The sequence below is a fragment of the Thauera propionica genome (assembly GCF_002245655.1).
In the GTDB taxonomy this organism is placed as follows: Bacteria; Pseudomonadota; Gammaproteobacteria; order Burkholderiales; family Rhodocyclaceae; genus Thauera; species Thauera propionica.
In genome coordinates this window covers 505,176-620,518 of the sequence record NZ_NOIH01000003.1, presented here as the reverse complement: position 1 = coordinate 620,518, position 115,343 = coordinate 505,176, and the positions used below count along the sequence as shown (strand labels likewise).

94 protein-coding genes and 1 tRNA gene (2 of these 95 cut by a window edge) are annotated in these 115,343 nt (G+C 68.8%); 59 read left to right on the top strand and 36 right to left on the bottom strand.

What is annotated here, in order from left to right; translation table 11 throughout:
- Positions 1-1,020 carry the 5' portion of a tyrosine-type recombinase/integrase gene (locus tag CGK74_RS04255; protein WP_157354080.1) on the bottom strand. Its footprint begins 138 nt before the window's first position, so 1,020 of the gene's 1,158 nt are visible here — the first part of the coding sequence; the start codon lies at positions 1,018-1,020; its stop codon lies beyond the left edge, outside the window.
- Positions 1,021-1,519: 499 nt separating this feature from the next.
- On the opposite strand from CGK74_RS04255, the gene CGK74_RS04250 reads away from it, so the two are divergent.
- Complete coding sequence (locus CGK74_RS04250; protein WP_004257827.1) at positions 1,520-1,687, top strand: transposase; 168 nt, start codon at positions 1,520-1,522, stop codon at positions 1,685-1,687.
- Positions 1,688-2,201: 514 nt separating this feature from the next.
- Here CGK74_RS04250 and CGK74_RS04245 read toward each other — a convergent pair.
- The 4 genes from CGK74_RS04245 to CGK74_RS04230 form a co-directional block, all read right to left on the bottom strand.
- Positions 2,202-2,273, bottom strand: a tRNA-Gly gene (locus CGK74_RS04245).
- 1,031 nt (positions 2,274-3,304) lie between these two features.
- A complete protein-coding gene (gene ptsP / locus CGK74_RS04240; protein ID WP_094267240.1) occupies positions 3,305-5,035 on the bottom strand; it encodes a phosphoenolpyruvate--protein phosphotransferase in 1,731 nt (576 codons plus the stop codon).
- A 2-nt stretch (positions 5,036-5,037) separates the two neighbouring features.
- Positions 5,038-5,307, bottom strand: a complete 270-nt coding sequence (locus CGK74_RS04235; RefSeq protein WP_004257833.1) for an HPr family phosphocarrier protein — start codon at positions 5,305-5,307, stop codon at positions 5,038-5,040.
- Positions 5,308-5,348: 41 nt separating this feature from the next.
- Positions 5,349-5,738 (bottom strand): PTS sugar transporter subunit IIA, encoded by a 390-nt coding sequence (locus CGK74_RS04230; RefSeq protein WP_094267239.1) that lies wholly within the window; start codon positions 5,736-5,738, stop codon positions 5,349-5,351.
- Positions 5,739-5,984: 246 nt separating this feature from the next.
- On the opposite strand from CGK74_RS04230, the gene CGK74_RS04225 reads away from it, so the two are divergent.
- The 3 genes from CGK74_RS04225 to CGK74_RS04215 all read left to right on the top strand — a co-directional run bounded on the left by CGK74_RS04225 (position 5,985) and on the right by CGK74_RS04215 (position 10,397).
- Positions 5,985-7,616 carry a BCCT family transporter gene (locus CGK74_RS04225; protein WP_094267238.1) on the top strand — a complete coding sequence of 544 codons (1,632 nt, stop codon included), beginning with the start codon at positions 5,985-5,987 and terminating at the stop codon, positions 7,614-7,616.
- A gap of 125 nt (positions 7,617-7,741) precedes the next feature.
- Positions 7,742-9,619 (top strand): DUF294 nucleotidyltransferase-like domain-containing protein, encoded by a 1,878-nt coding sequence (locus CGK74_RS04220; RefSeq protein ID WP_094267237.1) that lies wholly within the window; start codon positions 7,742-7,744, stop codon positions 9,617-9,619.
- A 10-nt stretch (positions 9,620-9,629) separates the two neighbouring features.
- Positions 9,630-10,397, top strand: a complete 768-nt coding sequence (locus CGK74_RS04215) for a 3'-5' exonuclease (protein WP_094267236.1) — start codon at positions 9,630-9,632, stop codon at positions 10,395-10,397.
- Here CGK74_RS04215 and CGK74_RS04210 read toward each other — a convergent pair whose 3' ends face one another.
- From CGK74_RS04210 to CGK74_RS04200, 3 genes are all read right to left on the bottom strand, one after another.
- A complete protein-coding gene (locus tag CGK74_RS04210) occupies positions 10,398-12,023 on the bottom strand; it encodes an ABC-F family ATPase (RefSeq protein WP_094267235.1) in 1,626 nt (541 codons plus the stop codon).
- Between the two features lie 76 nt (positions 12,024-12,099).
- Positions 12,100-13,506, bottom strand: a complete 1,407-nt coding sequence (locus CGK74_RS04205) for a diguanylate cyclase (protein WP_094267234.1) — start codon at positions 13,504-13,506, stop codon at positions 12,100-12,102.
- 152 nt (positions 13,507-13,658) lie between these two features.
- Positions 13,659-14,051: a hypothetical protein gene (locus CGK74_RS04200; protein ID WP_094267446.1), complete on the bottom strand. Its 393-nt coding sequence runs from the start codon at positions 14,049-14,051 to the stop codon at positions 13,659-13,661.
- A 303-nt stretch (positions 14,052-14,354) separates the two neighbouring features.
- Between CGK74_RS04200 and CGK74_RS04195 the strand changes: the two genes are divergently transcribed.
- From CGK74_RS04195 to CGK74_RS04165, 7 genes are all read left to right on the top strand, one after another.
- Entirely contained in the window at positions 14,355-14,747 is a 393-nt protein-coding gene (locus tag CGK74_RS04195) for a response regulator (protein ID WP_165770037.1), read from the top strand.
- Positions 14,744-15,436 carry a hypothetical protein gene (locus CGK74_RS04190; RefSeq protein WP_094267232.1) on the top strand — a complete coding sequence of 231 codons (693 nt, stop codon included), beginning with the start codon at positions 14,744-14,746 and terminating at the stop codon, positions 15,434-15,436. The genes CGK74_RS04195 and CGK74_RS04190 overlap by 4 nt, the downstream gene beginning before the upstream one ends.
- Positions 15,437-15,446: 10 nt before the next feature.
- Positions 15,447-16,553, top strand: coding sequence for a sensor histidine kinase (locus CGK74_RS04185; protein ID WP_094267231.1), 1,107 nt, complete (start codon positions 15,447-15,449; stop codon positions 16,551-16,553).
- Between the two features lie 105 nt (positions 16,554-16,658).
- The gene (locus CGK74_RS04180) at positions 16,659-16,856 is read left to right on the top strand and encodes a CsbD family protein (RefSeq protein ID WP_094267230.1); all 198 of its coding nucleotides are present in this window, start codon (positions 16,659-16,661) and stop codon (positions 16,854-16,856) included.
- A 72-nt stretch (positions 16,857-16,928) separates the two neighbouring features.
- Complete coding sequence (locus CGK74_RS04175) at positions 16,929-17,093, top strand: DUF1328 domain-containing protein (protein ID WP_094267229.1); 165 nt, start codon at positions 16,929-16,931, stop codon at positions 17,091-17,093.
- 126 nt (positions 17,094-17,219) lie between these two features.
- Positions 17,220-17,855, top strand: a complete 636-nt coding sequence (locus CGK74_RS04170) for a response regulator (RefSeq protein WP_094267228.1) — start codon at positions 17,220-17,222, stop codon at positions 17,853-17,855.
- Between the two features lie 14 nt (positions 17,856-17,869).
- Positions 17,870-18,268 carry a response regulator gene (locus CGK74_RS04165; RefSeq protein ID WP_094267227.1) on the top strand — a complete coding sequence of 133 codons (399 nt, stop codon included), beginning with the start codon at positions 17,870-17,872 and terminating at the stop codon, positions 18,266-18,268.
- Between the two features lie 23 nt (positions 18,269-18,291).
- Here CGK74_RS04165 and CGK74_RS04160 read toward each other — a convergent pair whose 3' ends face one another.
- Positions 18,292-19,662, bottom strand: a complete 1,371-nt coding sequence (locus CGK74_RS04160; protein ID WP_094267226.1) for a CHASE3 domain-containing protein — start codon at positions 19,660-19,662, stop codon at positions 18,292-18,294.
- Positions 19,663-20,180: 518 nt separating this feature from the next.
- On the opposite strand from CGK74_RS04160, the gene CGK74_RS04150 reads away from it, so the two are divergent.
- Positions 20,181-21,473 (top strand): phospholipase D-like domain-containing protein, encoded by a 1,293-nt coding sequence (locus CGK74_RS04150; protein WP_206186173.1) that lies wholly within the window; start codon positions 20,181-20,183, stop codon positions 21,471-21,473.
- A 90-nt stretch (positions 21,474-21,563) separates the two neighbouring features.
- Here the strand turns inward: CGK74_RS04150 and CGK74_RS04145 are convergent, their stop codons facing one another.
- Together CGK74_RS04145 and CGK74_RS04140 are read right to left on the bottom strand one after the other, a co-directional pair.
- Positions 21,564-21,875, bottom strand: coding sequence for a BON domain-containing protein (locus CGK74_RS04145; RefSeq protein ID WP_094267223.1), 312 nt, complete (start codon positions 21,873-21,875; stop codon positions 21,564-21,566).
- A 276-nt stretch (positions 21,876-22,151) separates the two neighbouring features.
- Positions 22,152-22,571, bottom strand: a complete 420-nt coding sequence (locus CGK74_RS04140; protein ID WP_094267222.1) for a hypothetical protein — start codon at positions 22,569-22,571, stop codon at positions 22,152-22,154.
- Positions 22,572-22,925: 354 nt separating this feature from the next.
- On the opposite strand from CGK74_RS04140, the gene CGK74_RS04135 reads away from it, so the two are divergent.
- Together CGK74_RS04135 and CGK74_RS04130 are read left to right on the top strand one after the other, a co-directional pair.
- On the top strand, positions 22,926-24,089 hold the full coding sequence (locus tag CGK74_RS04135) for an exonuclease SbcCD subunit D (protein WP_094267221.1): 1,164 nt from the start codon (positions 22,926-22,928) through the stop codon (positions 24,087-24,089).
- Entirely contained in the window at positions 24,086-27,274 is a 3,189-nt protein-coding gene (locus CGK74_RS04130; RefSeq protein ID WP_094267220.1) for an AAA family ATPase, read from the top strand. The genes CGK74_RS04135 and CGK74_RS04130 overlap by 4 nt, the downstream gene beginning before the upstream one ends.
- Here CGK74_RS04130 and CGK74_RS04125 read toward each other — a convergent pair.
- Positions 27,218-27,769, bottom strand: coding sequence for a flavin reductase family protein (locus CGK74_RS04125; protein WP_094267219.1), 552 nt, complete (start codon positions 27,767-27,769; stop codon positions 27,218-27,220). The genes CGK74_RS04130 and CGK74_RS04125 overlap by 57 nt on opposite strands.
- Positions 27,770-27,932: 163 nt before the next feature.
- Here CGK74_RS04125 and CGK74_RS04120 point away from each other — a divergent pair, with 163 nt between their 5' ends.
- The 7 genes from CGK74_RS04120 (at position 27,933) to CGK74_RS04090 (ending at position 35,266) form a co-directional block, all read left to right on the top strand.
- On the top strand, positions 27,933-29,531 hold the full coding sequence (locus CGK74_RS04120) for a bifunctional aminoglycoside phosphotransferase/ATP-binding protein (RefSeq protein ID WP_094267218.1): 1,599 nt from the start codon (positions 27,933-27,935) through the stop codon (positions 29,529-29,531).
- A gap of 28 nt (positions 29,532-29,559) precedes the next feature.
- On the top strand, positions 29,560-30,633 hold the full coding sequence (locus tag CGK74_RS04115; protein WP_094267217.1) for a metal-dependent hydrolase: 1,074 nt from the start codon (positions 29,560-29,562) through the stop codon (positions 30,631-30,633).
- Between the two features lie 38 nt (positions 30,634-30,671).
- A complete protein-coding gene (locus CGK74_RS04110; RefSeq protein WP_094267216.1) occupies positions 30,672-31,232 on the top strand; it encodes a redoxin domain-containing protein in 561 nt (186 codons plus the stop codon).
- A 17-nt stretch (positions 31,233-31,249) separates the two neighbouring features.
- Positions 31,250-32,140 (top strand): alpha/beta hydrolase, encoded by an 891-nt coding sequence (locus tag CGK74_RS04105; RefSeq protein WP_094267215.1) that lies wholly within the window; start codon positions 31,250-31,252, stop codon positions 32,138-32,140.
- A gap of 130 nt (positions 32,141-32,270) precedes the next feature.
- A complete protein-coding gene (locus CGK74_RS04100) occupies positions 32,271-33,302 on the top strand; it encodes a DctP family TRAP transporter solute-binding subunit (RefSeq protein ID WP_094267214.1) in 1,032 nt (343 codons plus the stop codon).
- A gap of 201 nt (positions 33,303-33,503) precedes the next feature.
- Positions 33,504-33,986 carry a TRAP transporter small permease gene (locus CGK74_RS04095; protein ID WP_094267213.1) on the top strand — a complete coding sequence of 161 codons (483 nt, stop codon included), beginning with the start codon at positions 33,504-33,506 and terminating at the stop codon, positions 33,984-33,986.
- Complete coding sequence (locus CGK74_RS04090) at positions 33,983-35,266, top strand: TRAP transporter large permease (RefSeq protein WP_094267212.1); 1,284 nt, start codon at positions 33,983-33,985, stop codon at positions 35,264-35,266. Before CGK74_RS04095 ends, CGK74_RS04090 begins: the two co-directional genes overlap by 4 nt.
- A 27-nt stretch (positions 35,267-35,293) precedes the next feature.
- Here the strand turns inward: CGK74_RS04090 and CGK74_RS04085 are convergent, their stop codons facing one another.
- Positions 35,294-35,917, bottom strand: a complete 624-nt coding sequence (locus CGK74_RS04085; protein ID WP_094267211.1) for a TetR/AcrR family transcriptional regulator — start codon at positions 35,915-35,917, stop codon at positions 35,294-35,296.
- Positions 35,918-36,115: 198 nt separating this feature from the next.
- On the opposite strand from CGK74_RS04085, the gene CGK74_RS04080 reads away from it, so the two are divergent.
- From CGK74_RS04080 to CGK74_RS04065, 4 genes are read left to right on the top strand one after another with little or no spacing between them, the layout of a single operon-like run.
- Positions 36,116-37,321: an efflux RND transporter periplasmic adaptor subunit gene (locus CGK74_RS04080; RefSeq protein ID WP_094267210.1), complete on the top strand. Its 1,206-nt coding sequence runs from the start codon at positions 36,116-36,118 to the stop codon at positions 37,319-37,321.
- An 11-nt stretch (positions 37,322-37,332) separates the two neighbouring features.
- Positions 37,333-40,497, top strand: coding sequence for an efflux RND transporter permease subunit (locus CGK74_RS04075; protein ID WP_094267209.1), 3,165 nt, complete (start codon positions 37,333-37,335; stop codon positions 40,495-40,497).
- A 1-nt stretch (position 40,498) separates the two neighbouring features.
- On the top strand, positions 40,499-41,929 hold the full coding sequence (adeC, locus tag CGK74_RS04070) for an AdeC/AdeK/OprM family multidrug efflux complex outer membrane factor (protein ID WP_276206035.1): 1,431 nt from the start codon (positions 40,499-40,501) through the stop codon (positions 41,927-41,929).
- Positions 41,926-43,047 (top strand): CobW family GTP-binding protein, encoded by a 1,122-nt coding sequence (locus tag CGK74_RS04065; protein WP_094267208.1) that lies wholly within the window; start codon positions 41,926-41,928, stop codon positions 43,045-43,047. The genes adeC and CGK74_RS04065 overlap by 4 nt, the downstream gene beginning before the upstream one ends.
- Before the next feature lie 27 nt (positions 43,048-43,074).
- Here the strand turns inward: CGK74_RS04065 and CGK74_RS04060 are convergent, their stop codons facing one another.
- Positions 43,075-43,551, bottom strand: a complete 477-nt coding sequence (locus tag CGK74_RS04060) for a hypothetical protein (protein ID WP_094267207.1) — start codon at positions 43,549-43,551, stop codon at positions 43,075-43,077.
- Between the two features lie 49 nt (positions 43,552-43,600).
- On the bottom strand, positions 43,601-44,077 hold the full coding sequence (locus CGK74_RS04055) for a bacteriohemerythrin (protein WP_094267206.1): 477 nt from the start codon (positions 44,075-44,077) through the stop codon (positions 43,601-43,603).
- A gap of 248 nt (positions 44,078-44,325) precedes the next feature.
- On the opposite strand from CGK74_RS04055, the gene CGK74_RS04050 reads away from it, so the two are divergent.
- The 4 genes from CGK74_RS04050 to CGK74_RS04035 all read left to right on the top strand — a co-directional run bounded on the left by CGK74_RS04050 (position 44,326) and on the right by CGK74_RS04035 (position 49,045).
- A complete protein-coding gene (locus CGK74_RS04050; RefSeq protein ID WP_240498610.1) occupies positions 44,326-45,750 on the top strand; it encodes a DUF2868 domain-containing protein in 1,425 nt (474 codons plus the stop codon).
- Positions 45,750-47,162 (top strand): GTPase/DUF3482 domain-containing protein, encoded by a 1,413-nt coding sequence (locus CGK74_RS04045; RefSeq protein WP_094267205.1) that lies wholly within the window; start codon positions 45,750-45,752, stop codon positions 47,160-47,162. Before CGK74_RS04050 ends, CGK74_RS04045 begins: the two co-directional genes overlap by 1 nt.
- A gap of 103 nt (positions 47,163-47,265) precedes the next feature.
- Positions 47,266-48,312 (top strand): hypothetical protein, encoded by a 1,047-nt coding sequence (locus CGK74_RS04040; RefSeq protein WP_094267204.1) that lies wholly within the window; start codon positions 47,266-47,268, stop codon positions 48,310-48,312.
- 121 nt (positions 48,313-48,433) lie between these two features.
- The gene (locus CGK74_RS04035) at positions 48,434-49,045 is read left to right on the top strand and encodes a hypothetical protein (protein WP_094267443.1); all 612 of its coding nucleotides are present in this window, start codon (positions 48,434-48,436) and stop codon (positions 49,043-49,045) included.
- A 6-nt stretch (positions 49,046-49,051) separates the two neighbouring features.
- On the opposite strand, the gene CGK74_RS04030 is transcribed toward CGK74_RS04035, so the two are convergent.
- Together CGK74_RS04030 and CGK74_RS04025 are read right to left on the bottom strand one after the other, a co-directional pair.
- A complete protein-coding gene (locus tag CGK74_RS04030; RefSeq protein WP_094267203.1) occupies positions 49,052-49,336 on the bottom strand; it encodes a type II toxin-antitoxin system HicA family toxin in 285 nt (94 codons plus the stop codon).
- A 57-nt stretch (positions 49,337-49,393) separates the two neighbouring features.
- Complete coding sequence (locus tag CGK74_RS04025; RefSeq protein WP_094267202.1) at positions 49,394-51,055, bottom strand: ATP-binding domain-containing protein; 1,662 nt, start codon at positions 51,053-51,055, stop codon at positions 49,394-49,396.
- A 128-nt stretch (positions 51,056-51,183) separates the two neighbouring features.
- Between CGK74_RS04025 and CGK74_RS04020 the strand changes: the two genes are divergently transcribed.
- From CGK74_RS04020 to CGK74_RS03995, 6 genes are all read left to right on the top strand, one after another.
- A complete protein-coding gene (locus CGK74_RS04020) occupies positions 51,184-51,804 on the top strand; it encodes a MarC family protein (protein ID WP_094267201.1) in 621 nt (206 codons plus the stop codon).
- Positions 51,805-51,920: 116 nt separating this feature from the next.
- Complete coding sequence (locus CGK74_RS04015) at positions 51,921-53,957, top strand: TonB-dependent receptor plug domain-containing protein (protein ID WP_240498609.1); 2,037 nt, start codon at positions 51,921-51,923, stop codon at positions 53,955-53,957.
- Positions 53,958-53,965: 8 nt separating this feature from the next.
- Complete coding sequence (locus CGK74_RS04010; RefSeq protein WP_094267200.1) at positions 53,966-54,892, top strand: ABC transporter substrate-binding protein; 927 nt, start codon at positions 53,966-53,968, stop codon at positions 54,890-54,892.
- Positions 54,889-56,205 carry a GGDEF domain-containing protein gene (locus CGK74_RS04005; RefSeq protein ID WP_094267199.1) on the top strand — a complete coding sequence of 439 codons (1,317 nt, stop codon included), beginning with the start codon at positions 54,889-54,891 and terminating at the stop codon, positions 56,203-56,205. Before CGK74_RS04010 ends, CGK74_RS04005 begins: the two co-directional genes overlap by 4 nt.
- Positions 56,206-56,310: 105 nt before the next feature.
- Positions 56,311-59,709 (top strand): exodeoxyribonuclease V subunit gamma, encoded by a 3,399-nt coding sequence (recC, locus tag CGK74_RS04000; RefSeq protein WP_094267198.1) that lies wholly within the window; start codon positions 56,311-56,313, stop codon positions 59,707-59,709.
- Between the two features lie 10 nt (positions 59,710-59,719).
- Entirely contained in the window at positions 59,720-60,328 is a 609-nt protein-coding gene (locus CGK74_RS03995) for an IMPACT family protein (protein WP_094267197.1), read from the top strand.
- 9 nt (positions 60,329-60,337) lie between these two features.
- On the opposite strand, the gene CGK74_RS03990 is transcribed toward CGK74_RS03995, so the two are convergent.
- Positions 60,338-60,832 (bottom strand): Dps family protein, encoded by a 495-nt coding sequence (locus CGK74_RS03990; protein WP_094267196.1) that lies wholly within the window; start codon positions 60,830-60,832, stop codon positions 60,338-60,340.
- A gap of 184 nt (positions 60,833-61,016) precedes the next feature.
- Entirely contained in the window at positions 61,017-62,552 is a 1,536-nt protein-coding gene (locus CGK74_RS03985) for a cryptochrome/photolyase family protein (RefSeq protein ID WP_094267195.1), read from the bottom strand.
- Positions 62,553-62,780: 228 nt separating this feature from the next.
- Between CGK74_RS03985 and CGK74_RS03980 the strand changes: the two genes are divergently transcribed.
- Entirely contained in the window at positions 62,781-65,225 is a 2,445-nt protein-coding gene (locus CGK74_RS03980; protein ID WP_094267194.1) for a sensor domain-containing protein, read from the top strand.
- Between the two features lie 18 nt (positions 65,226-65,243).
- Here the strand turns inward: CGK74_RS03980 and CGK74_RS03975 are convergent, their stop codons facing one another.
- A complete protein-coding gene (locus CGK74_RS03975) occupies positions 65,244-65,966 on the bottom strand; it encodes an SIMPL domain-containing protein (RefSeq protein ID WP_048707373.1) in 723 nt (240 codons plus the stop codon).
- A 168-nt stretch (positions 65,967-66,134) separates the two neighbouring features.
- Here CGK74_RS03975 and recB point away from each other — a divergent pair, with 168 nt between their 5' ends.
- The 7 genes from recB (at position 66,135) to CGK74_RS03940 (ending at position 76,659) form a co-directional block, all read left to right on the top strand.
- On the top strand, positions 66,135-69,968 hold the full coding sequence (gene recB / locus CGK74_RS03970) for an exodeoxyribonuclease V subunit beta (RefSeq protein ID WP_094267193.1): 3,834 nt from the start codon (positions 66,135-66,137) through the stop codon (positions 69,966-69,968).
- Positions 69,965-71,950 carry an exodeoxyribonuclease V subunit alpha gene (recD, locus tag CGK74_RS03965; RefSeq protein WP_094267192.1) on the top strand — a complete coding sequence of 662 codons (1,986 nt, stop codon included), beginning with the start codon at positions 69,965-69,967 and terminating at the stop codon, positions 71,948-71,950. Before recB ends, recD begins: the two co-directional genes overlap by 4 nt.
- Positions 71,947-72,966, top strand: coding sequence for an extracellular catalytic domain type 1 short-chain-length polyhydroxyalkanoate depolymerase (locus tag CGK74_RS03960; RefSeq protein WP_094267191.1), 1,020 nt, complete (start codon positions 71,947-71,949; stop codon positions 72,964-72,966). Before recD ends, CGK74_RS03960 begins: the two co-directional genes overlap by 4 nt.
- 17 nt (positions 72,967-72,983) lie before the next feature.
- Entirely contained in the window at positions 72,984-73,784 is an 801-nt protein-coding gene (gene modA, locus CGK74_RS03955; RefSeq protein ID WP_094267190.1) for a molybdate ABC transporter substrate-binding protein, read from the top strand.
- Positions 73,785-73,847: 63 nt separating this feature from the next.
- Positions 73,848-74,534 carry a molybdate ABC transporter permease subunit gene (gene modB / locus CGK74_RS03950; RefSeq protein ID WP_094267189.1) on the top strand — a complete coding sequence of 229 codons (687 nt, stop codon included), beginning with the start codon at positions 73,848-73,850 and terminating at the stop codon, positions 74,532-74,534.
- 26 nt (positions 74,535-74,560) lie between these two features.
- Positions 74,561-75,682: a molybdenum ABC transporter ATP-binding protein gene (modC, locus tag CGK74_RS03945; RefSeq protein ID WP_094267441.1), complete on the top strand. Its 1,122-nt coding sequence runs from the start codon at positions 74,561-74,563 to the stop codon at positions 75,680-75,682.
- Positions 75,683-75,759: 77 nt separating this feature from the next.
- A complete protein-coding gene (locus CGK74_RS03940) occupies positions 75,760-76,659 on the top strand; it encodes an LOG family protein (protein WP_094267188.1) in 900 nt (299 codons plus the stop codon).
- A gap of 15 nt (positions 76,660-76,674) precedes the next feature.
- On the opposite strand, the gene CGK74_RS03935 is transcribed toward CGK74_RS03940, so the two are convergent.
- Complete coding sequence (locus tag CGK74_RS03935; protein ID WP_094267440.1) at positions 76,675-77,469, bottom strand: caspase family protein; 795 nt, start codon at positions 77,467-77,469, stop codon at positions 76,675-76,677.
- Positions 77,470-77,699: 230 nt separating this feature from the next.
- Here CGK74_RS03935 and CGK74_RS03930 point away from each other — a divergent pair, with 230 nt between their 5' ends.
- Entirely contained in the window at positions 77,700-79,451 is a 1,752-nt protein-coding gene (locus CGK74_RS03930; protein WP_240498608.1) for a sensor domain-containing diguanylate cyclase, read from the top strand.
- Positions 79,452-79,477: 26 nt separating this feature from the next.
- On the opposite strand, the gene CGK74_RS03925 is transcribed toward CGK74_RS03930, so the two are convergent.
- A complete protein-coding gene (locus tag CGK74_RS03925; RefSeq protein ID WP_094267186.1) occupies positions 79,478-80,434 on the bottom strand; it encodes an AraC family transcriptional regulator in 957 nt (318 codons plus the stop codon).
- A gap of 168 nt (positions 80,435-80,602) precedes the next feature.
- Here CGK74_RS03925 and CGK74_RS03920 point away from each other — a divergent pair, with 168 nt between their 5' ends.
- Entirely contained in the window at positions 80,603-81,931 is a 1,329-nt protein-coding gene (locus CGK74_RS03920; RefSeq protein ID WP_094267185.1) for a tetratricopeptide repeat protein, read from the top strand.
- A gap of 90 nt (positions 81,932-82,021) precedes the next feature.
- Positions 82,022-84,133: an ATP-dependent helicase gene (locus CGK74_RS03915; protein ID WP_094267184.1), complete on the top strand. Its 2,112-nt coding sequence runs from the start codon at positions 82,022-82,024 to the stop codon at positions 84,131-84,133.
- A gap of 6 nt (positions 84,134-84,139) precedes the next feature.
- Here the strand turns inward: CGK74_RS03915 and cysK are convergent, their stop codons facing one another.
- Entirely contained in the window at positions 84,140-85,117 is a 978-nt protein-coding gene (cysK, locus tag CGK74_RS03910) for a cysteine synthase A (RefSeq protein WP_094267183.1), read from the bottom strand.
- Between the two features lie 181 nt (positions 85,118-85,298).
- On the opposite strand from cysK, the gene CGK74_RS03905 reads away from it, so the two are divergent.
- Positions 85,299-86,564 carry an Eco57I restriction-modification methylase domain-containing protein gene (locus tag CGK74_RS03905; RefSeq protein WP_094267182.1) on the top strand — a complete coding sequence of 422 codons (1,266 nt, stop codon included), beginning with the start codon at positions 85,299-85,301 and terminating at the stop codon, positions 86,562-86,564.
- Between the two features lie 219 nt (positions 86,565-86,783).
- A complete protein-coding gene (locus CGK74_RS03900) occupies positions 86,784-88,925 on the top strand; it encodes a putative bifunctional diguanylate cyclase/phosphodiesterase (RefSeq protein WP_094267181.1) in 2,142 nt (713 codons plus the stop codon).
- Between the two features lie 11 nt (positions 88,926-88,936).
- Here CGK74_RS03900 and CGK74_RS03895 read toward each other — a convergent pair whose 3' ends face one another.
- The 4 genes from CGK74_RS03895 to CGK74_RS03885 form a co-directional block, all read right to left on the bottom strand.
- Positions 88,937-89,986 carry a patatin-like phospholipase family protein gene (locus CGK74_RS03895; RefSeq protein ID WP_094267180.1) on the bottom strand — a complete coding sequence of 350 codons (1,050 nt, stop codon included), beginning with the start codon at positions 89,984-89,986 and terminating at the stop codon, positions 88,937-88,939.
- A 174-nt stretch (positions 89,987-90,160) separates the two neighbouring features.
- Positions 90,161-90,328 carry a hypothetical protein gene (locus CGK74_RS18910; protein ID WP_165770036.1) on the bottom strand — a complete coding sequence of 56 codons (168 nt, stop codon included), beginning with the start codon at positions 90,326-90,328 and terminating at the stop codon, positions 90,161-90,163.
- 9 nt (positions 90,329-90,337) lie between these two features.
- Positions 90,338-91,510: a YeeE/YedE family protein gene (locus tag CGK74_RS03890; protein WP_094267179.1), complete on the bottom strand. Its 1,173-nt coding sequence runs from the start codon at positions 91,508-91,510 to the stop codon at positions 90,338-90,340.
- Positions 91,511-91,532: 22 nt separating this feature from the next.
- Entirely contained in the window at positions 91,533-92,522 is a 990-nt protein-coding gene (locus CGK74_RS03885) for a sulfurtransferase (RefSeq protein ID WP_094267178.1), read from the bottom strand.
- A gap of 236 nt (positions 92,523-92,758) precedes the next feature.
- On the opposite strand from CGK74_RS03885, the gene CGK74_RS03880 reads away from it, so the two are divergent.
- Both CGK74_RS03880 and CGK74_RS03875 read left to right on the top strand, forming a co-directional pair.
- The gene (locus tag CGK74_RS03880; RefSeq protein WP_094267177.1) at positions 92,759-93,532 is read left to right on the top strand and encodes a DUF3750 domain-containing protein; all 774 of its coding nucleotides are present in this window, start codon (positions 92,759-92,761) and stop codon (positions 93,530-93,532) included.
- 45 nt (positions 93,533-93,577) lie between these two features.
- Positions 93,578-94,210 carry an arylesterase gene (locus CGK74_RS03875; protein WP_094267176.1) on the top strand — a complete coding sequence of 211 codons (633 nt, stop codon included), beginning with the start codon at positions 93,578-93,580 and terminating at the stop codon, positions 94,208-94,210.
- Between the two features lie 28 nt (positions 94,211-94,238).
- Here the strand turns inward: CGK74_RS03875 and CGK74_RS03870 are convergent, their stop codons facing one another.
- From CGK74_RS03870 to putA, 7 genes are all read right to left on the bottom strand, one after another.
- Complete coding sequence (locus tag CGK74_RS03870) at positions 94,239-95,141, bottom strand: DMT family transporter (RefSeq protein WP_094267439.1); 903 nt, start codon at positions 95,139-95,141, stop codon at positions 94,239-94,241.
- Positions 95,142-95,179: 38 nt separating this feature from the next.
- The gene (locus CGK74_RS03865; RefSeq protein WP_094267438.1) at positions 95,180-95,893 is read right to left on the bottom strand and encodes an ABC transporter ATP-binding protein; all 714 of its coding nucleotides are present in this window, start codon (positions 95,891-95,893) and stop codon (positions 95,180-95,182) included.
- A complete protein-coding gene (locus CGK74_RS03860) occupies positions 95,893-96,723 on the bottom strand; it encodes an ABC transporter ATP-binding protein (RefSeq protein WP_094267175.1) in 831 nt (276 codons plus the stop codon). Before CGK74_RS03860 ends, CGK74_RS03865 begins: the two co-directional genes overlap by 1 nt.
- Entirely contained in the window at positions 96,723-98,051 is a 1,329-nt protein-coding gene (gene livM / locus CGK74_RS03855) for a high-affinity branched-chain amino acid ABC transporter permease LivM (protein WP_094267174.1), read from the bottom strand. The genes CGK74_RS03860 and livM overlap by 1 nt, the downstream gene beginning before the upstream one ends.
- Complete coding sequence (locus tag CGK74_RS03850) at positions 98,051-98,965, bottom strand: ABC transporter permease subunit (protein ID WP_004291282.1); 915 nt, start codon at positions 98,963-98,965, stop codon at positions 98,051-98,053. The genes livM and CGK74_RS03850 overlap by 1 nt, the downstream gene beginning before the upstream one ends.
- Before the next feature lie 160 nt (positions 98,966-99,125).
- Positions 99,126-100,220: a branched-chain amino acid ABC transporter substrate-binding protein gene (locus tag CGK74_RS03845; RefSeq protein ID WP_094267173.1), complete on the bottom strand. Its 1,095-nt coding sequence runs from the start codon at positions 100,218-100,220 to the stop codon at positions 99,126-99,128.
- A gap of 177 nt (positions 100,221-100,397) precedes the next feature.
- Positions 100,398-104,108: a trifunctional transcriptional regulator/proline dehydrogenase/L-glutamate gamma-semialdehyde dehydrogenase gene (putA, locus tag CGK74_RS03840; protein ID WP_206186172.1), complete on the bottom strand. Its 3,711-nt coding sequence runs from the start codon at positions 104,106-104,108 to the stop codon at positions 100,398-100,400.
- 168 nt (positions 104,109-104,276) lie between these two features.
- Here putA and CGK74_RS03835 point away from each other — a divergent pair, with 168 nt between their 5' ends.
- The 7 genes from CGK74_RS03835 to CGK74_RS03805 all read left to right on the top strand — a co-directional run bounded on the left by CGK74_RS03835 (position 104,277) and on the right by CGK74_RS03805 (position 111,081).
- The gene (locus tag CGK74_RS03835; RefSeq protein WP_094267171.1) at positions 104,277-104,744 is read left to right on the top strand and encodes an Lrp/AsnC ligand binding domain-containing protein; all 468 of its coding nucleotides are present in this window, start codon (positions 104,277-104,279) and stop codon (positions 104,742-104,744) included.
- 145 nt (positions 104,745-104,889) lie between these two features.
- Positions 104,890-106,188, top strand: coding sequence for a glutamate--cysteine ligase (gshA, locus tag CGK74_RS03830; RefSeq protein ID WP_094267170.1), 1,299 nt, complete (start codon positions 104,890-104,892; stop codon positions 106,186-106,188).
- Entirely contained in the window at positions 106,185-107,141 is a 957-nt protein-coding gene (gene gshB / locus CGK74_RS03825) for a glutathione synthase (RefSeq protein ID WP_094267169.1), read from the top strand. Before gshA ends, gshB begins: the two co-directional genes overlap by 4 nt.
- Positions 107,141-108,208 carry an FAD:protein FMN transferase gene (locus CGK74_RS03820; RefSeq protein ID WP_206186171.1) on the top strand — a complete coding sequence of 356 codons (1,068 nt, stop codon included), beginning with the start codon at positions 107,141-107,143 and terminating at the stop codon, positions 108,206-108,208. Before gshB ends, CGK74_RS03820 begins: the two co-directional genes overlap by 1 nt.
- Positions 108,209-108,284: 76 nt before the next feature.
- Positions 108,285-109,157 (top strand): DUF6279 family lipoprotein, encoded by an 873-nt coding sequence (locus CGK74_RS03815; protein ID WP_094267168.1) that lies wholly within the window; start codon positions 108,285-108,287, stop codon positions 109,155-109,157.
- A 72-nt stretch (positions 109,158-109,229) separates the two neighbouring features.
- Positions 109,230-110,384, top strand: a complete 1,155-nt coding sequence (locus CGK74_RS03810) for a benzoate/H(+) symporter BenE family transporter (RefSeq protein WP_094267167.1) — start codon at positions 109,230-109,232, stop codon at positions 110,382-110,384.
- 88 nt (positions 110,385-110,472) lie between these two features.
- The gene (locus CGK74_RS03805) at positions 110,473-111,081 is read left to right on the top strand and encodes a 2-hydroxychromene-2-carboxylate isomerase (protein WP_094267166.1); all 609 of its coding nucleotides are present in this window, start codon (positions 110,473-110,475) and stop codon (positions 111,079-111,081) included.
- A 70-nt stretch (positions 111,082-111,151) separates the two neighbouring features.
- Here CGK74_RS03805 and CGK74_RS03800 read toward each other — a convergent pair whose 3' ends face one another.
- Positions 111,152-111,877 (bottom strand): hypothetical protein, encoded by a 726-nt coding sequence (locus CGK74_RS03800; protein ID WP_094267165.1) that lies wholly within the window; start codon positions 111,875-111,877, stop codon positions 111,152-111,154.
- 86 nt (positions 111,878-111,963) lie between these two features.
- Here CGK74_RS03800 and CGK74_RS03795 point away from each other — a divergent pair, with 86 nt between their 5' ends.
- A complete protein-coding gene (locus CGK74_RS03795; RefSeq protein ID WP_094267436.1) occupies positions 111,964-113,895 on the top strand; it encodes an ATP-binding cassette domain-containing protein in 1,932 nt (643 codons plus the stop codon).
- A 32-nt stretch (positions 113,896-113,927) separates the two neighbouring features.
- On the opposite strand, the gene CGK74_RS03790 is transcribed toward CGK74_RS03795, so the two are convergent.
- Positions 113,928-115,130 carry an HD-GYP domain-containing protein gene (locus tag CGK74_RS03790; protein WP_094267164.1) on the bottom strand — a complete coding sequence of 401 codons (1,203 nt, stop codon included), beginning with the start codon at positions 115,128-115,130 and terminating at the stop codon, positions 113,928-113,930.
- A 179-nt stretch (positions 115,131-115,309) separates the two neighbouring features.
- Between CGK74_RS03790 and thrH the strand changes: the two genes are divergently transcribed.
- Positions 115,310-115,343, top strand: the beginning of a protein-coding gene (gene thrH, locus CGK74_RS03785; RefSeq protein WP_094267163.1) for a bifunctional phosphoserine phosphatase/homoserine phosphotransferase ThrH. It continues 578 nt past the right edge of the window; only the first 34 of its 612 coding nucleotides appear in the window; its start codon is at positions 115,310-115,312; its stop codon lies beyond the right edge, outside the window.

Sequence of the window (115,343 nt, the reverse complement as noted above, 5' to 3'; positions counted from 1 at the left end):
GGCCTCCAGCAGGTCTCTGTCGTAACGAGCGTACTTAGCCGTGTCCTTCGCCTGACGATGTCCCATGAGCTTCTGTACGATACCAATCGGAAGTCCGTACGTGCCGTCTAGCCGCGGGAAGTAGTTCAAGAGATACGTCCCGTACATGTGCCGCAGTGAATGTGGCCCCTCTACGTGCTCAACGCCGGCAAGCTTGATGGCCCTATTCAACACCCCGTTTCTAGAGGAAGCAGCGGCAAGGAAATAAGGTCGCCCCTGTTCGCCGCCTCGCGTGTATTGGAAGACGAAGCCGTGCCGGGCGTGGGGGAGGTACTCGTAGCGCATGTATGCAGCCAGCGCCTCAAAAAACATTGTCGCAAACGGCTCGATGAGCAGGGTCACCGGCGTCGCCCTGCCTTTCCATACGAGAAGGTCCCGCTCCTCGGGGTCGAGTGCTAGATAGGACCGACAGCTTGGCCGGCTCTTGGGGGCCACCAGCCGCACTGCTTGGGCCTTCGTGTCGAGGTCGTCCCATAGAAGCTGCAATGCTTCGCTTATACGGCAGCCGCTTGCAGCGCAAAGGGCGTATAGGGCCTTATCCCGGTAGGTTTTGAGGTGACTTAAGACGTCGCCTACCTTGTCAAATGGGAATGCTCGTTCGTGCTCGTAAGTTATGTCAGGAACGGTGGTAGGCAGAACGCTTTCTTCAATCAGCTTGGGCCCCCTGGCAATAACGCCGGCCAACATTGAGTTAGTGATTAGCGCACGGCGTTGAAACGGGGGAATTTCGTGCTTGTCACCGATGCCAACGAGCAGGTTTTGCTCGTCTATGATGGCAGACCCAGCGCCGGCCTTGGTCAGCTCCAACATCTGCGCGCGAACTCGCTCAGAGAGCTTCAGGAACTTCCTAACCGCGGCATGCTTGGTAGCGGAGGACCTTCTAGAGATGTGTGGAGAGGGTAGGGTCTCGTCAATGCTGCGTGCGATGGCGTTACCTGAATTGGCCCCAAGCACCAAGTACTCGTCGTAGGCTTCAAGCACCTCCAGCAAAGTTTCATGGCTCGCACTGCCATTTTGCCCAGTCGGTGTCCAAATCGAGGCTTCGAACAAATAGTCGAAGAATTCGGCTAGCCACCTGCAGTAGTTGGCCCTGGTGTTTACAGAGCGTCGCTCGAGTGTCCGAGCAAAAACGTCAAAGGCGCGTATCGGGTGGCCGTCTGGGCCGAGCAGCCGCCACGATTGTTTTCCATGCAGCGTTGTTTGAACTAACGAGACATTTTTTAACACAGCTAACCATTGCAAGGATTCAATTGGCGATAGGCTAAATGACGTGACCATTATTCGCAAAATGCGAATAATGGTGGCTTGTGCACTGGGGACGGGGAAACTCTACGGAAGCGAGCGGATGAAGGGGCTCGAACCCTCGCATGGATTCAGCAAGCCACCTGCAGTAGTGGATCGTAAGCACCCGGCGAACCCACCTTCCCCTAGCCGCTTAGCCCAATGAAGATCGTGCCCATCAATCTTGATGGTGGACACTATGGACCTCGTTATCCCTCGCCGAGCCCGGCGCACGCACGGCGAAGCATTCAAGCGGTCGGTGGTCGCGGCCTGTCGTGAGCCCGGCGTCTCGGTGGCCGGCGTGGCCCTGGCCAATGGCCTGAACGCCAACCAGGTCCATCGCTGGCAGCCGAGCGACTGCACCTGAGCGAAACGGCAAGACGGGTTCGCCGGGCGCTTACGTTGGATCTGGTGTTTGCAGAACGTTGTTCAGGGGTCTGAGCGGAAACTTCGAGGGCGCGTGCCGGGTGACCGTTAGGGCCGAGCAGGTAACCATCGCAGGGATTCAACTGGCGAATGGCTAACCGACGTGACAGTTAGTCGAAAAATCAACTAATGGTGGGTTGTGTGCTGGGGAGAGGAAACTCTCGAACCCTCGCATGGATTCAGCAAGCCACCTGCATTAGTTGGCTCTGGTGCTTACAGCGCGCCATTCGAGGGTCTTGGGAAAACTCTGAGGGCGCGTACCGGTTGGTCGTCTGGGCCGAGCCGCAGCCACACCTGATTTCCATCCAGCGTTGTTAGAACTAACGCGACATTCTTAAGCACAACTAACCTTCGGCAAGGATGCAACTGGCGAAAGTCTAACCAACGTGACCTTTAGTTGCTAAGTGCAACAAAGGGTGAGTTTTGTGCTAAGGAGGGGAAACTATAGGGAAATGAGCGGGTGAAGGGAATCGAACCCTCGTCATCAGCTTGGGAAGCTGAGGTAATAGCCATTATACGACACCCGCGTTGAGACACTACTTCAGACCATCCTAACGTGCATCTGGCCCAGGCTGCAATAAGAACCCTCGTATGCAGCTTGGGAAGCTGCCGTTCTGCCATTGAACTACACCCGCTCAGACCGTCAGGAGAAGACGCAGTAATCCCGCGAGGGGACATGAGCGTCGTCCCCGTCGGGATTGCGATTATACAGACCCTTCTTACGAAGAGTCACCAGATGGAAGTCAGCACGCTTTCGCGTTGGGGCGATCGTTACATCCCCTATCCCCCCCGTTACAGTGGAGCATTCGCTTTTTCCATCCTCGTCTACCCACTACGGCGTCTGTTGATCTTGCGAACAACATAGTCTGGTTTTACGAGCCAGACACCGCATTGGGCTTACCTCGTTCCGTACAAGTAACAGAATTGGGAAGGTCCCGCCTTTTCGCCGGTGATGCTAGCGTCAGCGTGTCTGCACCAAGCAAGCAGACATCCGATCACGTGCCATTTTGGCCAGAGCCCGATGTAACAAGTTGCCTTTGGCTCTTTCATGCTTTACGACGTTTAGTGGCGGTTCACTTACGTTGACCATCCAATTCAGTCTAGCGCCTCATCCGGGTGCAACTCCCGAAATCACGCCAGACCCCTCACGGGATATGACGTACCCCGCAAGGTGGCTACATTGTCAGAGCGCTCAGCACCCCACCGTTACCAGTGGCGCACTGCTCCTAGACTACCGAGGGCTGAACCTCGGGTCCTGTCACCCTCGTGAGAAGGGCAGAACAATTACTTATACGGCCTTCGCCGTTTCGTGCCTTACGGCACTCTTTGAAAGGCTGAGTTTCTGTGCGCCCACCGCAATGGTGGTGATCCCGCAATGGGATCGCGTGGCACAGAGGCTACAGCTAGCCTTCGACTCGGCTCGAGTCGCACGCTTGGGAAGCTGAGGTAATAGCCATTATACGACACCCGCCAGGGCGGCCTGCCGTGCTGGCGACCGCGATGGAGGCCGCCATTCTACTGGGGCGGGGGGCGGCAATGCAACGACGGTCTGGTGGCTTCAGGTGGACAGCCGTTCGACGGCCTCGCGCAGCCGGGCGGGCTCGTCCATCTTCAGGATGCGTTGCACCTTGGGTGCCAGGTCGCTTAGATCGGCGCGCAGGACCTGCTGCTTGATCTCGAGGATGTTGCCTGGGTGCATCGAGAAGTTGCGCAGCCCCATGCCCAGCAGCAGCAGGGTGTAGTTCGGGTCGCCCGCCATCTCGCCGCACACCGAGACCGGCACGCCGTAGCGGGCGCCGGTCGCGATCGTGGCGCCGATCAGCTTGAGCACCGCCGGATGCAGCGGGTCGTAGAGGTGCACGACGGCTTCGTCCGAACGGTCAATGGCGAGCGTGTACTGGATCAGGTCGTTGGTGCCGATCGACAGGAAGGACAGGCGGCGGATGAACATGCCCAGAGACAGCGCCGCGGCGGGGATTTCGATCATGCCGCCGATCTGCACGGCTTCGTCGAACTTGAGTTTCTCGGCACGCAGCTCGGCCTTGGCCTTGGCGATCAGGGCCAGGCACTGGTCGATCTCCTGCGCGTGCGCCAGCATCGGGATCATGATCTGCAGCTTGCCGTGCGCCGAGGCGCGCAGCAGGGCGCGCAACTGGGTCAGGAACATCTTCGGCTCGGCCAGCGAGTAGCGCACCGCACGCAGCCCCAGGGCCGGGTTGGGTTCGACGCGCGCCGGGGCACCGGCCAGCGCCTTGTCCGCGCCGACATCAAATGTTCGGATGGTGACCGGCTTGTTCGGCAAGGCCTTCAGCACGGCGCGATAGGCCTCGTACTGCTCTTCCTCGTCGGGCAGCGTGTCGCGGCCGATGAAGAGGAACTCGGTGCGGTAGAGGCCGATGCCGTCGGCGTTGGCAGTTTTCACAGCCGGCAGGTCCTTCGGCCCCTCGATGTTGGCGAGCAGGTTGATCGTCTCGCCGTCGAGCGTGGTGGCGTGGGTGTCGCGCAGCCGGTTGAGCTTGGAGCGTTCGATCTCCAGCTCGCTGCGGCGCAGGCGATATTCCTCGACGATCCGTTCATCGGGGCCGACGATGATCACGCCACGCGTGCCATCGACGATGACGAGCTCGTCGTCCTCGAGCAGGTCGCGCACGTGGTGCAGGCCGACGACCGCGGGAATCTTCAGGCTGCGGGCGACGATGGCGGTGTGGCTGGTTGGCCCGCCGACGTCGGTGACGAAGCCCGAGATGTTGTGATCGCGAAAACCGATGGTGTCGGCCGGCGACAGATCGTGGGCGACAACGATGGTGCCCAGCCCGTCGCGGCGCTTCGGCGGCAGGTGGCCCGGGTGGCCCAGAAGCACCTTGACCAGGCGCTCGACCACCTGCACTACGTCGGCCTGGCGCTCGCGCAGGTAGGGGTCTTCGATCTGGCGGAACTGCTCGACCAGGAGCTCCATCTGCTGCACCAGCGCCCATTCGGCATTGCAGCGCCGCGTCTCGATGAGGTTGCGCGCCGTGTCGATCAGCAGCGGGTCGGCGAGCATCATCAGCTGCAGGTCGACGAAGGCGCCGACCTCGCTGTGCGTCTGACCCGAGGTGGCGGCCGCCTTCAGGCCGATCAGCTCGCCCTGCACGGTGGCGACCGCGTCGTCAAGGCGGGCCAACTCGTCGGGCAGGTGCCTGGGCTGGACGTGGTAGTGATTGACCTCTAGCAGGGCGTGCGAGATCAGATGCACGTGGCCGATCGCGATGCCCTGCGAAACCGGCAGGCCGTGGAGGGCGAAGGTCATGCCTATTCTCCCTCGCCGAACCTGTCCGCGATCAGGTCCTGGATGGCCTGAAGGGCCTTGTCGGCATCTTCGCCGGCCGTGTCGATGGTGATCGTGCTGCCACGGGCGGCCGCCAGCATCATCACGCCCATGATGCTCTTGGCGTTGACCCGCCGCCCATTGCGCTCGAGCCAGACCTCGCAGGGGAAGCTGCTGGCGAGCTGCGTCAGCTTGGCGGACGCGCGGGCGTGCAGGCCCAGTTTGTTGATGATCTCGGCGTCCGCCTTCGGCATGGTGTGCTCCCCGCAGTGTTCTTGTGCGCGCTCTGAGGCGCCTAGGTTGATTCGATGTGCAGCACGCCGTCACAGCCACCGGATACCGCGCGCTTGAGCAGCGTGTCCATGTCGCGCTCGCGGTAGGTCAGCACCCGCAGCAGCATCGGCAGGTTGACGCCGGCGACTGCCTCGACGCGGCCGGGTTCGATCAGCTTGGCGGCGACGTTGCACGGCGTGGCGCCGTAGATGTCGGTCATCACCAGCACACCGTATCCGCTGTCGGCCCAGCCGAGCATCTGCCGCGCCTGCGGCAGGATGTCGAGCGGGTCGTCCTGCGCCGACAGGCCGAGCTGCACGATCTGTGGCGGACGTTTGTTGAGCACGTGGCAGGCACACTGGATCAGCGATTCGCCGAGCGTGCCGTGGGTTATCAGGAAGATTCCGATCATGTCGTCTCGCTTTTCTCCGCTGGCGATTCTAGCCGATGGGGACGCCGCATGGCCTGGCTGTGCGCGGGGCTTCGAGGGAGCTTGGAGAGGTGGGCGAATAATGACAAGCGCCAAGTCGAGATGCCAAGTCCATGATCTTGAACAAAGATCTTGCTTTGAGGTACGAACTGCATTTGTTAGAATATATTTGCTGAAATATTCCACAAACGAGAAATGCCCCTGATCGGGCAGCCTGCAGGAGTGCCAATGACTGACAAGAAGGATCCAATGATCCCTGACGGGGCCGTCAACCCCATCGACACCGACTATCAGGTCGGTCAGGACAACATCATCGTCAATGTCGGCCCCTTCGGGCTCGACATCCACAACCGCGTCTTCGCCATCTCGGGCTTGCTCGTGGTCGCCTTCGTCGTGTTGACGCTGGCCTTCCAGAATCAGGTGGAGCCGATGTTCAGCGGCATGCGGAGCTGGCTGACGTCCAATCTCGACTGGTTCTTCCTCGGCGCGGGCAACATCTTCGTGCTGGTGTGCCTGGTCGTGGCGTTCTCGCCGCTGGGCAAGGTGCGCCTCGGCGGCACGGAGGCGACGCCGGACTACTCCTACCTTGGCTGGTTCTCGATGCTGTTTGCCGCGGGCATGGGTATCGGTCTGATGTTCTTCGGCGTCTCCGAGCCGCTGTCGCACTTCGGCAGCGCAATGGGTGGCACGGCAGTCGAGAACGGCGTGCGCACCGACTGGGCGCCGCTCGGCGCTGCGGCGGGCGATGCCGAAGCCGCGACCCGCCTCGGAATGGCCGCCACGATCTTCCACTGGGCGCTGCACCCGTGGGCGATCTACGCCATCCTGGCCCTCGGTCTGGCGCTGTTCTCGTTCAACAAGGGTCTGCCACTGACGATCCGTTCGGTGTTCTACCCGCTGCTGGGCGAGCGCGTGTGGGGCTGGCCCGGCCACCTCATCGACATCCTTGCTGTGCTGGCGACACTGTTCGGCCTCGCGACCTCGCTCGGCTACGGTGCGGCGCAGGCCAGTTCCGGGCTGAATTTCCTGTTCGGCGTGCCATTGGGTGACACCACCCAGGTGCTGCTGGTGATCGGCATCACCGCGATCGCGCTGGTGTCGGTGGTCGCAGGGCTGGATGCGGGCGTGAAGCGCCTGTCCGAGATCAACATGGCGTTGGCGCTGCTGCTGATGCTGTTCGTGATTCTGGTCGGCCCGACGCTCGATATCGTCACCGGCTTCTTCGCCAACCTGGGCGCCTACCTGCAGCACCTGCCGGCGCTGTCGAGCCCGGTCGGGCGTGAGGATGCCAACTTCTCGCAAGGCTGGACGGCTTTCTACTGGGCGTGGTGGATCTCGTGGTCGCCCTTCGTCGGCATGTTCATCGCCCGCGTGTCGCGTGGGCGCACGGTGCGCGAGTTCATCGTGTCGGTGCTGATCGTGCCCTCGCTGGCCTGCGTGTTGTGGATGACGGTGTTTGGCGAGACCGCGATCACCCAGCTCGTCCGCGACGGCTACGAGGCGGCGAGCAAGGCGGAGTTGCCGCTGCAGTTGTTCACCATGCTCGATGCGTTGCCGCTGGCGCAGATCACCTCCTTCATTGCCATCGTGCTGGTGGTGGTGTTCTTCGTCACCTCGTCCGACTCGGGCTCGCTGGTCATCGACGTCATCTCGGCTGGCGGCAAGGTCGATGCGCCGGTGCCGCAGCGCGTGTTCTGGGCCGTGTTCGAAGGTCTGGTGGCGATTGCACTGATCCTGGGCGGCGGCCTGGTGGCGCTGCAGGCGATGGCAGTGTCGACCGGCCTGCCCTTTACCGTGGTGCTGCTGGTGGCGAGCATGGCGATCATCAAGGGGTTGGCGTCCGAGCCGCGCGCGGCCTGACTCCCGCCAGATGGGCCGGACCCGCCATCACGGTGTATGGTCGCACCGTGAGGCGGGTCCGCCGTTTTCCGGCTTCCCTTCATCGGCGCCCCCTCATCGAAGCTCCCTCTCCACGGATCGAACCCATGCAGGTCGAACAACTCGAGATCCTCGACTTCCTCCGCGCCCATCCTCCCTTCGACGAATTGCCGGAAGAGGTGCTGCAGCGTGTGGCGACTGCGGTCGACGTGCGCTACTACAAGGCCGGCGAGCAGATCGTCGAGTTCGGCCAGCCGGCCGAGTACTGGCATGTCGTGCGCAGTGGCGCGGTGGAGGTCTTCCGCCGCAACGGCACGCTGTACAACCGCCTGACTGCAGGCGGTTACTTCGGCGAGTTCGGCCTGCTGCGTCACGGACGCGTGCGTTTCCCGGTGCAGGCGCTGGAAGATACGCTGCTGTACCTGATTCCGCAGCCGGTGTTCCTCGAGCTGTTCGAGAACAACGAGGCCTTTGCCGACCAGGTCGAGATCGAGGACCGCACGCGGCTGCGCCAGGTCATGTCGCGGCGCGAGGACGCCAATGACCTGATGTCGGCCACGGTCGACACCCTGGTCGGCCGGCCAGCCGTCACGCTGGGGAGCGGTGCCAGCGCGCGCGAGGCGGCGCAGCGAATGACCGAGGAAGGGGTGTCCTCGCTGCTGATCGTCGACGACAACCCGCAGGTGCCCGAGTTGCCCCTGCTGTCGGGCATCCTCACCGACCGCGACCTGCGCACCCGTCTGCTTGCGCCAGGCCTTGGATACGACATTCCAGTGGCCGACATCATGACCGCAGACGTGGTCACCGTGGCTCACAACCAGCTGGTGTTCGAAGCCATGCTGGCGATGCTGCGGCACAACGTGCATCACCTGCCGGTGATGAAGAACCAGCGTCCGCTCGGCATCATCGCCCTGTCGGACATCATTCGCTATGAGTCGCGCAACAGCCTGTTCGTGGTCGGGAGCATCTTCCGTGCGCAGTCGGTGGACGAACTCGCCGCGCTGGTGCCGGACGTGCGCGCCTGCTTCGTGCGAATGCTGGGTGAGGATGCCAGCTCGCACATGGTGGGCAGCGCAATGGCCGCGATCGGGCGCAGCTTCAAGCAGCGCCTGCTGGAGCTGGCTGAGGCCGAGCTCGGTGCGCCACCGGTGCCTTACTGCTTCCTTGCGCTCGGGTCGATGGCGCGGCAGGAGCAGCTCATCGTCACCGACCAGGACAATGCGCTGGTGCTCGACAACCGTTTCGACCCCGTCCGTCACGACGTCTATTTCAAGGCGCTCGCCGCCTTCGTCAGCGACGGGCTGGCGCGCTGCGGCTACAGCTATTGCAGTGGCGGCGTGATGGCGACCAACGAGAAATGGCGCCAGCCCTTGCGCGTGTGGGAGCGCACGTTTACCGACTGGATCGAGCGGCCGACGCCAGAGTCGCTCCTCAACGCCGGCATCTTCTTCGACCTCGATGGCGTGTGGGGGCGGGTGGAGTGGGCGGCGCAGCTGCGCGAACTCGTTGCGCGCAAGGCGAAGGGCAACTCGCGCTTCCTCGCCTGCATGGCGCGCAACGCGCTGCTGCGAACGCCGCCGCTGGGTTTTTTCAAGGATTTCGTGGTCGAGTCCGACGGCCGCCACACGCGCGTCATCAACATCAAGCGCCGCGGCACCGCGCCGCTGGCCGACCTGATCCGTGTGCATGCGCTGGCGATCGGTTCGGCGTCGATCAACTCCTTCGAGCGCCTGAAGGACATCATCGACGCCGCCATCCTGCCGCTGGGCCGCGGGCAGGATCTGTACGACGCGCTCGAGTTCATCTCCATGGTGCGCGCCCGCCACCAGGCGGAGTCGCTCGCCGCAGGCGAGGAGCCGGACAACAGCATCGACCCGGAGAAATTGTCGGAATTCGAGCGCAAGAGCCTGCGCGACGCCTTCCTCATCCTGGGCAATGCGCAGAAATTCCTCAAGTACCGCTACCAGCCCGGGCGGGCCAACTGAGGGCGGCCCGATGCTGCATCTGGGGGATCTGAAAGGTGCGCAAGGGCGCGCTCCGCGCAGGCCGGGCGACCCGTCGGGCGCGCTCGACTGGCCGCGGCGTTTCATCGATCTGGCGGCTGGCGCGGGCGACCCGCGGCTGCGGGCCTTCTACGCGTGTGGGGTGCCTTCAGGCGATACGGTGCTGAAGGACGTGCCGATGGTGGCGCTCGACGTCGAGACCACCGGTCTCGACCCGGCGCATGACGAGATCGTCAGCATCGGCGTGGTGCCGATGACGCTCGGCTGCATCGCCTCCAGTGCCTCGCGCTACTGGGTGGTCCGGCCGCGCGCTGAGTTGCAGCCGGAGTCGGTGACGATCCATGCCATCACGCACGCGCAGATCGATACGGCACCCGATCTTGGCGAGATCGTCGATGATCTGCTCGCGACCCTTGCCGGCCGCGCGGTCGTCGTACACTGCCGCGAGATCGAGCGGACGTTCCTCGATCTCGCACTGAAGGCGCGGATTGGCGAAGGGCTGGAATTCCCGGTCATCGACACCATGGCGCTGGAGGCACGGCTGCACCGCCAGCCGGCGCCCGGCCTGCTCGCCCGCCTGTTCGGGCGCAAGCCGGAGCCGGTGTCGATCCGGCTCGCCGATAGCCGCGCGCGCTACCGCCTGCCGCGCTACCGCGCACATCACGCGCTGACCGATGCGCTCGCCACCGCCGAACTGCTGCAGGCGCAGGTGGCGCATCGGTTCTCGCCGGACACGCCGCTGCGCGAATTGTGGCTGTGATTACTCCAGGCCTTGCGAGGACAGGTACTCTTCGTAGGTGCCGCGGTAATCGACGATCTGGTGATCGAGCTTGATCTCGATAATGCGCGTGGCCAGCGAGGACACGAACTCGCGGTCGTGCGAGATGAAGATCAGCGTGCCGTTGAACTTGTCCAGGCCGGTGTTCAGCGACTCGATCGATTCCATGTCGAGGTGGTTGGTCGGTTCGTCCATCAGCAGCACGTTGGGACGCGACAACATCAGCTTGCCGAACAGCATGCGGCCCTGTTCGCCACCGGAGATGACCTTCACCGACTTCTTCACCTCGTCGCCCGAGAACAGCAGGCGGCCGAGCGTGCCGCGCAGCAGGGTCTCGTTGTCCTCGCCGGTGGCCGCGGCGGTGATGCGGGAGTAGGGGGCGATCCAGTCGGTCAGGCTGATGTCCTCGGCGAAGTCGGCCGAGTGGTCCTGCGCGTAGTAGCCCGGCTTCGCCTTCTCCGCCCACTTGATGGCGCCCTTCTGCGGCTGCAGCTCGCCCATCAGCAGCTTCATCAGCGTGGTCTTGCCGACGCCGTTCTCGCCGATGATCGCGACCTTCTCGCCGGCCTCGAGGGCGATCGAGAACTTGTTGATCAGCGGCTTCTCCATGCCCTCGTAGGCGAAACTGATGTTGTCCACCTCGCAGGCCAGGCGGTGCAGCTTGTCCTTCTCGTCGTAGTCGAAGCGGATCCATGGGTACTGGCGGCTGGACGGCTTCACGTCCTCGGGCTTCAGCTTGTCGATCAGCTTCAGGCGGCTGGTGGCCTGCTTGGCCTTGGACTTGTTGGCCGAGAAGCGGCGCACGAAGGCCTGCAGTTCCTGGATCTTGTCCTTGGCGCGGGCGTTGGCCGACGACTGGCGTTCGCGCGCCATCGTCGACGCTTCCATGTAGTCGTCGTAGTTGCCCGGGTAGATGGTGATCGTGCCGTAGTCCAGGTCGGCCATGTGGGTGCAGACCTGGTTCAGGAAGTGGCGGTCGTGCGAGATGATGACCATCGTGCAGTCGCGGTTGTTGAGCACGTCCTCGAGCCAGCGGATGGTGTTGATGTCGAGGTTGTTGGTCGGCTCGTCGAGCAGCAGGATGTCGGGGTTGGCGAACAGCGCCTGGGTCAGCAGCACCCGCAGCTTCCAGCCGGGGGCCACTTCGCTCATCGGGCCGTTGTGCAGTTCGGTGGGGATGCCGACACCGAGCAGCAGCTCGCCCGCGCGCGCTTCCGCCGTGTAGCCGTCGTATTCGCCCACCTTGCCCTCGAGCTCGGCGGCGTGCATGTAGTCGTCCTCAGTGGCATCCGGGTTGGCGTAGATCGCGTCGCGCTCCTTGATCGCCGCCCACAGCTCCTCGTGGCCCATCATCACCACGTCGAGCACGCGCATGTCCTCGTACGCGAACTGGTCCTGGCGCAGGTAGGCCATGCGCTCATGGACGTCCTTGGAGACGTTGCCGGCGGAGGGTTCGAGGATGCCGCACAGGATCTTCATGAAGGTCGACTTGCCGGCCCCGTTGGCCCCGATCAGGCCGTAGCGGTTGCCGTCGCCGAACTTGACGGAGACATTCTCGAACAGGGGCTTGGCCCCGAACTGCATGGTGATGTTGGCTGCGACGAGCACGGAAAATCCTGTTTTTCAGATAAAACAAAGCCTTGCATTATAGCGCAGGCAAGGGCGCTGGTGCCGCGTCGCTGCCTCAGGACTTCGTTTCGAGGCTGTCGTGCTCGCAGCGGTTGCGCCCGCCCTGCTTGGCGCGATACAGGGCACTGTCAGCGCGATTGACCAGGCGCTGGTAGTCGGGATGGCCGTCATGCATGGCCACGCCAAGGCTGACGGTGACGTTGAGTTGCCCGCCGTTCGAGATCAGCAGCGTCTCGGCCGCGATGCGCGTGCGGATCTTCTCCGCCACCCGCATCGCCCGGGTGTGGTCCATCTCGACCAGCACGATCAGGAACTCCTCGCCGCCATAGCGGAACACGAAGTCGCCCGAGCGCACGCTGTTCTGCAGGATCGCGGCGACCTGCTGCAGTACCCGGTCGCCCGCCTGGTGGCCGTGCGCGTCGTTGATGTGCTTGAAGTGGTCGACATCGATCAGCAGCAGCGCGAAGGGCTTGCCTTCGGTGCGGGCGATCTCGCACTCGCGCGCCAGGATCGCAGGCAGGAAGCGGCGGTTCAGCAACTGCGTGAGGGCGTCCTTGCCCGACTCGAGGTCGACGAGGTGCTCGAACATGCTCTCGATCAGGAACTTGAGTTCGCCGACCTCCGCCTGAACCTGCTTGAGGAGGTGCCGTACCTCGTTCATGTTGCCCGCACCGAGCTGCTGCGCACACAGCGGCAGCAGGGTTTCGTCGACCGAGCGCATCAGCGTGCGCACCGCCGTCAGTTCAGATGCGCCACGGAATACGGCCGAAGCCTTGTGCTGCATCCACAGGCCGAAGGACGAACTGCTGACACGCGGCAGTTCGTCGCCGGGCAGGCCGGTCATGACCGCCTGCAGGAAGCGGTTCTCCCAATCCAGCAGGGCCGAGCGCTGGCGCTCGCGTTCGAGCGACATGTTCTGTCCGGATGAAAACGAGCGGTAGGCTTCGTCGATGCGTGCGGTGCGCTCGTGCGAGGCGACGAATGCCGAACTCATGACCTCGAAAGCGAGATCGATGAGACTGTCCACGTAGATCACCGCCTCGACCAGTTCGTCGCGCCCAAGGGGGCTGCGCGCAAGGTGGTTGCCGATCCGGTTCTTCAGCACGCGGGCGCCGCGGGCGACGATATTGACCGGCACGTCCACGCGCGAATGCACTTCACCGACATGGCGCTGCATTGCCATTGCGGTCAGGAACTGCTCGCGCGTTTCGCACGAGAACAGCGTCGTCAGCCAGCGCTGCATGGACGCATGCAGGCGCTCATGCACCACCTCGCTGCTGAGAAAAGTGCGCGCCTCCGGGTCCTGCATCATGCGTTCGTAGAAGGCGTCGGCCATCGCCTCGCGATGGGCCGCGATGATGTCGCGCACGGCAGTGCGTGCGCCGAGCGGCGCCTGGTCGAACAGCGTGAGCCAGTCGTTCTCGATCGTCTCGGTGGTCTCTGGGGGCAGCAGTTTGTACATTTTTATGGTCGACTCGAATCAACCCCGTATTTTGCCATGCAACATCAGCGCATTCTGTTGGATGCAGGGCGTGATCGCCGCCCACAACGTGTCGGGGCCGACCCTGACTGTGGTCGGCCCCGACACCGGAGCAGCGGAATGCGTGGGCACGCCTACTGGCGATAGAGCACCTTGGCATCGGCCAGGCAGCTATCCTTCGCGCTTCCGCTCAGGCTGTCGCAGCGCTCCTTGGCGGCCTTGTAGTTGGCTTCGGCGCGGTCTTCGAGCGTATCCGCCTGCGCCTCCGCCGCCTTGCGCTTGACCTCGGCGTCCGCCATGGCGTGGGTGTGTGCGGCCTCGGCTTCCTTGACGCACACGTCCCTGGCGTTGCCATCCAGGGCGCGGCAGCGTTCCTTGGAAGAGTCGTACTCGAGTTCAGCGCGTTTCTTCGCTGCGTCGTACTGGGCTTCGGCGCGCTTTTCGACCGCCTTGTCGAGGTCCGCGCTGGCCGCCATCGGCAGGGCCAGCATCATCGAGGTCAGAATGGCAGCGTGACGGATCTTCATGTTGATCTCCTTGGTCTGAGGGGGACCGACTTCTGTCGCCGGACCGCGCTGCATGGCGCGATCGATGCGGGCATCGGTGTGAGGCCAGTGTGCCAAGGCGAGCGGCGCCATCCTGTCGGCGTCGCCCGATGCCGATGCAGGACGCCGACGAGATGGCTGTAGTCCGCGTCCGACGGCCCGGTGGCTCCGCTCCTCGCACCGGATGCCAGCCGGATACACTTTTACGCATGCCGATTCCGCGTCAATGGTGTAAAACAATGCGATCGCCGCGCCGCGGCATCTCCTGCATCAGGTTGAATCCATTTGACTTATTCCAGCCCCATCGTCGTTGCCGATGACAACCGCGAGATTGCCGACCTGCTGTCGGAGCTCATCGCGTCGTTCGGTCATGCGGTCCGCACCTGCTATGACGGGCGGCAGGCACGCGCGGCCATCGCGGGGGACTGGCCGCAGCTGGCCGTCCTCGACATCTCGATGCCCGACCTGAACGGCTGCGAGCTGGCACGCTGGGTCAGGGAGCAGGCGGCAGGGCGCGAGATCCGGCTTGTTGCGCTGACCGGTCATTCCGCACCGGATGACTGCGCGCGCATCCTGGCGGCCGGCTTCGACGAAGTCCTGCCCAAGCCTTTTGACATCGATCGCCTGCAGGCGGTGCTCGCCGGGGGCGTCGGCCGATCGGGGAGACTGTCGGCGTGAGCGGCGCCGGGTTCGACGATGCCGCGCAGGCCGCGGCGGACACGACGCTGCTGGCGATCCTTCGCCGCATGGCATCGCCCTTGCGGCATGACCTGGCGGGCGCGCTGCTGATTCCGCGCATGCGCCTGCAGATGATGAGGCGGCAGCTGCAGGGCGATGCGCCGGATCCGGGCAGGATGCTGGGGGCGGTTGACGAAGTGCTGTCCGCGCTCAATGCGCTGCGCGCGGTGCAGATATCGACCATCGGCTGGATCGAGCAGCAGGAGGAGATGTCGCTGAGGCTGGGTGACGCGCTGTCGGCAGCGGTTTCGAGCTTTGGCCTGTCCTTTTCCGAGCGCGGCATTTCCATCGAGCAACTTGGCAGCGATGCGACCGGCTCGGCCTGCTACCCCGCCCAGCCGCTCAGGTTGCTGCTGCAGGCGGGCTTCCTGCTCGCCCTCGATCAGGCCCCGCCGTCCGGACGTCTCGTGGTCGAGTGCGCTGCGGACGGGGACGGCGTGCGTGTGCAGTGGCGCTTCGAGGTCGGTGATGCGAGCGAGACGACGGGTCTGTCGGAAGCCGGCTTGGTACCCGATCGCGACCGCCTGAGCCCGGACGGCGTCACGGCGCTGTGCCGCCGCTTCGACGCGCGCTTCGAACCGCAGTTCGCAGCCGGGACGCTGCATCTCGCTGCGCCGCCTGCGATCTGAGCCTGCTGCGATGGGTGTCGTCTGCATCCTCGTCGTCGACCCTGCTGGCGCGCAAGACGCCCGGCTCCGGGCTTGCCTCGCACAGCCGGGGCGCCACCTGGAGGTTGTCGCGAGCGCGGTCGAAGCGCTTCGCCGCCTGTGCGACGAGTATTTCGCCTTCGTCCTCGCCGATGCGGAGTCGCTGGACATGGATTGCCTGGCGTTCGCACGCCTGCTGCGGCAACAGCCGGAGACCGCCGACCTGCCGCTGGTGCTGCTCGCGCCCGCGGGGTGGGACGGTCCGCGCACCGTGCAGGCCTATCGCAGCGGCGCGACCGAGGTTCTCCATCAGCCGGTCGATCCCGACATCCTCGCGTGCAAGGCGGATGTGCTCGTTGCCCTGTACCACGAGCGGCGGCGGCTCGATGAACTGGCGCAGGCGCTGCGCATGAACGAGATCTTTGCCGCGGTGCTGAGCCATGACCTGCGCAATCCACTGACCGCGGTGGCCACCGGCGCAGAGTTGCTGCTGCGCAACCAGGACCCGCAATTGGTCATGCAGACCGCCGAGCGCATCCGTGTCAGCGGGCAGCGCATGGCGTCGATGGTCGAGCGCCTGCTCGATGCGGCGCGCCTGCGCGCGGGTACCCTCAAGACGCGCTTCGAGCGCGTGGACCTCGGCGCGATCGCGCGCCACATCGTCGACGAATTCAGCGGGCCGGAGCATGCGGGGCGGATCGTGCTGTACACCCATGGCGCGGTCGATCTGGTCGGCGATGCGGGGGCACTCGGGCAAGTGTTGTCCAACCTCATGGGCAATGCGCTCAAGCATGGCGAGAAGGGCCAGGATGTTGTCGTTGAGGTGGATGGGACGGCACCAGACGCGGTCCGCGTTGCGGTGAAGAACGCCGGCTGCATGCAGGCCGGGCTGGGTGCGCGTGCGTTCCGCCCCTTCGTGCGCGGCAGTACGGGGCAGGGCGTGGGGCTCGGGCTGTATATCGTCAGCCAGCTGGTCACCCTGCATGGCGGCCGCGTCGAGCTGCGCAGCGCGCAGGAGATCGGCACCGTGGTCAGCGTCACCCTGCCGCGCGCCGGCGGGGTGTCGGAATCGTCCGACGCGGGTTTCGGAGCGGGCTGATGGGGTGGGCAGGGGGGCTTGCCTAAAGTGGAGCCGTGAGCCGAACAGCGGCACGCACTTCGCAGCAGGCAGCACGCTGCACTCTCAACCCCAAGGAGAACAGCCATGAACAAGGACATCATCGAAGGCAACTGGAAACAGCTCAAGGGCAAGGTCCAGCAGCAGTGGGGCAAGCTCACCGACGACGATTTCGACGTCATCGCGGGCCGTCGCACCGAGCTGGCCGGTCGCGTGCAGGAGCGCTACGGCGTTACCCGTGACGAGGCCGAGAAGCAGGTGAAGGAGTGGGAGAGCCGTCTCTGAGGCTCCCATCCACCGCCGGGCGGTCGCTGCCGCGGCCCGCGCCCGGCGGGTCTTCCGACAAAGGAGAACATCATGCTGCACTACGCTGTCATTTTCTTCGTCATTGCCCTGATCGCCGCCGTGTTCGGGTTCGGCGGCATCGCCGCCGGTGCCGCGGGCATCGCCAAGATCCTGTTCGTCGTGTTCCTGGTGATGGCCGTTGCCAGCTTCCTCATCAATCTCGCCAAGGGACGATGACGCCCGATGCCGTCCCTGCGCCCGCTCGACGCCGGCGCGGGGTGATCGCCGAAGGCCGGTGCCTGGATGGGCAACCGGCCTCTCGGCTATTCTTCAACCGCTGGATCACGAATCGGACTACCGGACATGTTGCGTATCGCCATCGTCGATGATCACCAGATCGTGCGTGCAGGCTTCCGCGAGATGCTTGCCGACGAGCTGGGCTTCGAGTTCCCGTTCGAGGCCGCTTCCGGCGAGGAAGCGTTGCAGGGCCTGCGCCAGCATGCAACCGACGTGCTGCTGCTCGACCTCTCGTTGCCCGGGCAGAGCGGTGTCGACGTGCTGCGCGCCGCGCGCCAGCGCTACGACAAGCTCCGCATCCTGGTGCTGTCCGGCTTTCCCGAGGACCGCTACGCGCTGGCGATGATCCGAAACGGCGCCGATGGCTACCTGTGCAAGGACTGCACGCGTGAGGAGCTGGTGAATGCGATCCGCACGGTGGCCCAGGGGCGCCGCTACCTGTCGCCGCGCACTGCCGAACTGCTGGCGCAGGAACTGACCGGCGGTGGCGCCAGCGCGCCGCACGAGAAACTGTCCGATCGCGAACTGCAGGTCTTCCTGCGGCTTGCACGCGGCGAATCGGTGTCGGACATTGCTGCGCTCCTTCACCTGAGCGTCAAGACGGTCAGCACCTATCGCTCCCGCCTGCTGGAAAAGCTCGACGTGTCGAGCAACGCCGAACTGGCCACCTATGCCCTGCGCCACGGGCTCATCCTGGAATGACCCTTTCTCCCACCATGGCCGAGCCCGCCCCCCGCCCCCTTCGCGTCGTCCTCATCGAAGACTCGCCCATCCTCTGCGCGATGCTGCGGGACATGCTGGCCGAGCTCGACGGCGTCGAGGTCGTTGCCGACGCCGACGACGAACAGGGCGCCCTGGCCGAGCTCGAACAGCATCAGGCCGATGTTGCCATTGTCGATCTGGAGTTGCGCCAGGGGAGCGGGCTGGGCGTGCTCAGCCGCCTGAAGGCCGAGCCTGAGCGCTTCGGCCGGCCGCGGGCGGTGGTGTTCTCCAACTACGGTCACAGTACCGTGCGTGCGCGCTGTAGCGCGCTCGGCGTCGAGCACTTCTTCGACAAATCCTTCCAGATGGACGAGTTGCTCGACTTCATCCAGGCGGCCGTGCCGCGCCACTGACTCCCGCCAGGCGGTGTGAACGCTCATGCCGTGGCCGCGCTCAGCGGCATGCGCGCCTCGATGCGCGTTCCGTGTCCCGGGCGGCTGGCGATGTCGAGACGGCCGGCCAGCATCTGAACACGGTGGGCGATGCCCGCCAGGCCGTGGCGGTTCAGCCGCTCCACCGATGGGTCGAAGCCGATGCCGTCGTCCTCCACCTGCAACACGATCTCGCGCGGCCCGGTTGCGAGTTGCAGGCGCACCTTCGTAGCGCGCGCGTGGCGGCGCACGTTGGTGAGCGCCTCCTGCGCGATGCGGTAGAGCGCCAGTGATACGTCGGCCGGCAGTTCGGGCAGGGTCTCCGGCAGGTCCAGCTCGATCCGGCCCTCGTTCTCGCCCACCATCCCCGACTGCGCCAGCGAGCGCAGCGCCTCGATCAGGCCGAGATCGGCCAGCAGCGGCGGACGCAGGTCGGCGACGACGCGACGCTTGATCGAGATGACCTGGCTCAGCGTATCGAGCAGGCGATCGAAGCGGTCGCGCAGCGGGGCCATGGCGTCAGCCGGCAGCTTGCGCGCGATCCAGCCTGCGTCCAGCTTGGCGGCTGTCAGCAGGGCGCCGAGTTCGTCGTGCAGCTCGCGTGCGATGCGTTCCTGCTCGGCCTCACGCGTGTTGGTCAGGTAGGTGGCCAGGTTGCTCAGGTCCGCCGTGCGCGCCTCCACCTCGGCCTGCAGGCGCGTGTTCTCCGACTGCAGCAGCGCGGCCAGTCGATCGCGCAGGCGGTCCTGGCGGTACAGCAGCACGATGATCGCCAGCAGCAGCACGAGCACGCCCATCCCGAGCACCATGTTTGTGCCGCGGGCTTCGGCAAAACGATCGAACGAGGCCACGATCGTCGCGTTCATCTGTTCCACCGTCTGCGCCCGCAAGCCGAGGATGATGCTGCGGATGTCATCGGTGAGCTCCTTGCCGATCCCGCCGGTCGGACCGTCCGCCTTGGGCAGGGCGCCTTGTTCGAGCGCCTGGGTCATCACCTTCCAGCGTGCCTCGATCAGCAGGGCCAGTTGATCGAGGCTGCTGCGCTGGGCGGCATTTTCCCACTCGCTGGTCTTCAGTGCGGCCAGGGACTTGTCGACAACGGCGCGGCCGTCCTGGTACGAGGTCAGGAACACCGGATTGTTGCTGTTGATGAAGCCCCGCACGCCCGATTCGGCATCGAGTACGTGCACCAGCAGGGTGTCGAGTTGGGCGATACGGCTGGACCGTGCCTGAAGTTGCTGCAAGGCCTCGCGGCTGGTTTCGGACTGTCGCTGTGCGGTCAGGAGCCACACCACGCCCAAGGCCAAGCCGAGCACCAGCACCACCAGGAGCAGCAGGGTGGAGGTGCGGGGCAGGATGGACGACGGACGGGACAAGGCGCTTCTCCGTGACGCGATCGGCAGGCCGGAAGGGACTTTATAGCGGATGTTGCCGATCGATGGGTGGCCAAGGGCGGGGAATGGCTCCTGCAGCGGCGAAATAGGAATTGTCCGACACGGCCTTCCGGAAACGCCGACACACCCGGGCCCCCTGGAGCGGGAGGATGAGGCGAGTGTGCCGCGGGGCGGTTTCCCCGTCGAAGCGACCTGCGACCTTCCCCTAGCCCTGACAGGAGACACCCCCGTGAACAGCGCCATGCTCAAAGGCATCCTCGCCACCGAGGAAGAGCACGTCGATGAACTCGCCGATCTCCTCGAATGAATGCCCCGCGCGCCGGCGGCAGCGCTCGACCAGCGCGCGGTCGCAGCGCGGCCATGCGACCCGATGCGCGTCCCTGGATGGGGCGGCAGGGACGCTCCTGGCCGGGCTGTGCACCGTGCTCCTCGCTGCGTGCAGCAGCGCGCTGCCGGCCGTTCCAGTTGTAGCCACCGCGTCCCCAGGCGCTTCGCCCGTCATGACCACGCCGCTCGAGGGCCGCGACGGCGTGCAGCCGCTGCGCGAAAGTGCACGGCGCCTGCGCGAGGTCCGCGACGAAGGGCGCGCAGCGCAGTTCGAGCGTCACCTCGGATTGCTGCGCGAAGCCGGTGAGACCCTGTCGGCCGGCAACCTGGTCGACCTGCTGGTCGACGGACCCGCCACCTTCGACGCGATGTTCCGCGACCTGGAGGCCGCCCGCCGTCGCATCCTCCTCGAGACCTACATCTTCGAAGGCGAGCACGTCGGCCGTCGCATTGCCGACGTGCTGCTGAGGAAGCGTGCCGAAGGGCTCGACGTGCGCCTGATCTACGACAGCGTGGGTTCGTTCGCGACGCCGGCGGCGTTTTTCGACGAGCTGCGCCAGGCCGGCGTTGCCGTGTGCGAATTCAACCCGGTCAGCCCGCTACGGCGCGCCACCGGCTTCCTGAGCCTGAACCACCGCGACCACCGCAAGGTACTGGTGATCGACGACCGTGTCGCCTTTACCGGCGGCCTCAACGTCAGCAGCGTGTATTCCTCTGCTTCCTTTGGTTCGCGTGGCGGTCGTTCGCGACCGCCCGAGGAAGACGGCTGGCGCGACACGCATGTCCGCATCGAAGGCCCTGCCGTGCGCGAATTCGTCCGTCTTCATGGTGAAACCTGGCGCAAGCAAGGGTGCGAGGGCGAGGCCGGGCCGCTGGCCGACATCGATGCCGCCGCCGTCACGCCCCCCGCGCCCGGTGAGCGCCTCGTCGCTGTCATCGACAGTGCGGCCGACGAAAAGACCAGCCGCTTCTACCGCGTGCTGCTGGCCGCCATCGCCGGGGCGACCGACACCATCCACATCACCATGGCCTACTTCGTGCCCGATCCGCAGCTGCTGCAGGCGCTCAAGGACGCGGCCGCGCGCGGCGTGGAAGTCGTGCTGGTGCTGCCGGGCAGGAGCGATTCTCGCCTGGTGCTGCGCGCCGGCCAGTCGCACTACACCGCGCTGCTGGCGGCGGGCGTGCGCATCTTCGAGCGCCAAGACGCCTTCCTGCACGCCAAGACCGCAGTGATCGACGGCGTGTGGGCGACGGTCGGCTCGTCCAACCTCGACTGGCGCAGTTTCCTGCACAACGACGAACTCAACGCGGTGATCCTCGGCCGCGACTTCGGCCGGTCCATGGAAGACCTGTTCGCGGTCGATCTCGATCATGCCGACGAGCTTGATTCGGCGACGTGGGACCAGCGCGGGATCGGTCGGCGCCTGATCGAGTCCTTCGGGCGTCTGTGGGAATACTGGCTCTGAAACGGCGCGCCGCAGCCCCTGTGACCGGCGCTGCGCGTGAACGCGAAAAAGGGGGATCGCTCCCCCTGTCTCGCGTTTCCTTCGCCGTGCTTACGGGCGGATGGCGATGTCGTTCTTGACCGCCTTCACGCCCGGGGTGCTGCGGGCGATCTCGCCGGCGCGGGTGCGCTCGGCGGCGCTCTTGGCGAAGCCGGAGAGCTGGACGGTGCCCTTCAGCGTTTCGACGCTGATCGACATCGCGCTGACGGTCGGATCCTCGGCGAACTTCGCCTTGACTCGGGTGGTGACGGTGGCGTCATCGACGTACTCGCCCACGGTGGATTGGTCGCGCGTCACGGCGCAGCCGACGGCAGTGAAGGCCAGCAGGCCGGACAGGGCGAGAGTGGCGGCAGTGTGCTTCATGATGGACTCCTGGTGGGTTGCTTGTTGTAGCGGGTCTCCCCGCGAGCGGGATGCAACTCAAATATAGACAGCCGCCCTGCACCGCACTGTCCGACGAAACGGATCCTGCTGTAGGACGATTCTGTCAGCGCGGCGGCCTCCGGACCCCGGTGGCGTGGGCCAAGTCGGGTCTAGCCGGTTCACGCAAAAACGGCCGGGTCGTTTCCGACCCGGCCGCAACCGATGCAGTGAGGGGAGCGAGGGGAGTCGCTTCCCCCAGCACCGGAGGGAGGAGACTTACTTCTCGCCCTTGGCCTTTTCAGTGGCCTCGGTTTCCCAGAGATTGGCAGCCACGTCGACCTTGGTCGACTTGCGGCTTGTCTTGTCGAAATCGACCTTCACCTCGTAGCTGTAGTCGCCCTTGACCACTTCCATTTCCAGATGATCGGCGTCGCTGTCATTGACCGAGGTGACCGTGTAGCCCATCTTCTCGAGCGCCGGACGATAGTAGTTGCGGTCCTGGCCGGTGCCGAGTGCCTGTTCCAGGCGCGCCTTCTCGTCGGCTGACAGCTTGCCGCGCTCGCCGGCCTTCTCGGCGGTGACCGCGCGTTTCTGCGGGGCATCCGCAGCCGTACCGGCGGCGAACGCGGCGGGGGTGAGTGCAAGGCTGCCGACCAGGGCGGCGAGGGCGAGCTTGTTGGTGTTGAGGATCTTCATTGTCGTGATCTCCTTGAGGTGGTTTCGGCTCCGGGGCGCAACGCGCTGGAGTCCTTGTTCATCAGCCGTTTCGTCTGGCTGCGGAGACCATGGTATGCAGGGGCCTTGGGCGGGTCTGTTGGACAAGGTCTGATCCGCGCGTCGGACGACGCTGACGCGCGCTGCAGGGCGATGCCGGCGCCATCCTGCCGAACGTCGTCCGGCAAGCCGTCGAAGGCTTGCGGCCGATGGAGCACGCCGCAAAGTGTCTTATCCTTGCCCTCTCGCCGTTCCCGAAGCGCCAGGCGCACTGGCTGAGTCGCCGGCAGCGGGGGGCGCACAGGCCCCGTCGCACTTTCCCGCCAACGAGACATCATGCGTTTCCTCCACTCCGCCGACTGGCATCTCGGCCGTGTCTATCACGGCGTTTCCCTGCTCGAGGACCAGGCCCACATACTCGGCGAATTCGTCCGCGTGGCCGCCGACACGCGACCCGATGCCATCCTGCTCGCCGGCGACATCTACGACCGTTCGGTGCCGCCGGCCGAGGCCGTGCGCCTGCTCGACATGGTCCTGACCGAGCTGGTGCGGGGGCTGCGCATTCCGGTGGTGATGATCGCTGGCAATCACGACGGTCCCGACCGCCTCGCCTTCGGCGCCGACCTGCTCGGCGGCGCGGGGCTGACGGTGCGGGGCCCGGTGGAGGCCGACCCGAAGCCGCTGGTGCTGCACGACGCCCACGGCGCGGTGGCGATCCACGCGCTGCCCTATGCGGAGCCGGCGGTGGTGCGTGCGGCGATGCCTGCATCTGACGATGAGAACGCCGCGGCGATCGACTCGCACCATGCGGCCCTGGCCGCACAACTGCGGGCCGCGCGCGCCGCGCAGCCGGCCGGCGCGCGCAGCGTGGTGGTGGCGCACGCCTTCGTGCTCGGCGGCAGCGAGAGCGAGTCGGAGCGGCCGCTGTCGGTGGGGGCCAGTGGCGCGGTGGGGGCGGCGCTGTTCGACGGCTTCGACTACGTCGCGCTCGGCCACCTGCACCAGCCGCAACAGGTCGGTGAGGCGCGCATACAGTATTCCGGCTCGCTGCTGAAGTACTCGTTCTCGGAAGCGGACCACGCCAAGTCGGTGAACCTGGTCGAACTCGATGCTGCCGGCGCCTGCCGCATCGAGCGCCTGGCGCTGACGCCGCGCCGCGACCTGCGCATCGTCGACGGCGAACTCGACGCCATCCTCGCTGCCGCAGCGACCGATCCGCGCCGCGACGACTACATCCTCGCCCGCCTGGCCGATACCGGCGCCCTGCTCGACGCCATGGGCAAGCTGCGCACCGCCTATCCCAATGCGCTCGCCATCGAACGACCCGCGCTGGTCGGGGATGGGCCAGGCAGGGCAGCGGCCGACCATCGCCGCATCCGCGTGCAGGACCTGTTCGCCAGCTTTCACCTTGAAACCACCGGCATGGTGCTGGACGAGGCCGGCCGCGGCGTGCTCGATCGCCTCGTGGCGCGCATGGAACGCGAGGAGCGCCACGCATGAAGCCACTCAAGCTCAGCCTGCAGGCCTTCGGCCCCTTCGCCACCCGCGAGGAAGTGGATTTCACCCGTCTGCCGCCCGGCGCGCTGTTCCTCATCGCCGGCCCGACCGGCGCAGGCAAGACCTCCATCCTCGACGGCATCACCTACGCGCTCTACGGCGACACCTCGGGCGGCGAGCGCAGCGCGCGCGAGATGCGCAGCCACCATGCAGACGCGGCTCTGCAGACCGAGGTCGAGCTCGAATTCGCGCTCGGCGCGCAGCGCTACCGCGTGCGCCGCGTGCCCGAGCAGACCCGCGCCGCGCAGCGTGGCGGCGGCGTGGTCAATGCACCGGCGAAGGCGGAACTGTTCCGCCTCGATGCCAATGGCGTGGACTGGGTTCCGCTCGCCCAGCGCACCACCGAGGTCACCGCCCTGGTCGAGGACCTGCTCGGCTTCAAGGCCGATCAGTTCCGCCAGGTCGTGCTGCTGCCGCAGGGCCAGTTCCGCAAGCTGCTGGCAGCCAGTTCGGCCGAGCGCGAGAAGATCCTCGAGACCCTGTTCGGCACGGCCACCTACAAGCGCCTGCAGGACGCCCTCAAGGCCGAGGCAGCCGCGCTGCGCGAACGCGGCGAGAAGGCCGCGCTGCAGCGCCAGACCCTGCTCGGCCAGGCGGGCGTCGACACGATGGACGCGCTCGTCGCCCGGCGTGACGCGCTGCAGGGCCAGCTGGTGACGCTCGGCGACGCCGAGCAGCAGGCGCGGGCCGAAGACACCGCCGCGCGGGCCGCGCTGCAGCACGGTCAGGCGGTCGAGGCCCAGTTCGCCGAAGCGGCCGCCGCCGCCGCGGCGCTGCAGGCACTCGAGGCCGGCAAGGCCGAACTCGACGCCCAGCGCCTGCGGCTGGAACAGGCACGCCGGGCCTTGCAGGTGCTGCCGGCGGACGCCGCGCTGGCGTCCGCACGCCGCAGTGCCGACGAGGCCCGGCAGCGCGAAACCCAAGCCGCGCGCGACGCCGCCGAGGCCGTCCACCGCCTGGGTCAGGCTGAAACTGCGCTGCAGGCCGAGACCGCCCGCGCCCCCGAACGCGAGGCAGCCCAGCGCGAGCTGCTGCGCCTCGAAGGCCTGGCCGAAGCCGTCGCCCGGCTGGCTCAGGCCGAGGCCGAAGCCGCCCGCAGCGAGGCGGCGCGCATTGCTGCCGACAAGGCGCTCGCCGCCGCCACGGCCACGCAGCAGACGCTTGCCACCCGTCGCACCACGCTCGCTGCGCGCATCGAGGCTCTGCAACCGCTTGCCGGCAATTGCGCTGCGCTCGAACTACGCCTGCAGCAGGCCGAGCAGCGCGCCCGGGCGCTCGCTGCACTGGCCGCGGCGCGCAAGCAGCTTGCCGGCCGCGAGGCGGAGGAGACCAAGGCGAGAACCCGCCATGACGCCGCGCAGCGTGCTGCAGGCGAAGCCCGCGCCAAGGCTGCGGCGCTGGATGCCGGCTGGCGCCAGGCACAGGCCGCGATCCTGGCCGCTCACCTGCATGATGGCGAGGCGTGCCCGGTGTGCGGCAGCGCGGCGCACCCGTCACCTGCCCGCCACGAAGGCGAGCTGCCCACCGAGCAGACGCTGCAGGCCGCGGCCGAGCTTGCGCGCGAGGCCGAGACGGCGCTCGATGCGGCCCGTCAGGCGCTCAACGCGGCTGAACTGGCGCGCGCCACGGCGGCGGCCGAGGTCGCCACGCGCGCGGCCGAGTTGCAGCCCGTTGAGTCGCAGCCCGCCGACGGCGCTGCGCCCGAACACCCCCAATCGGTCGTGGCGGAAGGCACTCCCGCGACCGACGCCGCCGAACTCAGGCGGCAGCTCGACGCCGCCCGCGCGGCCGCGCTCGAACTCGAACCCCTGCGTGCGCAACTGCAGACGACGGACGCCGAACTCGCCAACGCCGCAATCGTTGGCGAACACACCCGCACCCAGGCTGCGGAGGCTGCCAGCGCCGCGCGTGCCGCACAGCACGTGGCCGACGAGCGTCGCGCTGGTGTGCCTGACGCCCTGCGTACCCCCGCCGCGCTGCAGGCGGGCATCGCCCAGGCGCAGGACACGCGCCAGCGTCTGGAGCGCGCGCTGCAGCAGGCGCAGTCCGCCCAGGGCGAAGCCGCCAGCCGGGCCGCCGCGCTGCGCGCGCAGCACGCCACGCTGGCCGAGGGCGCGCAGGCCGCACAGGTGCGCGTCGGCGAGGCCGCTCAGCAGTTCGTCGGGGCCTTGCAGGCGGCGGGCTTCTGGCCGGGCGGGGCGGATGAGGGCACGGTGGATCAGGGTGAAGCCGCCTGGCGCGCGGCCTTGCTGTCGCCCGAGCGCATCACGGCGCTCGAGGCCGCCGTCCGTGATGCCGACGACCGTCGCGCCGCGGCCCATGAACGCGCCGGACGCGCTGCGCAGGCGGTCGCCGGCCTGCTCCGTCCCGACCTCGCCGCCCTCGCCGCCCGCGCCACGGCGGCGCGCGTCCAGGTCGAAGCGGTGGTCGATCGCATCGGTCAGACCCGCAGCGAGCTGCGCACCGTCACCGACACGCTCGCCCGCCTCGACGAGATCGCGCGCGAATCCGGCGCCATCGAGGCCGAGTACCGCGTCGTCGGCCATCTCGCCGACATCGCCAACGGCAACAACGGGCGCAACCTCACCTTTCAGCGCTACGTGCTCGCCGCGCTGCTCGACGACGTGCTGCGCGCGGCCTCGCTGCGCCTGTCGGCCATGAGCCGCGGCCGCTACCAGCTGCAGCGGCGCGAGGACGTGGCCGACGCCCGCCGCGCTGCGGGCCTTGATCTCGAGGTCTTCGACGAATACACCGGCCGTACCCGGCCCGCCAGCACCCTGTCCGGCGGCGAGGGCTTCATGGCCTCGCTGTCGCTCGCGCTCGGCCTGTCCGACGTGGTCCAGGCCTACGCCGGCGGCGTGCAGCTCGACACCCTGTTCATCGACGAAGGCTTCGGCAGCCTCGACCCGGAGGCGCTCGACATGGCGATGAAGGCCCTGATCGACCTGCAACAGCGCGGCCGCACGGTGGGCGTGATCTCCCACGTCGAGGAAATGAAGCAGCAGATCGACGTGGCGATCGAGGTGGTGCAGGGAGTGAGGGGGAGCCGGGTGCGGGGCCCCGCCTATGAGTCAGTGAGCCCGGATGCCCGGCGGGAGCTTGGCGGCCATCATCTCCCTGCGGTCTAGCGTTTGCCCGTCAACGATGAAGGTGCCGTCACCGACCGCGTGAATCGTGCGTTTCTCCTCGCGTGCGGTATCGAAGTGGGCGGCAAGCCCCTCCAGCACCAGGATGTTGTGCCTTTCGATGATGTCGATGACCTTGCACTCGATGTTCGCGAGGCACTCGTTGATCAGGGGCGCGCGGACATATTGGGCAGGCACGGGGGTGAGCGCGAACCGGGAAAACTTGTCGATGTCCGCCCCGGAGCAGGTCCCGATGCCGACGACCTTGTCCAGCAGGTCAACGGTGGGGATGGCAATGACGCACTCGCGATGCTTCCGCAGCGCCGTGAAGGAGTAGTTCCATTCTCCGGTCGTGATCGCAAAGCGCGGCGTAAAGTCCATCACCATGGTCCATGAGAGGGTCATGATGTTGGCTTTCTGTCCGTCGTGAGTCGTCACCAGGATGACCGGTCCCGGTTCGATCAGCGTGAAGGCCTTGCCCAGATCGAGTGGCTGCATCGGGGGTTCTCCCGTCGTTGCGCCGCGCCTGCGGGGGGGGGGGCGCATGTCGTGAATCATTCCCGTCCGTTCCGCATTTGTCCACGGCGAGGTGGGTGCGCAGGCGCATGGCGGCAACATCGGTCAGTTAACATGGCAAGTGCCAAGAAGGAGGGTCGCGGCCATGAGGGACGAAGACGGACTGGTGCAGGCGCTGATGCGACCCGGTGTGCTGCCGGGCTCTGAAGCAGGGGTCGAACTGATCGAGACCCATATCTCGTGGGTGCTGCTGGCCGGCGACTACGCCTGGAAGCTGAAGAAGCCGCTCGACCTCGGATTCCTGGATTTCAGCACCGTCGAGCGCCGGCGAGAGGCCTGCGAGGCCGAACTGCGCCTGAACCGGCGCACGGTGCCGGAACTGTATGAGGCGGTGGTGCCGGTGTGGCGTGTCGGGGAGGGCGTGCGCGTGGATGGCGACCCGCCAGCCGCGGGCGCCGGGCCGGACGACTATCTGGTGCGCATGCGCCGTTTCGAGCAATCGGCCTTGCTGGCCTATCGGCTGGCGGCGGGGGCGTTGACACCCGAGCTGTTCGACCGTCTCGCGCGCCATGTGGCGGACTTTCATGCGGCTGCGGCGGTGGCGAAGCCGGGCGAGGGTTTTGGCGATGCGGCGGCGGTGCTCGCGCCGGTACGGCAGAACTTCGCGCAGGTGCGGGAGCGGATCGAGGATCCGGCGCTGCTGGCCGAACTGGCGCGGGTGGAGGCCTGGGCCGAAGCGCAGGCGGTGATGCTGGCGCCGGTGTTCGATGCCCGTCTGGCGGAAGGCCGGGTGCGTGAATGCCACGGCGACTTGCACCTGGGCAACCTGATCGTGCTCGAAGGCGAGCCGCGTCTGTTCGATGCGATCGAGTTCAGCGCCGAACTGCGGTGGACGGACGTCGTGGCCGACATCGCCTTCCTCGTCATGGACTTGCAGCTGCGCGGGCGGAATCTGCTGGCGAACCGCTTCCTCAACGCCTGGCTGGAGCGCAGCGGCGACTACGCCGGCCTGCGGCTGCTGCCCTGGTATGTGAGCTACCGCGCGATGGTGCGGGCCAAGATCGCGGCGATCCGCGCCAGCCAGGTCGACGGCGAGGCGCGCACGCAGAGCGTGGCCGAGTGTGCGCGCTACCTCGCGCTGGCGGCGGCCCAGGCGCGGCCGACGGCGCCGGCCCTGCTGATCGCCAGCGGCGTGTCAGGTTCGGGCAAGAGCAGCCAGTCGCAGCCGCTGGTGGAACAGTGTGGCGTGATCCGGGTGCGTGCCGACGTCGAGCGCAAGCGCCTGTTCGGACTCGATGCCGAGGTGGCGAGCGGGTCGGCGCTCGGCGGTGGGCTGTATTCCGCCGAGGCGACCGCGCGTACCTATGCGCGGCTCGCCGAGCTGGCGCGTGCGGTCGTGGCGGCAGGCTATCCGGTGCTGCTCGACGCGACCTTCCTCAAGCGTGCGCAGCGCCGCAGTCTTTCCGAATTGGCCGATGCGCTCGGCGTACCCTTCGTCATCCTCGCCTTCGATGCTCCCTCCGAGGTGCTGCGCGAGCGGGTGCGCCGCCGTGCGGAAGCGGGCAAGGACGCCTCCGAAGCCGATGTTGCGGTGCTCGATGCGCAACTTCGCGCGCGCGAACCGTTCGAAGAGGAGGAACTCGCACGCGTCCTGTCGATCGATACCCGCTCGGCGCCGGACTGGCGCGTGCTGATGCACTCGCTCCGTCGGCTGTGGCCGGCGGCCGGAACGGCAGATCGATAGAACGCCAAGCAAAGACTTTCAGGACTCGATGGACACCTTGACCCATGCCCTTTCGGGCGCCCTCGTCGGCCGCGTGCTTGCCGGACGCCGTGCGCAGACCGCCACGGCGCAGCCGCCGGTGTGGCAGATGGTGGTCGCCGGCACCGTGGCCGCGACCTTCCCCGATCTCGACTTCGTGCTCGGCTGGGTGTCCGAGCTCACCTACCTGCGCGGCCACCGCGGCGTGACCCATTCGCTGGTGCTGCTGCCCCTGTGGGGGCTGATGATCGCCTGGCTGCTGGCGCGCTTCTGGCAGCGCGGTGGGCGGGCCGGGGCTGGGTGGCGGTCCTTCTACCTCGTCGTCTGCAGCGCGATCTTCGTGCACATCGTGGGCGACCTCATCACCCAGTTCGGCACCATGATCCTGTCGCCGTTCTCGGATCGGCGTTTCGGCTGGGGCACGACCTTTATCATCGACCTGCCCTTCACCGGCATCATTCTCGCCGGTTTGGTCGTGAGCGCGCTGTGGCGCAGCAGTCGCGTGCCGGCGGCGACCGCGCTGGTCCTGCTGGCTGGCTGGGTGGGGGTGCAGGCGGTCGGGCGCGGCGAGGCGATCGAGGCCGCGCGCGATTACGCCGCCCGCGAGGGTATCCAGGCGGTGCTGGTCGATGCCGCGCCGCGCCCGGCTTCACCCTTCAACTGGACCGCGATCGTGTTCGACGGCGAGCGCTACCACTACGCCCACATCAATACCCGGCGCAGCGAACCCCTGGTGGCGGGCGCCGACGACAACTTCATCCGCCGTTTCTCGGCGCCCTACCAGCCGGTGGCGATGGCGAAGTGGGAGGTGCGCGAGCGCTTCGGCGACAACGGCACGCGCGAACTCGCGCAGAAGGTGTGGCAGGCGGAGGATTTTGCCTTCTATCGCTGGTTCGCGATGTTCCCGGTGCTCGACCACGTCGAGAACGGTCCCTCGGGCCTGCTGTGCGCGAATTTCGTGGACCTGCGCTTCATGACGCCGGGGCGTGACAACACACCGTTCCGCTACGGTCTGTGCGGCGGTGAGGGCGGCTGGCGCCTGTTCGAGCGCGAACTGGGCGGCCTGCGCTGGGTGATGGATTGAACACGCCGTGCCTCGAGTCGTGCGACAAGCGATGAACGATGTCCGAACCTGATCCTGCCGCGGCCGCGGCCGCGGCCCCGGTCTCCGCCAAACCCCCGCGCTGGCGCCGTTACGCGCGCGATCTTGCCTTCGTCGTCGCCATCGTGCTTGGCATGCACTGGGTGCAGACGCGTCACGTGCCCGACGGCGAGGCGCCGCCCTTTGTCGCGCCTTCGGCGGCAGGCGGGGAGCTCAGCCTGGCGGAATGGCGCTCGGCTCACGCGGCGGGGCCGGTCGGGCTGTATTTCTGGGCTGACTGGTGTGGCATCTGCACCGCGCAGCAGGGCAGCATGGACGATGTGCAGGCCGACTGGCCGGTGCTGACCGTGGCGATGCAGTCCGGCGACGCCGCGGCGGTGTCGCAGGTACTGACCGCGCGTGGGTTGGACTGGAACACAGCAGTGGATGCAGACGGACGCATCGCAGCCCGCTACGGTCTGCGGGGCGTGCCGGCCTTCGTCGTGCTCGACCGCGAGGGCCGTATCCGTTCGGTGAGCGTGGGCTACACCACCGAGTGGGGTATCCGCGCCCGGCTGTGGTGGGCGGGGCTGATGGGCTGAGGACGGACTGAGCGTACATGGCAACGACGACCGGTTATTTCGCGGCTTTTGCCGCCGGGGCGGCGGTCCTGGCCGGTGGCCGTGCGGCCGTGCATTGGGGCATTCGCAAGGGGCTGGCGGCGCCGCGCGTGCCGCATGACACCGACCCTGCGGCGCTTGGCCTGGGCTTCGACACGGTGCGCATCGCCACGGCCAACGGCAAGACCCTGCACGCCTGGTTCATTCCCGTGCCGGGTAATTCTGCGGCGCCTGCGGTGGTGGTGCTGCATGGCTGGGGTGGTAACGCCGCGCTGATGCTGCCGCTGGCGCGGCCGTTGCACGAGGCTGGCTTCGCCATGCTGTTCGTCGATGCGCGCTGCCATGGCGCGAGCGACGAGGACAGCTTCGCTTCGCTGCCGCGCTTCGCCGAGGACGTCGAGCACGCCTTCGCCTGGCTCGCCACACGTTCGGGCGTCGACCCGCGGCGAATCGCGCTGCTGGGCCATTCGGTAGGGGCGGGTGCCGTGCTGCTGGCGGCGTCGCGCATGCCGCAGGTGGCGGCGGTGGTCAGCGTGGCTGCCTTCTCCCATCCCGCGGCGATGATGCGGCGCTGGCTGGCGGCCAAACGCCTGCCCGAGCGCCCGGTCGGCCGCTACATCCTCGATTATGTGCAGCGCACCATCGGCCACCGCTTCGACGACATCGCGCCTGTCGCCACCGTCTCGCGCATCCGCCGGCCCGTGCTGCTGGTGCATGGCGAGGACGACGAGGTGGTGCCGATCGACGAGGCGCACCAGATCTTCGCGGCGCGTGGCGACACGCCGGTCGAGCTGATGACGGTGTCGGGCGACCACGAGTCCTTCGCCGATCTCGAGCACCATCTCGGCAGTCTCACCGACTTCCTGCGCCGGGCACTGGCACCGCGTTGAGCAGCCCGCTGGCGGCAACGGGCGATTTTGGGCTGGCCCGCAGGCTCCCCGGTTTGTAGAATCGACGCTCCCCTTGCGCTGCGTCCGCCGCCGCGCGTCTCGAATCAAAACCAAGAAACGGAGACGTCTCATGCAAAAACGCCGCTTCAACGCCCTCATCGCCGGTCTGTTCGCTTCCGCTGCGCTCGGCCTGTCGATGCCGGTCTCGGCCCAGCAGTACAAGGATGAATACAAGCTGTCGACCGTGCTCGGCGAAGCCTTCCCGTGGGGCTGGGGCGCCAAGCGCTGGGCCGACCTGGTGGCCGAGAAGACCGAAGGCCGCATCAAGATCAAGGTCTATCCGGGTACTTCGCTGGTGTCGGGCGACCAGACCAAGGAATTCACCGCGCTGCGCCAGGGCATCATCGACATGGCGGTGGGCTCGACCATCAACTGGTCGCCGCAGGTCAAGGAGCTGAACCTGTTTGCGCTGCCTTTCCTGATGCCGGACCACAAGGCGATCGACGCGCTCACGCAAGGCCGCGTCGGCACCAAGATGTTCGAGATCCTCGCCGAGCGTGACGTGGTGCCGCTGGCCTGGGGCGAAAACGGTTTCCGCGAGGTTTCCAACTCGAAGAAGCCGATCCGCACGCCGGAGGACGTCAAGGGCATGAAGATGCGCGTGGTCGGCTCGCCGCTGTTCCTCGCCACCTTCAACGCGCTCGGCGCCAACCCGACGCAGATGAGCTGGGCCGACGCCCAGCCGGCGATGGCGACCGGTGCGGTGGATGGCCAGGAGAACCCACTGGCCGTGTTCAACGCCGCCAAGCTGCACACGGTTGGCCAGAAGAACCTGACGCTGTGGGGCTACGTCGCCGACCCGCTGATCTTCGTGGTCAACAAGAACGTGTGGAACTCGTGGTCGGAGGCTGACCGCAAGGCGGTGTCCGAGGCGGCGCAGCAGGCCGCCAAGGAAGAGATCGCCCGCGCCCGCGCCGGCATTTCGGCGGGTGACGATGCGCTGCTGAAGGAGATCGAGGCCAACGGCGTGGCCGTCGTGCGCCTCTCCGACGCCGAGCGTGATGCCTTCCGCAAGGCCACCGCCGGCGTGTACAAGGAATGGGCCGAGAAGATCGGTTCGGACCTGGTCAAGCAGGCTGAGGAAGACATCGCCAAGCGTTGATCGCCCTCGTTCTGCCCGCCGGGGACGCGGCGGGCATTCCTTCTGCAGGCTGTGGAACTCGCTTCGCTCAGACAGTCCTCGCCTGCGCCAGGAATGCCCACCGCGTCCCCGACTACATGGGTGCGGGTGATTGCGCCTTGCGCCCCGCTTGCCCCCGACCGGATCCGGTCGGGGCTATCTCCTGAATCACTGGCACTCTCGATGAGCATCGAATCGCAGCACGAAGACGCGAGCCCTGCGCCCTACACCGTCGAACAAATCCTCTCCGGCATCGTCATGGGCCTGATCGTGCTGATCACCTTCGGCAACGTGCTGGCGCGCTACTTCACCTCGCAGTCCTTCGCCGCGACCGAGGAGTTCTCGATCGCGCTGCTGATCGTGCTGTCCTTTCTCGGCTCGTCGGCGGCCTTTGCCTTCGACCGCCACATCCGCGTCGATTTCTTCGTCCGCAAACTTCCACCCGGGGCGCGCGCCTTTGCTGACTGGGTGTCGTTTGCCGTTACCGCGAGCCTGTTTGCCTTCATCGCCTTCTATGCCGGCAAGCTGACCTGGGACCAGTACCGCTTCGAGGAAACCTCGCCCGCGCTCGGCGTGCCGCAGTGGTGGTACACGGTGTGGATGCCGGTGCTGGCGGTGGCGCTGGTGCTGCGCCTGGTGATGAGCCGTGCGCGGAGACAGGCATGACCGGCACAGTCCTCATCGGCCTTTTTCTGCTCGCGCTGGTCGCGGGCATGCCGCTCGCCACCGGGCTGGGCGTGGCCAGCATCGCGGTGCTTGCGCTGGCCGGCTTCGACCAGCTCGCAGTGCCGACCAATATCTATGCCGGCATCGCCAAGTATCCGCTGCTGGCGATCCCGATGTTCATTCTCGCCGGCATGATCTTCGAGCGTTCCGGCGTGGCGATCCGGCTGGTGCGCTTCGTGACGGCGATCGTCGGCGAATGGACCGGCTCGCTGGCAGTGGTCGCGGTGCTGGTGTCGATGCTGCTCGGCGGCATCTCGGGTTCCGGTCCGGCGGATGCGGCGGCGGTGGCGGCGGTGATGCTGCCGTCGATGATCGCGCGTGGCTACCCGAAGGGTTTCTCGGCGGGTCTGATCGCCGCCTCGGGTTCGACCGCCATCGTCATCCCGCCCTCAGTGGCCTTCATCGTCTACAGCGTGATGGTGCCGGCGGCGACCGTGCCGGCGCTGTTCGCCGCCGGCCTGTTCCCGGGCATGATCGCCGCGCTGTGCCTGCTGGTGCCGGCCATCATCATCAGCCGCAAGTACGGTTTCGGCCGCGACTACAAGGCCGAGCGTCCGCCGCTGGGCAAGAGCTTCATCGATGCGATCTGGGGCCTGCTGGCGCCGGTGATCATCCTCGGTGGTCTGCGCACCGGCATCTTCACGCCGACCGAGGCCGCGGTGGTGGCCGTGGCCTACGGCATCTTCGTCGGCATGGTCATCTACCGCAGCATCAGCTTCAAGGGCCTGTTCCGCATTCTGGTCGATGCGGCGGAGCTGTCGGCGGTGGTGCTGATGATCATCGGCATCGCGTCGGTGTTCGCCTGGGCAGGCAACACGCTGGGCATCTTCGATGCGGCAGCCAGGGCCCTGGTCGGGCTGCATTCCAGCGAGTGGCTGATGCTGCTGTCGATCAACCTGCTGTTGCTGGCGGCCGGGATGTTCCTCGACGCGATCTCGATCTTCCTGATCCTGCTGCCGCTGCTGGTGCCGATCGCGGTGGCGATGGGCTGGGATCTCGTGTGGTTCGGCGTGATGATGACGATCAACCTCGCCATTGGCCAGTTCACGCCGCCAATGGCGATCTCGCTGATGATCACCTCGCGCATCGCCGGCATCGGCATGGAGGAGACCTTCAGGTGGGTGATCTGGCTGGTGCTGGCGATGGGCGCCGGACTGGCGCTGGTGATCGTGTTCCCGCAGCTCGCGCTGTGGCTGCCCGGGAAGCTGGGCTATCTGTGACCGAACCGCGGCGGTCCCGTGTGACCGCTAGTCACCCGGCTGGTCGATCAGGTCATTGATCGCCAACTGGATGCGCTTGGCGACGCGTTGGCGGTCGAGGTCGGGGTGGCGGATCGTGCGCAGCAGCAGGCCCTCGAACAGGCAGGCGAGCACTTCCACCATGGCGTCGATTGCTTCGGGCGAATCCTCATGACCCGCGACGCGGCGGATGGCGCGGATCGTGATGGCGAGTTCGCGCCGGCAGGCGGCGTCGGCCTCGCGCACGATCTGCGCCACGCGCGGGTTGCGTGCAGCCTCGGCAACGATCTCGAGCTTGAGCGCGGCGCTGACCGGGTCGAGCTGATCGGCCACGCCTTCTGCGGCACGTTCGATCAGGGCCGCGCGCATGTTGCAGGCGGCGCGTAGCTGGGCCGTCAGGGTCAGCAGGCTCTCGAGGTCCTGCGCCACGATGGCCGCGATGATCGCTTCCTTGTTCTCGAAGTAGTGATAGATGTGGCCCGGGCTCATGCCGGCGGCGATCGATATCTTCGTGATGCTCGCGGCATGGAAACCGTGGTCGCGGAAGCACTGGGCCGCGGCGATGAGGATCTGCTGGCGGCGGGCGGCTGCGCGCGAGGCGTCGGTGTTGGGCGTCGTATCCGTGGTCTGCATGCGGGGTTCTGGTCTCGTGCATTACGCATATGCATGGCAACGCAAATGCGCGAAGATGCTCCGTCAAATTTCTTGCGATGCTGCACAGGCTAACATAGAATGAGCGTTCATTCTAGAATAACCATTCTAAAGAGCGGGGTTTAAGCGCGGGCCAAGAGTCCGGGCGAGAGTCCCGTTCCTCGCGTTCACGAGGCTCCAATGAAGACCACGAACAATGCCTTCCTCAAGCCCGCCGTTGCGGTGGCCCTCAGCACCCTGTTCCTTGCCGCCTGCAGCGGCGGCAAGGAACAGGGAGGTGCGCCGGCCCAGGGTGCTCCGCAGGCCCCGGCCGTCACCGTGCAGACCGTCAAGGCGGAGGAGGTGCCGATGGTGGTCGAGTTGCCCGGCCGCACCAGCCCCCACCTGATCGCCGAACTGCGTCCGCAAGTCACCGGCATCCTCACCCAGCGTGCCTTCAACGAGGGCAGCGAGGTCAAGGCCGGCCAGGTGCTGTACCGCATCGACGCCGCGCCTTACCAGGCGACTTTCGACAGCGCGAAGGCGAGCCTCGCGCGCGCCGAAGCCAACGTGCAGGTGGCGCGGCTGAAGGCCGAGCGTCATGCCGATCTGGTGAAGATCGAGGCGGTCAGCAAGCAGGCCAATGACGATGCGCAGGCCGCGCTCAAGCAGGCTGAGGCCGATATGGCCGCAGCGAAGGCCGCGCTCGACAAGGCGAGGATCGACCTCGACTACACCCAGCTCAAGTCGCCGATTGCCGGTCGCATCGGTCGCTCGGCCGTGACCGCTGGCGCGCTCGTGACCGCAAACCAGGCGCAGGCGCTGGCCACGGTGCAGCAGCTCGATCCGATCTATGTCGACCTCACCCAGTCCAGCGCCGAACTGCTGCGCATGCGCCGCGAGCTCGAGGCTGGTCGGCTCAAGGCGAGCGCCAAGGGCGATGTGCCGGTGAAGCTGGTGCTCGAGGACGGCAGCGAGTACGCCGCCGAGGGCAGGCTGGCGCTGTCGGAGGTGACGGTGGACGAGGGCACGGGCAGCGTCACGCTGCGCGCCCAGTTCCCCAACGCCAAGGGTGTGCTGCTGCCGGGCATGTACGTGCGTGCTCGTCTGCCGCAAGGCACGCGTAGCGAGGCAATCCTGGTGCCGCACAAGGCATTGTCGCGCGACGCGCGCGGCAATGCGCTGGTGATGGTGGTGAGCGCCGAGGACAAGGTCGAGGCGCGCCCGGTGCAGGTGGCACAGTCGCTGGGCTCGAACTGGGTGGTCACCGGCGGCCTGGCCGCGGGCGAGCGCATCATCGTCGAAGGCCTGCAGAAGGTACGCCCCGGTGCGCCGGTGCAGGCGCAGGAGGCGGGTCCGTCCGCCCCGGCAGCGAGCGATGCCCCCGCGGCCGTCGCGGCGAAGTGAGGTAAGGCACCATGGCCCGCTTCTTCATTGATCGACCCATCTTCGCGTGGGTCATCGCCATCGTCATCATGCTGGCCGGCGCGCTGTCGATCACCCAGCTGCCGGTGTCCCAGTATCCGTCGATCGCGCCGCCGGCGATCGTCGTCAATGCCCGCTACCCGGGTGCGTCGGCGAAGGCCGTCGAGGACTCGGTGACGCAGATCATCGAGCAGAAGATGACCGGCCTCGACGGGCTGCTGTACATGAATTCGACCTCGGATTCGTACGGCCAGGCTTCGGTGACGCTCACCTTCTCTGCCGACACCGACCCGGACATCGCCCAGGTCCAGGTGCAGAACAAGATGCAGACGGCGCTGCCCCTGCTGCCGCTGCCAGTGCAGCAGCAGGGCGTCACCGTCGCCAAGTCGGCACGCAACTTCCTGATGGTCGTCGGCTTCGTGTCCGAAGACGGCAGTCAGACGGCCGCCGACCTGTCCGATTTTCTCGTCGCCTCGATCCAGGACCCGCTGTCGCGGGTCGATGGTGTGGGCGAGGTGACGGTGTTCGGCTCGCAGTACGCGATGCGCGTGTGGCTCGATCCGGCCCGGCTCACCAACTACAAGCTGACGCCGTCCGACGTGCGTGCTGCGCTCGTCGCACAGAATGCCGAGGTCTCGGCCGGCCAGCTCGGCGGCACGCCCGCCGTGCCGGGGCAGGGCTTCACCGCGACGATCACCGCACAGAGCCGCCTGCAGACCGTCGAGCAGTTCGAGCGCATCCTGCTGCGCAGCAGCGCGCAGGGCGGCGAGGTCCGCCTGAAGGACGTCGCCCGGGTCGAGATCGGTGCCGAGGACTACGGCACCGTGGCGCGCTTCAACGGCCAGCCGGCCGCGGGCGTCGGCATCCGCCTGGCGTCGGGGGCCAATGCGCTCGACACTGCCACCGCGGTGCGCACCAAGCTTGACGAGATGGAGCGCTACTTCCCGGCCGGCGTGAAGTACGTGGTGCCGTACGACACCACGCCCTTTGTGAAGATCTCGATCCAGTCGGTCGTGCAGACCCTGATCGAGGCGGTGGTGCTGGTCTTCCTCGTGATGTACCTGTTCCTGCAGAACCTGCGCGCCACCCTGATCCCGACCATGACGATCCCGGTGGTCCTGCTGGGCACCTTCGGCCTGATGGCCGCCTTCGGCTTCTCGATCAACACCCTGACCATGTTCGGCATGGTGCTGGCGATCGGCCTGCTGGTGGATGACGCCATCGTCGTGGTCGAGAACGTCGAACGGGTAATGAGCGAGGAGGGCCTGCCGCCCAAGGAGGCGACCAAGCGCTCGATGGACCAGATCACCAGCGCGCTGGTCGGCATTGGCCTGGTGCTGTCGGCGGTGTTCGTGCCGATGGCTTTCTTCGGCGGCTCCACCGGTGTCATCTACCGCCAGTTCTCGATCACCATCGTGTCGGCGATGGCGCTGTCGGTGCTGGTGGCGATCGTGTTCACCCCGGCGCTGTGCGCGAGCATGCTGAAGCCGGTGGGGAAGGGCCACGAGCCGGGTGAAGGCGGCCTGTTCGGTCGATTCTTCCACTGGTTCAACACCAGGTTCGAGCGCAGCACCCAGGGCTACGAGCGGGCCGTCGGCGGCATCGTCAAGCGCAGCGTGCGTTTCCTCGCCATCTATGTCGCCATCGTCGCGGTGCTCGGCCTGCTGTTCGCGCGCATGCCCACCTCCTTCCTGCCCGAGGAGGACCAGGGCGTGATGTTCAACCAGATCATGCTGCCGGCCGGTGCCACGCAGGAGCGTACGCTGGCGGTGCTGGAGAAGGTCGAGCGGCATTTCCTGGAGAACGAGAAGGACACGGTGCGCGCGGTGTTTACCGTGGCCGGCTTCAGCTTCGGCGGCAGTGGCCAGAACATGGGCATCGGCTTCGTCAACCTGAAGCCCTGGGACGAGCGCAAGGCACCCGGCATGGACGTGAAGTCGATCGCCGGGCGCGCGATGGGCGCGTTCTCGCAGATCCGCGAGGCGATGGTGTTCGCCTTCGTGCCGCCGGCGGTCATCGAGCTCGGCACCTCGGGCGGCTTCACCGTGCAGATGCAGGACCGCTCCGGCCTCGGCCACGACGCGCTGCTGGCCGCACGCAACCAGTTCCTCGGCATGGCCGCGCAGGACAAGCGCCTGGTCGGCGTGCGTCCGAACGGCCAGGAGGACGTGGCCGAGTTGAAGCTCGACATCGACCATGCCAAGGCCGGTGCGCTGGGGGTCGGCATTGCGGACATCAACGACACTCTGGCCACCGCGTGGGGCGGCAGCTACATCAACGACTTCCTCGACCGCGGTCGCATCAAGAAGGTCTACCTGCAGGGCGACGCGCCCGCACGCATGACGCCGGAAGACCTCGACAAGTGGTACGTGCGCAACAAGGCCGGCGAGATGGTGCCGTTCTCGGCCTTCGCCACCGCGCACTGGGCCTACGGCTCGCCGCGCCTCGAGCGCTTCAACGGCCAGCCGTCGATGGAGATCCTCGGTCAGTCGGCCCCCGGGCTATCGTCCGGCGAGGCGATGCAGGCAGTGGAGGACATCATGGCGAAGATGCCGGCCGGCATCGGCTACGACTGGTCGGGCACCTCGTATGAGGAACGCCGCAGCGGCTCGCAGGCGCCGGCGCTCTACGCGCTGTCGCTGCTGGTGGTGTTTCTGTGCCTGGCGGCGCTGTACGAGAGCTGGTCGGTGCCGTTCGCGGTGATGCTGGTGGTACCGCTCGGCGTGCTTGGTGCGCTGCTGGCCGCGACCGGTCGCGGCTTGTCGAACGACATCTATTTCCAGGTCGGCCTGCTCGCCACCATCGGCCTGTCGTCGAAGAACGCGATCCTGATCGTGGAATTCGCCAAGGCGCAGATGGAGGAGGGCAAGGATCTGATCGCCGCCACGCTGACGGCGGTGCGCATGCGACTGCGCCCGATCATCATGACCTCGCTCGCCTTCGGTTTCGGCGTGCTGCCGCTGGCGATCGCCACCGGCGCCGGCGCCGGCAGCCAGAACGCGATCGGCACCGGGGTGCTCGGCGGCACCATCGCCGCGACGCTGCTCGGCATCTTCTTCGTGCCGCTGTTCTATGTGGTGATCAAGCGCATCTTCCCGGACAAGCCGCGCGAGGGTGCGGACGCCGTACCGGTTCCGGCCGCTCAGGAGGGCCGCTGACATGAAGTTTCCGATGACACCCGTTTCCCTTCGCATGCGCAGCCTTGTGGTGGCGCTGTCTGCCGCCACGCTTGGCGCGTGCTCGATGATCCCCGCCTACGAGCGTCCGGCGGCGCCGGTGCCTGCCAGCTTCCCGCAGGCCGCGCCGAGCGAGGCTTCGGCGGCCGCGCAGCAGGCCCAGGCCGTCGCCTGGCGTGACTACTTCGCCGATGCGCGCCTGCGCGAGGTGATCGCACTCGCGCTGCAGAACAACCGCGACCTGCGCGTCGCCGCGCTCAACATCGAGCGCGCGCGGGCGCAGTACGGCATCCAGCGTGCTGATCTGTTCCCGACCATCGCCGCCAGCGGCGGGCAGAGCGCGCAGCGCGTGCCCGGCGACCTGAACAGTTCGGGCGCGTCCACCGTCAGCCGCCAGTACAGCGCCAACCTCGGCTTCGCCTCGTACGAGCTCGATTTCTTCGGCCGTGTGCGCAGCCTGGAGGAACAGGCGCTGCAGACCTATCTCGGCACAGAGGAGGCGCGCCGCAGCGCGCAGATCAGCCTGGTGGCCGAAGTCGCCAACGCCTGGCTGCGCCTGGCGGCCGACCGCGAGCGCCTCGCGCTGGCGCGCAGCACCTTCGAGACCCGGCAGAAGTCCTTCGACCTGACCCAGCGCAGCTTCGACGCCGGCGCGGTGTCGGCGCTGGACCTGCGCCAGGCCGAGACCCTGCTGCAGACGGCGCGCGCCGATGCCGCGCGTTATGCTGCGCTGGTCGCGCAGGACGAGAACGCGCTGGCGCTGGTCGTCGGCGCCGGTGTGTCGCCGGCGCTGTTGCCGCAGGGTCTCGACGCGGCGATCGCCAGCGTGGCCGAGCTGCCGGCCGGCGTGCCGTCCGAAGTGCTGACCCGCCGTCCCGACGTCGTGCAGGCCGAGTATGCCTTGCGTGCTGCGAACGCCAGCATCGGCGCGGCGCGCGCGGCCTTCTTCCCGTCGATCACGCTCACCGCCACGGTCGGCACCGCCAGCGCCTCGCTCGATGGCCTGTTCGAGAGCGGATCGCGCGCCTGGAGCTTCATGCCGCAGATCCGCATTCCGATCTTCGAGGCCGGCCGCCTGCAGGCCAGCCTGGATGTGGCCGAGATCCAGCGCGACATCACCATCGCGCAGTACGAGAAGGCGATCCAGTCGGCCTTCCGCGAGGTCGCCGACGCGCTGGCCGATCGCGCCACGCTGGCCGAGCAGCTCGACGCGCGGCGCAAGCTGGTCGAGGCCACGCAGAAGAGCTTCGAACTGTCGGAGGCGCGCTACAAGGGCGGGGTCGACAGCTACCTGAACCTGCTCGACGCGCAGCGCAGCCTCTATGCCGCCGAGCTCGAGCTGATCTCGGTGCGTCTGTCCGATGCCACCAACCGAGTCGCGCTGTACAAGGCGCTGGGCGGAGGCTGGCAGTGAGCACCGCACCCGCCGCCGAGGACCGCCGCATTCCGGTGACGGTCCTCACCGGCTTCCTCGGCGCCGGCAAGACCACGCTGCTGAACCACCTGCTGCGCCAGCCGGAGATGGACGGCTGCGCGGTGCTGATCAACGAGTTCGGCGAAGTCGGCGTCGACCATCACCTGGTCGAGAAGGTGGACGAAACCCTCGTCGTGCTCGATTCGGGCTGCATCTGCTGCAGCGTGCAGGGCGATCTGGTGCGGGCGCTCAAGGGCCTTTTCCTGCGTGCCCTGCGGCGCGAGCTGAAGAGCCTCAAGCGCGTGCTGATCGAGACGACCGGCCTGGCCGACCCCGCGCCGGTGATCCACACGCTGATGTCCGATCCCTTCCTTGCCGAGCGTTATCGCATCGACGGCGTGGTGACGGCGGTCGATGTCACGCATGCCGTGGACCAGCTTGCCACGCACGCCGAGGCCGTGCGACAGGTGGCGATGGCGGATCGCCTGCTGCTGACCAAGTGCGATCTGGCCGACGAGGCCGGGCGCGGGGCGCTGGCGGAACGGCTGGCGGCGCTGAATCCGGGTGCGCGCCAGATCGAGGTGGCGCAGGGCGTTGTGGCGCCGGATGCGCTGTTCGATTGCGGGCTGTACGACGCAGCCGGCAAGCACCCGGACGTCGCCGCCTGGCTGGGCGAGGAGGCCGCGCGCGCCGCCCGCCAGCGGGCTGCGACCGCCGCGCCGGTCTGGCGCAAGGGGGGCTCGCAGGCACCAGTGGTCACGCACGACGATGGCCCGCCCCGCCACGACGCCGGCGTGCACAGCTTCGTGCTGACCTTCGACCAGCCGCTGTCGTGGTACGAGTTCTCGGACGGATTGGGCCTGCTGCTGCAGGTCTATGGCGCTCGCATCCTGCGCCTGAAAGGGCTGCTCAACGTGATAGGCGACCCCTTGCCGCGGGTGTTGCAGTGCGTCCAGCACAGCCTGTACCCGACGACCAGCTTGCCGGCGTGGCCCGACACGCCGCCCTACGATGACCGCCGCAGCCGGCTCGTACTCATCGTGCGCGACCTGTCCGAGGACGAGGTCGTCGCCATCCTGGGCAGCTTCACCGGCCAGGAGCCGCTGCGTGCCGGCTGAGGGCCTGCGCGTGTCGCGCCGGGCTGCTTACTCGCAGTTGGCGCGACATTCTCCACTGGCGCAGTCTTCCACTTCGACCTTGCACGCGGCCTTGGTGCGATGCACCAGGCGGTGGTCGTTGTCGTAGTCGCACATCAGCCGCGTGACCTTGCCGCTACGCTCGACGTGCATGCGCTTCGCCTTCGAGGCACGGATCGTCTCGGGCTCGACGTTGCACGACAGGTAGCCGCCGAAGCGGCCGTCGGCCGACTCCCACAGTGCCGTGTTCTTGACCTCGCGGTAGTTCTCGAATGAGGCGCAGGTCAGTATGTCGCGGCCATAGAGCCGGGCGTTGTCGCCACAGAAGCCCATGAAGGTGTAGCGCAGTTCCTCGTCCGTCGGGCACGCGGCAACCTGCGTTGCAGCGGACAGGTCGGGGCAGGCGAGCGAGTCGGCGCGGGCGGGTGCGCTTGCGAGCATCGCGCCGAGCAGGAGGGCAAGCAGGGAAGCAGTCGATGTCTTCATGAGGCCGGTTGTGGATGGAAGTTGAGGGTGTCCTGCGAACCGGCCCGTTTTACCAGAACTTCCACCACCACTTGCGTTTTTTCATGGCGCTCTCGACATGGTCCGACCACTGGGTCTCGCCGCCATGAGCGATGAAATGCGCGCCGAAGCGCTTGTCGGCCTCGTTGATGTGTCGCATCAGCCAGACCTTGAGGAAGTGCAGCAGCTCGAAGGTGATCGCGGCTTGGCCGCTGTCGAGCTTTTCCTGAAGGGCCTGCACCTGGCCAATCAGGTCCTCGTGGTTCTGTTTGTGGGCCTCGAATTCGGGGTAGTTCGACACCCGCATCAGGCTCTCCTCGACGGCGAAATGGGTGCGGGTGTAGTCGGCAAGCTTGTCGAGGATCCGGCGCGAGGCTTCCGATCCATGGTGCTCGTGGATTGCCGTGTGCAACTGGTTGAGCAGGTCGACGAGTTCCTTGTGCTGTTCGTCGATCTCCTGGATGCCGACACCGAAGTCGTCGGTCCAGTGGAACAGTTCTGCTGTCATGGGTCTCTCTCCTGAAACGTGCGAGCCCGCAGGCTAGCCCGCATACGCCATCCGGATTTGATCCTTGTCAAAGCCGTTGGCTTTTGGGGCGCGTGCGAGGGGCAAAATGACCTTGCGCGAGGAATACGTCACGGCTGCGGCGACTTCCCCGCGCACTGCGCCATGCTGTGCGGTTTCGCGACCTGCGTCGCTGCGTATCGACGGCGAGGTTGTTATGCTGTCATCGACCCATACGCCGCAGACCCGCCTTGTTCCCCTCCCGTCCCCTGACTCCCTTCGAATCCCGCTGGCTCGCCGAGGTGGTGCGTCGGCATGAGGAGCGCCATGGTCCGCTGGACGATGCGGTGGAGTGCCTTACCGTGGGCGCAACGCCGGCGGAGCTTGAAACGCGCATCCTGCACCGTGCCGATGCACTCGGTGCGCGCGAGGGCTGGCGCGACGCGATCCTGCGCTGGCATGGACGCGCCCGGCTGGTGCTGGCCGTGGCCGCGGTGCTCGCGCTGGTGCTCGGCTTCGGTGCGGCCGCCGGCGTGCTGGGGGATGGTAGCCGCCCGGTCAATGTGGTGTGGGCGCTGGGCGGGCTGCTAGGCGTGAATCTCTTCAGCCTGCTGCTGTGGTTGGCGGCGACGGCGCTGCCCGTGCGCGGCGGCGTGGCGCCGCGGGGCGGCGCGCTGGGCGGCGTGTGGCTGCGCGTGGTTGCCGCGCTGGATCGCTCGCCGGCTGCGGCTTCCGTGCCGCAGGCGCTTGCAGGCCTGACCGGTCGCACGCGCATCGCCCAATGGGGGCTGGGCTGCGTCACGCACACATTGTGGGCGCTGGCATTGGCGGGGGCGGTGACCGGCGTGCTCGCGCTGCTGGCCACGCGGCGCTACGGCTTCGTGTGGGAGACGACGATCCTGCCGGGCGAGGTTTTTGTCGGGCTGACGACGGCACTCGGCACCTTGCCGTCCTGGCTCGGCTTTCCGGTGCCCGATCCGGCGACCGTTGTCGCCAGCGGCGATGCGCCGATGCTGGACGAAGCCGGCCGGCGTGCGTGGGCCGGCTGGCTCGTCGGTGCGTTGCTGGTGTACGGACTGCTGCCCCGCCTGGGGCTGGCCCTGGCCTGTGGCGGGCTGTGGGTCGCGGCGCTGCGCCGGCTGAAGCTGGATCTGGCGCGGCCGGGCTACGCGAGGCTGCGGGCGGCGCTGATGCCCGACAGCGAGCGCATCGGCGTGAGCGATCCCGAACCCGCGGTCATGCCGCGCCCGCTGCGCCATGCCGCAGATCCCGGCGCCAGCGGTTCCTCTGCACTGGTGGCGCTGGAGCTGGGGACGGATGTGGCCTGGCCGCCAGCGCAGTTCCCTGCCGCGCTCGATGCCGGGCGTCTCGACAGCCGCGAACAGCGCCGCGCTGCGCTGAACCGCTTTGCCGCCGACGCGCCGGGCCGCCTGCTGGTGGCCATCGATCCGCGCCGCACGCCCGACCGCGGCAACCTCGGGTTGATCGCCGAACTGTCCGATCATGCCGCGGAAACGCGCGTGTGGGCGGTCGGTGGCGATACGGCGCGTCTCGCGCTGTGGCGCGATGGACTCGCGCGCCTCGGCTTCGCGCCCGATGCGCTGATCGTCGACGCCGCCGCGGCGCAGCGCTGGCTCGCGGGGCAGGACGTACCCACGACCGGGGAGGCGAGGTGATGAGCAGCATCCTGCGCGTGGCCGTCGTCGGCCATACCAACACCGGCAAGACCTCACTGCTGCGCACGCTGGCGCGCGACGTGGCCTTCGGCGAGGTGTCGGACTCCGCAGGCACGACGCGCCATGTCGAGGGCCTGCGCCTGATGGCCGACGGCCGGCCGGCGGTCGAACTGTTCGACACGCCGGGCATGGAAGACGCGATCGCGCTGCTCGAGTTCGTCGATGCCCTGGTGGCGGCCGGCGAGCGTCTCGACGGGCCGGCGCGCATCGAGCGCTTCCTCGCCACGCCCGATGCGCCGGGGCGTTTCGAGCAGGAGGCCAAGGTGCTGCGCCAGATGCTCGCCAGCGACGCGGCGTTGTACGTGGTGGATGCGCGCGACCCGGTGCTGCCCAAGCACCGCGATGAACTCGAGCTGCTGGCGGGTTGCGCGCGTCCGCTGCTGCCGGTGCTCAACTTCGTGGCCTCGGCCGACGCGCGCGTGGACGACTGGCGCGCCGCGCTGGCGCGGCTGAACCTGCATGCGGTGGTCAGCTTCGACACCGTGGCGCCTGCGCTCGAAGGCGAGCGCGAGCTGTTCGAGACCTTGGCAACGCTGATGCACAGCCATCGCCCGGCGCTGCAGCGGTTGATCGACGCCCGCGCACACGAGGCCGACGAACGCCGTCTGGCGGCGCGGCGCCTGGTTGCCGAACTGCTGCTCGAGCTGGCAGCGCGCCGCGACCGGGTCGGCGACGCCTCCGACGTCGCGCTGGCCGCCGCCGTCGCGCGCCTGCGCGATGCGGTGCGCCAGCGCGAGCAGGCCTGCGTCGATGCCTTGCTCCGGCTCTACCGCTTCCGCCCCGACGACGCCCGCGCCGACGAACTGCCGCTCACCGACGGGCGTTGGGATGACGACCTGTTCAATCCCGAGACTCTGCGCCAGATGGGCATCCGCCTGTCCACCGGCGTGGCGGCGGGCGCGGCGGCCGGGGTCGGCATCGACCTGATGACCGGCGGTCTCACGCTCGGTGCTGCCGCTGCGCTGGGCGCGGTGGCAGGTGGCCTGTGGCAGACCTTCGGCCACTACGGCGAGCGCATCGCCGCCCGCCTGCGCGGCCATCGCGAACTGACGGTGGACGACGCCATTCTGCGTCTCGTGGCGTTGCGCCAGTATCAGCTGCTCGGCGCGCTCGAAGGGCGCGGCCATGCGGCGCTGCTGCCGATCGATGTACGGGGCGAGCAGGCGGTTGCCGACGAGGTGGCCGAAGCCTGGCGCGAGGGGGCGCTGCCATACGTATTGGAGAAGGCGCGCGCCCATCCCGAATGGGCTGTGAGTGGAGGTGCCACTGCGCGTGGCCTGAACGAAGGGGGCGAGGGGGACGACGACGGGCGTGAGGCCGCCCTCGCCGAGTTGGTCGAGCGTTTGCACTAGACCCACGCGGGGCGGTGCGACGCCAGTTCGCCCTTCCTCGCTCAAGTCTTTGATCCGGCTGCCGTTAATACCTCAGCGTTGTTCTGCGCCCGAGGTGCCTGCCGTGAAAATCGCGTCTTTCAATGTCGAATTGCAATCGTCCCGCCAGTTCAGCCAGTCCTTCGAGATGAGCGAGCGGCTGGAGGTGTGGCGTGGCAATGCGGCCCTGCCCGAGACGCGCCAGGACGGGGTGAACATCTCCGCTGCCGGCCGCGCAGCCCAACTCGCCGACGCGGCCACGGCCGACACTCAGGCGGCGGACTCGGCCAGCCTGGACGACGCGGCCGAGAACGATCCCAAGCTGTCGATGCTGATCCGCATGATCGAGTTCCTCACCGGCAAGCCGGTGCAGCGCTTCAGTGCGCGCGACCTGGAGCGCCTGCGGGCGGCCGATGCCGAGCTGTCGCCGGGGGCCGCTGGCGGTGCGGCGGGCAGCCAGGGCGCCGGTTTCGGCATGGCCTACGACTTCAGCGCGACCTACGCTGAATCGGAGACCACCTCGTTTGCCGCCGCCGGGGTGGTGCGCACCGCCGACGGTGCGGAGATCCGCTTCGAGCTGGGCTTCACGATGTCGCGCAGCTACAGCGAAACGGTGTCGGCCAGCCTGCGTTTCGGCGAGCAGCGGGTGAAGGACCCGCTGGTGCTCGACTTCGGCGGGCCGGCGTCCGCCCTGTCCGACCTGCGCTTCGAGTTCGATCTCGACGGCGACGGCAGCAAGGAGCAACTGCCGATGGTGGGGGGCAGTGGCTTCCTCGCCTTTGACCGCAACGCCAACGGGCGCATCGACGACGGGCGCGAACTCTTCGGCCCGGCGAGTGGCGATGGCTTTGCCGAGCTGGCCGCGCTGGACGACGACGGCAACGGCTGGATCGACGAGTCCGACGCCGCCTGGTCGCAGCTGCGCGTGTGGCAGCCCGACGCCCAAGGTCCGGGTCGCCTCCAGACCTTGAAGGAGGCGGGCGTGGGCGCCTTCTACCTGGGGCGCGTCGACACGCCGTTCAGCCTGCGAAATGCCGCCAACGAGACCCTCGGCGAGATGCGCGCGAGCAGCATCTACCTGCGCGAGGATGGCCGCGCCGGCACGGTGAACCAGATCGACCTCGCGGTCTGAGGCGTGGTCCGGCCTGGATCGAGCCACCCGAACGGTGCCCGATCTGAGCCGGATCAAGGTGCGCGACGGGCTGCTGCGGACAATGCGGGGCTTCTTCCCGCACTGTCCCCGGAGCGTGTCCGTGAAATTCCCCGCCTTCTTCGACCAGGTTCCCACGCTGCGTGTGCGCGATGCGCTGGCCGCCTTCCTTGGCGCGGCCGATGATGGTCTCCTCGAATACGGCTATGCCGATGCAGTCAAGCTCGCCGGTCATTCCTGCCCCACGGTTGCGTCCGCCTATGTACTCGGCTGCCGCGCGCTCGCTGCGCTGTATCCGGACAGCCTGCCCGAGCGCGGCGGCGTGCGGCTCGCCTTCGCCAGCCGGCTCGAGGACGGCGTCACCGGCGTGACCGCCAGCGTGCTCACCTTGCTCACCGGCGCTGCCCAGGACGGCGGCTTCAAGGGGATCGGCGGCCGATTCGCACGGCGCGGGCTGCAGGACTTCGGCCACGAACTCCCGCTGTCGGTCCGCGTCACCCGCATCGACACCGGCGCGGCGGTCGACGTCGCGTCCGACCTGTCGCACGTGCCGGCCCACCCGGACACCGCGCTGCTGCTTGGCCGCTGCGTGCGTGGCGAAGCCGATGATGTCGAGCGCCAACGCTTCGCCGCGCTGTGGCAGGACCGCGTCGCACGCGTGCTGCTGCAGCACTGGAACGACGACGTGGTGTTCAGCGTGCGCGCCGTGGGCTGACGGTCGCTACTCGTCGCGCGCCTGTTCGTCGTAGAGCGAAGGTGTGACGCCGGCCCCGGCGAGGAACTCGCGCAACTGCTTCACCGCCTGCTTCGGAAAATCCCCGCCGTGGTGGGGGTGGTGCAGGAAGAACTCGTGGCGGTTCAGCACCACCCGAAAGCGCGCGCCGTGAGCGGATTCGACGCTGGCGCCAAGATGGTTCAGCAACGATTCGACCTCACGCCAGTGCAGGTTGCCGCTCGGTGGTTCGTGGAAGATCGCCTGCAGGACGCTGCGGTGCTTGTGGCTCATGCTGTCCTCCGTCTCAGGGCTTGGATGTCGCCATCTTAGTCCTGCACGGCCGGCGGATCACGCCGGGGCGAGATGGGCTGCCGCCCGCTCCGACGCCACCAGGATCAGCTTCATCGTCGCCCGCGTCGCGCCGACGAAGAGCTTGCGCATGGTCAGCTCGTCCAGGGCCCCGTTCGTTGTCTCAAAGTCGATCTCGGTGAAGATGATGCAGGGTGCCGACTGGCCCTTGAAGCGATAGACGGAGTCGATCAACAGCTCGCCCTGCGAGTGCTCGGGTTCGCCGAGCAGGTCGTAGCGGCCGGTGAAGGCGCGCAGTCGGTGGGGGCCGAGCTGGTCGAGCGGGGTGAAGCGCGAATGCTCGCGCCCGCGGAAGGTCAGCAGCACGATCATCTCGCGCCGGAAACCGAGGCCCAGCGCGCGCGTGATGGCGCGCCGGGTCGCGTCCAGCAGGCCGGCGTCGTCATGCCAGGCCAGCAGTTCGGGTTCGCTGTCGGTCACCGGGCTGCCGGCGCGGATGGGGTCGGGCAGGGGCAGGCGGGCATTGAGCAGCGCCAGGATGTCGGCCGGCGTGCGGTAGTTCGTGTCGGCGGTGAGCCGCACCCAATCGGGCAGGGCGACGGCGGGGCGGTCGTACAGGTTCTGCAGCGGGTCCTCGAGCCACCAGGCGCGGCCGCCGGGCTTGAGCAGCGCCAGCAGCGCATCGCGCCACGGCTCCATGAAGTCCTGGCCTTCGTCGATGATCAGTTCGTCGAACTGCCAGTCCGGCTCGGGTCGGGCCTCGACCAGCGCCGCGAACTCCGCCTCCATGCGGCGGAAGGCGCCCGGTGCGCCGAAGCGCGGCGGGCGACCGGCGTCGCGCAGGCGGCGGTCGCACAGCTGGTGATAGGTCGCGACCTCGCCGCCGGTGGGGGCGATGCGGGCGAAGTGGTCGGCCAGCGGGCGGTTGTAGCAGACATACAGCGGCCGGCGGCCGGCGGCGAGCGCGTCGGTGTAGGCGGCAAGCGCCAGCTGGGTCTTGCCGCTGCCAGCGGTGGCGACGACGCGCAGGCGGTGCGGAGTCATGTCGATGCGGCGCGCCCATTCGGTCAGGCCACCCGACAGGCGGGTGGTGAGGTCGTCGGCCTGGCCGACATAGGCCTGTACATCCGGCACCAGCTCCAGCAGGTCGGCGAAGAAGCGGTGCAAGGCCTGCAAGCGGGCAGGCTCGGCCGGTGGGTCGTCGGCATGGCGCGTCAGTGCCTGCACGATGGCGGCGAAGGCCTCGCGTCGGCTGGCGTCCACGATGCGGGCCGGGTCGAGGCCGGCGCTGCCGGGCTGGCGCACGGTGTAGTCGGGGCAGTAGAGCAGGATGTCGAGCTGGGGCTCGGCTCCGTCCAGCAGCGGGCGCAGGCGGGCGCGCAGGGCGTCGGCGCTGCGTGCCAGCTCGACGCTGACGTGCTGGGGGCGACGCCGCCCGGGACGCATCAGCCCCTGAGCGGTCTCGTCGAGAAAGCCGGCGTGCTGCTCGATCAGCAGCACACGGCCGGTCGGCCCCATGACGGCGAAGGCGATGTCGCCGAACACCAGCTGCTCGCCCTCGGCGCGCGTCCAGTGCAGGCCATGATAGATGGTCCAGTCGCGCGGCAGTGCCGCGGCAAGCCGCTCGAGGGTCGCTCGCTCGCGGCCGCGGGCGCCTTCGGCGGGGAGTCGTTGCCAGCCTTCGGGGTGGGTGAGGGCCATGGTGCCTTGAAAATGGAATGGAGCGCTGCGAGAAATGGACTGCGGCGTGCCGCAAGTCTAGCAAGCTTGCGCTATCCTCCTCGCCCTGCATCGCCTGCGGATGCGTGGCGTGCGCGGAGCCGGAATCCATGGAAACACTGAAGGTCTTCATTACCCTGCTGGCGCTGATCAACCCGTTCGGCGCGATCCCGATGTTCCTCAGCCTGACGGCGGGGCAGTCGGTACGCGAGCGGCACGGCACCATCAACACCGCGGCCATCGCCACGGCCATCGTCATCGGCGTGGCCGCCCTGTTCGGCCAGGGGCTGCTCGGGGTGTTCGGCATCTCGATTCCCTCGCTGCAGGTCGGCGGCGGCATCCTGTTGTTCATCCTCGCGCTGAACATGTTCAATGCCGAGCCGGGACGCATCCGCTCTACGCCCGAGGAACAGCACGAGGCGGCCGAACGCTCGAGCATCGCCGTGGTGCCGCTTACCATTCCGCTGCTGACCGGCCCCGGCACGGTCAGCACGGTCATCATTCATGCCGAGCGTGTCGAGCATTGGTGGGACATGCTGGCGCTGCTGGTGATCGGTGCCGTGATCGGGGGAATCGTCTGGGTGTGCTTCCGCATGGCCGGGCGCATCAGCCGCTTCGCCGGCCAGACCGGGCTGAACATCATGACCCGACTGATGGGCCTGGTGCTGGCCGCGCTGGCGGTGGAGTTCGTTGCCGACGGCGTGCGGGCGCTGGCTGCAAACGGGGCGTGATGCCTGCGCCCCAGCGTGAGGATTGTCGCGCCCGACACCGCGCCGGGGTGGACGCCGCTGGCAGGCACATGCAAAGCTGCACCGCTGTAAAACATCTTGTACCGAATGGAGTTGCCGTGTCCGTCCGTCGCCTTTTTCGCTTTGCCGTCCTCGGCCCAGGCGCGCTGGCCGCGGATGCGTTCTTCGACGACATCCCGATCGTGCTCACCGCCTCGCGCATGGCGCAGTCGCCGGTGGATGCGCCGGTCGCGGTGACGATCATTGACCGCGAGATGATCACTGCGTCGGGCTTCACCGAGATCCATGACCTGATGCGCCTGGTGCCCGGCTTCATGGTCGCGGACTGGGCTGACGGCTCGCCCTCCGTGGCCAACCACGGGCTTGGCGATGCTTACGACCGCCGCATCAAGGTCATGATCGATGGGCGTACGGTCAACAGCCCCTTGTGGGGCAACACCAACTGGCAGGATCTCCCGCTGCGCGTCGATGACCTCGAGCGCGTGGAGGTGGTGCGTGGGCCGAACGGCGCAGCGTATGGCGTGAATGCCTTCCAGGCGGTGATCAACCTGATCACCCGCTCGCCTTCGACCGAAAGCGGAGCGCGCGTGATCTCGCGCCTGGGCGAGGATGGTTTCTACGACCACGGCTTTCGCGCCAATGGCAGCGCCGATGCCGCGATCGACTGGCGCCTGTCGGGTTCGCATCGGCGCGCGGTCAATTTCCGCAATTACGTCGACGACGGTGGCGAGGTCAATCCGCGCGAGACCATCACCCGGTCGGTGCTCAACCTCAGTGCGACGGCGCAGTTGTCGACGCGCGACGAACTGGGGTTGATGCTGGGAATCAGTGACGGGACGAGCGATCGCGGGATTCCCGGCGACCTCGAGGAGCCGCTGCGCGAGGACAAGTCACGCTCGAACTTTCTGCATCTGACGTGGCGCCGCAGTTTTGCCGTCGACTCCGAGCTGACGGTCCAGTACTACCATCAGGACGAGCGGATGCGTGCGGCCTGGGTCAATACCCGCTACCCGCCGCTGGTGATTCCGCTCGACATGAACAGTGATGTTCGGCGCGACGACCTCGAGGTGCAATACAGCACGACGCTTTCGCCGACGTGGCGTTTCATGGTGGGTGCGGGTGTGCGGCGCGAGGCGGCGCGCGCGGCGTCGATGTTCAACACCCGCGGCACGCTCAGCGGCACCAGCAGCCAGCTCTTCGGCAGCGTGGTGTGGTCGCCGGTCGAGCACCTGAAGGTCGACCTCGGCGGCACGCTCGAAGATCATCATTACAGCGGCCCGCTGTTTTCGCCGCGCTTCGCGCTCAACTACGCGCTCACGCCCGAGTCGGCGCTGCGCCTGTCGGCAGGCGTGTCGTACCGCACGCCGTCGCTGGTCGAGTCGAATGCAGAACAGGTGGTGCGCATCGGCTCGCAGATCAAGCAGCTCTTCCTGCGGGCCGGCGACGACATGCAGCCGGAGCGCGTGCGGCACATCGAGATCGGCTATGCAGCGATGTTCCGCGAACTTGGCCTGGGGCTCGATGTGCGGGCCTTCCACAAGCACTACACAGACTACATCGACGACCAGCGCTGCTTCTATCCGCGACAGCCGTGGGAGCGGCCGCTGCCAAGCGGCGAGCGCTTCTGTCCGCCCGCGCCATCGGGATATGCGCCGTTCGAATATGACTTGAGGGACGGACGCGGGCCGCGTTCCTTCCTGTTCCAAAACGCCGGCACCTTCAACATGACCGGGGCCGAGTTCAGCGTCGACTGGCACCGGCCGGGTTGGGGCCGGATCGTGCTGTCGCAGGCCGTGATCGACATCAACGCCGGCAAGGACGTCCCCGATCCTGACTTTGACACCAGTGCGCCGACCTCGATCACCTCGCTGCTGCTGATGAAGGACCTGCCGGGCCGTTGGCGCGCCAGCATGGGCTACTACCGCCACGCCGTCATGAACTGGCTCAACGACGGCGATCGCGTACCGGAGCAGGGCCGGTTCGACCTGCGGCTGGCGCGCAGCTTTGGTGAGCCCGGTTCGGGCAATGAGGTTGCGGTTGTGGCGCAGAGCGTCGGCGGGCGCTATGCCGACTTCCACGAGGGGCGCTACCGTCATGAGCCGCGGCTGTTCGCCAGCCTCAACCTGAGCTGGTAAGTCCGCCCATGTGCCGAGGCTGGGGGCTCCGCGTTCGCATCTGGCTATTGGCCGGACTGCTGCTGGGTCTCGTGTTGCCCGCCCGTGCGGGGCTGGACGTGGCGGTGGTTGTGTCGCAGCGCGGGGGGGCGCATGCCGCGTTCGCGCAGGCGTTCAGTCGCGCTGCGGCGGGGCTGGGCCACCGCGTGCTGGATGCCGGGACGCCGGCCGAGGGGCTCGACGATGTGGCGCTTGCGCGCGCCGACCTCGTCGTGGCCAGCGGCGATGCGGCGCTATCGGCTGCGCTGCGCCTGAATCCGCGTCCGACGCTGGCGGCGATGATTGGACAGGCACGCTTTGACGCCTTGCGCATGGCGCATCCGGACAGGCCGCTGTCGGCGTTCACGCTCGACCAACCCGCCGAGCGCCAGTTTCGCCTGCTCAAGGCGGTACTGCCGGACGCCCGGCGCGCGGGCGTGCTGCTGGGGCCGGAGCGGGGTGATCGTGTTGACCTCGAACGCGCGGCGGCAGCGTCCGGACTCGATCTCTTTGTGCGTGTCATCGGCGACGAGGCTGAATTGATCAGGGGGCTCGAGGCCGTGCTGCGCGACAGCGACAGTCTCATCGCGGTGCCGGACGCCATGTTGTCGTCGCCGTCGGCGGCTCGCTCGATCCTGCTGACCAGTTACCGCTTCCAGAAGCCCATCGTCGCGTTCTCGCGCGCCTACGTCGATGCGGGCGCGCTCGCGGCCATCTTCACCACACCGGAACAGGTCGCCGCCGATCTCATCGCCTGGTTGCGCCTTCAGAAGGACGAGAGCGTCCAGCTGCCGCCGCCACGCGGACCGGCCTCCTTCGACATCGCCGTCAACCGCCAGGTTGCCCGTGCGCTCGGCCTGAGCGTGGCGGACGACGCTGAACTGCTGCGCCTCATCGCCACGGGTGACCAGCCATGAATCCTGCCCGATTGCCCCTGCGCCACCGCCTGCTGCTGACCGTTCTGCTACCGGTGACGCTGCTCGTTGCCGCGATGGCAGGGTTGTTCCTGCACCGCGGTGAGCGCATGACCCAGGATGCGATCGTCGAACGCGGTGTCGCCATCGTCAGCTTTTTCGCGCCAGCCGCTGAGTACGGCGTGATCTCCGGTAATCCCGGCATCCTCGATGGCTTGCTGCAGGCCTTGGTCACCCAGCCGGACGTGGTGGCGGTGGCTGTGTACGAGCGCGGCGGCGAACTCATCGCCTCGCACGGCGAGGCGCGGCTGCTTGAACCGGCCCGCGTCAAGTCGGTGCGCCAGCCCTCCCGGCTCGAGCAGCGCGACGGCCGCAAGGGTTTCGCCGCGCCCGTCATGTCTGTGCCGTTGGTGGTCGACGAGATCGGTGTGCAGGAGGCGGCCGGCGTGCCGGGGCCGGTCGGCTGGGTGTACGTCGAACTCGACACGAGCGAGCTCGACGCCGAGTGGCGCTCGACGATGCTGACCACGCTTGGCCTCGCGCTCGTGACCCTGCTGTTTGCCGCGCTGCTTGCCACGCGGCTTGCAAACCAGGTCGGGCGACCCGTGGCGCGCCTGGTCGACGCCGTGCGGCGCATGGCTGCGGGCGATCTCGACGTGCAGGTGCCCGACCACGCCGGCAGCGAGGAGCTGCGCGAACTGCAGCTCGGCTTCAATTCGATGGCGCGCTCCATCGGCAGCGCGCACAAGCTGATGCAGGCGAAGATCGACGAAGCGACCGCACGCCTCGCCCACCAGGCCCTGCACGACCCGCTGACGGCGCTGCCCAATCGCCGGGCCTTCGAGCAGGCGCTCGAGGAGATGGTCGCCGCCTCGCGCCGGGCGGATGACCGCGGCGCGCTGTGCTTCATCGACCTCGACCACTTCAAGGCGGTCAACGACACCGCCGGCCATGCCGCTGGCGACGCCCTGCTGCGCACCGTCGCCGACCTGATCCGCCAGCGCCTGCGCGCCGAGGACATCGTGTGCCGCATCGGCGGCGACGAGTTCGCGATGATCCTGCGTGGCTGCACGAGCGCCGATGCCTACCGCATCGCCGACGGCCTGTGCGAGGCCGTGCGCGAGCTGCGCTTCATGTGGGAGGGCAGGGAGTTTCGTATCGGCGCCAGCATCGGCTTCGCTATCATCGACGGCACGATGGAGAGCGTCGCCGAGGTGCTGCATGCCGCCGACCACGCCTGCTACGCCGTCAAGCGCGAGGGTCGTGGCCGCGTCATGGAGTACGTGCCGGAGCCGCCGGCGTCCTCTGCAGGCTAGGCGGCCTTGTACCGGGCCTGACCCGTCGCCGCCCGTATAATCGAGGCCCGTCCCGACCGCCTGCCGCCGTTGCCGCATCCCGCATGCGCAGCCTGATGGCCCGACATGTTCCACCTGAGCTTCTCGAACCGCTTCGAAATCCTGCTCGACGCCCTGCTCGAACGCCTCGCTGCCGAGCAGCCGGGGCCGTTCGGCCAGCGCCAGGTGGTGATCCCGAGCAGTGCGCTGCGGCGCAAGGTGGAGCTGGCCGTCGCCGACCGCGAAGGCGTGTGTGCCAACCTGCGCTTCGACTACCTCGCGCAGTGGCTGTGGCAGCAGATCGGCCGCGTCGTGCCGGTGCCCGAACGCTCGCCCTTTTCGCCGGCGCTGCTGGCGTGGCGGGTGTACGCGCTGCTCGATCCGGCCGACGCGCACGGCGCCTGGGTGGCGGCGCATCCGCGGCTGGCGCGCTACCTCGAGGGGGCCGACGCGCGCATGCGCTACGAACTGGCCGGGCGCATCGCCCGCGTGTTCGACCATTACCTGACCTACCGGCCGCGCTGGCTGGAGCAATGGGCCGGCGGCCAGGGTACGGTGCTGGAGGTGGCTGCCGGTGCGCTCGAGCGCGAGGACGAGGCGTGGCAGGCGGCGCTGTGGCGCCGCATCCGCGACGGCCTGGCGCTGCGCCAGGAGCATCCGGCCCAGGTCTTCCTGCGTCGCGTCACCGCGATGTCGCGCGACGAGCTCGCCGCGGTCGGCCTGCCGGCCTCGGTGCATGTGTTCGGCCTGCCCGCGCTGCCGCCGCTCTACCTCGACATGCTGCGCGAGCTGTCGCGCGTGGTGGAGGTGCGCCTGTACGTGCTCAACCCCTGCCGCGAGTTCTGGTTCGACATCGTCGATGCGCGCCGCCTGTCGTGGCTGGCGGTGCAGCAGAAGGACATGTTCTTCGAGACCGGCAACAGCTTGCTCGCGGCCTGGGGCAAGCAGACGCGCGCCCACATCGGCCTGCTGTTCGAGGGCGAGCACGCGGTGGAGGAGGACGCGGCCTTCGCGCCCCATCCGGCGCGCCATCTGCTTGCCCAGCTGCAGAATGCCATCCTCGATCTGCAGGAACTGGAACCGGCCAGCGTGCAGCTGGCGGCCGCCGATCGCAGCGTCGAGGTGCATGTCTGCCATTCGCGCACGCGTGAGCTGGAGGTGCTGCACGACCGCCTGCTCGGCCTGTTCAAGGCCCATGCGAACACGTCCGAGGCGTTGCGGCCATCCGACGTCCTGGTGCTGATGCCCGATCTGGAAGGCGCCGCGCCGCTGATCGAGGCGGTGTTCGGCACCGCGGCCCCGGCGCGCCGCATCCCGTGGCGCATCACCGGCCTGGGCGGCACGCGCGAGAACCCGGTGGCGAAGGTGCTGGACCAGGCGCTGCAACTGGCGGCCGGACGTTTTCCCGCGAGCCGCGTTTTCGACCTGCTGCAGCAGTCGCCGGTGGCGGCGCGCTTCGGGTTGGACGAGAGCGGACTCGAGACGATCCACGACTGGATGCAGGCTGCAGGCGTGCGCTGGGGGCTGGACGGGCAGGAGGGCGAAGGCCTGGCGTCCGCGCAGCATTCGCTGGACGAAGGCCTGCATCGCCTGTTCCTCGCCTGGGCGGCGGGCGGGGCCGCGCAGCAGGCGAGCTTCGCCGGCCGCATCGGCGCCGCGGCGCCCGAGGGGCAGGCGGCGCTCGCGCTCGGCGCCTTCTGGCGCTACGCCGACACCCTGCGCTGGCTGCGCGACGCGCTCCGGCAGCCGCGCACGGGCGCAGTCTGGCGTGAGCTGCTCAACGCCGTGCTCGACCGTCTCGTCGGCGACAGCGCCGCCTACGCCGACGACCTGCGCGAAGTGCGGGCTGCCCTCGCTGCGCTGGCCGACAACCTTGCCGCAGCCGAACTCGACGCCGCGTTGCCCTTCGAGGTGATCCACCCGGCGCTGGTCGCGCTGCTCGACGATCCCGCACGCGGCGGCGTGCCCGGCGGCACGGTCACCTTTTCCGCGCTGTCGGCGCTGCGCGGCCTGCCCTACCGCGTCGTGTGCCTGATCGGCATGGACCAGGGCGCCTTCCCCGGCAGCGACCGGCCGCCCGAGTTCGACCTGATGGCCGCCCGGCCGCAGGCGGGTGATCGCCAGCGCCGGCTCGACGACCGCAACCTGTTCCTCGACCTCGTGCTGTCGGCGCGTGAAGTGCTGCACCTGTCCTATGTCGGGCGCAGCGTGCGCGATGGTTCGGCCTTGCCGCCGTCCGTGCTGGTCGACGAACTGCTCGACACGCTCGCCGCGGCCTGCGCCGACACGCCGGGCGAGCCCGATGCCCTGCAGGCGGCGCGCAAGCGACTGATGGTGGAGCATCCCCTGCAAGCCTTTGCCGCAGACTACTTCATCTCCAGCGAGCGCGGCGACCCGCGCCTGACGAGCTTCAACGAGGACTACGCCGAGGCCCTCGCGAGCCGCCTGAGCACCGCGCCGGTGTCCGTAGTCGATGAGGGCGTGCAGGCCTTCGAGCGCGAAGATGAGGGTGAGGAGGGTGTCGCGCCGGACGGGGCGGGTGAGGCCGCGCCGTTCTTCGTGTCGCCGCTTCCGCCGCCCGATGAAGGCTGGCGGACGGTCGAGCTGTTCCAGCTCGTCCGCTTCTTCGCCAACCCCTGCCGCTATCTGCTGCGCGAGCGCGTCGGACTGGACCTGCCCGAAGCGGAGGAGGAACTTGACGACGTCGAACCGATGCTGCCCGACTGGCCGGGCCAGCAGGCGCTGGCGCAGCGCCTGCTGCCGGTGCTGCTCGCCGCCGGGCAGGACTCGGGCGACGATTCTGAACCCGCGGCACTTGCCGAACTGGCGCGTGCCGGCGGCGAATATCCGGCGGGTACGCTGGGCGAGCTGGCACTGGCGCGCGAGCTCGCCCGCCTGCGCGCATTCGCTGTGCGTCTGCGCGGGCTGGAGGCGGGCGAGGCCCTGCCTGCGCACGTGGCGCACATCGACGGCGTGCTGGACGGCGAGGACTGGTCGCTGGTCGCGGCATTCACCGACCTGCGCCCGCACGGCCTGCTGCGTGCGCGTTACGACGACACGCGGGCGGCGGACTACCTTGGCGCCTGGATCGCCCATCTCGCGCTGTGCGCCGACCCGCCTGCCGGTGTGGCCTGCGAGACGCACGGCCTGTCGCGCGACGGCGAGTTCCGCTTCCATGCCTTGCCCGTCGAAAGGGCACGCGGGGCCCTGATGGCGCTGCTCGCGCTCTACCGCCAGGGCCTGTCGCAGCCGCTGCACTTCTTCCCGAAGTCGGCCTGGGCCTACATCACCAACGGCGAGGACCCGGCCAAGGCCGTGGGCAAATGGACGGGTGGCAATCACCCCGAGTTCGGCGAGGCGCGTGACCCGGCCTATCGCCTCGCCCTGCGCGGCGAGACCGGTCTGCCCGACGAGCGTTTCTTCGAGCTTGCGGGCGACGTGCTGCACCCCCTGCTCGAGCACCTCGACGACCCGCGCCTGGATTAGATCGACCACGATGCCGCTGACCCTCGCCGCCCCCGTCCATAGCGAACTCATCATCAAGAAGAGCCGTTTCATCGGCTGCGTGCAGCCGATGACCGACCGTGCCGGCGCACAGAAGGTGGTGGCGGAACTGTGGGCGCAGCATCCGGGCGCGCGCCACGTGTGCTGGGCGCTGCTCGCTGGCGGGCAGTCGGCGGCGGTGGATGACGGCGAACCCAGCGGAACGGCCGGCCGGCCGATGCTTGACGTGCTGCGCCACCAGGATCTGGAAGGCGTGCTCGCCACCGTGGTGCGCTACTTCGGTGGTGTCAAGCTGGGGGCGGGCGGTCTGGTGCGCGCCTACACCGACGCGGTAGCGCAGGCGCTGCTGACGGCCACCAAGGTGCCGATCGTGCGTCTGCGCGCACTCGGCTGCGTCGTGCCGTATGCGATGGAAGGCCTGCTGCGGCGCGAGCTGGACGCCGCGGGCGCCAGCCTGCTGCACGTGGCGCATGGCGACGCGGTGACGCTGCACTTCAGTCTGGCGGAGGATGCGGCCGCCGCGCTGGTCGCGCGCCTCAACGAGGCTGGCCAGGGGCGGCTGGTGTGGCTCGACGACGCCCATACGGCGTCGTCGGCCTGACGGCGCGGCTTACTCTTCGAGCAGGCTGCGCAGCATCCACGCGGTCTTTTCATGGACGTCGATGCGCTGGGTCAGCACGTCGGCGGTGGGCTGGTCGTTGGCTTCATCGACGAGGTCGAACAGCTTGCGCGCGGTACGGGCGGTGGCTTCCTGCGCAGCAACCAGATGGCGGACCATGTCGGTCGCCTTCGGCACGCCTTCGACTTCCTTGATCGACGCCAGCTTGACGAACTCCTTGTAGGTGCCCGGGGCGGGGAAGCCCAGCGCGCGGATGCGCTCGGCGATGATGTCGAGCGCGTTCCACTGCTCGGTGTACTGGTCCATGAACATGGCGTGCAGGCTGTTGAACTGCGGCCCGGTCACGTTCCAGTGGAAGTTGTGCGTCATCAGGTACAGCGTGTAGCTGTCGGCCAGCAGCGCCGACAGGCCGGCTGCGATTTTCTTGCGCTGGTCCTCGGGGATGCCGATGTCGATGGCGACGGACTTGGTCTTCTTGGTTGCCATGGTGCGTTCTCCTGTGTTCGGGCGCCGATGCGCCATGCGGGATCAAGCGTGTTGCGTTGCACACCGCGCCTGGCAAGGCCGATGTCGTCATGACGGCGGCGCGCAGGTGTGCGTGAGACAACAGGATAACCCCGAAAACGGCCCGGCTGCTTGATCCGCCGCAGACCGAACGGATGCACGCGTGTCATAGCGCTTCCAGCCGTTCGAGATAGCGGGCCGCCTGCGAGAGCGTCGCCGCGCGTTCGGTGGGCGCCATCTTCGCCCACGCCTTGTAGGGCATCGCCATGCGCGGATTGCGCGCGAAGCGGGCTTCATGGCGCAGCAGGAAGTCCCAGTACAGGCTGTTGAGCGGGCAGGCGGGCTTGCCGCTGGCACCATGGCGGCGCTTGGGGTCGTAGGCGCAGGCCTTGCAGTAGTCCGACTGCTTGCCGATGTAGCTCGCCGCGCCGGCGTAGGGCTTGCTGGCGATCACGCCGCCGTCGGCGAACTGGCTCATGCCGCGGGTGTTGGGCATCTCCACCCACTCGAAAGCGTCGATGTAGATGCCGAGGTACCAGGCATCGACTTCGTCCGGGTCGCAGCCGGCGAGCAGCGCGAAGTTCCCGGTGACCATCAGGCGCTGGATGTGATGGGCGTAGCCGGTGTCGAGCGACTGTGCGATCGCGTGGCGCAGGCAGGCCATTTTCGTGTCGCCGCTCCAGTACCACGCCGGCAGCGGGCGATGCGCGTCGAGCGCGTTGGCCGTCGCATAGCCCGGCATGCGCGCCCAATACACGCCGCGCACGAACTCGCGCCAGCCCAGGATCTGGCGCACGAAGCCCTCGCAGTTCGCCAGCTCCACCTTGCCCGCCTGCCACGCCGCGACGGCGGCATCGATGACCTCGCGCGGATGCAGCAGCTTGACGTTGAGCGCAAAGGACAGTCCGGAATGGAACAGTGTCGTCGAGCGCGTGCTCATCGCGTCCTGATAGGTCCCGAAGTGGGGCAGCGCATGTTCGATGAAACGCGCCAGCCCGGCGCGCGCCTCGCGCCGGCTGGTCGGCCAGCGCAGCGTGCCGGCGTGGGGCGTGCCGATCGTCTGCACGCCGGCGGCGACGATCTCGTCCCACAGCGCGGAGAGATCGTGCCCGCGCCACGGCCAGTCCGGCGCGGGTGGGTCGCCCGGCCACTTGTCGCGGTTCTGCGCATCGAAATTCCACACCCCGCCCACCGGGCCACCGTCCGCATCGAGCAGGATGCGGTGGCGGCGGCGCATGTCGCGGTAGAAGAACTCCATGCGCGGCACCTTGGTGGCGAAGCGCTGGGCGAGCTCGGCACGGTCGGCGAGGAAGTGTTCGCTGCCGATGACCCCTTGGGGCAGGCCGAGCGCAGCGGCAGCCTCGTCGAGCAGGCGTTCCACCCGCCATTCGTCGGCCTCCATGCGCTCGAAGCGGGTCGCGCCGCACTCGGCTGCTACCTGCGCCAGGTTGGCGGCGAAGGACTGGCGGTTGTCGGTGTCACCGATCCGCAGGTAGCGCACACGGTGTCCGGCGGTCTCGAGCGCGGTGGCGAAGGCGCGCATCGCGGCGAACATTGCAAGCACCTTCTGCGCGTGATGGCGCACGTAGTCGGTCTCGCTGCGTACTTCCATCATCACGTGGAGCACGTCCGCACGCGGGGTGCGGAACCAGGTGTGCGCGGCGTTGAGCTGGTCGCCGAGGATGAGGCGCAGGGTCGTCATGGGGAAGGGAGGGGGAAGCGTCCGCGTCTGATTCCGGACGTCCCGATTTGGTTCGCGCGCGCGGCCGCGGCTGTCGGGCGGTGTCGGACGACCCCGCGGCAAAATGTCGCAGCGTCGTCCCAAGTGTGAAGTGCTTCATGGGAGATGTTCTTTGGGTAGCGCAGACTGCGCGCGCCAAATACTTCTTATCCTGGGATCAGAGCGCCCCGAGCATGGCCGAGCATACCGATGAGCGATGATAGCGGTCGTCTGCGGGCGGCCATCGACAGCCTTCAGGCCTGCATCTACACCAAGGATGCCGACGGCCGCTACACCTATGCCAACGACCTCGCCTGCGCGCTGCTGAACCTGCGCCGCGACGAGGTGATCGGGCGTTGCGACCACGACCTGTTTCCGGCCGAGCTTGCCGACGCCGCCCGCGCCAACGACCTGCGCGTGATCGAGAGCGGCGAGCCCATCGTGGCCGAGGAGTACTTCCCGTTCGGCGACCCGGCCGACGTCCGCTGCTGCCTCACCATCAAGCAGCCGCTGTTCGCTGCGGATGGCCGCGCCGACGGGGTGGCCGGCATCACCATCGACATCGACGCGCGCAAGCGCCGCGAGCAGCAGGTTGTGAGCCTGAAGAACGAGCTCGCCACCCTCATCCACGCCCTGCCTGATCCGGTGTTCGAGCTGGACCTGGAGGGCCGCTGCCTCAGCTATCACGCGCGCAGCGAGGACCTGCTCGCCGCGTCGCCCGCGGCCTTCCTGGGCAAGACCGTGCGCGAGGTGCTCGAGCGGGAGGAGGCCGAGAGCGTCCTCCAGGCCTTGCACGAGGCGCACGAGACGGGCCGATCCATGGGGCGCCAGTTCAAGGCCGAATCCAGGCAAGGGACGCAGTGGTTCGAGATCTCCGTCGCACCGAAGTCGACCGGTGGCGACGACATGCCCAGCTTCATCGTGCTGTCGCGCAAGATCACGCCGCGCAAGCAGGCGGAGCAAACGCTGCGCGAGCGCGAGTCGCTATTGCGCGCGGTGGTGGACAACATCCCGGCGGAGTTCTGGGCGCGCGACCTGCAAGGACGCTGCATCATGGAGAATGCGGCGACGGTGGCGCACTGGGGCAGCCTGCTGGGCAGTCGGGTGGAGGACGCCGAGGCGAGCCCCGAGGAGCTTGCAGACTGGCTGGCCAGCAACCGGCGGGCCTATGCCGGCGAGACGGTGCGCAAGGAAGTCGCGTGCGACATCGACGGCGAGCGCCGCGTGTTCCAGTGCGTGGTTGCGCCGATCCGCGTGGGCGGCGAGACCGTCGGCATCTGCGGCTTCAACCAGGACATCACCGAGCGCAAGCGCCACGAGGAGCAGATCCACCAGCTCGCGTTCTTCGATCCACTGACGCGCCTGCCCAACCGGCGCCTGATGCTCGACCGGCTCGAGCATGCGCTGATCGGCAGCGCCCGCAGGCACCAGGAAGGCGCGCTGCTGCTGATCGACCTCGATCACTTCAAGGATCTCAACGACACCCACGGCCACGAGGCCGGTGATGAACTCCTGATGAAGGTCGCTGCGCGACTGCGGCTCTGCATCCGCCAGGGCGACACCGCGGCGCGTCTCGGCGGCGACGAGTTCGTCGTGATCCTCGAGGACATCGACGGCGTGGTCGAGGGGCTGGTGCAGGCCAACGCCATTGCCGGCAAGATCCGCGACGAACTCAACCGTCCCTTTCATTTGATGCGCCGTGCCGACGGCGAGGCAATCACGTACCACTGCTCGGCCAGCATCGGCATCACCCTGTTCGGCACCCAGGACATCAGCGCGAGCGAGCTGTTGCGCCGCGCCGACACCGCGATGTACCAGGCCAAGGCCGCCGGGCGCAACACGCTGTGCTTCTTCGACCCGGCCATGCAGGCTGCCGCCACCGAGCGCGCGGCACTGCACGCCGATCTTCACCGCGCGCTGCGCGACCGCCAGTTCGAATTGCACTACCAGGTGCAGGTGGACGAGAAACGCCGGCCGATCGGCGCCGAAGCCCTGCTGCGCTGGCGCCATCCGGCGCGCGGGCTGATCTGCCCAAGCAGCTTCATCGGGCTGGCCGAGGAGACCGGGCTGATCGTGCCGATCGGCATCTGGGTGCTGCGCACCGCCTGCATCCAGCTCGCGGCCTGGGCGGCGAGGCCGGAGGCAGCGCACCTGCGCCTGGCGGTCAACGTCAGTGCGCGCCAGTTCCGGCAGGCCGGCTTCACCGACCAGTTGCGCGAGCTTCTTGCGGCCACTGGTGCCCCGGCCGACCGCCTCAAGCTGGAACTGACCGAAAGTACGCTGATCGAGGACGCCGAGGCGGTTGTCGAGCGCATGGAGGAACTGCGTGCGCTTGGCATCCGCTTCTCGCTGGACGATTTCGGCACCGGCTATTCATCGCTGGCCTACCTCAAGCGCCTGCCGCTGTCGCAGCTCAAGATCGACCAGTCCTTCGTGCGCGACGTGATGAGCGACGCCAACGATGCCGCCATCGTCGAGACCATCCTCGGTCTGGGCTGCAGCCTGGGCCTGAGCGTGATCGCCGAGGGCGTGGAGAGCGAGGACCAGTTCGCCTTCCTGACGGCGCGGGGATGCCGCGAGCACCAGGGCTACCTGTTCGGCCGCCCGATGGCGCTGCGCGATTTCGAGGCGCTGCTCGCCGTGCTTCACGACTGAAGGCGCCGCCGGCCGTGCCTACTGCAGGCTGAACTCGAAGGTGCTGACCACGCGCAGGCGCTTGCCGATGGTGCGCGAGCTGTCCATGTCGCTGCCGTCGTCGTCGAGGATGCGGATCGCGCCCTGGTTGGCGCTCTTCACCGGGCCGAGCGTGGCGCCGGCGTCGGCGGCGAACTTGCGCGCCTGCTCGCGTGCGCTCAGGGTGGCTTCTTCCAGCAGCTGCGGCTTGATGTCGTTGAAGCCGCGCAACTGGTAGCGCGGCCAGCCGCCTTCACCGTCGCCGCCTAGCTGCACCCCGGCCTTGATCAGCGGGTCGATGCGGTTCGATGCCGCGGCCACCGCGTCGACGCGGGCGGACTTTACCGTCACCTGTCCCTGGCCGTTGAAGCGCAGCGCCACGCGGTCCGGGCCGTACTCGCGCGCCAGCAGGTCCTGCACCTGCAGCGGCCGCACCTCGATCTCGTCGTCGGTGAAGCCCTGGCCATGCAGGAAGCTCACCACCTGGTCGCGATCCGCCGCCAGCGCCTGCTGCACGGCGGAAAACTCGTCTGCCGCTCGGCGAAAGCTCAGCGTCCACACCGCGAAGTCGCTCTTCACGTCGCGCTCGGCCAGGCCCTTCACCACGATGCTGCGGTCCGCCATGCGGAAGCGCTCGATGCCCTCGCCGACCTTCAGTCCCGCAAACGCCACCCCGCCGGCCAGCAGCAGGGCCGGGATCAATCCGATTCTCGCTTCCGCCACGATCCACCTCCGTTCGGCATGCCGATTCAAAACGACATCATAGCCAGTCGCCCGCGTGCCGGCGGCATCGGACATCGCCCACCGGCGTGCCCGTTCGGGATCGCGGTCCTGCCGTGCTATCGTCCGCCTGCCGCCGCGCGTCGGCCCGATCCGCTTTCGCTCCCCGCCATGTCCGCCGCTCCCGAACTCGACGTCTTCCATTGCCCGCTCGACGGCATCCGCCTGGTCGAGGCCTCGGCCGGCACCGGCAAGACCTGGAACATCTGCGGCCTCTACCTGCGCCTGCTGCTCGAGGGCGAGCTGCCGGTCGAGTCGCTGCTGGTCGTCACCTTCACCAAGGCGGCGACGGCCGAGTTGTCGGGGCGCATCCGTGAGCGCATCGCCGAAACCCTGCGCGTGCTCGAAGGTGCGGCGCCGGGCGCCGACCCCTTCGTGCCGCAGTTGATCGACACCGTGCAGGCGCGCGGCATCGACGTCGAGCGCATGACGCACCGCCTGCGCCATGCGCTGCAGACCTTCGACGAGGCGGCGATCTTCACCATCCACGGCTTCTGCCAGCGCGCGCTGGCCGATACGCCCTTTGCCGCCGGTCTGCCCTACGAACTCGAGCTGGTCGAGGACGACAGCGCTCTGCGACTGGAGGTCGTGCAGGACTTCTGGCGGCGCGAGGTGGCGGGCGGCGCGCTGGCGCCCCTGCTGGCGGAAGCGCTGCTGCAGGCGAAAGACAGCCCCGAGGCCTGGGCCGGCATCCTCGCCCGGCACATGGCTCGGCCCTGCGCACGCGCCGTGTGGGATGAGAACACGGGCCAAGGTACCGGCGAGGGCGCGCACGGCAGTGCCGGGCTGGCGCAGGCCGAAGCGACGCTGGCGCAGGCCTATGCTGCCGCGTGCGGGTCGGCAGGCGCACTGCAGGCCGCGATCGGCTGCGTGAACGATGCGCTCGCCGGGCTCAACGCCAACAGCTACAAGCCGGACTCCGTGGCGAAGGCGGCACGCCAGTGGGCCGACTGGCTCTCGGCCGCGAACCCGCTCCATCCCTTGCCGGGCGAAAAGGAGAGCAAGCTCGCGCTGCTCGCCACCGCGACGCTGGAGAAGCGCAGCACCGCCGCCGGGCGCAAGAGCGGCATCGCGCCGCCGCGCCATGACTTCTTCGACCTCGCCGAGGCCTTGCTGGCGGCGCGGGGCGAGGTCGATGGCCTGCTGTCCGCCGCGCGCCTGCGCCTGCTGCGTCGCTGCATCGAGGACTGCAGCGGCGAGTTGCGCCGGCGCAAGGCCGAACGCCGCCAGATCTCCTTCGACGACATCCTGTGGAACGCGCACCAGGCGCTGCATTCCGGCGCGCAGCCCTGGCTGGCGGCGGCCCTGCATGCGCGCTATCCGGTGGCGCTGATCGACGAGTTCCAGGACACCGACCCGCTGCAGTTCGGCATCTTCGACCGCATCTACCGCGCCGAGGGCCGCCACGGCAGCCTGTTCCTCGTCGGCGATCCCAAGCAGGCGATCTACAGCTTTCGCAGCGCCGACCTGTTCACCTACTTCGCCGCGCGCGACCGTACCGACGCGCGCTACACGCTGCGCCAGAACCAGCGTTCCTCGCCGGCGCTGATCGAGGCCTGCAACCGCCTGTTCGGCGCCAACCCGGCGGTGTTCATGATGGGCGGGCTGGACTACGTGCGCGTGGGCGCCGGCAACCGGCCGCGCAAACCGCTGATCGACGATACGGTGGACGGCGAGGTGGCGCCGCTGCAGCTGTGGCGCATCCCGCGCGACGAGACGCTGGCCGAGGACGACGAGGGCGGCGGCGCCCGCCTGCCGCGCGCGGTGGCCCTGCATCGCGCGGCGCACGCCAGTGCCGCCGAGATCGCGCGCCTGCTGGCGGCCGGGGCGCAGGGCAGGGTGCGCATCGGCGAGCGACCGCTGGCGCCGTCCGATATCGCGGTGCTGGTGCGCAGCCACGGCCAGGGCGCGCGCATGCGCCGCGCGCTGGCGGCCTTCGGTGTCGGCAGCGTCGAGCTGTCGCAGGCCAGCGTGTTCCATACCGACGATGCCGAGGAACTCGAGCGCGTGCTGCTGGCGATTGCCGAGCCGCTGCGCGAACGCCGCGTCAAGGCGGCGCTGGCGACTGCGGCGATGGGGCGCGATGCCGCGGCGCTGTCCCGCCTGGCCGGCGACGAGGCGGCGCTGATCGGCACGCTGGACGCCTTCGTGCGCTGGCGCGAACTCTGGCTGTCGCGCGGCTTCGGCGTGATGCTGCGCCAATGGATGAGCGACGAGGGCGTTGCTGCCCGCCTGCTCGGGCGGCCGGACGGCGAGCGCCGCCTCACCAACCTCATGCACCTGGCCGAGCTGCTGCAGCAGGACGCCGGCACCGCCACGCCGGAGGTGCTGCTGCGCACGCTGGCCACCCGCCGGCGCGATGCGGCCGGCGGCGAGGCGACCCAGCTGCGGCTCGAATCCGACCGCAACCTGGTGCAGATCGTCACCATCCACCGCTCTAAGGGGCTGGAGTACGGCGTCGTGTTCTGCCCCTTCCTGTTCGACGGCTACGCCCGCAGCGGCAGCGAGGGGCCGATGCGCGCCTGGCACGACGACGACGGCGAACTGGTGCTGGATTACCGCGAAGCGGCGGCGAAGGACGAGGAGGTCAAGGCTCGCCTGCGCCGCGAGCGTCAGGCTGAGGATCTGCGCCTGATCTACGTCGCGCTGACGCGCGCGGTCCATCGCTGCTACCTCGTCGTCGGCAGCTATGCCACGCTGAGCTTCGGTCGTGTCAGCCACACCGAGGGCGGACGCAGCCTGCTCAACTGGATGGTGGCCGGTGCCGGCATGGATGCCGATGACTGGGCCGAGCACAAGGCCAGCCCGGTCGGCACCGACGCCTGTTGGCGTGCGCTGGTCGCGGCGAGTCCGCTCGACGGCCGGCCGACGATGCAGCTCACCGATCTGCCCGACGGTCAGGGCGAGCCACTGGCGCCGCCCGACACCGCGGGCCAGCGCCCACGTGCCCAGCGGCCGCCGCAATTGCCGGCAGGCTGGCGCATCGGCAGCTTCAGCGCGCTGATCTCGGGCGCCGCGCAGGAGCAGGCGGCGCTGGACCACGATGCGAATGCGCTCGATGCCGGCGAACTGGCGGCGCTGGCCCCACTCGCAGGGGATGCCGGCGCGGTCGCTCCCGCGGCCCCGGCGGACGACGACATCCTGCGCTTCCCGCGTGGTCCGGTGGCGGGCGACTGCATGCACGCGGTGTTCGAAGCCGCCGACTTCACCGACCCCGGCGGCTGGGATGCCGCCATCGCCGCGGCGCTCGCAGCCCATCCGCAGCGCCTGTCCGCCGACCGGCGCCAGCGCGGACGCCCGACGCGCGCTGCGCAGCAGGACGAGGCCGCGCTTCTGCCGCGCATGCTGCGCACGCTGCTGGCGGACGTCGTGGCCACGCCACTGCTGGCCGATGCCGAGGGTGCCGCGCTGCGGCTCGACAGCGTGCCGCCCGCGCGCCGTCTGGTCGAGCTGGGCTTTCACCTGCCGGCCCCGCGCCTCACCGCGCCGCAGCTCAACGCCTGGCTCGCGGCACACGGCTATCGCATGCCGCGGCTGGCCTTCCATGATCTCGACGGCTACCTGAAGGGTTTCATCGACCTCGTGTTCGAGCACGACGGGCGCTTCTGGGTGCTGGACTGGAAGTCCAACCATCTCGGCAACCGGCCGCAGGATTACGCGCCGGCGCGCCTCGAAGCCGCGATGCAGGCGCATGGCTACCACCTGCAGCACCTGATCTACAGCGTGGCGCTGCATCGCCATCTCGGTCGCAGCCTGCCGGGCTACGACTTCGAGCGCCACTTCGGCGGCGTGCTCTACCTGTTCGTGCGCGGCGTGCGGCCGGGCTGGCAGGTCGAGGGCAGGCCCGCCGGCGTCTTTTACCACCGTTGCCCGCGCGCCACGCTCGAGGCGCTCGATGCGCTGCTCGCCGGCACCGCCGACACGCGCGCGCTGGAGTCCGCATGAACGACCTCGCCGACGGCTTTGCCCGCCATCTGCTTGCCTGGGCCGACACGCTGCAGGCGCCGGCAGACAGCCGTACGCTGCTGGCCGCGGCGGCGCGCCGGCTTGCGCTGGCGACCAGCGCGGGGCACGTCTGCATTCCGCTGGCGGCGCTCATGGAACGCGGCGCCACCGAGGAGAGCGTAACCGAGGCGCTGAGCGCCGCCGGGACAGGGAGGAGCGACGACTTCGCGGCCGCGGACGGGCAGTCCGACGCCGACTGGATGCCCCCGGCGTGGGCCGCCGAAGCGCCGGCCGCGCACGGCGCGGAAGAACTCCGCCGCCGCCTGCTGGCGAGCGGCGTGGTGGTCGATGCCGCGCAGGCCCTGACAGGCGCCTCGGCGCATCCGCTGGTGCTCGACAGCGGCGATCGGCTCTACCTGCGCCGCCATTTCGACCAGGAGCGCGCGCTGGCCGGGGCGCTGGTGGCGCGCGCGCAGCGCCCCGCCGCAACGGTGGCGCCGCCGATGCTGCTCGATGCGCTGTTTCCGCCCCGTGCCAGCGCCGCGCCCGACTGGCAGAAACTCGCCGTGGCGCTGGCGCTGCAGGGCCGGCTCACGGTGATCAGTGGCGGGCCGGGGACGGGCAAAACCACCACCGTCGCGGCCCTGCTCGCCTGCCTGCTCGAAAGCCAGCCGGCGCTGCGAATCGCGCTGGCCGCGCCCACCGGCAAGGCCGCGGCGCGCATGCTCGACGCCCTGCGCGCGCGCGCAGGGAAGCTGCCCGAAGCGCTGGCCGCCCGCCTGCCGACCGACGCCTTCACCGTGCACCGCCTGCTCGGCGTCACGCCCGAGCCCGGTCGCTTCCGTCATCATGCCGGCAATCCCCTGGCGGTCGACGTGCTGGTGGTGGACGAGGCCTCGATGCTGGACCTCGCGCTCGCCACCCGTCTGGTCGAGGCGCTGCCGCCCGAGGCGCGGCTCGTGCTGCTGGGCGACAAGGACCAGCTCGCCGCGGTCGAGGCCGGCGCGGTGTTCGCCGAACTGTCGGCGCAGTGCGTCTATTCCGCGCCGATGCGCGCGCATCTCGCGCAGCTCGATCCGGTCGCCCGCGCGACGCTGGATAGCCCCGACGCAGCCTTGGCGGCGGAGGAAGCAGCCGCTGCGCCGCTGGCGGACGCGGTGGCGTGGCTGACCGAGAGCCGGCGCTTCCTTGCCGGCTCCGCCATTGGCCGGCTGGCGGCCGACATCCGGGCCGGCCGCGGCGATGCGGCGCTCGCGTGGCTGAGCGCGGGCGAGGCGGCTTCCGCCTGCTGGATCGAGGACGCCGGTACGCAACTGGGGGCGGCGACGCGGGCGCGTATCGAGGCCGGGTTCGCACCCTATTTCGCGCTGCTGCGCGAGGCGCTGCCTACCCCTGCGGCCGGTGCTGCGACCGCGATCGACGTGGCCGCGGCCACCAAAGCGTTTGAACGCTTCCGCGTGCTGGTGGCCGTGCGCGAGGGCGGCCGCGGCCTGGCCGCGCTCAATGCCCATCTCGAAGCCCACCTGCGGGCGGCGCTCGGCCTGCCGCCGGAGCGCAGTGCCGCGGCGCGCTGGTATCCGGGACGGCCGGTGATCGTGCTGGCCAACGACTATCGCCTCGGCCTGTTCAATGGTGACATCGGGCTGTGCCTGCCGGACGAACAGGGCGAACTGCGGGTGTTCTTCGCCGCGGCGAATGGCGGCTTCCGCGCCATCCCGCCCTTGCGCCTGCCGGCGCACGACACGGCCTTTGCGCTGACGGTGCACAAGAGCCAGGGCTCGGAGTTCGATGAGGTGCTGCTGGTGCTGCCGGCCCAGCCTGTGCGGGTGCTGACGCGCGAACTTATCTATACCGGCGTCACCCGCGCCGCGCACCGGGTGACGGTGGCGGGCGCCGGCGACGTCTTCGTCGCCGGCTGCGCGGCCCGCACGCTGCGTGCCTCGGGCCTGCGCGACCGCATGTGCGAGGCCGCGCAGGCATGACGCGCCGCGTCCGCAAGTCGCCGCTCGTCCGCGCAATCCAGCGCGTGGCCAGCGCAATGACGCGCACCGCGTTCGAAACGGGCGCCCGCGAGGCGGGCAAGGCCGTGGCGCGGACTGTCGAGGCGATGGCGGCGCCGCACCGGCCGCCGCCCGGTGCGGGCGACTGGATCGCCGGGCAGGCGATCGGCGCGGCGGGCGTGCGCCGCTTCCATCTGTTCCGGCCGCCGGGCATCCGCAATGACGAGCGCCGGCCGCTGATCGTGATGCTGCACGGCTGCGGCCAGACCGCGGCGCAGTTCGCGCGCAGCACGCGCATGAACCGCATCGCGCTGCGCGAGCGCTGCCTGGTGCTGTACCCCGAACAGGACCGCAGCGCCAACCCGCAGGGTTGCTGGAACTGGTACGACACGCGCAGCCGCCACGCCGATGCCGAGGCAGCGACGCTGCTGGCGGCGATCGACCAGGCCTGTCTGCTGTATCCGGTGGATCGGGCGGCGGTCGCGCTGGCCGGCATCTCGGCCGGTGCGAGCATGGCGGCGCTGCTGGCGAGCCGCTGGCCGGCGCGTTTCCGTGCGGTGGCCATGCATTGCGGCGTGCCGCCAGGCAGTGCCCATTCGGCGGCTTCGGCGCTGGCCGCGATGCGCGGGCGGCGCGCAGCGGGCAGCCTGACGGCGGAAGTGGGTGGCCTGCCGCCGCTGCTGGTGATCCATGGCCTCGCCGACCCTGTCGTGGCGCCGGTCAATGGGCGTGCTGCAGCGGAACAATGGGCTGCAGCAGCAGGCGCGCAGGCCGGGCCGCCACGTCGCGTGCAGCGCGGCGCACGCTACCCGATGACGGTGACCGACTATCGCGCGGGGCGTCGGCTCGTCGCAAGACTGGTCGAAGTCGATGAGCTTGGCCACGCCTGGAGCGGCGGCGATGCCGGTCAGATGTTCAGTGATCCGCGCGGACCGGATGCGTCGCGCATGGTGTGGCGCTTCCTCGCAGCGCAGATCAGGCAGCGCCTTGCCGAATGACTGACTCAGGGACAGAGATGACGAAAGTGCAGACGAATCGAAGACATTTCCTGCGTGCCTGCATGGCGATGGCGGCCCTGCCCGTGGCGTCGGTCGCCGCGGCTGCGGAGGACACGGTGACGATCGCCGCGGCGGCCGACCTCAAGTTCGCCCTCGACGAGATCGTTGCGGCCTACCGCAGCCGCCAGTCGGGCGACCGGGTCGAGGTCATCTACGGCTCGTCGGGCAAGTTTGCGACCCAGATCCGCCAGGGCGCGCCGTTCGACCTGTATTTCTCGGCGGACATCGCCTATCCGCGCGAACTGGAGGCCGCGGGCCTGGCTGCCGGCCCCACGCGGCCCTATGCGCTGGGGCGCATCGTGCTGTGGAGCAACAGCCGTGACGCGTCGGCCCTGCGCCTGCAGGATCTCGCCGACCCCGCGCTGGGTCGCATCGCCATCGCCAATCCGCGCCACGCGCCATATGGCAAGCGCGCGGAGGAGGCCTTGCGCGCCGCGGGGGTGTGGGACGCGGTGCAGGGCAGGCTGGTGCAGGGCGAGAACATCGCGCAGACGGCGCAGTTCGTGCAGAGCGGCAACGCCGGCATCGGCATCATCGCGCTGTCGCTGGCGCTGAACCCGACGCTGGCGCAGCAGGGCGGGTACGCGCTGATCGACGACGCGCTGCACGAACCGCTGGAGCAGGGTTTCATCCTCACCCGGCGCGCGGCCGGCAATGCCGCGGCGGCGCGCTTTGCCGACTTCATGCAGGACGAGGTGGCGCGCGCGATCATGCGCCGCTACGGCTTCGTGCTGCCGGGTGAGGGCGGCGCGCGCTGAGCAGGGCGCAGTTTGACGGCACAATAGCGGCTGTCCTCCTTCCGCGCCGAGTGCCGCCACCCGATGTCCTCCCTCAGCAGCGCCGACTGGTCCGCCGTCTGGCTCACGCTCAAGCTTGCCACCGTCAGCACGGTCATCCTGCTGCTGGTAGGCACGCCGATCGCGTGGTGGCTGGCGCGCACGCGTTCGAAATGGAAGGGTGTGGTCGGCGCGGTGGTGGCGCTGCCGCTGGTGCTGCCGCCGACCGTGATCGGCTTCTACCTGCTGCTGGCGATGGGACCGAACGGGCCGGTCGGGCAACTGACCGAGGCGCTCGGCATCGGCCTGCTGCCGTTTTCCTTCGCCGGTCTGGTGGTGGGCTCGGTGATCTACTCCCTGCCCTTCGTCGTACAGCCGGTGCATAACGCCTTCGAGGCCATCGGCCGCCGCCCGCTGGAAGTCGCCGCCACGCTGCGCGCCGGGCCGTGGGACAGCTTCTTCAATGTCGCGCTGCCGCTGGCGCGGCCGGGCTTCGTCACCGCGACCATCCTCGGCTTCGCGCATACCGTGGGCGAGTTCGGCGTGGTGCTGATGATCGGCGGCAACATCCCGGACAAGACGCGCGTGGTGTCGGTCGCCATCTACGACCACGTCGAGGCGCTGGAGTACGCCGAGGCGCACTGGCTGGCCGGCGGCATGCTTGCCTTCAGCTTCCTGGTGCTGCTCGCCCTTTACGGGCGGCGCTACAGGACGGGCGGAGGGCTGGGCTGATGGCGGACGACCTGCACTTGCGCGGGATGCCGCCGACCGATGGGCCGCGGCAGGATGCGCCCGGTGCCCGGCAGGGCATCCGCATCCGCCTGGAGGTCGCCTTTGCGGACTTTCGGCTCGATGTCGACCTCGACCTGCCGGGGCGGGGCGTCACCGCGCTGTTCGGGCACTCCGGCTCGGGCAAGACCACGCTGCTGCGTTGCGTCGCCGGGCTGGAGCCGGCTGCGCGTGGCGTGCTGACGGTCAATGGCGAGTGCTGGCAGGATTCGGCGCGTGGCCTTTTCGTGCCGCCGCACCGGCGCCAACTCGGCTACGTGTTCCAGGAAGCCAGCCTGTTCCCGCACCTGTCGGTGCGGCGCAACCTGGAGTTCGGCCTGCGCCGCATCCCGGCTGCGGCGCGCAAGGTGTCGCTGGCGCAGGCCACGGCCTTGCTGGGCATCGATCATCTGCTCGAACGCATGCCCGACCGTCTGTCGGGCGGCGAACGCCAGCGTGTCGGCATGGCGCGCGCCTTGCTCACCAGCCCGCGCATCCTGTTGATGGACGAGCCGCTCGCCGCGCTGGATGCCCGCCGCAAGCAGGAGATCCTGCCCTATCTCGAACGCCTGCACGACGAACTCGACATCCCGGTGCTCTACGTCAGCCACGCCGCGGAGGAAGTGGTGCGCCTCGCCGACCACGTCGTGATGCTGGGCGAGGGCCGGGTGATGGCAGCCGGCGAGCTGCGCGCGACGATGGCGCGGCTGGACCTGCCCACCGCGTTTACCGAGGACGCCGGCGTGGTCGTCGAAGGCCGGGTGGCGGAGCACGACGACCACTACCACCTCACCCGGCTGGACTTTCCGGGCGGCGCGGTCTGGGTGTCGCGCCAAGTGGCCGAGCTGGGCCGCATGCTGCGCTTTCGCGTCCATGCTCGCGACGTCAGCCTCGCCGACCACCAGGTCGAGGGCACCAGCATCGTCAACCTGTTGCCGGTCGTCATCGACGAGATCGTCGGCGCCGATACCGCGGCGCATGTGCTGGTGAAGATGGATGCCGGTGGCACGCCGCTGGTGGCGCGCATCACGCGGCGCTCGAGCGAACAGTTGGTGCTGCGTCCGGGGCGCCGGATGTGGGCGCAGATCAAGTCGGTGGCGCTGCTGGGCTGAAGGCGTCCGCGCGCCGCCCTGGCTAACTGCGATGCCAGGGTGCGATCATGGCGCCCCCGCAAGCATGGACAGCCCGCATGACCGACTCCTCCCCCATCCGCGCCCGCAACTTTCCCTCCGCCCAGGACGAGGCCAAGGCCGTCCAGCCGCACGGGCGCTACGACGGCCCCGGCAGTTCCTTCCGCATGGCCTTCACCGACACCGATTTCCTGCTGCGCGAGGAGCTGCGCCCGGTGCGCCTGCAGCTCGAACTGCTGAAGCCCGAGCTGATCCAGCAGGAGCAGGGCGTGGAATCCACCGTGGTGGTGTTCGGCAGCGCGCGCTTCAAGGCGCCGGACGTGGCCGAGGCGATGCTGGCGGACGCGATCGCCAGCCGGGACGAGGCGGCGATCCGCCACGCCGAGCGCATGGTGAAGAATGCGCGCTGGTATGACGAGGCGCGCCGCTTTGCCGAGCTGGTGACGCGCGAACCCGACGCGCTGGGCGAGCCGGTGATCGTCGCCACCGGCGGCGGCCCGGGCATCATGGAGGCCGGTAACCGCGGCGCCTTCGAGGCCGGTGGCCGCAGCATGGGCATGAGCATCTTCCTGCCCTTCGAGGAGGCGCCCAACCCCTACATCACACCCGAGCTGTGCTTCCAGTTCCACTACTTCGCCATCCGCAAGATGCACTTCCTGATGCGCGCGGTGGCGCTGGTGAGCTTCCCCGGCGGGCTGGGCACGCTGGACGAGCTGTTCGAGGTGCTGACGCTGACGCAGACGCGCAAGATCCGCCGGCGGCCGATCGTGCTGGTGGGGCGTGACTTCTGGGAGCGCCTGATCGACTTCGACGTGCTGGTCGAGCACGGCGTGATCAGTCCGGAGGACAAGAACCTGTTCCACTACGCCGAGACGGCCGAGGAGGCCTGGGACGCCATCAAGGCCGCCTACCAGGGCGACAACCCGGCGCTCGTGGCGCGCCAGATGCGCGGCAACTGAGCGCCAGTTGCCGAGTTAGTCGAAGATCCGCATCTTGCGCGCGCTGCGCGTGCCGAAGATCTGGGGTTCCTGCGGCAGGCGGTTGGTGGGCAGGTACTTGCGGAGCTCGGCATGCCACTGCTCGTAGGTCTGCGGCTTCTTCTCCCGCAGGGTCTTCAGCGCATAGAAGGTGAAGGCGCCGTTGGGCCGCCCGCCGAAGGACGTGTCCCAGCTGTATTCCTCGTCGCGGCAGCCGGCCAGCAGCAGATCGCCGCCGGCGCGGCGCATGCCGCCGACCAGGGTCAATGCGCTCGCACGCGGTGCGTCGGGCAGCTCGCCGGCCTTCATCCAGGCCTCGGGCGGCAGGAAGCGGGCGCGCGGGCCGCCGGGGTCGAGGTCGCTGTCGTCGCCGCGCGTTACCGAGCCCGAGTGGCAGCTGTCGGAGATCAGCAGCAGGCGCACGCCGGCGCCGCGGCTGTCGAACAGGGCGCGGATCTCGTCGTCCAGCAGCGGTCCCTTGGTGTCGATGTCCCACGGGCACAGGGCTTCGTCGCGGCCGTCGGGCTCGTCGCCGTCCTCGTCCACCACCCAGGTGCCGTGGCCGGAATAGGTGAAGACGAGGGTGTCGTTTTTCTGCGCGCCGGCGATCAGGGCCTGGATCGCGGCCGTCATCGCGGCGCGGGTGGCCTGCGCGTCGAGCAGGGTCGTGACCTCGAAGCCGCGCGCCTGCAACTCGGCAGTCCAGTCGCGGGCATCGTTGACGCAGCCGCTGAGGTCGCTTCCGGTGCCGGGGTAGTCGTTGATGCCGATGCAGAGTGCGCGTCTGGCCATGATCGTCTCCTGGGGAGTCCCGCCGGCGGGGAGCGGTGCGATTCCAGCATAGTTCCGCGGCATGCGGAATTCCATTGCCAGTGCAGGCGGCGGCGCGCTCGCCTAGAATTCGACAACACGCCCGCCACCGATTGTCGCGGAGGTGCGGCCGGGTTGCGAACGAAGCGGACTGGGCGGCGGGTATGACGAAAAGCGAGCGGAATCCGAAGAGGGGTGCGTGCAGGCGCACCGTGCCCACCCTGGGAACGGTGCATGTCCATGTTCGCGCACCCGGTTCCGGCGTTCCGTATCGTCTGCTGCTGGTCGGGCTCTTCCTGGTGCTGGTCGCGCTGTTGCAGGCGGGGCCCGCCGATGCTGCCGACGCCCGGGCACCGGCGCTTGCCGTGCTGCTCGAGGACGGCGCCGTGCTTGGTGCGGAGCAGGCGCTCGCCCTGCAGCGCGAAGGGCGGTTCCGCGACCTGCCGGCCGGCGTGCCCAAGTTCGGCATCGGCTCGCGCCCGGTGTGGATTCACCTCGCGGTCGATCATGCAAGTTCCGAACCCCTTCCGCGCCAGTTGCTGACCGGTGTGCCATGGGTCGAGCGGCTCGACGTGTTCGTGCTGCAGGACGGGCAGGTCCGCTCGGTGCAGCAGGCGGGCGATGGCGATGCCGCCTTGCGCGGGCCAATGGGCAGCCTCGGGTTCGCCTTCGACCTGAGCTTCGCACCGGGACGCAGCGACGTGCTGATCCGTGCCCAGACTGCCGATCCGCTCGTGATGCCGCTGCGCCTGCTGCCCCTTGACGAGGCGATCGAACTCCAGCGCCGGCACGACTACGGCTTCGGTCTGCTGTACGGCTTCCTGCTGGCGCTGATCGCCTACAACGCGATGATCTTCATCGGCCTGCGCCATCGCAGCCATCTGGACTACGTGCTCTATGTGGGCACCTTCCTGCTGCTCAGCCTTGCCTACTCCGGGCACGGAATCGCGCGGCTGTGGCCGGGGCAGGCCGGTTTCCAGCAGTACGTGATCCTCGTGCTGATGGTGGTGCTCGCCTGCATGGGCTTGCGCTTCGCCAGCGGGTTCCTGCGTCTGGAGCAGATCGCGCCGCGTGCCGTCTGGGGCGTGCGGGGCTTCTGCCTGGCCGCGCTGCTGGCGATCGGCGCCTGCACCCTGTTCGGCCTGCAGTCGGCAGCCGTGTTCACGGCCTTCGTCGTGGTGCAGGTGTTCTCGGTGCTGATGTGCCTGATCGGCGTCGTCGGTTTGCGTGCGCGCCAGGACGGTGCCCCCTACTTCCTGGCCGGCGCGGTGTCGGGCATGGTCGGCGCCTCGGTGACCGCAATGGCCGTATGGCGGGGGCTGCCCTTCACCGAACTCACCTTCCATGCGGCGGAGTTCGGCTTCGCCGTCGATGGCACCATCCTCGCACTTGCTCTGGCCGACCGGATGCGGCGGATCCGGGTGCAGCAGTTGCAGGCGGAGCATCTGGCGGCACTCGATCCGCTCACCGGCCTGCGCAACCGGCGCGCCTTTGCCGAGCAGGCCGCACCGGTGTGGAGCACGGCGCGGCGCCACGGGCGTCCGCTGTCGGTCATCGTGCTCGATCTGGATCACTTCAAGCGCATCAACGACAGCCACGGCCATTCGATCGGCGACGCGGTGCTGGTGGCGGCGGCGCGGGCGATCGAGCGTGACTGCCGTGCCGGGGACATTGCGGCGCGTTGGGGCGGCGAGGAGTTCATCGTGCTGATGCCCGAGACCAGCGGTCAGCAAGCATGGGCGATGGCCGAGCGTCTGCTCGACAGCGTGCGGTCGATCGACCTCTCGCTCGGCGGCGAGCGCCTTGGGGTGTCGGCGAGCGTCGGCGTCGCCGAATGGCGCGGGCACGACGACCTCGAGGAGCTGATCCGCGAGGCTGATGCGTGGATGTATGCCTCGAAGCGCGCCGGGCGCGACCGCGTGTCGGGCAGTCCGCCGGCCGGGGACCGGGCCTTCGCCGGCTGACTCGCAGGCCGCTTCGGGCGTGATCGTCAGCCGCGACGGCTCTGGTGCCGCCAGGCGGCCGGTGTCATGCCGAAGGCGCGCTTGAAGGCGCGGCTGAAGGCGGCGTCGGACTCATAGCCCACCTCGAAGGCGATCTGCGCAGTCGCCGTCGGGCTGTCGCGCAGGCGTTGTGCCGCGAGTTGCAGGCGCCAGCTCGCCAGGTAGTGCATGGGCGGCGTGCCGAGCACGCTGGTGAAGCGTTCGGCGAAGGCCGAGCGCGACAGGCCGACTTCGCGTGCGAGTTCCTCGGTCGTCCACGGGTGGGCGACGCGACGGTGCAGCAGTGCCAGCGCGCGGCCCACCATGCGGTCCTGCAGACCGGCCAGCCAGCCGGTGTGGCTTGCCGGCAGGCTCGACAGGTAGCGCCGCACAGCCTCGACGAAGAGCAGTTCGGCCAGCTTGCCGAGCACGGCGGCCGAGCCCACGCCGCCCGCGGCGAACTCTTCCGCCGCCCGGCGGAAGGCGCTTTCGATCCACGCTCCGCCTGTGCTGTCGCGCACTTCGAGCCGCAGGACCGCCGGCAGCGTGGCGACGAGCGGATTGTGCGGTGCCTCGCAGCCCAGATAGCCGCACACGATGCGCGTCGCGTCGCCACCTCCGCCGAGCCGCAGCAGGGCGGGCGTTGCCGCGCCGGGGGCTTCGAGGCGGTCGTCGATCGGCGTCGGCGGCAGATCGGGGGCACTGCACAGCCGGTGCGTGTCGTTGCGCGGCAGCAGCACGATCTCGCCGGCGCCTACCCGGACCGCCGCGTCGCCGTGCGGCTGCACGAACATCTGCCCGGCAACGACATAGTGGTAGGCGATCAGATGGGCCGGCACTTCGCCATCGGGAAACTCCTCCGGCCCGACCTTCGAATCGACGCACCACGGCGCGGTGAACTCGGCGTCCAGAAAGACGCCGCCTGACAGCCTCACCGCGGCGAAGACGTCGGATAGCGCATCCATGTTTCTTCCTTCTCGGCCGATGTCCGGCGGCGCGGTCAAGACTTCCGGCGTTCCGGACATATCGGGCGGATCCTCGTGGACTTAACTTAGCACCGCGCGCCCATCCTGGCCGGGCTCATTCGGGCGGGACACAAGAGGCGCCACCCCCAACCCCAAAGGAGATACGAGATGAGCATCCACGACGAACTGGGTCTTGCCTGCACCGGCGCCGATACCGAGAGCCTGGGCCACTACCGCCGCGCCTTGCGGGGGCTACAGTGTTATGTGGGCGACCCGGTGGCCGACATCGACGTGGCGATCGCGCTGCGCCCCGATTTCGTCATGGCGCGCCTGCTGCGTGCCTACCTGCATCTGCTGGGCACCGAGCCGGCCGGCATCGCCGTCGCTCGGGCCGAGGTGGACGCCGCGCGCCAGCTGCCCGCCAATGAGCGCGAGCGTGCTCACGCCGAGGCGGTCGACGCCATCGTCAATGGCCACTGGCATCACGCCGGTCGCGTGCTGGAGGACGTCGCCATCGACCACCCGCGTGACCTGCTTGCGCTGCAGGCCGGTCACCTGGTGGACTTCTACGTCGGCAACGCGCGCATGCTGCGCGACCGCATTGCGCGTGCGCTGCCCGAGTGGTCGCGGGACATGCCCGGCTACCACGTCTTGCTTGGCATGCACGCCTTCGGTCTGGAGGAATGCGCCGATTATGCGCGTGCGGAGGTTGAGGGCCGGGCGGCGGTCGAACTCGAGCGCCGCGACGGCTGGGCCTGGCATGCGGTTGCCCATGTGATGGAGATGCAGGGCCGCGAGCGCGACGGCATCGCCTGGCTGCGGCAGGACACAGAGGCCTGGTCGGCCGACAGCTTCTTCCATGTGCACAACTGGTGGCACCTGGCGCTATATCACCTCGAACTCGGCGAGATCGATGAAGTGCTGCAACTCTACGATGGCCCGATCCGCGGCGCGCGATCGACCGAGGTGCTGAACCTGATCGACGCGTCGGCCATGCTGTGGCGGTTGCATCTGCGCGGCATCGACGTCGGTGTGCGCTGGGAGAGCCTCGCCGACGACTGGTGGCCGCTGGCGACGGTGGGCAGCTATGCCTTCAACGACGTGCATGCGGTGATGGCCTTCGTCGGTGCGCGGCGCTTCGATGCGGTGGAGGCGGTGATCGAGGCCCAGCGCAGCGCCATGGCCGGGCAGGACGACAACGTCGCCTTCACGCGAGATGTCGGCCATCCGCTGACGCTGGCGTTGCGGGACTTCGGCGCTGGGCGCTACGGGGATTGCGTGCGCCGCATCCGTGACGTGCGCGAGATCGCGCATCGCTTCGGCGGCAGCAACGCCCAACGCAGCGTGCTCGACCTTACGCTGCTCGAGGCCGCGCTGCGTGGCGAGCGCGTCGCGCTGGCGCGTGCGCTGTGTGCCGAGCGCCTCGGCTCGCGGCCGCACAGCCCGCTGACGCGCCAGTACGTCGCGCGCACCATGCCACTGCGCGAAGCGGCCTGAACACGCGGCGGCGACTGATCACGGGACGGTCGGCCGGGCGCTCGGGAAGGGCGCTATCGCGGCGCCGTCAGGCTGAATATAATTACAGCCATGCCGACCGCCCATGCCCCTGTTGACACCGCTGCCACGACGACCGCCGGGGCGGCGGATCCGCTCGCGCAGCTGAACCCGGCGCAGCGCGCGGCGGTGGTGCAGGGCGTGGGCGACCGCGCGACGCCCGGCGCGCCGCTGCTGGTCATCGCAGGCGCCGGTTCGGGCAAGACCAACACGCTGGCGCACCGCGTCGCGCACCTGATCGCGCACGGCGCCGATCCCGGCCGCATCCTGCTGCTCACCTTCTCGCGTCGCGCGGCCGACGAGATGGGGCGCCGGGTACGGCGCATCCTGACGCAGATGTCCGCCGGCCGGCCCGGGCTGGCGCAGGCCGGGCTGCACTGGTCCGGCACCTTCCACGCCATCGGTGCGCGCCTGCTGCGCGACTACGCCGGCCGCATCGGTCTCGACCCCGGCTTCACCATCCACGACCGCGAGGACGCCGGCGACCTGATGAACCTGGCGCGCCACGAGCTCGGCCTGTCGGCGACCAAACAGCGCTTTCCGCAGAAGGGCACCTGCCTGGCGATCTACTCGGCGGCGGTCAACACGCAGGCGCCGCTGGCCGAGGTGCTGCAGGCGAGCTTCCCGTGGTGCACGGAGTGGGAGGACGAGCTCAAGCGCCTGTACCGCGCCTACGTCGAGGCCAAGCAGGCGCAGCAGGTGCTGGATTACGACGATCTGCTGCTGTACTGGGCGCAGATGGTGGCCGATCCGGTGCTCGGTGCCGAGATCGGCGGCCTGTTCGACCATGTGCTGGTCGACGAATACCAGGACACCAACCAGCTGCAGGCGTCGATCCTGCTCGCGATGAAGCCCGATGGCCGCGGCCTGACCGTGGTCGGAGATGACGCACAGTCGATCTACGCCTTCCGCGGCGCCACCGTGCGCAACATCCTCGATTTTCCCGCTGCCTTCGAGCCACCCGCGCAGGTGGTGACGCTGGAGCAGAACTACCGCTCCACGAAGCCGATCCTGGAAGCCGCCAATGCGGTGATCGCGCTCGCCGCCGAGCGCTTCACCAAGAACCTGTGGTCCGAGCGTGAATCCTCCCAGCGTCCGCGCCTGGTGTCGGTCAAGGACGACGCCGACCAGGCTGCCTTCGTCGTCGACACCGTGCTGGCGCGGCGCGAAGACGGGCTCAGGCTCAAGCAGCAGGCCGTGCTGTTCCGCGCCTCGGCGCACAGCGCGCGGCTGGAGATGGAGCTCACCCGCCGCAACATTCCCTTCGTGAAGTTCGGCGGACTCAAGTTCCTCGAGGCGGCCCACGTCAAGGACGTGCTCGCCGTGCTGCGCTGGGCAGAGAACCCGCGCGACCGCATCTCCGGTTTCCGCGCCATTCAGCTGCTCGCCGGCGTCGGGCCCAAGACCGCCGGCCGCGTGCTCGACAACGTATGCGCCGCACCCGAGGGCTGCGCGCTGCTCGCCGAGCAGCCGGTGCCGGACGCCGCGCGCGCGGGCTGGCAGGAATTCGCCGCGCTGGTCGAGCGCCTGGCCGAACGTCCGCAGTGGCCGGCGGATTTCGAGCTCGCCTGCCGCTGGTACGAGGCGCAGATGCCGCGCCTGTACGACGACTTCGCGGTGCGCGTGCTCGACGTCCAGCAGCTCGCCCGCATCGCCGCCACCAGCCCGAGCCGGCAGCGCTTCCTCACCGAGCTCACCCTCGACCCGCCCAGCGCCACCAGTGGCGAGGCCGGCATGCCGCTGCTCGACGAGGACTACCTGATCCTGTCGACGATGCATTCGTCCAAGGGTCAGGAATGGAACGCGGTGAGCGTGCTGAACGTGGTCGACGGCTGCATCCCGTCCGACGTCGCCACCCGCAACAGCGCCGAGATCGAGGAGGAGCGCCGCCTGCTGTACGTGGCGATGACGCGCGCCAAGGACAGCCTCGACCTGATCGTGCCGCAGCGTTTCTACGTCACTCAGCAGATGGGCATGGGCGACCGCCACGTGTATGCCGGACGCACCCGCTTCATTCCCAACCGCCTGCTCGGGCACTTCGAGCAGATCAGCTGGCCGCCTCCGCCGCCCGAACTGCAGGGCTCGCCCGCCTCGCGCCAGGCGGCGATCGATCTCGCGGCGAAGATGCGGGACATGTGGCGCTGAGGGCGCTCAAACCGCCATGCCCTTCTCGTCGAACATTCCTTCGAACAGGATCGAACTCAGGTAGCGCTCGCCCGAGTCCGGCAGGATCACCACGATGGTCTTGCCGGCGTTCTCCGGCCGTTGGGCGAGGCGCACCGCCACCGCCGTTGCCGCACCGCAGGAGATGCCGGCGAGGATGCCTTCCTCGCGCGCCAGGCGGCGGGCATACAGCACCGCGTCCTCGTTGCTCACCTGCTCCACGGCGTCGACCAGCGACAGGTCGAGCACCTTCGGCACGAAGCCTGCGCCGATGCCCTGGATCTTGTGCGGCGCCGGGGCGAGCGGCTGGCCGGCGAGGTGCTGGGTCAGGACCGGGCTGGCGGCGGGCTCGACCGCCACCGACTGGATGTCCTTGCCGCGTACGCGCTTGATGTAGCGCGAGATGCCGGTGATGGTGCCGCCGGTGCCGACGCCGGAGACCAGGATGTCGATGCCGCCGTCGGTGTCGTTCCAGATCTCGGGGCCCGTGGTGGTCTCGTGGATCGCCGGGTTGTCGGGGTTCTCGAACTGCTGCAGCAGCACGTAGCGGCCGGGGTCGCTGTCGACGATCTCCTTCGCCTTGGCGATCGCCCCGCTCATGCCCTTGGCGCCCTCGGTCAGCACCAGCTTCGCGCCGTAGGCGACCAGCAGCTTGCGACGCTCGATGCTCATCGTTTCGGGCATGGTCAGGGTCAGCGGGATGCCGCGCGCGGCGCAGACGAAGGCGAGCGCGATGCCGGTGTTGCCGCTGGTGGGCTCGACGATTTCCTTGCCCGGCCCGAGGCGGCCGTGCGCCTCGGCGTCCTTCACCATCGAGGTGCCGATGCGGCACTTGACCGAGAAGGCGGGGTTGCGGCCCTCGATCTTGGCGAGCACGGTCGCCGGTGCGCCGTCGAGCACGCGGTTGAGGCGGACCAGCGGGGTGTGGCCGATGGACTCGGCGTTGTCGGGGTACCAGTGAGACATGCGGGTTCCTCGGTGGTGGGCGTGGGGGATGTGACCAGAGGGAGCGCCGGTGCATGCCGCGTCTCCCGCCCTGCAGTATAGGCAGCTGCGGCAGGGCCTGCGATGGCCTGTCCGGCCGGCCGCCACGATGGCCCGCATGTTGTGCGCTCCGGCCCCTCTTGGCTTGGTAACATCGCGGCCCATGCCAACTACCACACCGCTCCCTGCCGCCCAGCTCGCGCTCGGCCTGCGAGACGTCGCCGCGCTCGGCCAGGTGTTCACCCCCGAGCCGGTCGTGCGCGCGATGCTGGCCCTGCGCCGCAACAGCGGCCGCGTGCTCGAGCCGTCCTGCGGTGACGGGGCTTTCCTGCGCCACCTGCCCGATGCGGTGGGGCTCGAACTGGATGCCGACCACTGCCCGCCCGGTGCCCAGGTGCTCGATTTCTTCGCCTACCCGGAGCGCGAGCAGTTCGACACCATCATCGGCAATCCGCCCTACGTCCGCTTCCAGGACATTCCGGCGGCGACGCGCGAACTGATCGCGCAGGGGCGCCACGGGCGTTGCCTGGACGGACGCTCGAACCTGTACCTGTTCTTCATCGAGAAATGCCTGCGTCACCTCAGGCCGGGCGGCGAACTGATCTTCATCACGCCGCGCGACTTCCTCAAGGCGACCTCCGCGGTCAGACTCAACCGCCTGCTGGCGGAGGCGGGCAGCATAACCGATGCGATCGAGCTGGGCGATGCGCGGGTGTTCCCCGATGCCGTGCCCAACTGCCTGATCTGGCGCTTCGAGAAGGGCCGCAGCGAACGCGCGATGCGCTACTGCGAGATCGGCGTCGAGAACGCGCTCGAGGCCGCGCTGGCCGTCCCGGCGTGGGAAGCCCGCCACTTCCTCGAATGCGCCGGCCACCTGATGTTCGCGCGCGGCGACTATCCGCTGCGCCTGTCGGACGTGGCCTTCGTGAAGGTGGGCGCGGTGTCCGGCGCGGACGACCTGTACGCCGACGCTGTGCACGGCAACCGCGATTTCGTGTGCTCGTCGACCGTCAGCACCGGCCGGACCCGGCGCATGATCTGGCTCGAGCCGGGCGAGCCGCCGCCGGCCGTGCTGCAGCCGCACAAGGCGCGCCTCCTGCAGCGCAAGGTGACGCGCTTCGACGAGTCGAACTGGTGGATGTGGGGCCGCATGCACTACCGCAGCGCGCAGCCGCGGGTGTATGTGAATGGCAAGACGCGCGCGGCGCGGCCCTTCTTCGTCCACGACTGCACCGACTACGACGGCGCGGTGATGGCGGTGTTTCCGCGTCGGCCCGATGTGGATGTCGAAGCCTTGCGCGATGCGCTCAACGCGGTCGATTGGGCCGACCTCGGCTTCGTCTGCGATGGCCGCTTCCTGTTCACCCAGCGTAGCCTGGAGAACGCGCCGCTGCCGGCGGCCTTTGCGGCCTTCCTGCCGCCGGGCTGAGCGCGCGAAGACGGCGGGGCGCGACGCGGCCGGGCTCCGCCGCTCTTGCGTTGGCGTCGTTGCGGTGCGGATGCACCAATTTGACGCCGGCGCCCGGGCCGTCCGCCTTGCGCTGGTGCGGCGGCACCCTTGTGCGCGCAGCCGCGGCCCGGCGCGCGGGGCGCCTGCCAGCGGCACGGATTTTGCGTTGTCCCTCGGTCGCCCTTACTCGCCCCGCCCATGCTGTCCGCCCGATCGATTCCGCGCCTGCGCACCAGCCTGCTCGCCAGCACCCGTGTCGACCGCGCCCGCGTTCTCGACACGCTGATCAACAACCTCGATGGCATGGCCTATCGCTGTCACCTCGACCGCGACTGGACGATGGTCTTCGTCAGCCAGGGCTGCCGCGCCCTGACCGGCTATCCGGCCGACGTGCTGGTGGGGGCGAACGCCTTGTCCTGGGAGGCCGTTACCGATCCGTGCGACCGCCAGCGGGTGCGTGGCGAAATCGAGGCCGCGGTGCGCAGTGCCCGGCGCTTTGCCGTGGAATACCGCATCCGTACGCGAGAGGGCGACACCAAGTGGGTGCTCGAGCGTGGCATCCCGGTGCCGGACGAGAGCGGCCGCATCGTGATCGAGGGCTTCGTCGAGGACATCACCGAACATCGCGCGATGGTGGCCGCGCTCGAGCATGCCGAACTGCGCTACCGCCACATCTTCGAACACGCGTCCGAGGGCATCTTCCAGACCACGCCGGAAGGGCGCTACCTGGCGGCCAACCCGGCGCTGGCGAGGCTCTACGGCTATGCGAGCCCGGCCGAGCTGATCGCCGACCTGTCCGAGCTCGACCGCCGGCTGTATGTCGAGCCCGGCCGGCGGGCTGCTTTCCGCCGGCTGATGGAGACGCACGGCGAAGTGCGCAACTTCGAGTCCGAGGTCTATCGCCGCGACGGCTCGCGCATCTGGATATCGGAGAACGCGCACATCGTGCGCGGCAGCGACGGCCGTCTGATCTGCTACGAGGGCACGGTGCAGGACATCTCCGAGCGGCGCAACTACGAGGCCCAGCTCGAGCGCCAGGCCAACCACGACCAGCTCACCGGGCTGCCCAACCGCAACCTGCTGCGCGACCGCATCGAACAGGGCATCGCCCGCGCGGCGCGGCGCGGCTGCATGCTGGCGCTGGTGTTCATCGACCTCGACGGCTTCAAGTTCATCAACGACAGCCTCGGCCACGCGACCGGCGACGAGCTGCTGGTCGAGATCGCGGGCCGGCTCAATGCCAGCATCCGCAGCTCGGACACCGTGGGGCGGCTGGGCGGCGACGAGTTCGTGCTGGTGCTGAACGACCATGAGCATCTGGGCAGCGTGATTTCGACCCTCGAGCGTGTGCTGCAGGACATCGGCCGTCCGGCCGCGCTCGCCGGGCGCGAGCTGCAGGCGGGGGCGAGCCTGGGCGTGGCGATGTACCCGGACGACGGCGACGATGCCGACAGCCTGCTCAAGCACGCCGACGTGGCCATGTACGCGGCCAAGAGCCGCGGCCGCAACAACTTCCAGTTCTTCACGCGCGCCCTCAACAACGTCGCCGAGGAACGCCTGACGCTGGAGGCGGCGATGCGGGTCGCGATCGAGCGCGACGAGTTCGAGGTGCACTACCAGCCCAAGCTCGACCACCGCCGCCGCATCGTGGGCATGGAGGCGCTGGCGCGCTGGTTCCATCCCGCACTGGGCGACATCCGGCCGGACCGCTTCATCCCGATCGCCGAGGAATGCGGGCTGATCCTGCCGCTGACGACCTGCATCCTGCGTCGCGCCTTCGCGGCCGCACGGCGCTGGAACCAGGGCCGCGACCAGCCGCTGCGTCTGGCGGTGAACCTGTCGCCGCGCCTTTTCCTGAGCCAGGACATCGTCGCCCATGTATCCGGCCTGTTGTGCGACGCGGGGCTGCCGGCGTCGCAGGTCGAGCTCGAGGTGACGGAAACGGTCTTCCTCGGCGACGACGAGCTGGCCGTCAGCATCTTCCGCGCGTTCAAGGCGCTTGGCCTGAGCCTGGCGATGGATGATTTCGGCACCGGCTATTCGTCGCTCAGCTACCTGCGCCGTTTCCCGCTCGACACCATCAAGATCGACCGCTCGCTGGTCGTCGGCATCGAGCAGCAGGACGAGATGGCGATGATTGCGCGCGCAGTGATCTCGCTGGGTCAGAGCCTGCGCAAGACGGTGGTCGCGGAAGGCGTCGAGAACCCGGCGCAGTTCGATTTCCTGCGCTTCCAGGGCTGCGACGAGTTCCAGGGATACCTGTTCTCGCGCCCGCTGCCGGAGGCCGACTTCGCACGTCTGCTGGACGGTGGCGGCCTCATCGCGGCCAAGGGCGACTGAGCCGGCCGCGCCTACAGGAACAAGCCCGCGACATCGACGGTCTCGCGCTGGCCGACGGCGCTGCGGTGCCGGCCCAGCCAGGCATCGGCCGCGGCGCGGCCGAATTCGTGCAACTGGCCGAGGAAGGTACTGGTGGCGTTGAGCTTGCTGGCGCCGTGCACCTCCCCGAGCTCGCGCGCCTCGATCAGATGGAAGCGCTGGCGCAGCAGCTTGCGCTCGAAGCGCCCCAGCGGCCAGAACGAGGACGTCTCGCGGATATGGTGCCGGGCGTGCGCGATCATGCGCATCTCGCGCAGGAAGGTAGTGGAGAAGCCCAGCTCCATGCTGCGCGCGGCGATGTCGTCGGCACTGCGCGGTGCGTTGTCGCGCTGCAGCGGGTTCAGCAGCACCATCAGGATGTCGGGTGTGTCGCACTCGTACAGCAGCGGGTAGATCGCCGGGTTGGCGGTGAAGCCGCCGTCCCAGTAGAACTCGCCGTCGATCTCCACCGCGTGGTGCAGTGTCGGCAGGCAGGCCGACGCCAGCAGCGCGGCCTCGCTGAGCTCGGCGGTGTGGAACAGGCGCACCTTGCCCGTGCGCACCGCGGTGGCAGCGATGAACAGCTTCAGCGGACAGTCGCGCCGCAGGCGCTCGAAGTCGAACTGGGCACGGACGACGTCACGCAGCGGATTGAGCTCGAAGGGATTGAACTGGTAGGGCGAGAACATGCGCGTGAGGCCGACCAGCATGTTCATCGGTGCGGGCAGGGCGCCGTCGTTGGCCGGATTGAGCGTGTGCAGCAACTCGAGATGGAAGGGCACGCTGTCGCCCACCGCCTGCCAGAAGCGGGCCAGGGCTGCGCGCGCGCCTTCTGCACCGCCCTCGGTCCAGCCCTGGGCGAGGGCAACGGCGTTCATCGCACCGGCGCTGGTGCCGCTGATGCCCTCGAGGTCCAGCCCGGCTTCGAGCAGGCGGTCGAGCACGCCCCATGTGTAGGCGCCATGCGCGCCGCCGCCCTGCAGCGCGAGGCTGAGCAGGGGGTGGGGCGGGCTGCTGCGCCTGGGCCATGGCAGTTTCGGCATCGCAGGATCCTCCGCATTCAAGTGCGTCGCAGGGGCGGCCGGCACGGGCCGCGCCGGCCGGATTGTTGCGCCGCACAATGCGGAGTATCACGCGACTTCCATTGCAGGTTCAAGCAGGATCCTGCGTCGGGTGCAGCGTCGGCGAAGCCGGATGGCATGCCGACGCAGGCGGGATCAGCGTCCCGAGCAGTGCCCGCCGGAAGCCGCCTGGCCGCTGCCGAGCGCGATCGGGGGCGGTTCCACACGCACGCCGCCGGTGCTGGCGGTGTCCATCGCCACCAGGGCCAGTACGAACAGCCAGAACACGGCGGTGGCGAGGCGGAAGAGCTTCTTGTTGTCCATGTCGTCTCCTCAGCCGCCGATTCGCTGGCGAATGCGCACGCCGAGCATCGAGCCCGCGAACGCGAGCGCGAACCACACCCAGCCATGCAGGCTGGCCGACGCGATGCCGCCGAGGTAGGCGCCGACGTTGCAGCCGAAGGCCATGCGCGAGCTGTAGCCCATCACCAGGCCAGCGATGCAGGCGGCAATCAGGCGGCGCGAGGACGGGACCTTGAAGTCGGCCGGGCCGTTCCAGCGCGAGGCGGCCAGGGCACCGTAGATCAGACCGAGGTTGGTCACCGAAGTCACGTCCGCCAGCAGCGGTTCCGCCAGGCGTACAGCGTGCGGATCGACGCCCCAGAAAGGATCGCCGACGGCACTCCAGCCCAGCGCGGTGGCGATCTTCGCGCCCCACACGCCGATGCCGTAGACGATGCCCCAGGGCTGCCCGGCGACGATCAGGTGCAGGCCGTACAGGGCCGCCAGCAGCAGCGCACCCAGCCACCAGCGCCGGGACCAGCCCGCCGCCGCGCGCGGTGCTGCGGCGACCGGAGCGGCCACGAAGCTCGCCGTGGCGGTGCGGACCGACTGCATGGCAGCCGCCTGCGGCGAGGCGGGAGTGCGCTGTGCCGCGCGGCCGGCCAGCCAGGCCACCAGGCCGCAGGCGAGGACCGTGATCGCCAGCGCGACCGGCCAGCCGAAGGCCAGCAGGTCGACTGCCGGCAGGCCGCCGAGCGCGATCCAGCCCGGCTGGTGCGAGGCGCCGACGAAGCTGCCGAGGGCGAAGGTCGGCAGCACGGCGAAGGACAGCGGTGCGCCCGCACCGGCCTTGTACAGCGTGCCCGAACCGCAACCGTCGGCCAGCTGCATCGCCGCGCCGAACAGGAAGGCGCCCAGCACCAGGCTGATCGTCAGCGGCGCCACCGCACCGACCAGCTCGCCTCCGCTGCCGGCGATCAGCGGCAGACTGACTGCAGCGGCAAGCACCATCAGCAGCATCTGCGCCCACAGGCCCTGCGGGTCGCGACGCTCGATGAAGTCACGCCAGCCGGTGGTGAAGCCGAAGCGCGCGCCCTGCAGCACGGCGCCGAAGCCGATGCCGAGCAGCGCCAGCAGGCCCTGGCGCACGCCGGCGGCGAGCATCACCGCCAGCACGCCGGCCAGTCCGCCGACGACGAGGAACAAACGGGTAAACCAGCGCATTGGAACCGTCCCGACCCGTGGCTTACTCGAAGGCGCGCTTGATGTCCTGCACCAGCGCGGCGACGCGCGAGGGCTGGTTCTGCATCGGCAGCTCGGCCTTGCTCCACTCGACCATCGACGCCGGGTAGAGCTTCACCGCGGTGTTGCCGGCGATCTCGGACATCACGAACCAGTTGGTGGCCGCCCAGTGGCCGGTGTTGCAGAAGGACACGGCCGGGCCAGCCGCCGCGCCGGACTGCGCGACCAGCGACTTCAGCTCCGCCGCCGGCTTCAGCGTCGTGCCGCCCTTGACGAAGAACTGGGCGTTGTCGAAGGACTGCGCGCCGGGCAGGGTGCCGTAGCGGGCCGCCGCATCGACACGGGCCTCGCCGGCATAGAAGCGGGGCGGGCGGGCGTCGACCAGCAGCGGCGCCGAAGACGATTGCACGGCCGTCGCCAGCTCCTCGCTGGTCACGACCTGGGCCTCGTCATAGCGATAGGTGAACTGGCTGGGCGCGACCGTCGGCACCGCCTTGTCGAGGGCGCCGCCGCGGCTTTGCCACAGCTTGGTGCCGCCGTCGAGGATGGACAGGCGGGTCAGCCCGCCGACCTTCAGCGTCCAGTACACACGGGCCGCCGCGCCGAAGTCGGTGTGATCGGCGCCGCCATGCACCACGATCACGTGGGTGTTCCGGTCGATGCCGGCCTTGCGTAGCACTTCGGTGAGCGCGGCTTCGGGCACGAGCTGGCCGGCGTTGTCCTTCGGCCCACGGAACTTGCCGTAGGGCGTGTTGATCGCGCCGGGGATGTGGCCCTGGGCGTAGTCCTTGTCAGTGCGGATATCGAGGATGCGCACGTCCGGCTGACCCAGCAGCGGCTGCAGGTCGGCGGGCGCAAGCAGCGGCGCGAGGAGGGCCACGGCGGGTTGCGCCTGGGCGGCACCCGGCGCAGGAAGGGTGTTCGCAGACACCGGCAGGGCCAGTGAAAGACCGCCAGCGGCGATCGTCAGCGAGAGCAGGAGCTTGTTGAGCATGGCGTATTCTCCGTTCGGTCGTGCAGGGGTAACCCCCGTCCGGGGGCCGCCGGGGCTTGTCGGCGCCCCTTGAAATCGTGGAGGCGCAGGATACGGTGAGACGCCAACAGGCAGAATAGGGGTTGAGGAAGGTCCATAGATCCATTGGTTATTTGAGCGGCCCGGATGCGTCCTGTGATGAACTCGCTGGCGCAAGTCGGTTCTGACCCGGGTTGCTCACTCTCGCTGGCTGTCCCATGAAACGCTCGAACCTGCTTGCGCTCGGCTTTGCCGCGATGCTGACCTTGTCCTTCGGCCTGAGCCTGGCCGACGACCCGCGCGCGTCGGTCTCTGCCGGCGAGCGCAGCTGGCGCACGGCGCCACGCCATTCGGCAGGCATCGCGCCCGATCCGGTCGCTCACGCGGGACAGGCGATCGTGCAGGTGTATGCGGCGCCGACCTACGGCTGGCGGGGGTATTTCGCCGTGCATCCGTGGATCATCTACAAGCGCAGCGGCGAGACCGCCTACACGCGCTACGAGGTCGTCGGCTGGGGCGGCAAGAATGTCGTGCGTCGCAACCACGCGATTGCCGATGGGCTCTGGTACGGCGCGATGCCGGCGGTGCTCGTGGATCACCGCGGCGAGTCCGCGCAGTCCATGATCGACGACATCGAAGCCGCGATCGGGCGCTACCCGTACGTGAACGAGTACCGCAGCTATCCCGGCCCCAACAGCAATACCTTCCTGGCCCATATCGGACGGGAGGTTCCGGCGCTTGCGCTCGACATGCCGGCAAATGCGATCGGCAAGGATTATCGTCCGGTCAGCCAGCCGCTAGGCCTGTCCCCGTCGGGCGCGGGTGTCCAGGTGTCCCTGCTCGGCCTGCTGGGGCTGACGGTCGGACTGGAGGAGGGGATCGAGTTCAATATCCTCGGTCTCAATTTCGGCATCGACCTGAACCGTCCCGGACTGCGCCTGCCGGCGATCGGACGCCTGGGGATGGACGACGTGTCCGTCTCGGGCGTGTGACCGCTTGAGTGGGCCGCGCTGAATGATTGGGAGACGAGACGGAACATGAAACGACGCGTTTTTCTGAGCGGACTGCTGGGCGCTGCGCTGCTTGCCGGCTGTGGTCGTGATCTGCCGCGCCTGGTCGCGCTGCCGGCCGAGTCGGTCGTGCTGGCGTTCGGCGACAGTGTGACGTACGGGACGGGCGCCTCGGAGGGCGAGGACTGGCCGAGCCTCCTGGCGGACCTGACCGGCTGGGACATCGTCAATGCCGGCATCCCGGGGGATACGGCGCTCGCAGGTCAGCACCGTTTGCCCGCTCTGCTGGAGGAGTATTCGCCTGCGCTGGTGGTCGTCGAGATCGGTGGCAACGACTTCCTGCGCCGTCGCGCGCAGGTCGAGGTCAAGGAAGACCTGCGCAGGATCGTGCGCATGGCCCGGGACAGCGGAGCGCAGGTCGCCCTGGTCGGCGTGCCCGAACTGTCGCTGTTGAGTGCCGTGGCGGGCCGGCCCTCCGATGCGCCGATCTACGCCGAACTCGCCGAGGAAGAAGGCGTGCCGCTGGTGCCGGACGTGTTCTCCGACATCCTCGGCCGGCCGGAGTTGTGCGCCGACAGGATCCATCCGAACGCGGCAGGGTACGCGCGGATGGCAGCCGGCATCCATGCGCGCCTGCGGGAACTGGGCCTGGCAGGCTGAGGCCCGGCGGTGTGCGTCCGCCGCGATCTCAGCCCTTCTCGCCCTTCGCTGCCAGGTAGATCCCCACCAGCAGCAGGCTGAAGCCCACGAACTGCAGCGGCGCGAAGCCTTCGCCGAAGATGATGAAGGCCATCAGCGCGCTGCCCACCGGCTCGCCCAGCGTGACCACCGCGACGAAGGTCGCCGACACGTAGCGCAGCGACCAGTTGTAGGCGGTGTGGCCGAGCAGTTGCGGGCCGAGCGCCATTGCCAGCAGCACCAGCCAGGCGGTGTTCGACAGGGTGAAGAGTTCCACGCCGCCCGCGCCGCTGGCGGCGAACAGGAACAGCGCTGCCGCGCCGTAGGCCAGCCAGATGTAGGCCGGCAGCCCCAGCCCGGCGCGCAGGCGGCGGCCGATCAGCAGGTAGGCGGAGAAGCACCAGCTGCCGATGAGCGCCAGCAGGTTGCCCAGCATCGGGTTGCTGCCGGCGCCGGCGGTCTGGCTGTCGCTCCAGAAGATGAACAGGCTGCCGGCGAAGGACAGCGCGATGCCGCCGATCATCATCTTCGTCGGCGTCTCGCGGAAGATCAGGAAGGACGCGAGCCCGATCCAAAGCGGGTTGGTCGTCACCAGCGCGGTGCTGGAGGCGACCGAGGTGTACTCGAGCGAGCTGATCCAGGTGGCGAAATGCAGCGCGAGGAAGAAGCCGGCGGCCAGCGCCATGCCGATCTGCTTGCGGGTCAGGCGCGCGAGTTCGTGGCGCGACTGCAGGAAGGCCACCGGGGTGATGATCAGCGCCGCGAAGCCGAGCCGCCAGGTCGCCACCGCGAGCGAACTGACGCCCTCGGCCTGGGCGAGGCGGGCGAAGATGGCACCGAAGGAGATCGCGGTGAGACCGATACCGAGGACGACGAAGGGAAGCCAGCGTGCGGGTTGGGCGGTGGAGGACATCGGATGCATCGAGGAGGACGGCCGCGGATTATCGCCGATCAGGCGTGACCGCCCTCCAGGTACGCCGCCCGCACCTCCGGACTCGCCAGCAGCTCCGAACCGCTACCGGAGAGCGTGATCTCGCCGTGCTGCAGTACGTAGCCGCGATGTGCCACGCGCAGCGCCTGGTTGGCGTTCTGCTCGACCAGCAGGATGGTCATGCCGTGGTCGCGGTTCAGTTCCTTCACGATCTGGAAGATCTTGCGGATGTAGATCGGCGCGAGGCCGAGCGAAGGCTCGTCGAGCAGCAGCAGCTTGGGGCGGCTCATCAGCGCGCGGCCGATCGCCAGCATCTGCTGCTCGCCGCCCGACAGCGTGCCGGCGCGCTGCGACTGGCGCTCCTCGAGGATCGGGAACATCGCGAACACGCGCGCGATGTCGGCGGCGTAGTTGGCCGGGTCGGCATGCGCCGTGCCCATCTGCAGGTTCTCGATCACCGTCATGCGGGGGAAGATGCGTCGGCCTTCGGGCACCAGTGCGATGCCGCGGCGGGCGATCTCGTGCGTATGCACGCGGGTGATGTCCTCGCCGTCGAACACGATGCGCCCGGCGCTCGCCTTGGGGTTGCCGAACAGGCTCATCATCAGCGTCGACTTGCCGGCGCCGTTGGCGCCGATCAGCGTGACGATCTCGCCGACCTGCACCTCGACGTCGATGCCGCGCAGCGCGTGGATGTGGCCGTAATGGGCGTGCACGCCCTCCATCTTGAGCATCATGCTGCGGCTTCCCCTTCTTCCTCGTCCTCGCCCAGATAGGCCTTGATGACCTGCGGGTCGTTCTTGACCTGCTCCGGCGTGCCCTCGGCGATCTTGCGCCCGTAGCTGATCACGCCGATGTGGTCGGACACGTTCATCACCACGCTCATGTCGTGCTCGATCAGCAGGATGGCGATGCCCAGTTCGCCGCACAGGTAGAGCAGCAGCTCGTTCAACTCGGCCGATTCGCGCGGGTTGAGGCCGGCGGCCGGTTCGTCCAGGCACAGCAGCACCGGATCGACGCACAGCGCGCGCGCGATCTCGATGCGGCGCTGGATGCCGTAGGGCAGGTCGCCGGCGGCGTGGTCGGCGAGGTGGGTGAGCTTGAGGCGCTCGAGCCACATCGCCGCGCGCTCGATGGCATTCTTCTCCGCCTGGCGGTAGCCGGGCAGGCTGAAGAGGCCGGCGATCGAGAACTTCGAGGCGCGCTGCAGCACGTTGTGCTGGGCGACGATCAGGTTCTCGAGCACCGTCATCTTCGGGAACAGGCGGATGTTCTGGAAGGTGCGCACCACCTGGGCGTCGCGCGCGACGCGGTGGCTGGGCAGGGCTTCCAGGCGCATCTCGCCGTGACTGGGGTGGGCCAGGCGCAGCGTGCCGGTGGTCGGCTTGTAGAAGCCGGTCAGGCAGTTGAACAGCGTCGTCTTGCCGGCGCCGTTGGGGCCGATGATGCCGGTGATGCGGCCGGCCGGCACTTCCAGCGACAGGTCGTCGATGGCGGTGAGGCCGCCGAAGCGCATCGTCAGGTTGCGCACCGACAGCAGGGTGCTGGTGGGGGTCTTGCTCATCACGCAGCCTCCTTGTTGCTGGCGGCCTTGCCCAGCGGGTTCAGGCGCAGCGTCGGTTCGCGGTGGGCGAGCAGGCCGCCCGGCTTCCACACCATGATCAGCACCATCGCCAGGCCGAACAGCAGCATGCGGTATTCGGCGAAGTTGCGGCCGAATTCGGGGATCAGCACCAGCAGCGTTGCCGCCAGCACCACGCCCATCTGCGAGCCCATGCCGCCGAGCACGACGATGGCGAGGATGATGGCCGATTCGGTGAACACGAAGCTCTCGGGCGAGATGAAGCCCTGGCGCGCGGCGAAGAACACCCCGGCGAAGCCGCCCAGCATCGCGCCGATGGCGAAGGCCGACAGCTTGATGTTGGTGGTGTTCATGCCCATCGCCTTGCACGCGATCTCGTCCTCGCGCAGCGCTTCCCAGGCGCGGCCCACCGGCAGCTTGCGCAGCCGCGACACGAAGGCGTGGGTCAGCAGGGCCAGCACCAGGATCAGGTAGTAGAGGAAGATCAGCCGGTGCATCGGCGAGAAGTCCAGGCCGAAGAAGCCGGCGAAGGTCTGGCTGCCTTCCGGTGCGCTGCGGGTGAACTCCAGGCCGAAGAAGCTCGGGCGCGGGATCGAGCTGATGCCGTTGGGGCCGCCGGAGAACTCGGTCCAGTTCACCAGGATGATGCGGATGATCTCGCCGAAGCCCAGCGTCACGATGGCGAGGTAGTCACCGCGCAGGCGCAGGATCGGGTAGCCGAGCAGGATGCCGAAGGTGGCGGCCAGCGCGCCGGAGACCGGCAGCGCCTCCCAGAAGCTCCAGCCGAACTGGGTCGACAGCAGCGCGTAGGAGTAGGCGCCGACCGCATAGAAGGCGACGTAGCCCAGGTCGAGCAGGCCGGCGAGGCCGACGACCACGTTCAGGCCCCAGCCCAGCATCACGTAGATCAGCACCGTGGTGGCGGTGTCGACCACGTAGCGGTTGTCGGAATAGAAGATCGGCAGGGCGATCGAGGCGCCCAGCGCCACCCAGCCGAGCACGGTCACCACCTTCTGCGCGCCGTGGGCGCGGTCGGCGGCGGTGGCGGTGCTGGCCTGGTCGCGGGCAAGCTTGCGGTTGCGCGCCTGGTCGATCGACCAGCGCAGCAGCAGGCGGCCGGCGAACACGGCGGCGACGGCGGCGACGAGCAGGCCGAAGCGGGTTTCGACCCCGAGCCGGCCGCCCACGTCGACGGTGGTGAGGCCGACCAGCGGAATGCCGAGGATGAGACCGACGAAGGCCACCCAGCCGGCATCGCGCAGGCGCTCGGCCGGCGTCATCGCGTGACGCGCAAAGACGACGGCGCTCATCAGACCTTCTCCACTTCAGGCCGGCCGAGCAGGCCCGAGGGGCGCAGCATCAGCACGAGGCACAGGATGCCGAAGGTGGCGACGTCCTTGTATTCGGCCCACAGGTAGGCGGCCCAGAAGGACTCGATCAGGCCGATCAGCAGGCCGCCGAGCATCGCCCCAGGCAGCGAGCCGATGCCGCCCAGCACCGCCGCGGTGAACGCCTTGATGCCGGCGAGGAAGCCGATGAAGAAGTCCACCACGCCGTAGTACACCGTCACCATCACCCCGGCGACCGCAGCCAGCGCCGCGCCGAGCATGAAGGTGAAGGAGATCGTGCGGTCCACGTTCACCCCGAGCAGCGAGGCCATGGTGCGGTCCTGCTCGCAGGCGCGTTGCTGCCGGCCGAAGGGGGTCTGGGTGATCATCCAGGTGAAGGCCAGCATCAGCACCACGGTGGTGACGATGATCAGCATCTGGCTCCAGCCGATCTGCACCGTGAAGCCCGGGGCGTCCCAAAGCACCACGCCGCCCTCGAGCACCGGCGGAATCGGCTTGACGCGCGCGCCCTGGGTGAGTTGCACCGCGTTCTGCAGGAAGATCGACATGCCGATCGCCGAGATCAGCGGCGCCAGCCGGGTCGAGCCGCGCAGCGGGCGGTAGGCGGTGCGTTCGACCGCCCAGCCGTAGGCCGAGGTGAAGAAGATCGACACGATCAGCACGAAGGTCAGCGCGAGCGGGATCGAGGTCACGTCGGCGGCGGCGAGGATCGTGAAGGCGGTGACCGCGATGAACGCGCTCACCATGAAGATGTCGCCATGGGCGAAGTTGATCATGCCGATGATGCCGTACACCATCGTGTAGCCGATGGCGATCAGGCCGTACATGGCGCCGAGCGTGAGCCCGTTGATCAGTTGCTGAAGTGCGTAGGCCACGATGTCTCCCGTGGTGGCACGGCTGTTCCTCGCGTTGCGCTGGCGGGTGGGCTAGTGCAGGGCGCGAGCGTGCCGTCTTGTCGTTGGGTCCGGACTGTGCCGCCCGCCTCGTGGGCGGGCGGCCAGGGAGGCCCCGGCCGTGCCGGGGCTGGTGCGGAGATTACTTGGCGTAGTCGTACTTGCCGCCTTGCCAGCGGTACACGACGAAGCCCGGCGCCTTCTGGTCGCCCTTGGCGTCGAAGGCCAGGTCGCCGATCACGGTCTTGAAGGTGCCGCCGCGCATCGCCTTCTCGAGGTCGGCGTACTTGGTGCTCTTGGCCGCGGTGGCGGCCTGCTCGAACAGTTGCATCGCCGCGTAGGCGTACAGCACGTAGCCTTCCGGCTCGACCTTGGCGGCGCGGAACTTCTCGACCACCGGGGCGGCGTCCGGGTTCTTGCGCGGGTCGGGCGAGAACGTGAACATCACGTTGTCGGCGGCGGGGCCGGCGGCGGTGACGAGCTCGGAGTTGGTCATGGTGTCGCCGCCCATCACCGTCAGCTGCAGGCCCGCGGCCTGGGCCTGGCGCAGGATCAGCGCGACTTCGGTGTGGTAGCCGCCGTAGGCCATGACCTCGACGCCTGCCTGCTTGAGCTTGGTGACCAGGCCCGAGTAGTCCTTCTCGCCGGCGGTGATCGCTTCGCGCAGCGTCGGCTTCAGGCCCTTGCCTTCCATCGCCTTGGCCATCTCGTCGGCCAGGCCCTTGCCGTAGGCGCTCTTGTCGTCGACCACGGCGACCTTCTTGCCCTTGAAGCTGTCGGCGATGTAGCTGCCGGCCACCAGGCCTTGCTGGTCGTCGCGACCCATGATGCGGAAGATGTTCTTCAGCCCGCGCTCGGTAACCTGCGGGTTGGTGGAAACGGTGGCCATCGGGATGTCGGCTTCGACATAGACCTCGGAAGCCGGGATCGTCGAGCTCGAGCACCAGTGGCCGTGCATGAACACGATGCCCTTGTTCACCATCGTGTTGGCGACCGACACGGCCTGCTTCGGATCGCAGGCGTCGTCGCCCACTTCCAGCTTCAGCTTCTCGCCGAGCACGCCGCCGCGGGCGTTGATGTCGGCGATGGCCATTTCCGCGCCCTTGCGGATCTGGTCTCCGGCCGAGGCGTACTGGCCGGTCATCGGGCCGGCGATGGCGACCGGCAGATCGGCCAGGGCTGCGCTGGAGAAGCCGCCAAGCGCGAGCACGGCGGTGGCGAGCAGGGTCTTCTTCATGAAACGTCTCCTTTGTTGCTTGGGTTTGAACGGGCGCAGCCGACCGTGGTGCTGAGACCGGCGGCGATTGCGTCCCGTAAGGTAAGCGAATTTCTCCGCCTTGCCATCCGTGATGCCCCTAGCTGTGGGGCTTTCGCGGGGGTGTGATGCATCGTGATGGCCCGGTTTCGCCGCCGCTCAGGCGCCCATTGCCATCAGGCTGGCGTTGCCGCCGGCGGCCGCGGTATTGATGCTGACCGTGCGTTCGTGCACCAGCCGGCAGGTGTCGTATTCCGGCGTTGGCCGCAGCAGCGGCAGGATCGGGCCCGGACGCGCGGCGAGTTTCACGTGCCAGGCATGGGCTTCGTCGTCGCCCGTGTCGACCAGCAGGGCACCGAAGTCGCGCTCCGGCCAGCGCGCGTCCAGCGCCACCTGTGTCCGCAGCGCCTCCGGCAGCATCTGCTGCAGGCTGCGCAGCAGCGGCGTGTCGTCGAAGATGATGTGGTTGCCGGTGGCCAGCGCCACCAGCAGCTGGTGCAGCGCCGCCGGCGTGCTGGTGGCGATGCCCGCGACCGTGCCGCGCGGCACGAAGCGCAGGCTGTTGTCCTCGCCGGTGGGGCCGGGCAGGGCCAGGCGCAGGCTGCTGACGCTGCGCGCGCGATAGGCGTCGGCTCGGTCGCGCAGCACGGCGAGCTCGTCGCCCTCGAGCAGCGCGCGGCCGGCGCCGTCCAGCCAGTCGAGCAGGGCGTCCATCAGCGCGGGCGAAGCCTCATGGTCGACGCGCAGTGCGCCGTTGATCAGGTCGGGGCCGGGGCTGCGCTGCAGCAGGCGGTGCAGGTAGAGCGGACCGCCGGCCTTGGGACCAGTGCCCGACAGGCCTTCGCCGCCGAAGGGCTGTACGCCCACCACCGCACCGATCATGTTGCGATTGACGTACAGGTTGCCGACGTGGGCGCGGGCCGCGACCTGGTCCACGGTTTCGTCGATGCGGGTATGCACGCCCATCGTCAGACCGTAGCCGCTGGCGTTGATGGTGTCGATCAGCAGCTCGAGCTTGTCCGCGCTGTAGCGCAGCACGTGCAGGATGGGGCCGAACTGCTCGCGGCCGAGCTCGGCCAGTGCGTCGATCTCGATGATCGTCGGTGCGACGAAGGTGCCGTGTGCGCAGCGATCAGGCAGCGGCAGGCGGGTGACGCGGGCGCCTTTCGCCTGCATGGCCTGCACGTGGGCTTCGAGCCCGCCCTTGGCTTCGGCGTCGATGACCGGGCCGATGTCGGTGCGCACGTCGGCCGGATCGCCAACGCGCAGTTCGTCAAGCGCGCCACGCAGCATGTGCAGCACGCGCTCGGCAATGTCTTCCTGCAGGCACAGCACGCGCAGCGCCGAGCAGCGCTGGCCGGCGGAGTCGAAGCTGGAGGCCAGCACGTCGGCGACGACCTGCTCGGCCAGCGCGGTGGAGTCCACGATCATCGCGTTCTGGCCACCGGTCTCGGCGATCAGCGGCACGTTGCCGCCGCGCGCGGCGAGGCTGCGGTTGATCAGGGTGGCGACCTCGGTGGAGCCGGTGAACATCAGGCCGCGGATGCGGGCGTCGGCCACCAGCGCGGCGCCGACCGTCTCGCCGCGGCCCGGCAGCAGTTGCAGCGCTGCAGCCGGCACACCGGCGGCGTGGAACAGGCGCACCGCGGCGGCGGCGATCAGCGGCGTCTGCTCGGCGGGCTTGGCGATGACCGGGTTGCCGGCGGCCAGCGCGGCGGCGAGCTGGCCGGCGAAGATGGCGAGCGGGAAGTTCCACGGGCTGATGCACAGCACCGGCCCCAGCGCCGGATGGCTGCCATTGTCGAAGCCGCGTGCCTGCTGCGCGTAGTAGCGGCAGAAGTCGACCGCCTCGCGCAGCTCGGCCACCGCGTTGCTCCACGACTTGCCGCTTTCGCGCACGGCCAGCGCCAGCAGGTCGTCGGCGTGCCGTTCGAGCAGTTCGGCGGCGCGCTCGAGGCAGGCAGCGCGTTCGGCCGGCAGCGCGTGGGCCCAGTTGGCGGCGACGGCCGCCGAGGCGGCGAGGGCCGCCTCGACCTCGGCGCCATCGGTCTCGACGACGTGGCCGACGATGTCGTCCTGGTCGGCCGGGTTGGTTACCGTGCGGGCGCGGCTGGCGTCCGGAGCGCCGATGCCCGGGACGATCGGGCCGGCGCGGTGCGTGGTGTCGCGGTTGCGCTGCAGTGCGGCGGCGATGCGGGCCCGCACCGGCTCGCTGGCGAGATCGATGCCCGCCGAATTGACGCGCTGCGCGCCGTAAAGCTCGGCCGGCAGCGGAATGCGCGGATGCGGCGTGCCGGCGAGCGCGGCCGCCTGTTCCACCGGATCGGCGATCAGCTCGTCGATCGGCACGTTCTCATCGACGATGCGGTTCACGAAGCTGGTGTTGGCGCCGTTCTCCAGCAGGCGGCGCACCAGGTAGGCGAGCAGGGTCTCGTGGCTGCCGACCGGCGCGTAGATCCGTACCAGGCGATGGCGTTCGGCGTGGCCGACGATCTGGTCGTAGAGCGGCTCGCCCATGCCGTGCAGGCACTGGAACTCGTAGTCGCCAGCGCGCCAGGAGGTACCGCGGGAGGTGTTCTCGGCGTGATGGTAGATCGCCGCCAGGGTGTGGGCGTTATGGGTGGCGAACTGCGGGTAGATCGCGTCGCGTGCGGCGAGCAGCTTCTTCGCGCAGGCGAGGTAGGCGACATCGGTGTAGACCTTGCGCGTATACACCGGGTAGCCGGCGAGGCCGTCGATCTGCGCGCGCTTGATCTCGGCGTCCCAGTAGGCGCCCTTGACCAGTCGCACCATCAGGCGCTGGCCGCTGCGACGCGCGAGGTCGATGACGAAATCGAGCACCCAGGGCGCGCGCTTCTGGTAGGCCTGCACGACGAAGCCCAGCCCCGCCCAGCCGGCGAGCGCGTCGTCCAGCGCCAGCGCCTCGAGCAGGTCGAGCGAGATGTCCAGCCGGTCGGCTTCCTCGGCGTCGATGTTGAGGCCGATGTCGTAGCCCTTGGCCTGCAGGCACAGGGTCCTGAGCTTCGGCAGCAGCTCGGCGAACACCCGCTCGCGCTGCGACCAGGTGTAGCGCGGGTGCAGGGCCGAGAGCTTGACCGAGATGCCGTTGCCGTCGACCACGCCGCGTCCGGCCGAGGCCTTGCCGATGGCGTGGATGGCGCGCTCGTAGTCGCGGAAGTAGCGCTCGGCGTCCTCGGCGGTCATCGCCGCCTCGCCCAGCATGTCGAAAGAGTAGCGGTAGCCCTGCTTCTCGTGCGCGCGGCCGCGCTCAAGCGCTTCGTCGATGTCGCGGCCGGTGACGAACTGTTCGCCCAGCATGCGCATCGCCAGGTCCATGCCCTTGCGGATCAGCGGCTCGCCGCCGCGGGCGACAAGGCGGGTGAGCGCGGCGGACAGGCTGGCCTCGCTGCTGGTCGACACCAGCCGGCCGGTGATCAAGAGGCCCCAGGTCGCGGCATTGACGAACAGCGAGGGGCTGTTGCCGACGTGCGAACGCCAGTCGCCATCCGACAGCTTGTCGCGGATCAGGCGGTCGGCGGTGGCCTTGTCCGGCACCCGCAGCAGGGCCTCGGCCAGGCACATCAGGGCAACGCCTTCCTGGCTGGACAGCGAGAATTCCTTCATCAGTGCGTCGACGCCGGACGAGCGGCTGCGCTTGGCGCGCAGGCCGGCGACCAGGCTGTGTGCCAGTTCCTGAATCCGCGCTTGCGTGGCGTCGTCGAAACGCGCGGCCTCGACCAGCGGCGGTACGCACTCCGGCTCGGGGCTGCGCCACGCCGCGTCGATGGCGGCGCGCTGGGGCGGTCGCGGGGTGGCCGGCAGGGCGGCGGCAGCCAGGGTGGAGGCGGTGAGCGAGGCGGGGTGATCCACGGCGTGAGACTCCGGCAGGTGTCGGGTGCGGCAGGCCCCGGGGCGGGGCTGTCCGATCGGCCGAATTCTTCGCTAAAAACAACAGTTAATGGCTCCAAAATTCGAATCTATACAGTCATAATTCCCGCTCTGAAGCCAAAGCGCAGCCCAAATGGCTGTTGCACTGCAATGGATCGCATCGATTTCAAGATTCTGGCCGAACTGCAGGCCGACGCCCGCCTGTCGATCGTGGAGCTGTCGCGCCGCGTCGGCCTCACCAAGACACCCTGCGCGGAGCGCCTGCGGCGGCTCGAGAAGAGCGGCGTGGTCCGCGGCTACCACGCCGACCTCGACCCCGATGCGATCGGCGCAGGCCATATCGTCGTCGTGCAGGTGCTGCTCACCAGCACCACCGAGCAGGACCTGCGCCGTTTCAACGAGGCGGTGCGGCGTATTCCGGAGATCGAGTCCTGCCACATGATCGCGGGCGACTTCGACTACCTGCTCAAGGTGCGCACGCGGGACATCCATGAATATCGTCGCGTGATGGGCGACCAGATCTCCGGCCTGCCCTGCGTCAAGCAGACGCATACCTACGTGGTCATGGAGGTGGTGAAGGAGGCGCGCAGTCTGCCGCTGAGGCCGCCGGCGGCTTGAGCGCACACCGGCCTGGCGCCCCGGGGGGCGAGCCGTTCGAGGCGTTGTTCGCAGTCATTGGACGGCCGCGGCCTTGGTGTAACATTCCGGCCAATCCATCCGTCGCCTGCCGGCCGGCAGCGGCTCTTCCAGAGACAGACAATCCATGGTCCCGCACCTCACCACCGCCCTCACCGGGCCGCTGCTCGAGCTGGAGCGCCAGTTCCTCGACAACGCGACCGAAATCGAAAAGTGGTTCCGCAGCCAGTGGCAGGACCACATGCCGCCCTTCTACGGTTCCACCGACCTGCGCAACTCGGGCTTCAAGCTCGCGCCGGTCGACCTGAACCTGTTCCCCGGCGGCTTCAACAACCTCAACGACGCCTTCATGCCCTTGTGCGTGCAGGCGGCGCAGGCGGCGATCGAGCGCATCTGCCCCGATGCCAGCAAGCTGCTGCTGATCCCCGAGAACCATACCCGCAACCAGTTCTACCTGCAGAACGTGGCCAAGCTGGTGTCCATCCTGCGCCTCACCGGCCTGGACGTGCGCATCGGCAGCCTGCTGCCCGACATCGCCGAGCCGACCGTGCTGGAGCTGGCCAACGGCGCCACGCTGACGCTGGAACCGCTGCGCCGTAGCGGCAGCCGCATCGGCCTGGACAACTTCGACCCCTGCGCGGTGTTGCTGAACAACGACCTGTCCGCCGGCATACCGCCGGTGCTGACGGGGCTGGACGAACAGTGGTTGATCCCGCCGCTGCACGCCGGCTGGCACTCGCGCCGCAAGTCCAAGCACGCCGAGTGCTACGACCGCGTCGCGCGCGAGTTCGCGACCGCGATCGGCATCGACCCCTGGCGCATCAACCCCGAGTTCGGCGTCTGCGGCCAGATCAACTTCCAGGAGCGTACCGGCGAGGAGTGCCTGGCGGCGCAGGTCGATTCGCTGCTCACCCGCATCCGCGCCAAGTACAAGGAATACGGCGTCACCGACGAGCCTTTCGTGGTGGTCAAGGCCGATGCCGGCACCTACGGCATGGGCGTGATGACGGTCAAGGACGCTTCCGAGGTGGTCGGCCTCAACCGCCGCCAACGCAACAAGATGGCGGTGGTGAAGGAAGGCCTGCAGGTGCACGAGGTCATCATCCAGGAAGGTGTGCACACCTTCGAGACGGTGGAGGACGGCGTCGCCGAGCCCGTCGTGTACATGATGGATCACTACGTGGTGGGCGGCTTCTACCGCGTGCACACCGAGCGCGGCCGCGACGAGAATCTCAACGCGCCGGGCATGCACTTCAAGCCGCTGGCCTTCGACACCTGCTGCACCCTGCCCGACGTTGCCCAGGGGCCGGATGCGCCGCCGAATCGGTTCTACGCCTATGGCGTGGTCGCGCGCCTGGCGCTGCTGGCGGCCTCGGTCGAGATCGAGGAGACCGAGCCGGCCGAGGCAGTGGGAGAGGCGGCATGAGCCGTGCGCTCAAGCTCGCCTTCATCCTCGACCCGCTCGACGGACTCAAGGCCTACAAGGATTCCAGCATCGCCATGATGCGGGCCGCCGCTGCCCGCGGTCACCAGGTATGGACCATGCAGCGCGCTGCGCTGACCTGGCGTGACGGCGCGGTGAGCGCACGTGCATTGCCGATCCACCTGCTGGCGGGCGACGCGCCCTGGTACGCCCCGGCCGGACCCGAGCAGGCGCTGTCGCTGGCGGGTTTCGACGCCGTGCTGATGCGCCAGGACCCACCGTTCGACTTCGAGTACGTCACCGCCACCTGGCTGCTCGAGGATGCCGCGCAGGCCGGCGCGCGCGTGTTTAACAACCCGCGCGCGATCCGCGACCATTCCGAAAAGCTCGCGATCACCGAATTCCCGCAGTTCATGGCGACCTCGCTGGTGGCGCGCGACGCGGTGGACATCCAGGCCTTCATCGACGAGATCGGCGACGTCATCCTCAAGCCGCTCGACGGCATGGGCGGCAGCCAGATCTTCCGCGTCCGGAAGGACGACCCCAACCGCAACGTCATCATCGAGACGCTGACGCAGGAAGGCGCGCGCACGATCATGGCGCAGCGCTACCTGCCGCAGATCGCCGACGGCGACAAGCGCGTGCTGATCATCGGCGGCGAGGTTGTGCCGTTCTCGCTGGCGCGCATCCCGCAGGCCGGGGAGACGCGCGGCAATCTCGCCGCCGGCGGCCGCGGCGTGGCGATGCCGCTGACCGCGCGCGAACGCGAGATTGCCGAATACCTGGCGCCGATCCTGTGGGCGCGCGGCCTGCTGATCGTCGGGCTCGACGTCATCGGCGGACACCTCACCGAGATCAACGTCACCAGCCCCACCTGCATGGTCGAGATCGCCACGCAGCAGGGCTTCGACGTCGCCGGGCTGGTCATCGACAAGCTGGAGCAGGCCTGCAACTGATGGTGTCGCCCGCTTCGATGGCGGCCGGCTGGTTGCGCTGGCTCGGTCTTTTCTCCTGCATCCTGCTGCTGGGCGCTTGCTCGCGCGCCGAGGTGTTCCGCCACGAGGCCTTCGTGTTCGGCACCCGCGTCGATGTCGCCGTGTATGCGGCCGACCAGGCCGCCGCGGATGCCGCGGCCGGCGCGGTGCTGCGCGAGTTCGACCGCCTGCATCGCGCCTATCACGCCTGGGAACCGTCCGAGCTGACCACGCTGAATGCGGCGCTCGCGCGCGGCGAAACGGCGACGGTGTCGGACGAACTCGTAGCCATGCTGAGGGACGCGCAGCGCATCGCCGCCACTGGCGACGAGCTGTTCGATCCGGCGCTGGGCGCGCTGGTGGCGCTGTGGGGTTTTCATACCGACACCTTCGTGCCGGTGCGTCCTGACCCCGACAAGCTCGCGGCCCTGCTCGCCGCCAGGCCGCGTATGAGCGACCTCGTCATCGACGGCAATCGCATCAGCAGCCGCAACCCTGCGGTGCAGCTCGATCTCGGCGGCTACGCCAAGGGCTATGCGCTCGACCGTGCCGCGGCCATCCTGCGCGAGCAGGGCGTGGCCAACGCGCTGATCAACATCGGCGGCAACGTGCTGGCGCTGGGGCGCAAGGGCGACCAGCCCTGGCGCATCGGCATCCAGCATCCGCGCGAGCCCGCGCCGCTGGCCACGCTGCCGCTGTACGACGGTGAGGCGGTCGGCACCTCGGGCGACTACCAGCGCTACTTCATGCTCGACGGCGTTCGCCACGCTCACCTGCTCGACCCGCGCACTGGCCAGCCTGCACACGGCACGCAGTCGCTCACCCTCCTGGTGACGCCCAAGGGCGCGGCGGGCGAGGCGGTCGGCACCCTGTCCGACGCCGCAAGCAAGCCCGCGTATCTTGCCGGCGATGGCTGGCGCGAGCAGACGCGCCGCTTCGGCATCGAGCATGCGCTGCGCGTGAGCGATGACGGCCGCGTCGAGGTGACGAAGGCGCTGCGCGCGCGGTTGCAGTTCATCGGCGACATCAAGCCGGTCGTCATCGACTGACGACATCGAGCACGCCGGGCACGGCTCACCGCTGTCCGGTGCGAACTTTGTCCGCGGTGCCGCGCTCTGAGCGCACATGATCGCTCGCGCAAGATTGCTGATCCTGCTGTGTTCCGCGCTGCTGCTCGGCGGCTGCGGCGTGCGCTTCGCCTATTCCCAGCTCGACTGGCTGGTGCCCTGGTACCTGCGCGACTACGTCAGTTTCGACGCTGGCCAGCGCAGCCTGCTCGACCAGCGGTTCGCCGCGCGGCTCGACTGGCACTGCCGCGCTCATCTGCCCGACTACGTCGGCCTGCTGCGCGAGGCGCGCGACACCCTGCAGCGCGAGCGCATCGGCGCGCACGAGCTCGAGCCCTTCCTGCGCCAGGGCGAGGCGTGGTGGGACGAGCTGCGCACGGAGCTGGTCGACGACGCCGGTGTGCTGCTTGCCGGACTGTCGGACGAACAGGTGGCCGAACTGGCGGCGGCCTTCGAGCGCCGGGATCGCGACGCGCGCAAGGAATTCCTCGGCGGCAGCGCCGAGGCGCGCCGTGCGGCGCAGGTCGAGCGCATGGAAAAGCGCCTGCGCAACTGGTTCGGCCGTCTCGATGCCGGCCAGCGCGCGCTGGTCGCGGCCTGGAGCGACGCCTTGCAGCCCACCACCGAGCAGTGGCTCGAGAATCGCCACCAATGGCAGCAGGGCGTGATCGACACACTGCGGGTGCGCCATGACCCGCAGAAGTTCTCCGCCCGCATCGCCGCGCTGCGCGCCCCGCTCGACGCCAGCGCCCCTGCCGCGCATCACGCGCAGGTGGCGCACAACCGGCAACTGACCCTGCAGTTGCTGGCCGACGTGTTCAATGCCGCTTCCCCGGCGCAGCGCGAACGACTGCTCGCCGAGATCGACGGACTCGCCGCGCAGTTCGACAGGATGGCCTGCGCCGGGCCGAGGGTGGCGACGGCGGGCTGAGCGTCCTGGCCGCGCAGGGGCGGGTCAGCTATTCTGCCCCGCGTTAATCCCGCGGCAGTCCTCAGATCCCCCATGCGTTCCTACCTCGCTCCGCTTTCCGCCGGTTTCGTCACCGTTCTCGTCGGCTTCACCAGCTCCGCCGCCATCGTCTTCCAGGCGGCGGAAGCGGCGGGCGCGACGCCGGCGCAGATCAGTTCATGGATGTGGGCGCTCGGCATCGCGATGGGCGTGACCTGCATCGGCCTGTCGCTGCGCTATCGCGCGCCAGTGGTCACCGCCTGGTCGACCCCGGGCGCGGCCCTGCTGGTGACAGCGCTGGCTGGTGTGAGCCTCGAGCAGGCGACTGGTGCCTTCATGTTCTGTGCCTTGCTGATCCTGCTGGCGGGCGTGACGCGTGGTTTCGAGCGCGTGATGGACCGCATTCCGCCCGGTATCGCTGCCGCGATGCTGGCCGGCGTGCTCGTGCGCTTCGGCATCGAGGTGTTCGTGGCGATGGGTCAGCGTTTCGGGCTGGTGTTCGCGATGTTCGTCGCCTACCTGCTCGCACGGCGCCTGTGGCCGCGCTATGCCGTGCTGATCGTGCTGGCGCTCGGCAGCGCGGTCGCGGCGGCGCAGGGCCTGCTGAACTTCGACATGCTGAGGCTGGAGACGGCGGCGCCGGTGTTCACGATGCCCGAGTTCGACTGGCAGACGATGATCGGTGTGGGCGTGCCGCTGTTCGTCGTGACGATGACCTCGCAGAACGTGCCCGGCGTGGCGGTGATGCGCGCTGCCGGTTATGGCAAGGTACCGGTGTCGCCAGTGGTGAGCTGGACCGGGGCGGTAAGTCTGGTGCTCGCGCCCTTCGGCTGCTTCGCGATCAACCTCGCGGCGATCACAGCCGCGATCTGCATGGGGCGCGAGGCGCACGAGGACCCGGCGAAACGCTACCTGGCCAGTGTGTTCGCCGGGGCGTTCTACCTCCTGGTGGGGGTGTTCGGTGCCACGGTGGGCGCGCTGTTCGCCGCCTTCCCGCGCGAGCTGGTGCTGGCCGTCGCCGGCCTGGCGCTGTTCGGCACCATCGGCGGCGGGCTGGCGACGGCGATGAAGGACGAGGCCCAGCGCGAACCCGCGCTGGTGACCTTCCTCGTGACCGCGTCCGGGCTGTCGCTGGGCGGCATCGGTTCGGCGTTCTGGGGCGTGGTCGCCGGCGCGCTGGCGCTGTGGGTGCTCAACTGGCGAAAGTGAGTGGCCGCCTCCCGGGCACGGTCCGAGCGCTCGGCATGCTCATCGCCTATAGTGGAGGGCCGGTTCAGCGTCCCTCCAGGAGTCCGTCATGTCCCGTCCCGTCGTCGAGTTCTGGTACGAGTTTGCCAGCACCTATTCCTGGCTGTCCGTGATGCGCATCGAGCCGCTCGCCGAGGCGGCGGGAGTCGAACTGGTGTGGAAACCCTTTCTGCTCGGGCCGGTGTTCATGGCGCTAGGCTGGAACGACTCGCCATTCAACATCTATCCACCGAAGGGGCGCTACATGTGGCGCGACCTGGAGCGCCTGGCGGCCAAGCACCACTTGCCGTTCCGCAAGCCCAGCGGCTTTCCGCGCAACAGCGTGCTGGCGGCGCGGGTGGCGTTGGTCGGTGTGGGCGAAGGCTGGGTGGCGCCGTTCTCGCGTGCGGTGATGAACGCGAACTTCGCCGAGGACCGGGACATCGGTCAGCGCGAGGTGATTGCCGACATCCTCACGGCGCAGGGGCTGGATGCCGAGGCGGTGATCGCCCGCGCGCTGGCCGATGCCAACAAGCTCGCACTGCGCTGCCAGACCGAGCGCGCAGCGGAACTAGGCCTGTTCGGCGCGCCGAGTTTCCGCGTCGGCGATGAGCTGTTCTGGGGCAACGACCGGCTCGAGGACGCGCTGGACTGGGCGCGGGGCGTTCGACCGCTGTAAGGCTGCGGTAGACGGCGATGGCAATCAGGGGTGCGCCCGGGGCCTTGCCCCGCGCGTAGGTCCTCGCCCCCTACTTCTTCTTCGCGGCCTGTTCTTCTTCGTACTTGCGCAGGCGCTCTTCGTAGCGGGCGCGATCGCGCGCGGCGGCTTCGGCGCGCGCAGCGGCCTCGGCCTCGGCTTGGGTACGCTTGGCGGCACGTTCGGCGTCGCGGGCGTTGCGTTGCGCCTCGGCCGTCGCGGCGGCGTCGCTTGCAGATTGAGCGCGCTCGCGGCGGATGCGATCGGCTTCGGGGGTCGGCGCGATGTCGACATCGGGCGAGGGCACCGGGATGACGGTGGCGCCACGCTGGGCCGCGGCGGGGTCGGGGGCCGGTGCCGCGGGCTCGGTGGGCGGGGCGAGACGCTGGCTGGCCTGCACTTCGGCCGCGGCGCGCTGGCGTTGCGCGAGATCGATCTGGCGTGCCTCGGCTTCCAGCGCACGGGCGCGCTGGATGGTGTCAAGGCGCTGGCGCTTGGCCTGGTCGATGCACCGGTTCACCAGGAACTTGTCGTAGCACCCCGCCTCGGTCGCCTTGAACGTGGCCTCGGCCTCGTCGCGCAAGGCTTTCCCCTGTGCCTCGAGCTCGGCCCGGCGCGCATCCTCGGCGACACGCTGCGCGCGTTCGGCAGCATCGGCTTCGGCCTGTGGCGCAGGGGCCGGCTGGGCGAGGACGGCCGGCGACAGCGACAGCAGGGCGACGGCGGACAGGGACAGGATGCTGCGGGGCAGGGCGGGGAAGATGCTGAGGCGGGACATGCGCGCAAGGTTCCGGGGACGATTCGCTTGGCGCGTAGAATAGCGCCTTTACCTGCTTTCGCGGCCCTGCGGCCGTGTATCCGTTCGTGATCAGTCTTCGCAATTTGCGCCTCGCGCGCGGCGCCAAGGTCCTCATCGAGGGCGCCTCGCTGCAGATCCACCCCGGCTGGAAGGTCGGCCTCACCGGCGCCAACGGCAGTGGCAAGTCCAGCCTGTTCGCCATGCTGCGCGACCAGCTCCACCCCGACCAGGGCGACCTCGACATGCCGCCCGGCTGGGTGATCGCCCACGTCGCGCAGGAAACACCCGGCTTGTCGCAGCCGGCGATCGACTATGTGCTCGACGGCGATGCCGAGCTGCGCCGCATCGAGGCCGAGTTGGCGGCAGCCGAGGCGGCCCACGACGGCTCGCATATCGGAGAGCTCCACGCCCGCCTGCACGAGATCGGTGGCTATGCGGCGCGCGCGCGCGCGGCGGCACTGCTTGACGGCCTCGGCTTCCTGCCCGCCGACATCGAGCGTCCGGTGTCCGATTTCTCCGGCGGCTGGCGCATGCGCCTGAACCTGGCGCAGGCGCTGATGTGCCGGTCCGACCTGCTGCTGCTCGACGAGCCCACCAACCACCTCGACCTCGACGCGGTGATCTGGCTCGAGGCCTGGCTGCGCGACTATCGGGGCACCTTGCTGCTGATCTCGCACGACCGCGAGTTCCTCGACGCCTGCGTGACCCATATCGCCCACATCGAGCAGCAGAAGCTCGCCCTCTACACCGGCGGCTACTCCGACTTCGAGCGCCAGCGCGGCGAGCGCCTGTTGCAGCAGCAGGCGATGTTCGAGAAGCAGCAGCGCGACATCGCGCACATGGAAGACTACATCCGCCGCTTCCGCGCCAAGGCGACCAAGGCGCGCCAGGCGCAGAGCCGGATCAAGGCGCTCGAGCGCATGGAGCGCATCGCCGCGGCGCATGTGGACACGCCCTTCAGCTTCGCTTTCCGCGACGCGCCGCCGGCGCCCGACCCCTTGCTGCAGATCGAGGACGGTGCGGTGGGCTACGGCGACAAGACGGTGCTGGAACGCATCACGCTCACGCTGCGCCCCGGCGAGCGCGTCGGCCTGCTCGGGCGCAACGGCGCCGGCAAGTCGACACTGATCAAGCTGCTCGCGCACGAGCTTCGACTTGCCACTGGCCGCCGCCTGGAGGGCAAGGGCCTCGCCACCGGCTACTTCGCCCAGCACCAGCTCGAGACCTTGCGCCCGGACGAGTCCGCGCTGCAGCACATGGTGCGCCTCGACCCGCAGACGCGCGAGCAGGAACTGCGCGACTACCTCGGCGGTTTCGACTTCCGTGGCGACGGCGTGGGTGGCACTTCGACGCCTGCGACCACCCCCTGCGGGCCGTTCTCGGGCGGCGAGAAGTCGCGTCTTGCGCTCGCGCTGCTGATCTGGCAGCGGCCCAACCTGCTGCTGCTCGACGAGCCGACCAACCACCTCGACCTCGAGATGCGCCACGCGCTGACCATGGCGCTGCAGGACTACGAGGGCGCAATGGTGCTGGTGTCGCACGATCGCGCGCTTCTGCGTGCCACCTGCGACCGCTTCCTGCTGGTCGACGGCGGGCGCATCCAGCCCTTCGACGGCGACCTCGACGACTACCGCGACTGGCTCGCCACCCGGCGTGCCGAGGTGGCCGCGGCGGCGGCCTGTCCCGACCAGGCCGCCGACAAGGCGGCACGCAAGGCCGACCGCGTGCAGGCCGCCGCCGACCGCCAGGCGCGCCTGGTGGCGCGCCGGCCGCTGGTGAAGGAGATCGAGCAGATCGACAAGCGCCTGGCGGCGTGGAACAAGGAAAAGGCCGAGATCGACGCGCAGCTCGCCGATCCGGCGTTCTATACCGGCCCGCAGGCGGGTGAGGTGCCGGCGCTCAACAAGCGCCAGGCCGAACTCGCCGGGCGCATCGAGGAGGCCGAGCTGCGCTGGCTGGACCTGCACGAGGCGCTGGAGGCGATTCCCGCCGACTGAAGCGGGCGACCTCGCAGCCTGCTGCCGATGGCCTATTCCGGCAGCCAGCGCGCGGGGTCGATGTCCCAGGCTTCGAAGTCCTCGTGGCCGACGATGCGGTCCTGCGAGTGGCGCAGGTCCACCGTCTCGGGCGTCAGGTAGTAGCCGCGGGTGTGGAAGATCACCTTCACCACCGGCTGCATCAGATTCTCGGGGTTCTGCGCCTGCACCACGGCCAGGCGGCGGCTTTCGAGGCGTACCAGCGAGCCGGTGGGATAGATGCCCACGGCGCGGATGAAGGCCTGCACCAGCGTCGGGTTGAAGTGGAACTTGCTCCACTCCAGCAGCTTGCGCAGCGCCTCGGTGGGCGCCATGCCCTTGTGATAGACGCGGTTGGAGGTGATCGCGTCATACACGTCGACGATCGCGCCCATCTGGCCGTAGAGGCTGATCTCGTCGCCCTTGAGCTTGTTCGGGTAGCCGGTGCCGTCGAAGCGCTCGTGGTGCTGCGCCGCCACGTCCAGCGCGATCTGGCTGATGCCCGGCGTGCCCTGCAGGATGATCTTGCTCTGCACGACGTGGCTCTTCATCTTGACGAACTCGGCGTCGGTGAGCTTGGCCGGCTTGTTCAGGATATCGTCGGGCACCTTGGCCTTGCCCACGTCGTGCAGCAGGGCGCCGACGGCGATCTCGTGGATGATGTCGCGGGGCAGTTCCAGCGTGCGCGCGAACGAGGTCATCAGCGTGCATACCGAGACCGAGTGCTGGAAGGTGTATTCGTCGTGGTCCTTGAGCCGCGCCAGCGGCAGCATCGCGTCCTGCTGGCGGAAGATCGAGTCGACGATGCGCTCGACCAGCGGCTCGATCTGCTCGAGCTGGATCTGCTTGCCCAGCCGGATGTCGCCCATCATGTCGCGCACGATGCGGTTGGCTTCGCTATGAAGGTTGCGGGCGCGTTCCACCTCCCGCTGCACCGAGACGCGCCGAACCGGCGCCGCAGCGTCGGTGGCGATCGCTTCGAGCACCTCGTCCACCTTGTGGGCGGCTTCTTCCTGCGTCGGCGCCTCCTCGACATCGAGCCCTTGCGCGGTGTCGATGTAGATCTCGTGCACACCCAGTTCGCGCACCTTGGTGACGTCCTCGTCGGACTTCACCGCGAAGCGGTTGCGCAGAAAGTTATGCTCCATCCACCCGCAGTTCAGGTCGTGGATATACATGCCGGGCTGGAGCTTCTCGATCGGGATGAGCTTGATCATGTGGAGTCTGGTCTGGATTTGCCAGAATTATCCGATTCGCGGGCCTGGGTCGCCACGGCGACTTTGCCCGAAGCGAGAAGTTGTCCACATCCGGCATGCGGCTTGCCCGCGCCGCGCCCGCGCCGGAGGCGAATGCTAGAATCGCGCCTTCGCCAAATTCTTGTCCGCAGGAGCATCCGGTGCGTATCGTCTGTCTCGACCTCGAAGGTGTGC

Coding starts and splice junctions, on each gene's coding strand:
- CGK74_RS03805 (WP_094267166.1), top strand. CDS start 110,473: ATGTCCCGTCCCGTCGTCGAGTTCTGGTACGAGTTTGCCAGCACCTAT.
- CGK74_RS03880 (WP_094267177.1), top strand. CDS start 92,759: ATGAAACGCTCGAACCTGCTTGCGCTCGGCTTTGCCGCGATGCTGACC.
- livM (WP_094267174.1), bottom strand. CDS start 98,051: ATGAGCGCCGTCGTCTTTGCGCGTCACGCGATGACGCCGGCCGAGCGC.
- CGK74_RS03925 (WP_094267186.1), bottom strand. CDS start 80,434: ATGGATGCGCTATCCGACGTCTTCGCCGCGGTGAGGCTGTCAGGCGGC.
- CGK74_RS03915 (WP_094267184.1), top strand. CDS start 82,022: ATGCCGACCGCCCATGCCCCTGTTGACACCGCTGCCACGACGACCGCC.
- CGK74_RS04115 (WP_094267217.1), top strand. CDS start 29,560: ATGGACACCTTGACCCATGCCCTTTCGGGCGCCCTCGTCGGCCGCGTG.
- CGK74_RS03800 (WP_094267165.1), bottom strand. CDS start 111,877: ATGTCCCGCCTCAGCATCTTCCCCGCCCTGCCCCGCAGCATCCTGTCC.
- CGK74_RS03995 (WP_094267197.1), top strand. CDS start 59,720: ATGCCGCTGACCCTCGCCGCCCCCGTCCATAGCGAACTCATCATCAAG.
- CGK74_RS03815 (WP_094267168.1), top strand. CDS start 108,285: ATGATCGCTCGCGCAAGATTGCTGATCCTGCTGTGTTCCGCGCTGCTG.
- CGK74_RS03790 (WP_094267164.1), bottom strand. CDS start 115,130: ATGATCAAGCTCATCCCGATCGAGAAGCTCCAGCCCGGCATGTATATC.
- ptsP (WP_094267240.1), bottom strand. CDS start 5,035: ATGACCTTCGCCCTCCACGGCCTGCCGGTTTCGCAGGGCATCGCGATC.
- adeC (WP_276206035.1), top strand. CDS start 40,499: ATGAAGTTTCCGATGACACCCGTTTCCCTTCGCATGCGCAGCCTTGTG.
- CGK74_RS03865 (WP_094267438.1), bottom strand. CDS start 95,893: ATGCTCAAGATGGAGGGCGTGCACGCCCATTACGGCCACATCCACGCG.
- CGK74_RS03920 (WP_094267185.1), top strand. CDS start 80,603: ATGAGCATCCACGACGAACTGGGTCTTGCCTGCACCGGCGCCGATACC.
- CGK74_RS04045 (WP_094267205.1), top strand. CDS start 45,750: ATGAGCAGCATCCTGCGCGTGGCCGTCGTCGGCCATACCAACACCGGC.
- CGK74_RS04095 (WP_094267213.1), top strand. CDS start 33,504: ATGAGCATCGAATCGCAGCACGAAGACGCGAGCCCTGCGCCCTACACC.
- CGK74_RS04125 (WP_094267219.1), bottom strand. CDS start 27,769: ATGCAGCCACTCGATCTGGGCAAGGCCTTCACGCTGATCGAACCGGGA.
- CGK74_RS04005 (WP_094267199.1), top strand. CDS start 54,889: ATGAATCCTGCCCGATTGCCCCTGCGCCACCGCCTGCTGCTGACCGTT.
- CGK74_RS03820 (WP_206186171.1), top strand. CDS start 107,141: ATGGTGTCGCCCGCTTCGATGGCGGCCGGCTGGTTGCGCTGGCTCGGT.
- CGK74_RS04205 (WP_094267234.1), bottom strand. CDS start 13,506: ATGTACAAACTGCTGCCCCCAGAGACCACCGAGACGATCGAGAACGAC.
- CGK74_RS03870 (WP_094267439.1), bottom strand. CDS start 95,141: ATGTCCTCCACCGCCCAACCCGCACGCTGGCTTCCCTTCGTCGTCCTC.
- CGK74_RS04250 (WP_004257827.1), top strand. CDS start 1,520: ATGGACCTCGTTATCCCTCGCCGAGCCCGGCGCACGCACGGCGAAGCA.
- CGK74_RS04185 (WP_094267231.1), top strand. CDS start 15,447: ATGGGTGTCGTCTGCATCCTCGTCGTCGACCCTGCTGGCGCGCAAGAC.
- CGK74_RS04100 (WP_094267214.1), top strand. CDS start 32,271: ATGCAAAAACGCCGCTTCAACGCCCTCATCGCCGGTCTGTTCGCTTCC.
- CGK74_RS04175 (WP_094267229.1), top strand. CDS start 16,929: ATGCTGCACTACGCTGTCATTTTCTTCGTCATTGCCCTGATCGCCGCC.
- gshB (WP_094267169.1), top strand. CDS start 106,185: ATGAGCCGTGCGCTCAAGCTCGCCTTCATCCTCGACCCGCTCGACGGA.
- CGK74_RS04140 (WP_094267222.1), bottom strand. CDS start 22,571: ATGAAGATCCTCAACACCAACAAGCTCGCCCTCGCCGCCCTGGTCGGC.
- CGK74_RS04215 (WP_094267236.1), top strand. CDS start 9,630: ATGCTGCATCTGGGGGATCTGAAAGGTGCGCAAGGGCGCGCTCCGCGC.
- CGK74_RS03985 (WP_094267195.1), bottom strand. CDS start 62,552: ATGACGACCCTGCGCCTCATCCTCGGCGACCAGCTCAACGCCGCGCAC.
- CGK74_RS04130 (WP_094267220.1), top strand. CDS start 24,086: ATGAAGCCACTCAAGCTCAGCCTGCAGGCCTTCGGCCCCTTCGCCACC.
- CGK74_RS04200 (WP_094267446.1), bottom strand. CDS start 14,051: ATGAAGATCCGTCACGCTGCCATTCTGACCTCGATGATGCTGGCCCTG.
- modB (WP_094267189.1), top strand. CDS start 73,848: ATGTCCTCCCTCAGCAGCGCCGACTGGTCCGCCGTCTGGCTCACGCTC.
- CGK74_RS03980 (WP_094267194.1), top strand. CDS start 62,781: ATGAGCGATGATAGCGGTCGTCTGCGGGCGGCCATCGACAGCCTTCAG.
- CGK74_RS03905 (WP_094267182.1), top strand. CDS start 85,299: ATGCCAACTACCACACCGCTCCCTGCCGCCCAGCTCGCGCTCGGCCTG.
- CGK74_RS04150 (WP_206186173.1), top strand. CDS start 20,181: ATGACCACGCCGCTCGAGGGCCGCGACGGCGTGCAGCCGCTGCGCGAA.
- recC (WP_094267198.1), top strand. CDS start 56,311: ATGTTCCACCTGAGCTTCTCGAACCGCTTCGAAATCCTGCTCGACGCC.
- CGK74_RS04105 (WP_094267215.1), top strand. CDS start 31,250: ATGGCAACGACGACCGGTTATTTCGCGGCTTTTGCCGCCGGGGCGGCG.
- gshA (WP_094267170.1), top strand. CDS start 104,890: ATGGTCCCGCACCTCACCACCGCCCTCACCGGGCCGCTGCTCGAGCTG.
- CGK74_RS03845 (WP_094267173.1), bottom strand. CDS start 100,220: ATGAAGAAGACCCTGCTCGCCACCGCCGTGCTCGCGCTTGGCGGCTTC.
- CGK74_RS04075 (WP_094267209.1), top strand. CDS start 37,333: ATGGCCCGCTTCTTCATTGATCGACCCATCTTCGCGTGGGTCATCGCC.
- CGK74_RS18910 (WP_165770036.1), bottom strand. CDS start 90,328: ATGGACAACAAGAAGCTCTTCCGCCTCGCCACCGCCGTGTTCTGGCTG.
- CGK74_RS03875 (WP_094267176.1), top strand. CDS start 93,578: ATGAAACGACGCGTTTTTCTGAGCGGACTGCTGGGCGCTGCGCTGCTT.
- CGK74_RS04145 (WP_094267223.1), bottom strand. CDS start 21,875: ATGAAGCACACTGCCGCCACTCTCGCCCTGTCCGGCCTGCTGGCCTTC.
- CGK74_RS04220 (WP_094267237.1), top strand. CDS start 7,742: ATGCAGGTCGAACAACTCGAGATCCTCGACTTCCTCCGCGCCCATCCT.
- CGK74_RS03940 (WP_094267188.1), top strand. CDS start 75,760: ATGACCGACTCCTCCCCCATCCGCGCCCGCAACTTTCCCTCCGCCCAG.
- CGK74_RS04230 (WP_094267239.1), bottom strand. CDS start 5,738: ATGATCGGAATCTTCCTGATAACCCACGGCACGCTCGGCGAATCGCTG.
- CGK74_RS03835 (WP_094267171.1), top strand. CDS start 104,277: ATGGATCGCATCGATTTCAAGATTCTGGCCGAACTGCAGGCCGACGCC.
- CGK74_RS03895 (WP_094267180.1), bottom strand. CDS start 89,986: ATGCCGAAACTGCCATGGCCCAGGCGCAGCAGCCCGCCCCACCCCCTG.
- CGK74_RS03860 (WP_094267175.1), bottom strand. CDS start 96,723: ATGAGCAAGACCCCCACCAGCACCCTGCTGTCGGTGCGCAACCTGACG.
- recB (WP_094267193.1), top strand. CDS start 66,135: ATGTCCGCCGCTCCCGAACTCGACGTCTTCCATTGCCCGCTCGACGGC.
- CGK74_RS03810 (WP_094267167.1), top strand. CDS start 109,230: ATGCGTTCCTACCTCGCTCCGCTTTCCGCCGGTTTCGTCACCGTTCTC.
- CGK74_RS03900 (WP_094267181.1), top strand. CDS start 86,784: ATGCTGTCCGCCCGATCGATTCCGCGCCTGCGCACCAGCCTGCTCGCC.
- CGK74_RS04025 (WP_094267202.1), bottom strand. CDS start 51,055: ATGGCCCTCACCCACCCCGAAGGCTGGCAACGACTCCCCGCCGAAGGC.
- CGK74_RS04030 (WP_094267203.1), bottom strand. CDS start 49,336: ATGAGCCACAAGCACCGCAGCGTCCTGCAGGCGATCTTCCACGAACCA.
- recD (WP_094267192.1), top strand. CDS start 69,965: ATGAACGACCTCGCCGACGGCTTTGCCCGCCATCTGCTTGCCTGGGCC.
- CGK74_RS04085 (WP_094267211.1), bottom strand. CDS start 35,917: ATGCAGACCACGGATACGACGCCCAACACCGACGCCTCGCGCGCAGCC.
- CGK74_RS03890 (WP_094267179.1), bottom strand. CDS start 91,510: ATGCGCTGGTTTACCCGTTTGTTCCTCGTCGTCGGCGGACTGGCCGGC.
- CGK74_RS04170 (WP_094267228.1), top strand. CDS start 17,220: ATGTTGCGTATCGCCATCGTCGATGATCACCAGATCGTGCGTGCAGGC.
- CGK74_RS04165 (WP_094267227.1), top strand. CDS start 17,870: ATGGCCGAGCCCGCCCCCCGCCCCCTTCGCGTCGTCCTCATCGAAGAC.
- CGK74_RS04225 (WP_094267238.1), top strand. CDS start 5,985: ATGACTGACAAGAAGGATCCAATGATCCCTGACGGGGCCGTCAACCCC.
- cysK (WP_094267183.1), bottom strand. CDS start 85,117: ATGTCTCACTGGTACCCCGACAACGCCGAGTCCATCGGCCACACCCCG.
- modA (WP_094267190.1), top strand. CDS start 72,984: ATGACGAAAGTGCAGACGAATCGAAGACATTTCCTGCGTGCCTGCATG.
- CGK74_RS04010 (WP_094267200.1), top strand. CDS start 53,966: ATGTGCCGAGGCTGGGGGCTCCGCGTTCGCATCTGGCTATTGGCCGGA.
- modC (WP_094267441.1), top strand. CDS start 74,561: ATGCCGCCGACCGATGGGCCGCGGCAGGATGCGCCCGGTGCCCGGCAG.
- CGK74_RS04090 (WP_094267212.1), top strand. CDS start 33,983: ATGACCGGCACAGTCCTCATCGGCCTTTTTCTGCTCGCGCTGGTCGCG.
- CGK74_RS04080 (WP_094267210.1), top strand. CDS start 36,116: ATGAAGACCACGAACAATGCCTTCCTCAAGCCCGCCGTTGCGGTGGCC.
- CGK74_RS03990 (WP_094267196.1), bottom strand. CDS start 60,832: ATGGCAACCAAGAAGACCAAGTCCGTCGCCATCGACATCGGCATCCCC.
- CGK74_RS04110 (WP_094267216.1), top strand. CDS start 30,672: ATGTCCGAACCTGATCCTGCCGCGGCCGCGGCCGCGGCCCCGGTCTCC.
- CGK74_RS03885 (WP_094267178.1), bottom strand. CDS start 92,522: ATGCTCAACAAGCTCCTGCTCTCGCTGACGATCGCCGCTGGCGGTCTT.
- CGK74_RS04235 (WP_004257833.1), bottom strand. CDS start 5,307: ATGCCGAAGGCGGACGCCGAGATCATCAACAAACTGGGCCTGCACGCC.
- CGK74_RS04020 (WP_094267201.1), top strand. CDS start 51,184: ATGGAAACACTGAAGGTCTTCATTACCCTGCTGGCGCTGATCAACCCG.
- CGK74_RS04060 (WP_094267207.1), bottom strand. CDS start 43,551: ATGAAGACATCGACTGCTTCCCTGCTTGCCCTCCTGCTCGGCGCGATG.
- CGK74_RS04180 (WP_094267230.1), top strand. CDS start 16,659: ATGAACAAGGACATCATCGAAGGCAACTGGAAACAGCTCAAGGGCAAG.
- CGK74_RS04055 (WP_094267206.1), bottom strand. CDS start 44,077: ATGACAGCAGAACTGTTCCACTGGACCGACGACTTCGGTGTCGGCATC.
- CGK74_RS04135 (WP_094267221.1), top strand. CDS start 22,926: ATGCGTTTCCTCCACTCCGCCGACTGGCATCTCGGCCGTGTCTATCAC.
- CGK74_RS03960 (WP_094267191.1), top strand. CDS start 71,947: ATGACGCGCCGCGTCCGCAAGTCGCCGCTCGTCCGCGCAATCCAGCGC.
- CGK74_RS04120 (WP_094267218.1), top strand. CDS start 27,933: ATGAGGGACGAAGACGGACTGGTGCAGGCGCTGATGCGACCCGGTGTG.
- CGK74_RS03935 (WP_094267440.1), bottom strand. CDS start 77,469: ATGGCCAGACGCGCACTCTGCATCGGCATCAACGACTACCCCGGCACC.